Origin of the sequence: Desulfosarcina widdelii (genome assembly GCF_009688965.1) — a bacterium.
In the GTDB taxonomy this organism is placed as follows: Bacteria; Desulfobacterota; Desulfobacteria; order Desulfobacterales; family Desulfosarcinaceae; genus Desulfosarcina; species Desulfosarcina widdelii.
Genome location: NZ_AP021875.1, coordinates 6,277,864 through 6,393,206 on the forward strand (window position 1 = coordinate 6,277,864; position 115,343 = coordinate 6,393,206).

The 115,343-nt window shown below is 56.0% G+C and carries 100 protein-coding genes and 1 riboswitch (1 of these 101 running past the window's edge); of the genes, 39 read left to right on the forward strand and 61 right to left on the reverse strand.

Annotated elements, in window-relative coordinates:
* The 8 genes from GN111_RS28710 to GN111_RS28745 form a co-directional block, all read right to left on the reverse strand.
* Positions 1-1,867, reverse strand: partial view of an oxidoreductase gene (locus GN111_RS28710; RefSeq protein WP_155307037.1) — the 5' portion only. It extends 134 nt beyond the left edge of the window; 1,867 of the gene's 2,001 nt are visible here — the first part of the coding sequence; it begins with the start codon at positions 1,865-1,867; its stop codon lies off the left edge, out of view.
* A gap of 161 nt (positions 1,868-2,028) precedes the next feature.
* A complete protein-coding gene (locus GN111_RS28715; protein WP_155307038.1) occupies positions 2,029-2,685 on the reverse strand; it encodes a metallophosphoesterase family protein in 657 nt (218 codons plus the stop codon).
* Between the two features lie 72 nt (positions 2,686-2,757).
* A complete protein-coding gene (locus GN111_RS28720; protein WP_155307039.1) occupies positions 2,758-3,894 on the reverse strand; it encodes a CaiB/BaiF CoA transferase family protein in 1,137 nt (378 codons plus the stop codon).
* Positions 3,895-3,897: 3 nt separating this feature from the next.
* On the reverse strand, positions 3,898-5,040 hold the full coding sequence (locus tag GN111_RS28725; protein WP_155307040.1) for an acyl-CoA dehydrogenase family protein: 1,143 nt from the start codon (positions 5,038-5,040) through the stop codon (positions 3,898-3,900).
* A gap of 5 nt (positions 5,041-5,045) precedes the next feature.
* Positions 5,046-6,254, reverse strand: coding sequence for an acetyl-CoA acetyltransferase (locus GN111_RS28730; protein ID WP_155307041.1), 1,209 nt, complete (start codon positions 6,252-6,254; stop codon positions 5,046-5,048).
* Between the two features lie 50 nt (positions 6,255-6,304).
* A complete protein-coding gene (locus GN111_RS28735) occupies positions 6,305-9,052 on the reverse strand; it encodes an SDR family NAD(P)-dependent oxidoreductase (RefSeq protein ID WP_170302502.1) in 2,748 nt (915 codons plus the stop codon).
* Positions 9,053-9,253: 201 nt separating this feature from the next.
* On the reverse strand, positions 9,254-11,368 hold the full coding sequence (locus GN111_RS28740; RefSeq protein ID WP_155307042.1) for an SDR family oxidoreductase: 2,115 nt from the start codon (positions 11,366-11,368) through the stop codon (positions 9,254-9,256).
* A 155-nt stretch (positions 11,369-11,523) separates the two neighbouring features.
* A complete protein-coding gene (locus GN111_RS28745) occupies positions 11,524-12,183 on the reverse strand; it encodes a TetR/AcrR family transcriptional regulator (RefSeq protein WP_155307043.1) in 660 nt (219 codons plus the stop codon).
* Between the two features lie 334 nt (positions 12,184-12,517).
* On the opposite strand from GN111_RS28745, the gene GN111_RS28750 reads away from it, so the two are divergent.
* Both GN111_RS28750 and GN111_RS28755 read left to right on the forward strand, forming a co-directional pair.
* Positions 12,518-12,868, forward strand: coding sequence for a hypothetical protein (locus tag GN111_RS28750; protein WP_155307044.1), 351 nt, complete (start codon positions 12,518-12,520; stop codon positions 12,866-12,868).
* A 171-nt stretch (positions 12,869-13,039) separates the two neighbouring features.
* A complete protein-coding gene (locus tag GN111_RS28755) occupies positions 13,040-13,909 on the forward strand; it encodes a rhomboid family intramembrane serine protease (RefSeq protein ID WP_155307045.1) in 870 nt (289 codons plus the stop codon).
* Positions 13,910-13,940: 31 nt separating this feature from the next.
* On the opposite strand, the gene map is transcribed toward GN111_RS28755, so the two are convergent.
* The gene (gene map, locus GN111_RS28760) at positions 13,941-14,834 is read right to left on the reverse strand and encodes a type I methionyl aminopeptidase (RefSeq protein ID WP_155307046.1); all 894 of its coding nucleotides are present in this window, start codon (positions 14,832-14,834) and stop codon (positions 13,941-13,943) included.
* 337 nt (positions 14,835-15,171) lie between these two features.
* On the opposite strand from map, the gene GN111_RS28765 reads away from it, so the two are divergent.
* Together GN111_RS28765 and GN111_RS28770 are read left to right on the forward strand one after the other, a co-directional pair.
* Entirely contained in the window at positions 15,172-15,531 is a 360-nt protein-coding gene (locus tag GN111_RS28765; RefSeq protein ID WP_155307047.1) for a hypothetical protein, read from the forward strand.
* On the forward strand, positions 15,528-15,716 hold the full coding sequence (locus GN111_RS28770) for a hypothetical protein (RefSeq protein ID WP_155307048.1): 189 nt from the start codon (positions 15,528-15,530) through the stop codon (positions 15,714-15,716). Before GN111_RS28765 ends, GN111_RS28770 begins: the two co-directional genes overlap by 4 nt.
* A 64-nt stretch (positions 15,717-15,780) precedes the next feature.
* On the opposite strand, the gene GN111_RS28775 is transcribed toward GN111_RS28770, so the two are convergent.
* The 5 genes from GN111_RS28775 to GN111_RS28795 all read right to left on the reverse strand — a co-directional run bounded on the left by GN111_RS28775 (position 15,781) and on the right by GN111_RS28795 (position 19,209).
* Complete coding sequence (locus GN111_RS28775; RefSeq protein WP_155307049.1) at positions 15,781-16,179, reverse strand: phage holin family protein; 399 nt, start codon at positions 16,177-16,179, stop codon at positions 15,781-15,783.
* A 46-nt stretch (positions 16,180-16,225) separates the two neighbouring features.
* Positions 16,226-16,504, reverse strand: coding sequence for an integration host factor subunit alpha (locus tag GN111_RS28780; protein ID WP_155307050.1), 279 nt, complete (start codon positions 16,502-16,504; stop codon positions 16,226-16,228).
* A 455-nt stretch (positions 16,505-16,959) separates the two neighbouring features.
* A complete protein-coding gene (locus GN111_RS28785; protein WP_155307051.1) occupies positions 16,960-18,177 on the reverse strand; it encodes a M24 family metallopeptidase in 1,218 nt (405 codons plus the stop codon).
* A gap of 14 nt (positions 18,178-18,191) precedes the next feature.
* On the reverse strand, positions 18,192-18,593 hold the full coding sequence (locus tag GN111_RS28790; protein ID WP_155307052.1) for an SCP2 sterol-binding domain-containing protein: 402 nt from the start codon (positions 18,591-18,593) through the stop codon (positions 18,192-18,194).
* Between the two features lie 25 nt (positions 18,594-18,618).
* Entirely contained in the window at positions 18,619-19,209 is a 591-nt protein-coding gene (locus tag GN111_RS28795) for a TetR/AcrR family transcriptional regulator (protein WP_155307053.1), read from the reverse strand.
* A 140-nt stretch (positions 19,210-19,349) separates the two neighbouring features.
* Between GN111_RS28795 and GN111_RS28800 the strand changes: the two genes are divergently transcribed.
* The 6 genes from GN111_RS28800 (at position 19,350) to GN111_RS28825 (ending at position 23,838) form a co-directional block, all read left to right on the forward strand.
* Positions 19,350-19,820, forward strand: a complete 471-nt coding sequence (locus GN111_RS28800) for an RNA polymerase sigma factor (protein WP_170302503.1) — start codon at positions 19,350-19,352, stop codon at positions 19,818-19,820.
* 91 nt (positions 19,821-19,911) lie between these two features.
* Positions 19,912-20,478, forward strand: coding sequence for a glycogen-binding domain-containing protein (locus tag GN111_RS28805; RefSeq protein WP_155307055.1), 567 nt, complete (start codon positions 19,912-19,914; stop codon positions 20,476-20,478).
* The gene (locus GN111_RS28810; RefSeq protein WP_155307056.1) at positions 20,475-20,795 is read left to right on the forward strand and encodes an early set domain-containing protein; all 321 of its coding nucleotides are present in this window, start codon (positions 20,475-20,477) and stop codon (positions 20,793-20,795) included. Before GN111_RS28805 ends, GN111_RS28810 begins: the two co-directional genes overlap by 4 nt.
* A gap of 60 nt (positions 20,796-20,855) precedes the next feature.
* Complete coding sequence (locus GN111_RS28815) at positions 20,856-21,773, forward strand: hypothetical protein (RefSeq protein WP_155307057.1); 918 nt, start codon at positions 20,856-20,858, stop codon at positions 21,771-21,773.
* Between the two features lie 344 nt (positions 21,774-22,117).
* Positions 22,118-23,104: an ABC transporter ATP-binding protein gene (locus tag GN111_RS28820; protein ID WP_155307058.1), complete on the forward strand. Its 987-nt coding sequence runs from the start codon at positions 22,118-22,120 to the stop codon at positions 23,102-23,104.
* Positions 23,101-23,838, forward strand: coding sequence for an ABC transporter permease (locus GN111_RS28825; protein WP_155307059.1), 738 nt, complete (start codon positions 23,101-23,103; stop codon positions 23,836-23,838). The genes GN111_RS28820 and GN111_RS28825 overlap by 4 nt, the downstream gene beginning before the upstream one ends.
* Before the next feature lie 38 nt (positions 23,839-23,876).
* Here GN111_RS28825 and GN111_RS28830 read toward each other — a convergent pair whose 3' ends face one another.
* The 8 genes from GN111_RS28830 to GN111_RS28865 all read right to left on the reverse strand — a co-directional run bounded on the left by GN111_RS28830 (position 23,877) and on the right by GN111_RS28865 (position 34,013).
* A complete protein-coding gene (locus GN111_RS28830; protein ID WP_155307060.1) occupies positions 23,877-24,824 on the reverse strand; it encodes an acyl-CoA dehydrogenase family protein in 948 nt (315 codons plus the stop codon).
* A gap of 16 nt (positions 24,825-24,840) precedes the next feature.
* A complete protein-coding gene (locus GN111_RS28835; RefSeq protein ID WP_170302504.1) occupies positions 24,841-26,202 on the reverse strand; it encodes a VWA domain-containing protein in 1,362 nt (453 codons plus the stop codon).
* Positions 26,203-26,326: 124 nt separating this feature from the next.
* Positions 26,327-27,241, reverse strand: coding sequence for an AAA family ATPase (locus tag GN111_RS28840; RefSeq protein ID WP_155307062.1), 915 nt, complete (start codon positions 27,239-27,241; stop codon positions 26,327-26,329).
* 201 nt (positions 27,242-27,442) lie between these two features.
* Entirely contained in the window at positions 27,443-28,885 is a 1,443-nt protein-coding gene (locus tag GN111_RS28845; RefSeq protein ID WP_155307063.1) for a diadenylate cyclase, read from the reverse strand.
* A 4-nt stretch (positions 28,886-28,889) separates the two neighbouring features.
* On the reverse strand, positions 28,890-29,312 hold the full coding sequence (locus GN111_RS28850; RefSeq protein ID WP_155307064.1) for a DUF2914 domain-containing protein: 423 nt from the start codon (positions 29,310-29,312) through the stop codon (positions 28,890-28,892).
* A 98-nt stretch (positions 29,313-29,410) separates the two neighbouring features.
* A complete protein-coding gene (locus tag GN111_RS28855; protein ID WP_155307065.1) occupies positions 29,411-29,569 on the reverse strand; it encodes a hypothetical protein in 159 nt (52 codons plus the stop codon).
* Between the two features lie 188 nt (positions 29,570-29,757).
* Positions 29,758-30,957, reverse strand: a complete 1,200-nt coding sequence (locus GN111_RS28860; protein ID WP_155307066.1) for a hypothetical protein — start codon at positions 30,955-30,957, stop codon at positions 29,758-29,760.
* The gene (locus GN111_RS28865) at positions 30,954-34,013 is read right to left on the reverse strand and encodes a PEP/pyruvate-binding domain-containing protein (protein ID WP_231715593.1); all 3,060 of its coding nucleotides are present in this window, start codon (positions 34,011-34,013) and stop codon (positions 30,954-30,956) included. Before GN111_RS28865 ends, GN111_RS28860 begins: the two co-directional genes overlap by 4 nt.
* Here GN111_RS28865 and GN111_RS28870 point away from each other — a divergent pair.
* Positions 33,947-35,407, forward strand: coding sequence for an MFS transporter (locus GN111_RS28870; RefSeq protein WP_331457690.1), 1,461 nt, complete (start codon positions 33,947-33,949; stop codon positions 35,405-35,407). The genes GN111_RS28865 and GN111_RS28870 overlap by 67 nt on opposite strands.
* A 7-nt stretch (positions 35,408-35,414) precedes the next feature.
* On the opposite strand, the gene GN111_RS28875 is transcribed toward GN111_RS28870, so the two are convergent.
* Genes GN111_RS28875 through GN111_RS28880 form a run of 3 tightly spaced genes read right to left on the reverse strand, consistent with a single transcriptional unit; the run spans position 35,415 to position 36,671 of the window.
* Positions 35,415-36,176 carry a sulfite exporter TauE/SafE family protein gene (locus tag GN111_RS28875; RefSeq protein WP_155307068.1) on the reverse strand — a complete coding sequence of 254 codons (762 nt, stop codon included), beginning with the start codon at positions 36,174-36,176 and terminating at the stop codon, positions 35,415-35,417.
* Between the two features lie 21 nt (positions 36,177-36,197).
* Positions 36,198-36,335, reverse strand: a complete 138-nt coding sequence (locus GN111_RS33470) for a hypothetical protein (RefSeq protein ID WP_170302505.1) — start codon at positions 36,333-36,335, stop codon at positions 36,198-36,200.
* Between the two features lie 9 nt (positions 36,336-36,344).
* On the reverse strand, positions 36,345-36,671 hold the full coding sequence (locus tag GN111_RS28880) for an ArsR/SmtB family transcription factor (RefSeq protein ID WP_155307069.1): 327 nt from the start codon (positions 36,669-36,671) through the stop codon (positions 36,345-36,347).
* Between the two features lie 321 nt (positions 36,672-36,992).
* Here GN111_RS28880 and GN111_RS28885 point away from each other — a divergent pair, with 321 nt between their 5' ends.
* From GN111_RS28885 to GN111_RS28920, 8 genes are all read left to right on the forward strand, one after another.
* Entirely contained in the window at positions 36,993-37,805 is an 813-nt protein-coding gene (locus GN111_RS28885; RefSeq protein ID WP_155307070.1) for a phosphate ABC transporter substrate-binding protein, read from the forward strand.
* 154 nt (positions 37,806-37,959) lie between these two features.
* Positions 37,960-38,853: a phosphate ABC transporter permease subunit PstC gene (pstC, locus tag GN111_RS28890; RefSeq protein WP_155307071.1), complete on the forward strand. Its 894-nt coding sequence runs from the start codon at positions 37,960-37,962 to the stop codon at positions 38,851-38,853.
* Positions 38,853-39,833, forward strand: coding sequence for a phosphate ABC transporter permease PstA (gene pstA / locus GN111_RS28895; RefSeq protein ID WP_231715594.1), 981 nt, complete (start codon positions 38,853-38,855; stop codon positions 39,831-39,833). Before pstC ends, pstA begins: the two co-directional genes overlap by 1 nt.
* A 126-nt stretch (positions 39,834-39,959) precedes the next feature.
* Positions 39,960-40,751 (forward strand): phosphate ABC transporter ATP-binding protein PstB, encoded by a 792-nt coding sequence (gene pstB, locus GN111_RS28900; RefSeq protein ID WP_155307072.1) that lies wholly within the window; start codon positions 39,960-39,962, stop codon positions 40,749-40,751.
* Positions 40,752-40,866: 115 nt separating this feature from the next.
* Positions 40,867-41,526, forward strand: a complete 660-nt coding sequence (phoU, locus tag GN111_RS28905; RefSeq protein WP_231715595.1) for a phosphate signaling complex protein PhoU — start codon at positions 40,867-40,869, stop codon at positions 41,524-41,526.
* 60 nt (positions 41,527-41,586) lie between these two features.
* Positions 41,587-42,276 (forward strand): response regulator, encoded by a 690-nt coding sequence (locus GN111_RS28910; protein WP_155307073.1) that lies wholly within the window; start codon positions 41,587-41,589, stop codon positions 42,274-42,276.
* Positions 42,273-44,048, forward strand: coding sequence for a sensor histidine kinase (locus tag GN111_RS28915; RefSeq protein ID WP_155307074.1), 1,776 nt, complete (start codon positions 42,273-42,275; stop codon positions 44,046-44,048). Before GN111_RS28910 ends, GN111_RS28915 begins: the two co-directional genes overlap by 4 nt.
* Positions 44,049-44,350: 302 nt before the next feature.
* Entirely contained in the window at positions 44,351-45,367 is a 1,017-nt protein-coding gene (locus GN111_RS28920) for a D-cysteine desulfhydrase family protein (protein WP_197740449.1), read from the forward strand.
* A gap of 70 nt (positions 45,368-45,437) precedes the next feature.
* On the opposite strand, the gene GN111_RS28925 is transcribed toward GN111_RS28920, so the two are convergent.
* Complete coding sequence (locus GN111_RS28925; protein WP_155307075.1) at positions 45,438-46,871, reverse strand: glycoside hydrolase family 2 TIM barrel-domain containing protein; 1,434 nt, start codon at positions 46,869-46,871, stop codon at positions 45,438-45,440.
* Between the two features lie 281 nt (positions 46,872-47,152).
* On the opposite strand from GN111_RS28925, the gene GN111_RS28935 reads away from it, so the two are divergent.
* The 11 genes from GN111_RS28935 to GN111_RS28985 all read left to right on the forward strand — a co-directional run bounded on the left by GN111_RS28935 (position 47,153) and on the right by GN111_RS28985 (position 64,636).
* Positions 47,153-49,744 (forward strand): glycosyltransferase, encoded by a 2,592-nt coding sequence (locus tag GN111_RS28935; RefSeq protein ID WP_155307077.1) that lies wholly within the window; start codon positions 47,153-47,155, stop codon positions 49,742-49,744.
* A gap of 121 nt (positions 49,745-49,865) precedes the next feature.
* Positions 49,866-50,312 carry a CGGC domain-containing protein gene (locus tag GN111_RS28940; RefSeq protein WP_155307078.1) on the forward strand — a complete coding sequence of 149 codons (447 nt, stop codon included), beginning with the start codon at positions 49,866-49,868 and terminating at the stop codon, positions 50,310-50,312.
* Positions 50,313-50,363: 51 nt separating this feature from the next.
* Positions 50,364-50,870 (forward strand): rubrerythrin family protein, encoded by a 507-nt coding sequence (locus tag GN111_RS28945; protein ID WP_155307079.1) that lies wholly within the window; start codon positions 50,364-50,366, stop codon positions 50,868-50,870.
* A 52-nt stretch (positions 50,871-50,922) separates the two neighbouring features.
* Positions 50,923-52,263 (forward strand): aminotransferase family protein, encoded by a 1,341-nt coding sequence (locus GN111_RS28950; protein ID WP_170302506.1) that lies wholly within the window; start codon positions 50,923-50,925, stop codon positions 52,261-52,263.
* Positions 52,264-52,407: 144 nt separating this feature from the next.
* A complete protein-coding gene (yihG, locus tag GN111_RS28955; protein WP_155307081.1) occupies positions 52,408-53,298 on the forward strand; it encodes a 1-acylglycerol-3-phosphate O-acyltransferase, YihG family in 891 nt (296 codons plus the stop codon).
* Positions 53,299-53,799: 501 nt separating this feature from the next.
* Positions 53,800-55,407, forward strand: coding sequence for a fumarate hydratase (locus GN111_RS28960; RefSeq protein WP_155307082.1), 1,608 nt, complete (start codon positions 53,800-53,802; stop codon positions 55,405-55,407).
* A gap of 149 nt (positions 55,408-55,556) precedes the next feature.
* Positions 55,557-57,704: an acetate--CoA ligase family protein gene (locus GN111_RS28965; RefSeq protein WP_155307083.1), complete on the forward strand. Its 2,148-nt coding sequence runs from the start codon at positions 55,557-55,559 to the stop codon at positions 57,702-57,704.
* Positions 57,705-57,789: 85 nt separating this feature from the next.
* A complete protein-coding gene (locus GN111_RS28970) occupies positions 57,790-59,676 on the forward strand; it encodes a bifunctional acetyl-CoA hydrolase/transferase family protein/GNAT family N-acetyltransferase (RefSeq protein WP_155307084.1) in 1,887 nt (628 codons plus the stop codon).
* A 214-nt stretch (positions 59,677-59,890) separates the two neighbouring features.
* Complete coding sequence (nifJ, locus tag GN111_RS28975) at positions 59,891-63,532, forward strand: pyruvate:ferredoxin (flavodoxin) oxidoreductase (RefSeq protein WP_155307085.1); 3,642 nt, start codon at positions 59,891-59,893, stop codon at positions 63,530-63,532.
* 208 nt (positions 63,533-63,740) lie between these two features.
* Positions 63,741-64,202, forward strand: a complete 462-nt coding sequence (locus GN111_RS28980) for an Hsp20/alpha crystallin family protein (protein WP_155307086.1) — start codon at positions 63,741-63,743, stop codon at positions 64,200-64,202.
* 29 nt (positions 64,203-64,231) lie between these two features.
* Positions 64,232-64,636 carry an Hsp20/alpha crystallin family protein gene (locus GN111_RS28985; protein WP_155307087.1) on the forward strand — a complete coding sequence of 135 codons (405 nt, stop codon included), beginning with the start codon at positions 64,232-64,234 and terminating at the stop codon, positions 64,634-64,636.
* A 337-nt stretch (positions 64,637-64,973) separates the two neighbouring features.
* On the opposite strand, the gene GN111_RS28990 is transcribed toward GN111_RS28985, so the two are convergent.
* The 7 genes from GN111_RS28990 to GN111_RS29020 all read right to left on the reverse strand — a co-directional run bounded on the left by GN111_RS28990 (position 64,974) and on the right by GN111_RS29020 (position 72,638).
* Positions 64,974-65,597 (reverse strand): hypothetical protein, encoded by a 624-nt coding sequence (locus GN111_RS28990; protein WP_155307088.1) that lies wholly within the window; start codon positions 65,595-65,597, stop codon positions 64,974-64,976.
* Positions 65,598-65,690: 93 nt separating this feature from the next.
* Positions 65,691-68,174, reverse strand: coding sequence for an HD domain-containing phosphohydrolase (locus GN111_RS28995; RefSeq protein ID WP_155307089.1), 2,484 nt, complete (start codon positions 68,172-68,174; stop codon positions 65,691-65,693).
* 250 nt (positions 68,175-68,424) lie between these two features.
* On the reverse strand, positions 68,425-68,976 hold the full coding sequence (locus GN111_RS29000; protein ID WP_155307090.1) for a lipocalin family protein: 552 nt from the start codon (positions 68,974-68,976) through the stop codon (positions 68,425-68,427).
* A gap of 437 nt (positions 68,977-69,413) precedes the next feature.
* Entirely contained in the window at positions 69,414-70,037 is a 624-nt protein-coding gene (locus tag GN111_RS29005) for a DUF4136 domain-containing protein (RefSeq protein ID WP_155307091.1), read from the reverse strand.
* 177 nt (positions 70,038-70,214) lie between these two features.
* The gene (locus tag GN111_RS29010; RefSeq protein ID WP_155307092.1) at positions 70,215-70,559 is read right to left on the reverse strand and encodes a hypothetical protein; all 345 of its coding nucleotides are present in this window, start codon (positions 70,557-70,559) and stop codon (positions 70,215-70,217) included.
* Positions 70,560-70,625: 66 nt separating this feature from the next.
* Complete coding sequence (locus tag GN111_RS29015; RefSeq protein ID WP_155307093.1) at positions 70,626-71,006, reverse strand: hypothetical protein; 381 nt, start codon at positions 71,004-71,006, stop codon at positions 70,626-70,628.
* A gap of 108 nt (positions 71,007-71,114) precedes the next feature.
* The gene (locus tag GN111_RS29020) at positions 71,115-72,638 is read right to left on the reverse strand and encodes a phospholipase D family protein (RefSeq protein ID WP_170302507.1); all 1,524 of its coding nucleotides are present in this window, start codon (positions 72,636-72,638) and stop codon (positions 71,115-71,117) included.
* A gap of 517 nt (positions 72,639-73,155) precedes the next feature.
* Here GN111_RS29020 and larB point away from each other — a divergent pair.
* The 3 genes from larB (at position 73,156) to GN111_RS29040 (ending at position 76,050) form a co-directional block, all read left to right on the forward strand.
* On the forward strand, positions 73,156-73,941 hold the full coding sequence (larB, locus tag GN111_RS29025; protein WP_155307095.1) for a nickel pincer cofactor biosynthesis protein LarB: 786 nt from the start codon (positions 73,156-73,158) through the stop codon (positions 73,939-73,941).
* A gap of 21 nt (positions 73,942-73,962) precedes the next feature.
* Positions 73,963-74,142, forward strand: a complete 180-nt coding sequence (locus GN111_RS29030) for a hypothetical protein (protein WP_155307096.1) — start codon at positions 73,963-73,965, stop codon at positions 74,140-74,142.
* 405 nt (positions 74,143-74,547) lie between these two features.
* Positions 74,548-76,050, forward strand: a complete 1,503-nt coding sequence (locus GN111_RS29040; RefSeq protein ID WP_155307098.1) for a multiheme c-type cytochrome — start codon at positions 74,548-74,550, stop codon at positions 76,048-76,050.
* Between the two features lie 60 nt (positions 76,051-76,110).
* On the opposite strand, the gene GN111_RS29045 is transcribed toward GN111_RS29040, so the two are convergent.
* From GN111_RS29045 to GN111_RS29065, 5 genes are all read right to left on the reverse strand, one after another.
* Complete coding sequence (locus tag GN111_RS29045; RefSeq protein WP_155307099.1) at positions 76,111-77,055, reverse strand: ABC transporter substrate-binding protein; 945 nt, start codon at positions 77,053-77,055, stop codon at positions 76,111-76,113.
* On the reverse strand, positions 77,055-77,828 hold the full coding sequence (locus GN111_RS29050) for an ABC transporter permease (protein WP_155307100.1): 774 nt from the start codon (positions 77,826-77,828) through the stop codon (positions 77,055-77,057). The genes GN111_RS29045 and GN111_RS29050 overlap by 1 nt, the downstream gene beginning before the upstream one ends.
* Positions 77,825-78,559, reverse strand: coding sequence for an ABC transporter ATP-binding protein (locus GN111_RS29055; RefSeq protein WP_231715596.1), 735 nt, complete (start codon positions 78,557-78,559; stop codon positions 77,825-77,827). Before GN111_RS29055 ends, GN111_RS29050 begins: the two co-directional genes overlap by 4 nt.
* 56 nt (positions 78,560-78,615) lie before the next feature.
* A riboswitch (TPP riboswitch) is annotated at positions 78,616-78,723 on the reverse strand.
* Positions 78,724-78,773: 50 nt separating this feature from the next.
* Positions 78,774-80,165 (reverse strand): deoxyribodipyrimidine photo-lyase, encoded by a 1,392-nt coding sequence (locus GN111_RS29060; protein WP_155307102.1) that lies wholly within the window; start codon positions 80,163-80,165, stop codon positions 78,774-78,776.
* A 32-nt stretch (positions 80,166-80,197) separates the two neighbouring features.
* Positions 80,198-81,118 (reverse strand): prenyltransferase, encoded by a 921-nt coding sequence (locus tag GN111_RS29065; RefSeq protein ID WP_155307103.1) that lies wholly within the window; start codon positions 81,116-81,118, stop codon positions 80,198-80,200.
* A gap of 263 nt (positions 81,119-81,381) precedes the next feature.
* Between GN111_RS29065 and GN111_RS29070 the strand changes: the two genes are divergently transcribed.
* The 5 genes from GN111_RS29070 to GN111_RS29090 are packed head-to-tail and all read left to right on the forward strand — an operon-like array spanning position 81,382 to position 86,471.
* Positions 81,382-81,735 (forward strand): DUF2089 domain-containing protein, encoded by a 354-nt coding sequence (locus GN111_RS29070; protein ID WP_155307104.1) that lies wholly within the window; start codon positions 81,382-81,384, stop codon positions 81,733-81,735.
* Between the two features lie 16 nt (positions 81,736-81,751).
* Entirely contained in the window at positions 81,752-82,480 is a 729-nt protein-coding gene (locus GN111_RS29075) for a LemA family protein (protein ID WP_155307105.1), read from the forward strand.
* A gap of 23 nt (positions 82,481-82,503) precedes the next feature.
* Complete coding sequence (locus GN111_RS29080; RefSeq protein ID WP_155307106.1) at positions 82,504-83,106, forward strand: LemA family protein; 603 nt, start codon at positions 82,504-82,506, stop codon at positions 83,104-83,106.
* A complete protein-coding gene (locus GN111_RS29085) occupies positions 83,081-84,751 on the forward strand; it encodes a TPM domain-containing protein (RefSeq protein WP_155307107.1) in 1,671 nt (556 codons plus the stop codon). Before GN111_RS29080 ends, GN111_RS29085 begins: the two co-directional genes overlap by 26 nt.
* Positions 84,752-84,788: 37 nt before the next feature.
* The gene (locus GN111_RS29090) at positions 84,789-86,471 is read left to right on the forward strand and encodes a TPM domain-containing protein (protein ID WP_155307108.1); all 1,683 of its coding nucleotides are present in this window, start codon (positions 84,789-84,791) and stop codon (positions 86,469-86,471) included.
* A 57-nt stretch (positions 86,472-86,528) separates the two neighbouring features.
* On the opposite strand, the gene GN111_RS29095 is transcribed toward GN111_RS29090, so the two are convergent.
* From GN111_RS29095 to GN111_RS29200, 22 genes are all read right to left on the reverse strand, one after another.
* On the reverse strand, positions 86,529-87,236 hold the full coding sequence (locus GN111_RS29095; RefSeq protein WP_197740450.1) for an alpha/beta fold hydrolase: 708 nt from the start codon (positions 87,234-87,236) through the stop codon (positions 86,529-86,531).
* 63 nt (positions 87,237-87,299) lie between these two features.
* Positions 87,300-88,757, reverse strand: a complete 1,458-nt coding sequence (locus GN111_RS29100; RefSeq protein ID WP_155307109.1) for a 4-hydroxyphenylacetate 3-hydroxylase family protein — start codon at positions 88,755-88,757, stop codon at positions 87,300-87,302.
* Positions 88,758-88,826: 69 nt separating this feature from the next.
* The gene (locus GN111_RS29105) at positions 88,827-89,831 is read right to left on the reverse strand and encodes an NADPH:quinone oxidoreductase family protein (RefSeq protein WP_155307110.1); all 1,005 of its coding nucleotides are present in this window, start codon (positions 89,829-89,831) and stop codon (positions 88,827-88,829) included.
* A gap of 34 nt (positions 89,832-89,865) precedes the next feature.
* Positions 89,866-91,035: a M20 metallopeptidase family protein gene (locus GN111_RS29110; RefSeq protein ID WP_155307111.1), complete on the reverse strand. Its 1,170-nt coding sequence runs from the start codon at positions 91,033-91,035 to the stop codon at positions 89,866-89,868.
* 228 nt (positions 91,036-91,263) lie between these two features.
* Complete coding sequence (locus GN111_RS29115; protein WP_155307112.1) at positions 91,264-92,316, reverse strand: TRAP transporter substrate-binding protein; 1,053 nt, start codon at positions 92,314-92,316, stop codon at positions 91,264-91,266.
* A gap of 90 nt (positions 92,317-92,406) precedes the next feature.
* Positions 92,407-94,074, reverse strand: coding sequence for an AMP-binding protein (locus tag GN111_RS29120; RefSeq protein WP_197740451.1), 1,668 nt, complete (start codon positions 94,072-94,074; stop codon positions 92,407-92,409).
* 19 nt (positions 94,075-94,093) lie between these two features.
* Positions 94,094-94,858, reverse strand: a complete 765-nt coding sequence (locus GN111_RS29125; RefSeq protein ID WP_155307113.1) for an SDR family NAD(P)-dependent oxidoreductase — start codon at positions 94,856-94,858, stop codon at positions 94,094-94,096.
* A 97-nt stretch (positions 94,859-94,955) separates the two neighbouring features.
* Complete coding sequence (locus tag GN111_RS29130; protein WP_155307114.1) at positions 94,956-95,459, reverse strand: universal stress protein; 504 nt, start codon at positions 95,457-95,459, stop codon at positions 94,956-94,958.
* Between the two features lie 44 nt (positions 95,460-95,503).
* Positions 95,504-96,052: a C-GCAxxG-C-C family protein gene (locus tag GN111_RS29135; protein ID WP_170302508.1), complete on the reverse strand. Its 549-nt coding sequence runs from the start codon at positions 96,050-96,052 to the stop codon at positions 95,504-95,506.
* A gap of 44 nt (positions 96,053-96,096) precedes the next feature.
* On the reverse strand, positions 96,097-97,407 hold the full coding sequence (locus tag GN111_RS29140; protein WP_155307116.1) for a TRAP transporter large permease: 1,311 nt from the start codon (positions 97,405-97,407) through the stop codon (positions 96,097-96,099).
* Complete coding sequence (locus tag GN111_RS29145; protein WP_155307117.1) at positions 97,397-97,903, reverse strand: TRAP transporter small permease subunit; 507 nt, start codon at positions 97,901-97,903, stop codon at positions 97,397-97,399. Before GN111_RS29145 ends, GN111_RS29140 begins: the two co-directional genes overlap by 11 nt.
* A 74-nt stretch (positions 97,904-97,977) precedes the next feature.
* The gene (locus GN111_RS29150) at positions 97,978-99,465 is read right to left on the reverse strand and encodes a 4-hydroxyphenylacetate 3-hydroxylase N-terminal domain-containing protein (RefSeq protein ID WP_155307118.1); all 1,488 of its coding nucleotides are present in this window, start codon (positions 99,463-99,465) and stop codon (positions 97,978-97,980) included.
* Between the two features lie 23 nt (positions 99,466-99,488).
* Positions 99,489-100,871 carry an SDR family oxidoreductase gene (locus GN111_RS29155; protein ID WP_155307119.1) on the reverse strand — a complete coding sequence of 461 codons (1,383 nt, stop codon included), beginning with the start codon at positions 100,869-100,871 and terminating at the stop codon, positions 99,489-99,491.
* Positions 100,872-101,266: 395 nt separating this feature from the next.
* Positions 101,267-102,649 (reverse strand): SDR family oxidoreductase, encoded by a 1,383-nt coding sequence (locus GN111_RS29160; protein ID WP_155307120.1) that lies wholly within the window; start codon positions 102,647-102,649, stop codon positions 101,267-101,269.
* 88 nt (positions 102,650-102,737) lie between these two features.
* Positions 102,738-103,349, reverse strand: coding sequence for an NAD(P)H:quinone oxidoreductase (gene wrbA, locus GN111_RS29165; RefSeq protein ID WP_155307121.1), 612 nt, complete (start codon positions 103,347-103,349; stop codon positions 102,738-102,740).
* A gap of 253 nt (positions 103,350-103,602) precedes the next feature.
* On the reverse strand, positions 103,603-104,037 hold the full coding sequence (locus tag GN111_RS29170; protein WP_155307122.1) for a MarR family winged helix-turn-helix transcriptional regulator: 435 nt from the start codon (positions 104,035-104,037) through the stop codon (positions 103,603-103,605).
* 993 nt (positions 104,038-105,030) lie between these two features.
* The gene (locus GN111_RS29175) at positions 105,031-105,975 is read right to left on the reverse strand and encodes a ketopantoate reductase family protein (protein ID WP_155307123.1); all 945 of its coding nucleotides are present in this window, start codon (positions 105,973-105,975) and stop codon (positions 105,031-105,033) included.
* Positions 105,972-106,214, reverse strand: a complete 243-nt coding sequence (locus GN111_RS29180) for a hypothetical protein (protein ID WP_155307124.1) — start codon at positions 106,212-106,214, stop codon at positions 105,972-105,974. Before GN111_RS29180 ends, GN111_RS29175 begins: the two co-directional genes overlap by 4 nt.
* Positions 106,211-107,935, reverse strand: a complete 1,725-nt coding sequence (locus GN111_RS29185) for an aldehyde ferredoxin oxidoreductase family protein (RefSeq protein WP_155307125.1) — start codon at positions 107,933-107,935, stop codon at positions 106,211-106,213. The genes GN111_RS29180 and GN111_RS29185 overlap by 4 nt, the downstream gene beginning before the upstream one ends.
* Entirely contained in the window at positions 107,932-108,732 is an 801-nt protein-coding gene (locus GN111_RS29190) for a 4Fe-4S binding protein (protein ID WP_155307126.1), read from the reverse strand. Before GN111_RS29190 ends, GN111_RS29185 begins: the two co-directional genes overlap by 4 nt.
* Before the next feature lie 43 nt (positions 108,733-108,775).
* Positions 108,776-109,966 (reverse strand): (Fe-S)-binding protein, encoded by a 1,191-nt coding sequence (locus GN111_RS29195; protein ID WP_155307127.1) that lies wholly within the window; start codon positions 109,964-109,966, stop codon positions 108,776-108,778.
* 12 nt (positions 109,967-109,978) lie between these two features.
* Positions 109,979-111,484, reverse strand: a complete 1,506-nt coding sequence (locus GN111_RS29200; RefSeq protein WP_155307128.1) for an FAD-binding oxidoreductase — start codon at positions 111,482-111,484, stop codon at positions 109,979-109,981.
* A 633-nt stretch (positions 111,485-112,117) separates the two neighbouring features.
* Between GN111_RS29200 and GN111_RS29205 the strand changes: the two genes are divergently transcribed.
* Positions 112,118-113,380, forward strand: a complete 1,263-nt coding sequence (locus GN111_RS29205; protein WP_155307129.1) for a nickel pincer cofactor-dependent isomerase, group 22 — start codon at positions 112,118-112,120, stop codon at positions 113,378-113,380.
* Positions 113,381-113,578: 198 nt separating this feature from the next.
* Here GN111_RS29205 and GN111_RS29210 read toward each other — a convergent pair whose 3' ends face one another.
* Positions 113,579-115,306 (reverse strand): sigma-54 interaction domain-containing protein, encoded by a 1,728-nt coding sequence (locus GN111_RS29210; protein WP_155307130.1) that lies wholly within the window; start codon positions 115,304-115,306, stop codon positions 113,579-113,581.
* Positions 115,307-115,343 lie beyond the last annotated feature (37 nt).

Below are 115,343 nucleotides of genomic sequence, written 5' to 3' on the forward strand. Positions count from 1 at the left end.
AGCCCGACGCCAGGATAATGGTGTCGAAACGGTCCGAGTGCCGGCAATCCTCCCTCTCCCAGATTATCTCTCCCTTGCCGATGGAAAGGACCCTGGCGCCGGTTCGGATCGTGACTGCGTAGCGGTCGAGCCGGTCCATGAGAATCCAGCGGGTGGACCTGCCCACATCCTTTCCGGCCTTGTCCAGCATTTCGAAAACGGTGACGCTTGAGGTGCCGGCGAACATCAGTTCCTTGATCCGTTCGGGAGGCATGCCGTCGTAGGCCATGAGAAAATGAACAACCTCCGGCGTCAGGGTACCCCGGGCCGCCACGAAAAGGGCGGTTTCCAGGCCCACGGCGCCACCGCCGACGATGGACACCCGTTTGCCCAGCATGGGATTTTCCTTGAGGACCTGCCAGGCGTCGAGCACATCGGCACCGTCGGCTCCGGGGATCGGCGGAATCAGGGCCCTGGCCCCTTCGGCTATAATGACATGGTCGGGGGCATGGCTGCGGATCAATTCCAGGTCCACCGTGGTGTTCAGGTGCAAAGGGATGCCGTGCCGCTGAACCATTGCCCGATAGTAGCGGATGAATTCCAACAGTTCGTGCTTGTGGGGCGGTGCACCGGCGATCCACAACTGACCGCCCAGGTCACGGTCCTTTTCGAAGATTTCCACGCGATGGCCCCGGATGGCGGCGGTGACGGCCGCTTCCAGCCCGGCGGCACCGGCGCCGATTACCATGACCTTTTTGGGTGAATCGGTTTCGAGGATTGCCCGTTTGGCCTCGAATCCGGCCTGGGGATTGCCCACGCAGTACACCGGCCGGCCGCTGAAGATTTCGTCCGTGCAGCCCTGGGAACAGGCCACGCAAGGACGGATCTCGTCGGCGATGCCTTCCATCGCCTTTCGGGGCCAGTAGGGATCGGCGATAAGCACCCGACCCAGGTTGACCATGTCCGCGTACCCGTCGCGCAGGATGCGCTCCGCATCGTCTGGCGTTGCAATGCGATTGGAGGCCATCACCGGCACACTGACGGCGTTTTTGATGTTGCGGGCCAGAAAGGCGTAGGCGGTGCGGGGCAGCTCCATGGGCAGTTGGGGAACCCGCGATTCGTGCCATCCGCCGGTGACATTGATCGCATCCACGCCAGCGGATTCATAGGCCGCCGCGATTTTCGGGGTTTCCTGGTCGGTATTGCTGCCCGGCACGAAATCGTTGCCGGCCATGCGGATCGTTACGGGGACGTCCGGTCCGACGGCCGATCTCACCTTTCCGATGAGTTCGACGGGAAAGCGCAGACGGTTCTCGAAGCTGCCGCCGTATTGATCGGTGCGCTGATTTTTCAGCGGTGAGAGGAACTGGGTGACAAGATAGCCGGCGCTTCCGATGATCTCCACGCCGTCGAACCCGGCGGCCACGGCCCGGCGGGCGGCTGCGGCAAAGGCCTTCTGAACCTGCTGGATGTCATCGATGCTCATTTCCCGCGGGGTGGTCTTGCTGTATCTGGAATAGACGGCCGAGGGAGCGATGGGGTCTTTTCCGTCGATGAGAAATGGATGAGAATAGGCACCGGCATGAAAGAGCTGGACCCAGGCCCGGGCGCCTTCGGCCTTGATGATTTCGGTGACCGTGGCAAAGTCGTCGATGACCGCATCATCGGCAATGGACAGGGCCAGCAGGCCCGAACCGAGAAAGTCCACGCCCACGGGCCCTACGGTGACAATACCGGCGCCGCCCCGGGCCCGTTCGCGGAAGAAATCGGTGTAGCGCTGGTTGAGCTTGCTGTCGTAGGAATAGAGCAACCCCAGGGACGGATAGGCGATGCGGTTTCTGATCTCCAGTTGATTGATGGTGATTGGGCTGAACAGGTAGCGATACATTGGCACTCCTTCCTCGACGGATCCGTAAAAAGGCCGATATCGGCGTTACGCTCATCCTTCGTCACTGCGGCGTACGCCAAAGTACGCCTCATTCCTCAGGATTCGCAAGCCTTGATCTCGGCCTTTTTACGAATCCGTCGGAAAGGCGACATCCTACAAGATCATTTTCTCATGCTCGTCTGATTAGGACTGAAGGAACAGCATGTCAGGCGGTCTTCGCCGCTTTCCCAGATCATGACGACACCGAATGTCAGGGCGCCGCAGGTGACGATGCAGGGCCGTTTGCCGGCCAGTTCGACGGTTTGTCCTGCATCCACAGGAGCGAAGTGAACCTGGCGATCGATCCGGTAAATTATTTCCGGCGTGTGACTGTGCCCCCGCAGCAGCAGCCCGTCGGGATTTTCCTTGAAATAGGTCTCCGCGTCCCGTTTTCCGATGGTTCCGATCATGGCCGACAGCCCCAATCGTTTGACGAAGGGCCGCGAGTGGACGAAAGCAACCCGGCCAACGGTGAGCGACAGCGGCAGATCCTCCAGAAAGGAGAGCTTTTCCGGTCGGATGCCTGGATTTCTTCTCCCCCTGGCATCGGCCGTCAGCGTGTGGTCGTTGTTGCCTTTGACGGCGACGATTTCGAGTGTTCTCACCCGGTCCACGCAGGCATCGGCGGTGTCGAAGCGGTTGGAGTCGCAGATGTCTCCCAGATGCACCAACATTGTGCAGCCCTGATTTCTCAAAAAAGCGGCGCCCTTATCGATGGATTCGGGATCGCCGTGGCTGTCGGCCATGATGCCGATTTTGTGGTGAGTTTGTTTAGCCATTGATTATATAAATCGACAGGATACCATCGCTTAAAACTCAACACGTAACACTTAGAACTTTTTCAATGGGCATCAAATCACACCCTCTTGTCGAAGTTTTTGGATTTCCTGCTGACCATATCCCAAATTCTCTAGAACCCGGTCGGTATGTTCGCCAAAGGTCGGTGGCGCCGAATCGATCCGACCCGGCGTTTCGCCAAACTTCACCGGAATGCCCAGGGCAGCAGTTCCTCCTTCCATTTCGCGGATCATTTCCCGTTGAGAGAACAGTGGATCGCCCAACGCTTCGGCCACGGTCCGTACGGGGGAGACGCAGACATCCAGACCATCGAATTCCCGTTCCCAATGGTCAAGTGTTTTGTCTTTGAATGTCGATCGCAGGAACGCGATGATTTCTTCCCGGTGGGATTCATCGTATTGCAGCGGGCCATATTCCGGCTTGCCGATGCAATCGCACACGTTCTGCCAGAAGCGGTTTTCGACGGCCCCAACGGCCAGATAGCGGCCATCGGCCGTAGCGTAGGTGTTGTAGCAGGCGTAGCGATGGGCGAGAAAGGTATCGCCCCGGGTTTGTTCGGTGCCGAATAAAGCCTGAAAAAACTGAACCGCAGGCAGCAGGCCGAGCATGCCGTCGGTCATGGAGATGTCGATCTGCTGGCCATGGCCGGTGCGCTCCCGGTGGAAAAGGGCCATGAGAATTCCCAGGGCGCCGTTCATGCCGCCGCCGACCAGGTCCGCGATCTGGATGCCCGGAATGGCGGGGGCTCGGTTTTTTTCTCCCATCAGGTCCAGCAGACCCGCGCGGCTCAGATAGTTCACATCATGGCCGGCCGCATGCTTCATGGAACCGGTCTGCCCGTAGCCGGTGATGGAGCAGTAGACGATTTTGGGATTCACCCGGCAAACGGATGCGTAGTCTACGCCCAGACGCTTGACCACCCCCGGACGGAAGCCCTCCACGACAACGTCCGCGTTTTTGACCAGTTTGAAAAAGATCTCGCGGCCTGGGCCGGATTTCAGGTTCAGGGTCATGTGCCGTTTGCTGCGGTAGACGGGAGCAACGAACTCCCCGCTGTCCCGGTAACGCGGGTCTTCCAGGGCGATGACCCGGGCGCCGTGATCAGCAAGAAGCATGGTGCAGTAAGGACCCGGCAAGAGCCGGGACAGGTCGATGACGGTAATGCCGGATAAGGCGCCGGATGGATTCATGGTCTATAACCCCATAAATTTGGCAGCAATCCCCTTCATGATCTCGTTGGTGCCGGCGAAAATGGACATGACCCGAACGTCCCGCCAGGCCCGCACCAGGGGGCAGGATTCCATGGCGGCCAGGTCGCCGAGAATACTCAGGGCGCGGTCGGCCGTGCGGTTGGCCAGATCCGTGGTCCAGAACTTGGCCATGGACGTCTCCACCACGATGTTCTTCTTCTCGATGTGGTCGGCCACCAGCTTGTCCACGAAGGTGCGGCCAATCTTTACGTCGGCGGCCATCTCCACCAGTTCGAACTGAACGGTCTGGGATTTAGAAAGGGGACGTCCGTTGCGATTGTGGCTGCGGCAAAAATCCATGGTCCACTCCAGCATGCGTTCTGCGCCGCAGACCGCTCCCACGGCACAGGTCAGGCGCTCCTGCTGGAGTTTTTCCATGAGCATGAGAAACCCCATGCCCTTTTCTCCCAGGCGGTTGCCCACGGGAATGCGGCAATTGCTGAAAAACAGCTCGGCGGTGTCCTGGCTGTGCCAGCCCATTTTCTCCAGTTTGCGGCCCCGGGTGAAACCCGGCGTGCCGTCCTCGATCACATACAGGGAGAGTGCTTCGTACTTGTTTTCCACGTCCGGGTTCCTGGCCGCCAGCACCACCAGGTCGCAGTTGATGCCGTTGGAGATGAAGGTCTTGGCGCCGTTGATGGTCACCGTATCGCCTTCTTCCACTGCCGTGGTTCGCATGCCGGCCAGGTCGCTGCCGGCGTCCGGTTCGGTCATGGCCACGGCCGTGATGCATTCGCCGGAGACGCAGCCGGGAAGGTATTTCTCCTTGACGGCCTCGCTGCCGTAGGATTCGATGTAGGGCACCACCACGTCGCTGTGCAGGGCCGCGGCCAGCCCGGTCTGGACGGTGCGGGATATCTCTTCGGCCACGATCACCGAATAGCGGAAATCACCCCCGATTCCGCCGTATTTCGGATCCACGGCCGGGCAGAGAAATCCGCTGCCGCCCATCTGGCGCCAGACCGATTTGGGAACGATGCCCTCCGTCTCCCATCGGTCGACATGGGGGATGACATGAGTTTCGCAGAAGATGCGCAGCCGCTGTCTGAAGTCTTCGTGTTCGGGGGTATAGGTGAGAATGTCCATAATCCTCAGTCTCCATGCTTGCCGATGATCGAGATGCTGCAGATGTTCTGGAACGGAAATCCGCCCAGATTGTGGGTCAGTCCGAACCGGGGATTGTCGATCTGGCGTTCGCCGGCCCGGCCCAGCAGTTGCAGGTACATTTCGTAGAGCATCCGCAGGCCCGAGGCGCCGATGGGATGGCCGAAGCACTTCAACCCGCCGTCCACCTGGCAGGGCACACCGCCGTCCCGGTCGTAAAAGCCATCCATGATGTCCTGCACCGCTTTGCCCCTGGTCGAGATATGCAGATCTTCGTAAGTGACCAGTTCGGTGATGGAGAAGCAGTCGTGAACTTCCATCATGCTGATTTCCTTGCGTGGATCGGTGATGCCGGCCTCGGCGTAGGCCTTGCGGCTGCATTGGGTAGTGGTCATGAAGTGATCGCCGTCCCAATCGTTGTAGCCGACCTCTTCTCCGGAACTCAGTGCCAATTGAAGGGCCTTGACGGAGATGAGGTCCTTCTTGCCCAGGCTTCTGGCGATTTCCGGGGTGGTGACGATGGCGCAGGCCGATCCATCGCTGACTCCGCAGCAATCGAAAAGACCCAGCGGGTGGGCGATGATGGGTGCGGCCATGACCTGGTCTTCGGTAACCTTTTTTCTCAGGTGGGCCTTGGGGTTGAGCAGGCCGTTGTCGTGGCTCTTGACGGAAACATGGGCCATGGCCCGTTTCAGGTCCGCGTCCTTGATGCGGTATTTGGCGGCATAGGCGCTGGCCAACTGGGCAAAGGAGCCCGGGGCTGTCAGGTTCGGCCACCACTGCCAGGTGAGGGTGCCTGCCGACGAACCGAAGTTGGGCAATCCGCCGTAGCCGGTGTCCTTGAGCTTTTCCACGCCCAGGGCCAGGCAGATGTCGTAGGCCCCCGAGGCCACGCCGTAGACGGCGCCCCGGAAGGCTTCCGTCCCAGTGGCGCAGTAGTTCTCCACCCGGGTGACGGGGATCATGGGCAACCGCAGGGTGGTGGACAGGGGCATGGCGGTCTTGCCCACGTTGATTTCCTCCAGGCAGGTGCCGAACCAGGCGGCTTCGATCTGATTTTTCTCGATGCCCGCATCGGCCAGGCACTCTTCGAAGGCCTCCACCATCAGTTCTTCGGCCCCCATGTCCCAGCGCTCGCCGAAATGGGTGCAGCCCATGCCGATGATTGCCACTTTGTCCTTGATTCCGGTTGCCATGGTTCCTCCTTTATGGGGAAGGGGCGGTCGCGGCCCCTGCTGCGTTGGGGTTAGGCGAGCTTGAACAGCCGTTCGATCAGTTGGGATTTCATGATATCGCCTTCGATCACCAGTTTTCCCGATGTGTAGGCCTGCATGGCGGGCAACTGGCCGGTGATGAGCCGGACAAAATCGGCGTCGCCGATTTTCAGGGTGCAGGTGGCCTTGTCCGCCTTTCCGGAAGTTACCGTGCAGGTCTGGTCCTTGACGTCAACGAACCAGTCGCCTCCCCCTGGCCCATCAATGCAGTACTGAAACACCACATCGACGCCTGCAGCGGCATCCGCCACAAAGGCGTCGGGCATTTTCTCGAAGATGGCCGCGACGGTCAATTCCTCGTCCGACGACGGCTCGGCGGGAGCCGGCCCGGGTGCAGCCGCCGACGAAGGCGTCATCAGGTCCATCAAAGCGGTGGTGAGGTCGGACAGTTCCCTGGCCCCTTCCATGTTGTTGATTTGATCCCACTGGGCATGAATCTGTTCCACGGTGGGCGGCTGGTTTTCACTGCCGATGATGGCACCGGGACCGGTCATAACGGCCGCGCGGTTGGCGTAGCCCATGCCGGTGTTGAAGATGGCGCCGGTTTCGCTGCAGCGGTCGCTGCACAGATAGACCACCAGGGGCGCCACCAGTTCCGGCTTCATCTTTGCGAACATCTCCGGCGGCAGGATGTCCTCGGTGAGCCGGGAGGCCGCCAGAGGGGCCACGGTGTTGACCTTGATGTCGTATTTGGCGCCTTCCAGCTTGAGGGTGTTCATCAGCCCCACCAGGGCCATTTTGGCGGCCGAATAGTTGGTCTGGCCGAAATTGCCGTACAGGCCTGCCGCCGATGTGGTCATAACGATGCGCCCATACCTCTTTTCCTTCATGGCGGCAAAGGCCGGCCGGGTGACATGGCAGGCGCCGTTTAAATGCACGGCCATGACGGCATCCCAGTTTTCCGGCTCCATTTTGGTAAAGCTTTTGTCCCTTAGAATGCCGGCATTGTTGATGACGATGTCCACGCTGCCGAAGGTGTCGATTGCAGTCCGGACGATATTTTCCCCGCCCTCGACCGTGGCCACGTTGTCGTAGTTGGCCACGGCCTGGCCGCCGGCCGCCTGGATTTCGGTCACCACGAGATCCGCCGGAGAGGCGGAGCCGCCGCCGGAGCCGTCCCGGGCGCCTCCGAAATCGTTGACCACCACGCAGGCGCCGCGCCTGGCCAGTTCCAGGGCGTAGACCCGTCCCAGGCCGCCGCCGGCTCCGGTCACCACGGCCACCTGGCCGTCGAAGCGGATGCGGTTCATCAGCTCGGCGGCGCCGGGAATCGGTGTGGCTTTCCAGAAATAGTTGACGAAGCCGCGCTCCTTGTCCTCGGTTCGCTTGCGAAAGACCATGCGCATGGGCAGGCCCACCTTCAGGTCGTCCATGGTGCAGTCGGTGAAATCGGCCATCATGCGGCCGCCGCCCTCGAACTGGATCATGCCGTAGCAATGGGGCGGATCCACGGATACGGCCAGAAGATCTGCCGTGAAGGTTTTGATGGCGGCCGGCCGGTCGGCGAATTCGTAGTCCACCTGGCTGTGCATGGCACCGCAGGAGGGATTGACACAGACCTCCGTTTTGGGGAACTGGGGCGTGTCGCAGGCTTCGCAGCGTCCGCCCACGAGTCCCAGCAGCATGTGCCGTTTGCGCCACAGGGCGGTCATGGCCGTCTGGGTCGGGGCTTCGGCGCGGATGCCCATTTCGGTCTGGATCAGATCCCGGAATTTTAAGAATTTCGGGTAGTTGTCGATGGTCAGTTTGTTGGCCAGGGAACCGTCGACACCGTCGCGTGCCGGCAGTTCGGCGATCGCATCCGTCACCCGGAAATACAGGGCATTGCATCCCTGTCCAAACCCGGCGACCAGAATGCGGTCTCCGGGACGGGCCGTTTCCAGGGCCTGGCAGAGCATGAGCAGGCTGTGAGCCGTGCCGGTCTCCCCACAGACCTCGTGAAGGTTGTCGGCCACCTTGTCCTTGTCGGCCCCCAGCAGCCGTGCGATCTTGCGGTGTTCGGCTTTGAAGAAACAGGGGAACACCAGCCGGTCCACATCCTCCATGGTAATGTTCAGCTTGGCCATCAGCCCCTGGACCGCTTCGGGGATGATCTTGGCGTAGCCTTCGTCCCGGGCCCAGCGCTCCTCCCACATGTAGTCGTAGGTTTTGCCCGAAGCCCGGTAATGGTCCACGAAGTCGTGGGACACCGAATGGCTGCCCAGAAACTCGGCGATGACGTTGTCCGATCCCACACACAGGGCGGCGGCACCGTCTCCGAACCACATTTCGTAGAAATAGGCCGCTTTGGTTTCCCGGCGGTCGGCGGCGGCCACCATAACCTGTTTGCGGTCGCCGGCCTTCACGGCATCCAGGGCGCTGATCAATGCGCTGGTGCCGGCTTTCTGGGAAGCGGAGAAATCGGCGGCCAGGATTTCGTTTTTCAGGTTCAGGGCCGTGGCCGCGATGCCGGCATTCTGGCGGTCGGCAAAGGGCAGGGTCGTGGAGGCCAGGTAGAGGCCGTCAATTCCGGATTTATCGATTCCCGTGAGGCAGGCCCGCGATGCGGTCACGGCCATGGTGAGGCTGTCCTCGTCCCAGTTGCACATGGATCGCTCGCCCTGGGCCACCATGACGGTAGCCGGGGCGAACCAGCCCATGCTTTGAAAGATGGCCATGCGCTCGAGGCGCAGGCGGGGGATGTAGGCGCCGAAGGAGGTAATGCCAATAATTTCAGCCATATCAACTCCTCATGGGGCAATTCCGTAAGAAACCCGATATCTTCGTTACGCTTCATCCCTCGTCACTACGGAGTACGTCCGGGTACGCCTCGTTCCTCGGGACTCGCAAGCCTCGATCTCGGCTCTCTTACGAAATTGCCTGAAATTAAAGTTTTATTCTCATCGTTTTGAATTTCTATCGCTACTTATCCGCATTCATGCTCAACTCAGCCGGAACAGCTTCTCGATCAGTTGGGATTTCATGATATCCCCCTCGATTTTCAGTTTTCCCGACGTGTAGGCCTGCATGGGGGGAAACTGGCCGTTCATCATGCTCAGAAAATCCTCGTCCCCGATTTTCAAGGTGCAGGCGGGACTGCCGTGGACACCGGTGGCCACGTCGCAGCTGCCATCCTTGACGATGCAGTGCCAGTCGCCACCGTCGTCGCCGGAAATATTGTACTGGAAGACCACGTCCACCCCTTTTGCGGCTTCGGGTACGAAGGCGCCGGGCATTGCCTCGAACACGGCTGCCGTCGATACAAAGCCCTTTGCGGCTTCGGCCGGGGCGCCTGCAGCCGGCGCCTGGAAGGCCGCCAGGGCGTCTCCGACCTGGGCGTTGAGATCGCGATACTCCTTGCCGCCGGCAAGATCCGAAATCGCTTTCAAATTCTCCAGGATTATTTCGGGGCTGGGGTCCTCGCCGTCTTTGACCAACACCCGGCCGGGGCCGGTCACCACGGCAGCCCGGTTGAAGAATCCCATGCCGGCATTGTAAATGTTGCCGCTGACCGGACAGCGGTCCGAACAGAGGTAGAGCACCAGCGGGGCGACATATTCGGGCTTGGAGCGAGCGAACAGATCCGGCGGCATGACATCCTCGGTGAGGCGCGAGGCGGCGATGGGGGCCACGGTGTTGACCTTGATGCCGTACTTGGCGCCTTCCAGCTTGAGGGTGTTCATCAGGCCCACCAGGCCCATTTTGGCCGCCGCGTAGTTGCTCTGTCCGAAGTTGCCGTACAGGCCGGCCGCCGAGGTGGTCATCACGATACGGCCGTAGCCGTTCGCCTTCATGGCGGCAAAGGCCGGCCGGGTGACGTTGTAGGCGCCTTTCAGGTGGACATCCAGCACCGCCTGCCAGTTGTCGGGCTCCATTTTAACGAAGCTCTTGTCCCGCAGGATGCCGGCGTTGTTGATCAGGATATCCACCGAACCAAAGGTATCTTGGGCGGTTTTAACGATGTTGGCCCCGCCTTCGGCCGTGGACACGTTGTCGTAGTTTGCCACCGCCTGGCCGCCGGCTTCCCGGATTTCCGCCACCACCTGGTCCGCAGGGGAAGCGGACCCTGCGCCTGCGCCGTCGCGTGCGCCGCCGAGATCGTTGACCACCACGTTGGCGCCCCGCCGGGCCAGTTCCAGGGCATAGGCCCGGCCCAAGCCGGCACCGGCGCCGGTAACGATGGCCGTGCGGCCGTCGAACCGGATCTCATCTTTGGGGATGTCGCCGTACTCGAATTCGCCGTTGTCGATGACGATTTCGCCGCTTTCCGCGTTGACCGTGCGCCACACCGCCCGGCCGTCGCCGGTTTTCCAGATCAGGGTGCGGATGGGGACGCCCGGGTACAGGGTTTTAGAGAAGCGGCAGGCCATGCGCCGAACCTGTTCGGGGCGCCCCGGAACCAGGGAGGCGATCAGGGCCCGGCAGGCGAAGCCATGGGTACACAGTCCGTGCATGATGGGCTTTTCGAATCCGGCCATCTTGGCGAATTCCGGGTCCACGTGCAGGTGGAAAACATCCCCGGAGAGGCGGTAGATCAGGGGCTGGTTCAAGGATGGAGCGGCCTCGACCGTAAAATCGGGCTCCCGGTCTGGAAACACCACCGGTTCTTTTTTGCGGTCCTTGCCGCCAAAGCCACCATCCAGGCGGCCGAAAATGGTGACGACGCTGGTGAAAAGCTTTTTGCCGCTGGAGTGGACCGTCTCGCTGTCGTAGACGATCAAGGCGCCCTTGTCTTTGCCCTTGTCATAGTAGTCCACGATCTTGCCGGTGGTGGTCAGGGTGCCCTCGGAGGGGATGGGGTTGTGGAAAATCAACTCCTGCTCCCCATGCAGAATACCCGCCAGGTTGACCCCCGAGGCGATGGCCGCCTGGGACAGAAAGTCGAAGATCATGGCAATGGAAAAACTGGGAATCACCTTCAGATCTTTTTCATAGCAGTAGTCCAGTTCGGAAAATCCCGACCCGACCCCCAAGGCATACAGGACCGCATCTTTCCAGGTGTAGTCCTTTTTCATGGGGCCGATGGGTTTTCCGATGGCATCCATGTTGAGTGCCATGGTGTTCCTCCCTTCTTGCTGGCAGACAGAGAAATTGTTGTTTACCGTCGGTGTTGGTTTGCCGCCGTTCAGCGATCAATCGGTCAGCACTATATGAATTTCCTTCAGATTGAACCGGCAAATACCCGCTTTGCGGAGCCATTGGCGAATTGTTTTTAGCCGCTTTTAGGTATTGCCGCGCCCGCGGTGTTCGTGCTGACGGTAAAGGCCGGAATCAACAGGTCTTTCAAAGTTTCTTTTACAACGTCCAGATATTCGGATTGCTCCACTTCCAAAATGGGCCGAAAGAAGCTTTCCCCGGAGATGAAGTTCAGCACGGCGTTCCACAGGATCATGATGCGCGCTTTGGCCTGGGGACTGACGTGTTCCTTGTCGTCGGCCAGTCTCATGGCAATGGCGATGTTGGCGATGTGCCCGGCCACCTTTTCGTCCAAACTGACTTCGGTTTTCGAATTGCTGAAATAGCCCAGCAGCAGCAGGTTGGAGATTTCGGGGGATTCGTGCAGGTAATCGCACATGACCTCGATGGCGATGTCCAGGCGATCAGACAGGTCTTTGCCTCTGGAACGGCGTTCGATGACGGCAAACTGCTCTTCGATGCCCTCGTTCAGGTCGGTGATCACCGCCTCGTACAGATCGGCCTTTTCCCCCCAGTGATAATAGAGTGTGGAGATGTCGATGCCGACCTCCTTGGCGATCATGCGGGTCGTCGTCCCCTGAAAGCCGTATTCGCCGAACAGTTTTCTGGCAGCGGTCAGAATCCTGGCCTTGTTGGAGTCCGGATTTTTCCTGGCCTTTTCAAGTGTAGAGGGCATCGACGGTCGTCCGTTGGTAAAAAATTATGAATTCGGGAAGTTGATAAAGACCAATAGATGTTTTCCAATAAATGTTTCCATCATTTGATGGAATATTAAGCGGTAATCATTTTGAATGTCAAGGCCAATTTTTGGAGGACTGTATAAAAATTCGAGATAACGTCTTGCGAATTCAAAGAAATAAGGCTATCGCGTGTGACGCGAGCAGCGTTCAGCAGCGACCAGGAATGAAGCGTAATGCAGATATCGGGTTTTTTATGGTTTTTTCAACGCTTTACTTTTTTGCCAGCGGACTTATAATGCATCCACCGAAAATCGATGCAAGGAGTGTTTCATGATCGAAGATATCGAAGTCCCCAAAAAACTGATGGGTTCTTTCAAACGCGTGGTCCGGCGCATTCCCGTGGATTTGAAAAAAGACGAAGAGCTGATCCGGACCGTTGTGGCCTACCTGGAGTTGGGAGGCGAGAAGCTGGCCCGACAGGCCGTAGAGGCTGCCAAACAAACCCTCGCGCTGGAAGTGGCCCAAAGAAGGAAAAAAGCACGGGAAGAAGCTCTGATAAGGGCTGCCGAGGCGCGGCTGGCCGCAGCCGAGGAGGATTCCGAAGGGGATGACGACGACTTCGATGACGATGATGATGATGATGATGATGATGACGACGACCCGGACGACAAAGATTATTGATCGCCGTCTGCAGGTTGGAACCGCCGGGCGGTTCCGTTAGCCCCATCTCTTCTTCCGATATTCGAAACCGGTCCGTGGCCCGGTCCCCGTGAAGCGTCCGCGCCTAATGCGGCGGATTTTCGTAGGTGACCGACATTTGCCTGTCGCACCTGTATTCCCTCCAGGCTACCCATGACGCCCCTTTTCAACAATCTCGACCGGGAGGAGGCCCATACTTACAGCCTCGTCCTCAAAGCGGTTGGTATCGGCAATCGGGTGGTGGGCGTCGAAGAAGGATACCGCATCGATGTCCCCGAGCCCTATCTCGATGCGGCCCTGGATGCCGTCGTGCGTTATCGGGAGGAAAATTTGCCCATCGACGCGCAGGATTTTACTCCCCGCGGTCCTGCCAAACGTATGAACCTTTCCGGCGTCTTTGTGGCCGTCCTGCTGCTCAGCGTCCATTTGGCCGTGATGTCCAGCTCCGCTCCTGACGATTATTTCAAAATCTTCGGCGCACAAGCCCGCAGCATTCGATCCGGCGAAAGCTACCGATGTGTCACGGCCCTGGTGCTGCATGCCGACGATGCTCATATTGCCGGCAACATGGCTGCCACGGCGCTTTTTGGAGGTGCCGTCTGCGCCATTACCGGCAACGGCGTTGGATGGCTGATGATCCTGCTTTGCGGCGTGGCCGGCAATCTGGTTAACGCCATGGTGGTGTCAGCCGGTCATCTTTCCATTGGTGCCTCCACAGCCGTTTTTGGCGCTGTCGGGATTCTTTGCACTCTGCAGGCGGTGCGGTTGGTGTTGTTCGGCAGAGGCTGGAAAAAAGCGGTGGCGGCCTTAGGGGCCGGCATGGCTTTGCTGGCTTTTCTGGGTTCCAGCGCTCGCAGCGATCTGGGCGCCCACCTTTTCGGTTTTGTCTGCGGGCTGCCGATGGGAGGTGTTTACCAGCTGTGGGTCGAGGACCGGATGGGAAAAAAAGGGCAGATCCTATGTGGCGTCCTGGCGGCTGCCATACTGGTCGCCGCCTGGCTGAAGGGCGTCTGGTCGTCCTGACCATTGAGGCGGATGGGGCCGCCAATTGCCGCTATAACGGATAGGGTGTGAGGCTTTCGAAGCCGGTTTCGGTGACCACCAGGGTCTGTTCGAACTGGGCGGAAAGAGATCCGTCCTTTGTCACTGCCGTCCAGCCGTCGTCGAGAACGACGAGTTCTTTTTTACCGAGATTGATCATCGGTTCGATGGTGAACACCATCCCCGGCATCAGTCTGACGCCGGTTCCCGGTCTGCCGTAGTGGGGGATCTGCGGCGCTTCGTGAAAATCTAATCCCACACCGTGGCCGACGAATTCGCGGACAACCGAGCAGCCCTGGCGCTCTGCGTAGGACTGAATGGCGTAGCCGATATCGCCCACGGAATTGCCTGGCTTGACGGCCGCCATACCGATGGCCAGACTCTGACGGGCGACTTCGACGATCTTGCGGGCATCGGCTCCGGGCGTGCCGACGAAAAACGTACGGCTCGCATCGGCATAATAGCCTTCCAGGATGGAGGTGACATCCACGTTGATGATGTCGCCGTCTTCAAGCACCCGGCCGCCGGGAATGCCGTGGCAGATCACTTCGTTGATACTCAGGCACACGCTTTTTGGAAAACCCCGGTAATTCAGTGGGGCGGGAACGGCACCGTGGCGAATGGTAAAATCGTGAACCAGGGTGTTGAGTTCTTCGGTAACCGCACCCGGTCGAATATGGCCGGCCACCAGATCCAGGGTTTCGATGACCAGGCGTCCGGCCCGGCGAATCCCCTGGATCTGTTCAGGCGTCTTGATGCGAATGCGGTGTCTTTTGGCGTATTGCAGGTCATCGGGCGGGGGCGATGCGGTTTTGTTGAGGCAGCAATGCTTGTATTTTTTTCCACTGCCGCAGGGGCAGGGGGCATTCCGGCTGATTTTTCCCGTGTCGACTTTCTTTTTTTTCACCAAAACGGTCCTTTTTAATTGTATTGCAGACTTGGGATATCAAGATTGGGAATGTATCGGAACAGGTATCGAACTGTCAAACCCAAAAAAAATGGCGGCCGATCAGGCCGCCATTTTTCAAGGAAGAGGAGCGGAAAGGAGTTTGGCGCACTCATTTCTAAGCGCTTACCGATAGTATCGGCCCTGATGCCGCGGACCTTTAGTTATTTTTTATTGCCGTGGATCGTTTGTCCTGTTTGAGAACCGGCATCGTCTATGGTATGAACCGCCGAAGATTGGCTTGCCGCCATCGGGCCTGTTAGAAATTCGTTACCTAATCCATTGCTGGAGGCATACTATGACCAACACGGACAACGACTGGGACCGCCGGGTATTATGCAGCGACGGCAACTGCATCGGCGTTGTCGGTTCCGACGGACGCTGCAAGGTTTGCGGTTTGCCCTATGAGGGCGAGTTGCCGATACCCGCGGAGGATGCCTCTGAAACCGGGGATGAAATCAACCGTGTTCCACCCGAGGCATCGACCGACAGCGAACAAATGCCAGACACCGACGCGCTCGAAGCCGAGGAAGGGAAGGATGCCGCCGACGACTGGGAAGATCGAGTTTTGTGTGTCGACGGCAACTGCATCGGCGTCATCGGCCCCGACGGTCGCTGCAAGGTCTGCGGAAAACCCCATCCCGGAAAAGAGACATGACCCACCAAATTGAAAAAGATCCTGTTCTGGTCGATGCCTTGAAGACCGTCTCCGATTTCATTCAACAGGTGACCGGTGCCGCACCGACATCAGCAGAGATGGCCGACGCATTGACCCGCTATTTCGTCTTGAACGAAATCAAGGAGCATATTGTGATGCTGCGGGACGGGGAGGGGGATGGTTGAAAGCGTAACGCTGAAAGGTCAAAGCTGAAGACTGAGGGGTTTGAAAGCTGATTGATGGTGCGGGCTAGGGTTCCCAGCGGTTGCCTCCCTTATGCTTCAGATCGATGTACTGCACCGTTCCCCGTTCACTGATAAACATGGTGAGCAGCCAACTGACGAGGCTGATAAAAAGGGAGCCCAAAAGGGCGCTTCCAAAGCCATCGACATCGAATCCGCCGATGACGCCGGATGCCATCATCAAAAGGATGGCGTTGATGACGAATGTGAACAGCCCGAGGGTGAGAATGGTCAAAGGAAGGGTCAGAATCAGCAGGACCGGGCGAAAGAAAGCGTTCAGGATGCCCAGAACCGCGGCAGCCATAACGGCTGCGGGCAGCCCGGATACGCGAATGCCATCAATCATGTATGCGGCCATGAAAATGGCAAACGTTAGAAACAGCCACCTGACGGCGATTCCTTTCAAGGTAGGTCTTCCATGCGGAGATCGGGTATGCTTGAATCGACTGCGATCAATTGATTTTGTCGCGCAATTTGCCGGAGCATTTAAAAGTAACCACCCGGCGCTCGGATAACATCATTTCCTCTCCCGTAGCCGGGTTTCTGCCTTTGCGTTTCTTTTTTTCCTTCACACAGAACTTTCCGAACCCGCTGACCAGAACGTTCTCTCCCGTTGACAGGGAGTCTTTTATGATTTCAAGCAGGGTCTCGACGGTTTCGGTCGCCTTTATTTTGGTGAGTCCGGTCTGATCCTGGATGTTCTCCACGATTTGCGCTTTTGTCAGGCTCATGCTGCTATTCCCCTCCGCATAGTTTGTATAGCAATCCCGACCTGAATCGCCCGGCGTTGCATCCAGCAACGACCGTAAAACGGCGTCAGACCGTGCCGATACGGCTAACCACCTAAATTGTTAGTGATAAATACGACCATCACGATTAACTTGATGTCAGGAGTTGGCTCATTTGTCAAGAAAATATAGAAAATTAAGTACTTGTGCCGATATCGCGTGAAGGGCGTCAGGTGTGGGTTTTTCTATAACTATTAGAAATAATATGGGATTATCTGTTTTCACATAAAAACATGATGAGGTTTGGCCTTCATCGGAAGGATGCCGGCGCCATCCGGCAGGGACCATGGCCCGAAATTAATGGTCAATCCGGGGATGGTCCGACCATTTATTTTATGATTCAAGTGGGTTAAAAAAGCCGGGAGATGCGCCGTCGGCGTTTCGCCCGGCTTTTCAGATTATTCGATGACTTCCACTCCCAGCGGATAGCGGGACATGGCCTCGCAGCCCGAGGGCGTCAGGACAATGGGATTTTCGTAGCGAAAGCCGATCCCCTCTTCAGGACAGGCATACTGCATGGCACAGATCAGGACTTCATTTTCCCGATAGACGTGGTCCGGATTGGTCCAGTAGGGAAAGGGGCCGTCATTTAAGCCGATGCGCCACTCGTCCCCCATCATTCCGATGCCGTGTTCAAAGCCGGGAACCATGTAGTCGGCAAACTCGCGCGACTCGGCAAAGTCCATCATCTCTTCGGCCAGTTGGGACGGGGTGATTCCCGGACGGTAAGTTTCAAGGGTCAGCTTGACGATGTCGATGAAGTTGTTGGCGTGCCACCACTGGCGGTCCGTTGCGCTGCCGATAAAATAGTTGTGGCTATGATCGCCCAGTCCCAGTTTGAACATGGCGTGGATGTCAACCATCAGGGGTTCGCCGGGTGCAACGCGTTTGCGGGTGGCCGGCGTGCAGGCGCCTCCCATGTATCCGGTGCGGTGCCCGCTGGCGATTTCGTTGCCGCCGGTAAAGGACCATTCCCATTCGCTGCCCGCCTTGCGCATGGCATAGCCCGCCAGGCCGGCGATCTCCGTTTCGGTCATGTCCTTGTAGCCACCGTTGGAAAGGGCCTCGAAAACCGCCTGGTGACCCACATCGACGATGCGCGAGGCTTCGCGAAAACGGTTGATGGTGCCGGAATCCTTGATCAGGGCCAACCGGTCGACGATGGTGTGGGCATTGACCAACTCAGCGTCGGCCAGGGCGGCTTGAAACTGCTGGTATTCGTAGTGGGTGAGGTTGCCCTCGGGCAGATAATTGGACATGCCGCTTTCGATGCCGACGCGGCCTTTGCCTCCCTTCAGATGGCCCAGGATGCAGTCGGATATCTGTTCGATCTGGTCCTGCCCGCCCATGGGGGCGAATCCCAGGACATGGTCTTCGTCCAGCCAGGAGTCATCGGCCACCCGGGCGGCGTCGATAACGAAGGTGAAGGCCGTGGGCAGGCCCTGGGCCGGGATCACCACGAAACTGCGCCAGGGGCAGAAGGCATCCAGGGTCCAGGAGAGGGTCCGCAGGCGCGAGCCTAAGTAGACGTCGATGTTTTCATTGGCCATGGCCTCCTGAATGGCCTGGATGCGGCCGGGAAAATCGATATAGTAGGGATCGTTTTTCGGATTCATGGGCAACCTCCGTATCAATAGGATGCAGGGATGGTGGAGAGAACCTTGTTGAGCCGGTCGGCGATGGATGCCAGCTTGAGGGCCTTGACCATGTTGCCTTTCAGCTTGAGCTTGCCGGTCATCAGCGCTCGCTGAGAACCGAGTTCCGCTCTCGATATGCGGGCGAAGGTGTCGTAGGCGCCGGTAATCCGGAACTCCGCTTCCGGCGGTTCTCCTTCCCCGACGGAAAGGGTTTCCAGGCGGCCGTCACGGAATCCGAAAAAGAGATAGCGGTCCTTGCCGTCCGGGCATTGGGTGTAGATGTTGGACATGGACGAAGTGATGCGTTTCATTTTCTCCGGTTCCAGTTCCGCCTTGAGTCGCTTTTCGGCTTCGTCGCGCCATTCGGCGCTCAAATAGACTAGTTGATCTGCCATGGCCGCCCTCCTATAAGTGTGGGTGTTAATTGCTATCAGGTAGCAGCAGGCCGTGGGTCATCAATTCCAGGGCCTGTTCGAACATTTGCTCCAGGCGCTTCTCCTCGTTGCGGATGTATGCACGGATGATCAGCATTTTATAGATGCCGAAAATGGTTTCCGCCGCCGTGTCCATATCTACTTTCCGAAAACGCCCAAGCCGAATGCCCCGTTTCAACAGGGTCTTGACCATCTCTATGGAAGCGGCGTTGATTGCCGCATAGGGATCGTTGCCGGGAAACATGGGAAAGATGTCCGGGTCTGCCGCCAGCACCTGCCTGAGATCGCGATCGGTGGCCAGGTAGGTCACCGCGCTGCGGCACATCACCAGGAATTGATTCTCCACCCCGGATTCTTCGGCGATGGCGCGGCGGACGTTGTCCTGCCAGCGCAACAGGGCCCAGGAAACCGTTTTTTCGTAAAGATCCCGCTTGTTTTTCGCATAGCGGTAGAGATTGCCCTTGGTCATGGTCAAGCGGTCGGCGATATCCTGAACGGTTGTTTTCCTGAACCCGTAACGGGCGAAAACCTCCAGGGCGGCGGCAAAAATAATGTCGTTTTCGATTTTTGGCTTCATAGTTATAATAATGAACAAATAATTTATTTGTTTATTTATTTGAGTTGCGGATAGAAGTCAAGCAGCCATTGATTGTAAAATAAAATTTTCCGTCCTACGATCATGTAACCATTATCCATTTCTCCCGTTATATGTTTACTGTGGATACTTACGACTGTTTCTACCGAGAAAACAAAGATCGGGTTTACGCCTATCTGCTGCGGATGACCAGGGACGTTCAACTCGCCGGGGATCTGACCCAGGAGAGCTTTGCCCGCTGCCTCTCCAGCTATGGGCGCAATGGCAGCAACCGGGCCCTTTTGTACACCATCGCCCGCAATGCAGCCCTGGATGCGGTCCGCAAGCGGCGCGAGGAGGCTTTGGGCGATAATGAAGAGATCGCTTCGGCGGCCAATCCGGAGTGTCAGTTGATGGAAAAGGAGGCCTTCGGGCGAATGCTCGATGCCATCGGAAAGCTTAATCCGGTAGACCGCGAGCTGATCTCCTTGCTGGCCACCGAAGCCTTTTCATATCGGGAGATCGGCAAGCTGCTCAAGATCAGTGAGACCAATGTGAAAGTGCGCGTTCACCGGGCGCGGCTGAGGCTGAAGGCGCTTCTTGATGCCCAATGAATGCGAGGGATTCCCGTCTTCTCGGCGTTCACGATAGGAACAACGTCATTTGGCAAAACGATTACCATGGTGCTAAACGATTTGGAGACGAATGATGGACTATCTTTCCAGCATGTATATCGACAACGAGATGGACTTGGACGAAAAATGGCAGTTCGTGGAAAAGGTCCGCTCGGACCGGTCCTTTTACGTTCAGACCCTGGAACTGCTGAAACAGGAGCAGGAACTGTGGAAAATGCCTGAAATGCCTGCAATGGCGACGGCAACCCCATGGCGGCCGCCGTTTCGAGCCGTTCTGGTCCGTCTGCTCAAACCCCTGGGGGTGGCCGCCGCCGGCTTCACCGCCGCCGTGCTCCTGCTTTTCAGCGGATTCCAGAATCCCCCGCCAACGGTCTGCCGCAATCGCTTCGTCCTATACGAACCATCGGCTCAGCAGGTGGAGCTGGCCGGATCGTTTACCGGCTGGCAGCGGTTGTCAATGCTGCCTGTCGGTAACAGCGGTTACTGGGAACTCAACTTGCCAATACCTTCCGGAGAATACCGTTTCGCCTATATTCTGGACGGTGACCGGCAGATGGCGGATCCCACCCTGCCGACAAGCGAGAAAGACGATTTCGGCGGTGTGAATTCCATCCTGACCGTGGAGGACCGGGTATGATCCGCATGCTGCCGATCATTTTGACTCTGGTTGTGACTTCAGGGTGTACCGCCCACTACTATCAGGTCCAGGGTGACACGTTGTCGATGGTTCTGGATGAACCGGGGGCGCACGAGGTAATCTTTGCCTGCAGCCTTGACGGTTTCCAGCCTCATCGAGCCCGCAACGAGGATGGACGATGGGTGGTTACCGTGCCCGGCAATAATGCTTTCCGCTACTACTATATACTGGACGGATCGCTTTACCTGCCCCCCTGTGAACTGAAAGAAGAAGATGATTTCGGATCCCAGAACTGTATTTATAATCCACAACTGTAACCTTCCCCGGACCCAATCGTTACACAATCAGAGCATCACAGTTTTCGTTAAGGAGGGGTTATGAAAAAGATTTGCCTTGTCGTATTGATGCTGGGTTTATTTGCCGCAACGGTTTTGGCCGATGAACCTGTTCCTTTGTCCCAGCAGGCCATGCAAAGCGTACAGCAGCAAAGCCGGGAAATGAGTGCCGTCGGTATTCCAGAAGCCCAGGCGCAGAAGATGTTGACCCAGATGGTACAGAACCGGTTCCAGGAGCGGAACCGGATCCGCGCCAAACAGATCGTGATGAGTGCCGCTAAGATGGGGCTTCCCACCGAACCGGTAATGAGCAAGGCCATGGAGGGGATGGCCAAACAGGTCAGGGAACAGCAGGTCATCCGGGCCATGGAAACCGTACGCAGCCGATATGCATACGCCAACCGACTTGCAAAAACGCTTTCCGACGACAAAGCAAACATCGACACCCTGACACACAGCATCGCGGACAGCATGGCGGCAGGGATGAAGTCCAGGAACATGGATGCGATTATCGATCAATTGCAGACCCAAAGCCGCCAGCAGACGGCAACCCGCAACCGGACGGAAATGGACCAACTGGCCATTCAGACCGTTCAGACCATTCGTACCATGGCACGCATGGGATATGATTCTTCGAAGGTTGCCAGCGCCGTCGGGCAGGCGCTTCGAAATCAATACACCCACCAGGAGATGAAACAGTTGCGCGCCAGGATCGCCAAACAGACTCATCAGGACCTGGGTCGGCTTGTGGCCACGCAACATGCCGGTTCTATCGGGAAAGGATCTAACGACGGCAGTGCAGGTGGCAGCGGTGCAGGTGGTGGCTCTGGCAGCGGGTCCGGCGGTTCTGGTGGTGGCGGCAGCGGTGGAGGCGGTTCCGGTGGTTCCGGTGGTGGTTCCGGTGGTGGTTCCGGTGGTTCCGGCGGTGGCGGGGCCGGAGGGCCAGGGGGTGCCAAATAATCTGATCATTTGCCTTCCCATCGATTTGAGTGATCGTCATCATCTTTTTCAAACCACGAACAGCAAAATAACACAGGAGTGCTTCCCCGCCGCTCCTGTTGCATTTAGCCTGCATTCAATCAACTCCTCAACAACCAATCCTGCCATCTATAAGGCTTGCCCTGCATTCATCGGAGGGATTGGCAGGTAAGAATCCAGGGTTTTTTCAAATGCGAGCTGTCATTCATTCCTCATAAAAAGTCCCTCTTTCGATTGCAAATTGATCAAATACCCATTAATTACAGGTAAGCGCCATATCGACGGTTTTGGCCGATACGAACAACGTTTGAGAAAGACCAAAGTCAATGAATCCTGAAAACGGAATCGCCATCGCGGTAACGGGGCTGGCCAAACGCTTCGACGATGTTTCGGCGGTTGCAGGTGCGGACTTCGAGGTGCGCTCGGGTGAACTTTTCGGTTTTCTCGGGCCCAACGGCGCCGGCAAGACCACGACGATCAATATGCTTACCGGGCTGGCCCGTCCGGATGCCGGTTCCATCAGGATCGGCGGCATCGACTGCTCCGGCAATCCGCGGGCCGCACAGCATCTGGTGGGCGTCGTTCCGGATGAGAGCAACCTCTATCCGGAGTTGACCGGTTTCGAGAATTTATGTTTCTGTGCCGCGCTTTACGGCCTGGCGAAACGCGAACGCGAGGCTCGGGCGCGCCAACTGCTGGACGATTTCGACCTCACCCGGGCAGCCGACCGCAAGTTCGCCGGATACTCCAAAGGCATGAAGCGCAAACTCACCATCGCCGCCGGGATTATCCACCGGCCGGATATTCTCTTCCTGGACGAGCCGACCACCGGTATCGACGTGGCCAGCGCCAGGCAGCTTCGGCAGTTGGTTTCCGAGCTTCACCGCAAAGGCACCACCATTTTTTTGACCACCCATTACATCGAGGAGGCCGAGCGGCTTTGCAACCGCATCGCCTTTATCGTGGAGGGCCGCATCGTTCGCATCGAGACGGTGGCGGATCTTATCCAACCGCTGCAGGCTAGGCAGAGCCTGCAGCTGTCCTGCGAGAATCCGGTGGATCGTATCCCGATCGAGCTTGGCAGCCGTTTTCCCGATTTCGAATTCTCCCTTACAAAAAAAGGCTGCATTCGGGTGGCGTCGGACAGCCCCATCGGCGTGGGGCCGCTGGTGCGTTTTCTGGAGGACAGCGGATATGTCGTCACCGAAGCCCGGCGTCTGCGGCCCTCCCTGGAAGATGTCTTTATGCAGATCACCGGTCTGGAAGCCGAGGTTATGCGCAAGGAGAAAGAGAAAGGGGGCAAGCGAAAATGAAGCCCTGGATCGCTTTCTGGAATATCCTGGCCAAGGACATGCGGACCTATTACCTGAAGCCGCCCAACATCAGTTGGGGGATCATCTTCCCCCTGGCGTGGACAGGAATGTTTTTTATCAAAACCGGAAGCGGGCTGGAAAGGATCGGTACGATCCTGCCGGGGGTGGTGGCGGTGTCCATTCTCTTCGGCACCACGTCCATGCTGGCCGTAACGGTCACTTTCGAGAAGAAAAACCGTTCCTTCGAACGCCTGCTGCTGGCGCCCATCCCACTTGAAATTCTCATGCTGGCCAAGACTTCCGGCGCCATCATCATGGGTTCGGTTAACGCTTTTGTGCCCATCGCCATGGCGCTTTTTCTCACCGATCTTTCCAATGTTTTCTGGGGCGCCTTCATTCCGGCCGTCCTGATGATCGCCGTGGCCTCCACCTTTCTGGGCCTTTTCATCGCCGTTGCGGTCAGCGAGGTGTTCGAGGCCCAGACGTTTTCCAATTTTTTCCGGTTCCCCATGATTTTTCTGTGCGGGCTTTTTTTTCCCATCGAACGCCTGCCCATGCTGCTTAAACCCCTGGCCTATGTTTTTCCTTTGACCTACGGGGTCGATGTGCTTCACGGGGCCGTGCATGGGCAACATCGCATGCCCTTTGCCTTGGACTTGGTGATTCTCGGCGGTTTTTGTGTGGGGTTGTTTGCGCTGAGTTTATACAACATCAAGAGGCGCTGGATTAAATAGTGCCTGTTTCTGGAAAGATACGTACTATCCCACTTGGGTCAGATGCCATAATGACTCCGTGTCGCTTCCAGCCGTGCTTTTCGTGCCCGGTCGGCGACGGTCAGCACCGGTTTGTCCCGCTCCCACCGCCGGGCGGTTTCAGGATCGGTGCGGGCCCACAGCGGATCGATCATTTCAATCAAGGCTTCAAACTGCCGAAAAAGACCGCCGGCGGCGACATGAGTGGCCGGTGACATGGGATCCTGACGGGCCAGGGCGCATACCGCGACAATGAGCAGGCTCACCTGCTCAACAATCTCCGCCGGCCAGCCGAAACGCCGGGCAATTCCCAGAAGATACCCCAGCACCGCACCGGTTACGTGCAAATCCTCGATGGTGCGAAACGGTTTGATCATACCGGTATAGCCGTCTTCTTCCATCACCTGCTCCGACGGGACAAACACATCCTTGAAAAGGACGGCGCCATGCGCGATTTCAGGGATGAAGGGCAATGGGGGCATGGACACAACCGTCAAGCCGGCAGCATTGCGGTCCACCCGGACCATGCGGATCCAGTTTAGGCCGTCTTTTATGCCGGTGGAAGCCGCCACGAACAGGCGGTCGGCATGGGTACCGCCGGTGATGAAGCGTTTTTCACCGTTGAGTCGGTAGCCGTGGTCGGCAGGGACGATAAAGGTTTGAATGTCCCGCGGATGGTTCCCGCCGGCTTCGGTGATGGCCATCGCGCAGATGGTTGTCGACGGCAGCACGGGAAACAGGCTCCGAATCGCCTCCTGGTAACCGGTGAAAAAGGCCCAGGCCAGTCGATCGCACTGCAGACCTCCCCATACACAGCGCTCGATGGGTTGCGCCCAATCCTGACCGGCGGTCTCCCGGACATTTCGCCAGGCATCGAAGTCGTCCATGGGCCGGGCGATTTCTTTCAGCGGGCAGGTCAGCAGGGCATGCAGTAAATAAGTGGCGGTCCCGGTATCATCATTCAACATCGCTTTATCCTACCCCTCACAGCACCAGGCCCTGGATGAAAGCTGAAAGCTGGTTCAGATTCCGGCAGGGCCGCACCTCGTTGCAGATGGGGCGGTAGTTTCGCATTTCGCTGTCCCCGGTATACCAGAACTGTTCCGTTTCGGGGTTGAGCCAGATCAGCCGGCGGCAGCGGTCGCGGATTTCCTCCAGGATTCGGCTTTCGGGGTTGGCGTAATTGGAGCGGGCGTCGCCGATCACGATGAAGGTCGTTTTCTTGGTGACCGCGTCCATATGGCGGCTGCGGAACTGGCGCAGGGTCAACCCATAGTCCGTGGATGCCCCGTAATTGATTCCCGCTTCGGTGAGAATCTTCTCGATGGCGGTTTCCACGCCATGGTCATCGAAAAACAGGGTTACCTCGGCCACCTCGGCCACGAAGACGAAACTTCGCACACGTTCGAAGCATTCCTGCAAAGAGTAGAGGATGTTGAGCATGAATTTGGCCGATGACCACACCGAGCCCGAGATGTCGCACAGCACCACGATGCGTGCCTTGCGCGGCGGCTTGTGCCTGAAGACGATTTCGACGGGAACGCCCTGGTAGCGGGCCACTCGGCGCAGAGTCTTTTTCACGTCCAGCCCTCCCCGGCTGCGGGTGGCATAGCGAAGCGCAGCTTTATCCTTGAGCTTGCGAACCAATTGATCGATGGCTTCGCGCAGGCGAATGGTTTCGGAAGGGGAAAGGGCGTTGAAGGAACGGCTGCCCAGCGCTGTATTGGCTTTTTTTGCGTCTCTGCGGACGTTGTCTGCCTCGGGAGCCTCTTCCCGGGTCAGCAGGTTGCGGGCAACGGCAATGCGATGCTTGAGGTGACGCTCGATCTGCTGGCGGACTTCCCAGTGGAGGTCGTCTCGATGGTTTTCGAGATAACGGTCCACCAGCTCGGCGGCACGATCCAGGGCGCGCAGGATGGGAAAGCGGCGCACCAGGGCGCCCAGGTTGCTTCCCGGACCCTGTCTGCGACTATTGCCCTCGCTCTGGACTTCCTGGAGAAGCTGCAGGTAGGCTGCCGGCTCGCCGGTGATGAATTCGGATATGGCGGTCAGTTCCTGCTGGTCCTTGGCTGCTGTTTGAAGCGCAATATGGACGGCCTTCACGGGCGTTGCCAGAGAATCGGCGTCGGCCGCCGTCGCATGCACCTGCAATTCATGGAAAAAGAGATGGTACAGATGGTCGAAACGGTGCTGCTCCCGGCGGCTTTTGGCAAAATTGGCCCGCAAAACCGCGTTGAACTGCCGTTCGTCCAGGACATCGATCAGGCGGATCTGGGAGAGGCAATCCTTGACCTCGGCGGTGGAGATGCGCAGGTCCGAGGCACGGGCGCAGGATGTAAATTGCAATATTATATTTTCCATGGTTGATTCAGAGGTCTGAGGTCGGATGTCTGAGGTCGGAGGGCTAAGGCAAGATTTCCGACTTCCGATGGCTGACCTCCGTCTTCCGTCCTCGGACCTCAGCCCTCCGTCATCCGAAATTGACCAGCTGCCGGGCCTGATCGCGGACCTGGCAGGCGTCCTCCCGGTGTTTGCAGATCACATTGAGCGTATCGGCGACGATTTCCGGACAAAGCGTGTCCACCTGCAGGGCGATCAGGGCTCTGGCCCAGTCCAGGGTTTCGGAAATGCTGGGCGTCTTTTTCAGATCGAGTTCACGAATGCGGGCCATGGCGTCCACCATCTGTTCGGCCAGCCCTTCGGCAATGCCGGGTACTTTTTCCCTAACGATGGCCAGCTCGGTTTTTCGGTCGGGGTAGTCGATATACAGATGGATGCAGCGGCGCTTGAGGGCGTCGCTCATGTCACGGTAGCTGTTGGAGGTCAGCACCACGAAGGGAATATGGGCGGCCTTGACGGTGCCCAACTCGGGTATGGTGACCTGGTAATCGCTGAGGATTTCCAGCAGGAAGGCTTCGAACTCGGGATCGGATTTGTCCACCTCGTCCACCAGCAGGACCACCGGTGCGGTGGACCGAATCGCCCGCAAAAGGGGGCGGGGCAGCATGAAGCGTTCTGAGAAGAAGGCGTCCTCCTGGCCGGCGATGCGTTCCACGGCCTCTGCCAGGCTGCCGGCGCGATCAACCACGTCGGCGACCTTGTCTTTCACCATCTGGGTGTAGAGCAATTGCTTGGCGTATTCCCATTCGTACAGGGCTTTGGCTTCGTCCAGCCCTTCATAGCACTGCAGACGGATCATCTCCCGGCCCAGGCTGCGTGAAACCGCTTTGGCCAGTTCGGTTTTGCCCACCCCGGCGGGTCCTTCCACCAGGACCGGTTTTCGGGTGCTGGCGGCCAAAAAAATGACCGTGGCAATTTCACGGGTGCAGATGTAGCCTGCTGTTTCCAGTAGGGTACGGGTTTTTTGGAGACTGTCAAAAAGCATCGTTTCCATCTCTTTCGAATCGGTTGCGGCTCTGGTGATTGTATGCGGCCTGCTTCGTTGACGCCGGGGATTAATTCTTTCGAAATTCAAATCGAAATCAATCCCTTTCAATGTTTACAATGTAAATTTTACCAGATCAAACAAAAATTGAAAAGCAAAATGGGCTGCGTGTTCGGGGAACGACGGGTCGGCATTCGGCGATTATGACGAGGGTGCCGGACGCCTGCGGACTTTGTAGATGACGTCAATGCGGTTTTTGAGGCCATCTTCCAGCTTCAGGGAGGAGGGTTGCAGTACCAGGCTGACCGAAACGGTGCCGCCTGTGGTAATGTTGTCCAAGGGGATTTTTTCCGTGTAAATGGTATGGATGTCTTTGAGCATCTGGCTGCCGCCCACCACCTTGACCGTGTCGGGGACCAGGCGGGCATCTTCCAGGATCAGGTTGTCGGCCAGCTTTCCGGTCCAGTCGGGCTGGATGGGCAGGGTTTTTTGAACCGGCCGATCCAGGTTGACCTCCAGCATTTGCGGATCGACCTGTTTGAGTTGGATACCGGGCGGCAGGGCAATGCTTTCCCGGGCAATAGGGATCTGGTTTAACCCGGCAACGGCATTGGCCAGATCGAGCTTGATTTTCACCTGATCGGACCGAATGGATTTGATCAGACTCCCCGAACCGCTGAGTTGCAGGCTGACACTGCTGGCTGAGGCGGAAAAGATTTCCAGGTTGGGGTCCCGGTTCATGAACTCCACGGGAACTTCCAGGGTCACCAGGGCTTCCAGCCCCCGGGCGAAGCTGAACCATATACCGGTGATACCCGCCAGGCAGATCATTGCGGCGATTCCCAACTCCAGGGCCTGCCTTTTCAGCCCGCTGGCCGCGGTTGCTTCGCCGGCATGCTCCTGGAGCACATGCCGCAGTTCGATGTTGTTGTCGATATTGATGGCATTGTCATCCTTGAATACCGTTACCCGTCCGCGCTCCTCGGACACCACGATGACCAGGGCGTCGGACTGCTCGGCCAGGCCGATAGCGGCGCGATGGCGGGTGCCGAAGTAGGAGGGCAGGTCGGTTCGTTTGGACAATGGCAAAATGGCGGCCACCTCCACGATTTGATCTCCCTGGATGATCGCGGCGCCATCGTGCACCGGGGTGCCATGCCAGAAAATGCTCAGCAGCATTTCGCGAGAGAGCTTGCCTTTCCATGGGATGCCGCTTTGAATCACGGTTTCGATGCCTTTTTTCAGGGGCAGGACGATCAGTGCGCCCAGCTTGCGGCGGGCCAGTTCGTAGACACCCTCGACGATAATGTCCACCGGCGTCTGGATCTGGCGCTGGGGGATGCCCCAGAAAAAGGACTTGAAGTTGCGGGTTTGCAGAACGCTGGCAATCTCGTTGCGAAAAACGATGATGATGATCAGTGCGGCCGCGGCGATGATGCCCTGGATGGCCCAACTGGTGACGATCAGCCCCATGTATACCGCCGTGCGTTCCAGGATCCAGAGCATGGCGATGGCCATGATCATGCGGATGACGTTGGTCCCCCGGAACAGCACATAGAGCCTGAAGAGGATATAGCTGTTGAGCAGGATATCGACGACATCCTGCCAGCGAAGACCGGTGGTTAATTGCGTCAACGTTTCCATGGGATCAATCGGTTATGCTGAATCGCAGTGTACGCATGAGTGTGTCGTTGGCATCGGTAATCTCCACCCGCCAGGGGCCTTTATCGGAATCCCTGAGCTGTACGCTGGTGAACGAAGACCAGCGGGGAGGGTTGATGGTCAGTCGTTTTACCGTGACCAGGCTGTCCCGGCGATACCATTTGTGATGAATATACGTTTTCTCAGGCACCGGGTCGAATTCCGTGTAGCAGGAGACGCGCCCCCGTTCGATGGAAAAGACCACGGCCGTGTTCACCGGTGCATATTCCTCGATGGTTTCGCACATGACCGCTTTGGACAGCGTCGGTGTCGCGGTTGCGGACGGCTCCTGGCCCCACAAGGTGATTGGAATGGCCAGCAGGCCGGCCGCCAGGCAGAAACGGGCGAATTTTCGGATGGAGGTTCGCATGGGGACCACAGTAGCGCAATCCCTTTTTTTTGCAAGAGAAAATCGCGGTGTCGGAAGGGGTGACAAAAAGAGGCATAACCCGGCAAGGCCGCCGGGAATTACAGGCGTTTGCGGCGGCGGAACAGTTCGGCCAGAGATCGCTGAATCATGATCTGTTCGATCGCCTGCTTTTCCCGGATTTTATCTATCATATCCTTGTCCAGCAGCCACCCGAACCCCAGTTCATCGAAGAAAACAATTTCCTTTTTCGTGCCCATGATCAACGCTCCTTTTTATTCCGGTTTCAGCCGGTCGACCTGTCTGCATCGCCGCAAAACCGTTGTGCTCAACCGTTTCGGTTCGTTGAATCTGATATCGACGCTTTCGGGATTTCCTTTAGCGGGGATTTCTCCAAAACAGATGGGAGAAATCGTAAACGAAGGCGTTCGGGTATTTTAGGACGCTGTCATGTTTTGGAGGGCGGCATGGCCCGTGCCGCGATAACCGGCAGGATAGCGCTGACAACGGTTTCGATATCCGCGTCGGTCTGCCCGTAGCGGACGTCGTCGATGTCCAGGTAAAGCCATCTTTTATGCGGGTAAATATCGGTGTCCGGGTCGATGAAAACGGCGCGGTAAACGTTTTTTCCCATGAGGATGACGGTGAAGTCGGCCGTCGGGCAGAGCTGGCCGATGACCCGATCGGCGTTTTCCGGATAGATCGTCACGGGACGTTCCGGTATGAAAAAAACCGGACGAGGTGCTGACGTAGGCAGGTCTGGCCGCCGTTTCAGTTCATTTTTAATGGCGGTGCGGACGGTTTTCAGTGCCTGAGTATAGTCGCCTGAAGGACTCTCAGCTTCGTCGGTGGCGGGGATCATCGCCGGTACAAGGGCCACAGTGACCGGTTGGGCTTCCGTTTCGTTCCGGGACCGATCCGAGAGTTGATCGTAGGAGGCCTTCAGGTCGGCGGCGAGGGTGAAGGCGTCCGGTCGGGCCACACCGATTTTTCGCAAGGTGCTGACGATGAACGGATGCTGCATATAGCGCAAAAAGGCCGGTTCGGACTGGAAAACGGCCTTGAGAAATCGGAATTCTTCCATGGTCAGCCCCATGGCGGTCAGCTCCTCACCGGCGGCGTCCCGGCTGCCCGATGCGAAGAGGTCCAAATGGCGGATCATTGTGGCAATGCTCACCGTCTCGCCGTAGTGACGTTTTTGCAGCAGCAGCAGACGAATGGCCATGAGTTCCGTACACGGATAAAGACTTTGCGTGTCGCGGGTGCCCTTGAACAGGTTCAGGCGGGGATCGTAGTGGTACAGCACCCGGGAAAGTCCGAGAATGTTGGTGTCCAGCACCATCAGTTCCGCGCGCAGCGGCACCGGCCCATGCATGCGTCTGGATACCATGGTAAAGTCCAGGGGCAAATCGAGGCCGCGGGTCGACCAGGCCTGTCGTTTTTCAGGAGCGCCGGCCACCCCCAATACCACCTGGATCAGATACGCCATGATTTCCCCGGCGATCTGCTCGTTCTCCGTGAAAACCAATTCCGAAGTCGGCGGCGTCGAAACCGGTGGGAAGGGACGCTTGATCGGCGAACAGGCGCCCAGAAGGATCACGATGGCTACCAGGGTCAATGCCGGCCGTCTGCCTGCAATAATTTTCATTGGCCGGAAGTTTCCTTGAGCAGTACCACCGCCAGCGAGTGTCTGCCGTCGCATTTGAGGACCAGGGGCTGCGGCAGGCGCACGTGGTTGATGTACGTGTCGGAGGCCGCCACAGGCAAAGCCTGCAGAACATCCCAGCGGATCGCTCCGCTCTCGCCTTCGGTGACGGTCAGGTAGGGAATGCCGTTGCCGGTGATATTCTGGAAAAAATGGGAACCGTGCGAGGGATCGGCTTTCAGGGCCTCATTGCGGATTTCGACCATGCCTCCCACGCCATCGATATCGCGCCATTTGACCGGGATGCCCAGCCAGCGGTCGAAAGATCCCCATCGTCCCGGGCCCATCAGCAGATAGGGGCGCTTTTCCTTTTTCAGCCGTTGGTTGACCTTGCCGATAGTCCGGGCAATTTCCTCCGTCTTGCCGGGATCGAAAGTTTCGGGCCGCACAAAGACGATGTCGGCCAATGTCTGGATGCGGCCGTGACCCATGGCCTGTCTGGAGAAACACAGCGCATGGGCTACATCTTCGGCGCCGATTTCCACATCGTGCATGTCCTGGCCGGCGGACATGGGCCGCATCTGGAGAATATTGAAGGTCCCCTTGTTGTCCGCACCGCTGGTGAGGTCCACGGCAAATTCGAACTCGACCGCGCATCCCATACCCTCGTGGCCGACATCCAGCAGGTCCTTGAGCATCCCCGGCAGCGGGAAGCGGTCGTACTTGAGTACCGGGGCGAAGGTGAGGACACGCATGCCGGGCATTTGGACGCTGTCCCGGATGCGATGTTCCTCGGGAATGTAGGTGCTGGCCAGACGCTTGAGCGGTTCTTCGTTTTCGGCGTCTTCCACATGCCGCAGTTCCACATTGGCCCCCCGTTCAAAGAAGAGGGCGTCTGGCAGGTTCTCCATGGCCAGGGCCCAGAAGCGGCGCTGGGCATTGGCCAGAATGTCGCCGATCTTGGAAAATTGGGGCAGTGTTTTGGGGTAGGCCGGTGAGAACCGCAGGTACGATTCCCCTTCCGGAATGCCCCGGCCGAATCCCATGACGATGCGGGCCACGCCGTCTTCGGCTTTCAGGGGGGCGACGGGGTAGAAATTGTGGGATTGGGCGATTCCTGAAATGTCGGGATAGAAAAAGGCGCCATGGCGGTTGCCCACCAACTGCTGGACGATCACGGCCATCTGGTCCCGGCGGATGCGATAGGCGGTGCTGTTCAAGAAGGTCCGCGGGTCCTTGAACCAGGTAGAGGCGTAAACCAGTTTGATGGCGTTGTTCAACTGGTTGCAGCGGACGGCAAAGTCGGGATGGTTGTTGGGCACCATGAAGGTTTTGTAAAGGCCGCTGAACGGGTGATTGTGGACGTCTTCCAGCAGGCCTGAACTCCGGATGGAAAGGGGCTGACGAACGGCCTGCAGGTAAAGGCTCAACTGCTCTTCCAGCCAGGGAGGCATTTCGCCCTGGAGGAAGGCGGCCGCGATCTCTTCGTCCGTACATTCCGCCGTTGCGGAAAAATCCAGCCCATTGTGGGAGATAAAGGCGTCGAAGCCTTCCGTGGTAATGACCAGGGTTTTGGGGACCTGGATGGTCACCTGCGGGTAGCGTTCCTGCAAGTGGGGCGACTTGCGCAGCAGGTTGGTCACAAATGCCAGTCCGCGGGCTTTGCCTCCCAAAGAGCCGTTGCCGATCTTGACGAAATCGGAAATGTCGGGATCGTAGTCCTTGGAATTGAAGTGCACCACCACACCCTTTTGACGCCATTTTCTAAGGGCATGGATGTGGGCGACGATAAACTGTCGGATCTCTTCCGCTCCCGAAAAGTCGGCGGCCCGGGCTTTTCTCAGGTGAGAGGCCAGGGCGATTTCACTGCGAGCCATGATCCAGTTGGAGAAACGGTTGCGGGTGGCGTGATAGAGTAAAGATTCGTCGGGAACCTTCGGCAGGATGGCTTCCAGTTCCCTGAGATTGGCAGCCCGGGCGATTTCGCTGCCGTTGGGCCGTCTGAAGATAAAATCGCCGAAGCCGAGGGAGTTCAGAAAGAACTGGTGGATTTCACCGAGCAGATCGTCGCTGTTTTTGTCCAGAAAGGCTGCCGGTATCCGGGCGGCCAGATCCCTGTTGTGCGGTTCGTTGCTGATCAGTAGAAGGGGCAGGTCCGGAATCGCCCGGCGAACTTCGGAAAGGAATTCAAAGCCGGCGTCGGCGGTAACCTTTCCGCCCTTGGGGTAGCGGGTGTCCGATATGACGCCGAAAAGATAGTCTCCGTACTGGCGATACAGGTCCATGGCCTGTTCGTAATTTTCGGCGACGAGAATCTTGGGGCGGGCGCGCATTTTGAGCAGACGGTGTTCCTGGTTAAGGCTCTCCTCTAAGACTTCCTGGGTCTGGTTGACGACTTCCTTGTAAATCAGCGGAAGAAAATAGGAGGTGTACAGGGGGGAATCCTCCACCAGAATCAGCACCCGCACCATGGCCTGGCTGGTGTCGGCGGCGACGTTGAGCCGGTCTTCCATACTTTTGACGATGGCCAGCAGCAGATCGGAATCGCCCGACCAGATAAAGATCCGGTCGATGCCGCTCAGATCTTTGCCCTCCGGAGGCGGATGAATGCCTTTGAGACTGTGGGCCAGAAGTACGACCGGCAGATCGGGAAAGCCCGTTTTGATCTGTGCGCCCAGATCGAAGGCATCCATGTCGTTGAGATGCGGCATGGCGATCACCAGATGGAATGCCTTTTTGGCCAGCACCTCCATGGCCCGGGCCGCAGTTGCCGCCCGGGTGATGCGGGGCGGGCGGCTCAGATTCAGGCCCCGGTACTCGTTGATGATCTTGGACGCCAGGCTGCCGTCTTCCTCCAGGATATAAGCGTCGTAAGGGCTGGCAACCAGAAGGATCTCGAACACCTTGTTTGACATCAGCTCGTGGAATACTTTAAAGTGAGCGTCGAAATCTCCATGCTGAAAGATTGCCGGCAGATTGGCGTTGGCGCTGTTTGTGGCCATGCGAGTCGTCCGTCTCGAAAAGAAGGGTTGGGAGCCATCGGCTGCTTTGGGAACCATACGGTCGGAGGCTCCTTTTTTCAAGTCCAAATCGGGAAAGCCCATTCACGGAAAGCGCCCTTGCCATGAAAAAACCGAAAAAGGCCGTCTGGGGCTGGGCCCTGTACGACTGGGCCAATTCCGCCTTTGCCACCACAGTGATGTCCGGTTTTTTCCCCGTATTTTTCAAACAGTTCTGGAGCGCCGGCGTGGACGTCAACCTGAGCACGGCGCGCCTGGGCATGGGCAATGCCATCGCCGGCCTGCTGGTGGCTCTGGCCGCGCCGATTTTAGGCGCCGTTGCCGACCAGGGATCGGCCCGCAAGCGGTTTCTGTCTTTTTTCGCCTACCTGGGCGTGCTGACCACCGCCGCACTTTTTTTTGTGGGCCAGGGACAGTGGACTTTCGCCCTGGCCGTTTACATTCTGGGCGTCATCGGTTTTTCCGGCGCCAACGTATTTTATGATGCTCTGCTGCCGGAGGTGGCGCAGGAAGGCGAGGTCGATTTCGTGTCCGGCTTCGGCTTTTCCATGGGCTATCTGGGCGGGGGGCTGCTCTTTCTGGTCAACGTGCTGATGGTGGTGATGCCCCAGCGGTTCGGATTGGCCGACGCCGGCCAGGCCGTGCGCATCGGATTTCTGAGCGTGGCCCTATGGTGGGGATTTTTCACGATTTTTGTCCTTCTCTGGGTGCCCGAACCGACCCGGTCATCGGGTGTCCAAACCCTGAAAAGAAGTTGGCGGGACGGTTTTGTCCAACTCAGGCACACCTTTACACGCATCCGGCACATGAAAACGGTGCTGCTGTTTCTGTGCGCCTACTGGCTTTACATTGATGGGGTGGACACCATCATCCGCATGGCCGTGGATTACGGGATGAGCCTGGGCTTTGCCGCCAATGACCTGCTTTTGGCCCTGCTGATCACCCAGTTTGTCGGCTTTCCCGCGGCCCTTGCCTTCGGCCGGCTGGGGCAAAAGATCGGACCGCGCAAGGGAATCTATATCGCCATCGCCGTTTACGTGGCGGCAACCTTCTGGGGCATCGCCATGACGCGGAAAGAGGAGTTTTACGTGCTGGCCATCGTCATCGGTCTGGTCCAGGGAGGCATCCAGGCCCTTTCCCGATCCTATTACGCACGCCTGATTCCGGCGGACAAGCCGGCCGAATTTTTCGGTTTTTACAACATGCTGGGAAAATTCGCCGCCATTATCGGACCGATGCTGATTGGCGGCGTGGGGCTGCTCATGCGCCGGGTCCTGATGCCGCCGTCCCCGAGCCCCGAGGAGATGGCCCAGGTGGGTGCTCTGGCCGCCCGCTGGAGCATGGCCTCGGTGCTGATTCTCTTTGCCGCCGGGGCAATTCTTCTGCGTTTTGTCGATGAGGAGAAAGGCAAGGCCCAGGCGGCCCTGCTTTAGACGGTCTTCACAGACCGAAGAGCGCCCGATGCAGCAGCTTGACGCACAAGACCAGAAGAACGACACTGAAAATGGTTCGGATGGTTTTTCCTTTGAGACGACTGCTCATGATCCGTGCGCCAGCCTGTCCACCGGCGAAAGAAGCGACGGCCGCCGGCAGGATAAAACGCCAGTCGACCTGGCCCATGGATGCATACCCCATGAAACCGGTTAAAGAGGAGAAGCAAACGATGAAGGTGGAAGATGCCGCGGCGATTTTTGTCGGCGTCTTGAGAACATAGATCAGAAGCGGCACCACGAACACCCCTCCGCCAATCCCCAGAAATCCTCCCAACAGACCGATACCGGCTCCGATAACTCCCCCTCCGACGATTTTTCGCATCGGCGGTATCGGCACCGCTTCGTCGTTATTGCCCGGAGACATCAACATGCGCAAACTTGCAAAGGCCAGCACGACAGCCATGACAATCAAAAAATATTTAAGTTCGATGCGCGAATTGATGTACGAGCCGACGGGGGCAGCCAGGCTGGAGGAAACGATCAGCGGCACGGCAAGGGTGAAATCAACCATCTTTTTACGCGAGTAGGTGTAGGCGGCCGAAGCTGCGGCGATAAGGTTTAAGAAAAGCGATGCCGAAGCTGCATCGACCTTGGCAAACCCGAGGAGGACAAACAGGGGGGAGAATATCAGGCCGCCGCCCAGGCCCACCATGGTCAGGATCAGCGAGATCAGGAAAATTGCGGCGACAAGAGGGAGCGAAATGGTCATGGTCTCAATAGGTTTCAGCGTTTAGCGGTTCTCGATGGGCTTCTTGTCCTTTCCGCAGGGATGATCCTTGACATCGCCGTGGCATTTTCGGATCTGCTCGGCGCTGCAGTTTTCCGGTTTGTCCTTCAATTGAATGGGTTGTTGACAATTTTGGCACATGGTGTCCTCCTATTCTTGATGGTTTTCCGGCGGAGAATCGGATATCCGCCAGCAAAAGGTCTGGTTCGATCGGCCGTCCGATGACATCGCCTGGATCTGCTCTGCAATGCGGCTCATCGTTTCTCGTTCGACCACATAATGGGTCCAGTAACCGCGTTTTTCTCCCTTCACCAGTCCCGCTTTTCGCAATACCCGCAGATGTTGGGAAACGGCCGGTTTGGATATGCCGAGGTGCCGGGCCAGCGCCCCGACGCACAAATCGCCGTTTAAAAGCATCTGAAGTATTTTCAGACGATTTTCATCCGCCAGGGCTTTTAATTGCTGGATGAGTGACATGGCCGTCCATATAAGCAATTGGTTAAATAGTTAATAAAATGCCGACTTGAATTTGTCAATGCAAAGAATCGGAAGGGGTCGGGCTCCGAAAAACAGAGTCGTTTTTGCATCCAGGCGATGCGACCTGGAAAAATGCAAAGAAAATGGCTTCTCATGTAAAACTAACTTGACGCTAACATATCGCTAACATTTGGTCAGTACTTTGCGCCGTCAAGAAAACGTTGGGATTTATACGGGTTAACAAGAATCTAACCGAATCCTAACACAAACCTAACAAAAGGCGCTTAGCCTGTGCCAAATCCAAACGGAGGAAAATTACCCATGAAGAAGCTGTTTGCCATTTTTGCAATTGTCTCATTTTTGATGTGCGCGTCCGTCGCCATGGCGGGCAACCTGGTCATCAAAGGCTCCACCACCGTACTTCCCATCTCCCAGTTGGCTGTCGAAGCTTACATGAAAGCCCACCCGGATGTGAACATCTCCCTTTCCGGCGGCGGTTCCAGCAACGGCATCAAGGCCATCATCGACGGCTCTACGGACATTGCCAACGCGTCCCGTTTTATTAAGGACAAAGAGGTCGCCCTGGCCAACGAGAAAGGGGTCTACCCGGTTCCCTTTGCCGTCGCCTACGATTCCATCATCCCGGTGGTCCATCCCAGCAACAACATTTCCGGTATCACCACGGCCCAGCTGAAAGACATCTACATGGGCAAAATCACCAATTTCAAAGAGATCGGCGGACCGGACCTGAAAATCGTCGTCTGCAGCCGCGACACCTCCTCCGGCACCTACGAAACCTGGGAAGGGAAAGTCATGAAAAAGGAGCGCGTGACGCCCCGTGCCCAGGTCATGGCTTCCAACGGTGCTATTGTCCAGGCCGTATCCAACAACAAGCATGCCATCGGTTACGTTGGCATCGGATACCTGAACGACTCGATCAAACCCCTGACGGTCGACGGCGTGACGGGGACCAAGGAAACCACCCTGAACGGCACCTTCCCCATCAGCCGTCCGCTGTTCATGTTCACCAACGGCTGGCCCAAGGGCGACACCCTCAACTTCGTCAACTACATGCTGAATCCGGATCAGGGACAGAAGCATGTGGAAAAAAGCGGCTACGTACCGCTGTATTAATCCCATCGGCTTCATCAGGCGCTCCTTCATCAAACAGTCCGCCGGAACGCAATCCGGCGGGCTGTTTCACCATTGGTGCCCTGAATGGGAACCATTTTGTCTTAACAGAATTTTCCAGAAATCCGGCAGCGGATAACACATACAGGAACGACCCATGGCCAACCGCCGTCAAAATACAGAAAAGTCCATGCAGGCGATGTTTTTCGTCATCGCCACGGCCTCCATTTCCATTCTTTTTCTGATCATGCTCTTCCTGTTCAAGGAGGGCCTGCCCATATTCAAAACGGTTTCGGTAACGGATTTCATCTTTGGCAAGTACTGGTATCCCACATCGGACCCGGCCGATTTCGGCATTTTCCCGTTGATCGTCGCATCGATCGTAGTGACCGGTGTGTCCGGTGTGATCTCCATTCCTCTGGGTGTGATGACGGCCGTCTACCTGTCCGAGATCGCCGCTCCAAAGGTGGGTGAAATCGTCAAGCCGATTGTCGAACTGCTTGCAGCGCTGCCCTCGGTGGTCATCGGCTTTTTCGGAATGGTGCTGGTGGCCCCGTTTCTTCAGCGGGTTTTTGGCATCCCCACGGGGCTGAACCTGTTCAATGCCTCCCTGATGCTGGCGTTCATGTCGATTCCCACCATCTGCAGCATTTCCGAAGATGCCATTCACAGCGTCCCCGTGGCCTTGAGAGAGGCCTCCGTGGCCCTGGGCGCCACCCAGCTGCAGACCATTTTCCGGGTGGTGGTGCCGGCTTCCATCTCCGGCATCAGCACGGCGGTGATCCTGGGATTGTCACGGGCCGTGGGCGAAACCATGGTGGTGCTGATGGTAGCCGGCGGCGCGGCCATGCTGCCCCAGTCGATTTTCGATCCGGTGCGGCCCATGCCGGCCAGCATCGCGGCCGAGATGGCTGAAGCGCCGGTGGGCGGCGAACACTATTACGCCCTGTTCGCCACCGGAATCGTGCTGTTTCTTTTTACACTGCTGTTCAATATCGTAGCTGATTTCGTCGCCCACCGCTACCGGCAGGTGGGGGAGGCATCCTTATAATGTCTTCGCTGTTCGTAACCCAATCTTCCAATCAGCCACGGCCGGTGAACGTTGCTGCCGGATCCGATGCGAGCGAAAAAACCATGTCCAATACCGATTCAAAAATGTTGGAAGGAAATCCTGCCTACGATCGGCGGCGAAAGCTGACGCAGGGCATCTTTTTCTTTCTGTTTCGTGCGGCGGCTGCCGCTAACGGCGTCGCCCTGCTTGTGATTGTCTATTTTATGGTGGCCAACGGATGGCGGGCCATCAGTTGGGAATTTCTCACCCAGCCGCCCATGGAGTCCATGACCAAGGGCGGCATCCTGCCCTGCATCGTGGGCACCTTCTGCCTGAGCTTCGGGGCCATCATCGTGGCACTGCCCATCGGCATCGCATCGGCCATATACCTGAACGAATACGCGCGACCGGGAAAAATGGTGCGCCTGATCCGCCTGGGCATCAACAACCTGGCCGGCGTGCCCTCGGTGGTGTTCGGTCTTTTCGGTTTGGCCTTTTTTGTGGTCATTCTCAAAATGGGAGTCAGCATTGCCGCCGGTGCGCTGACCCTGGGGGCCATGTCCCTGCCCGTGATTATCGGTTCCACCGAAGAGGCCCTCAAGGCCGTTCCCGATACCTATCGCGAGGCTTCTCTGGGATTGGGCGCCACCAAATGGCAGACCATCTGGCGGGTCGTTCTGCCATCGGCCTTGCCGGGGATTCTCACCGGTGCCATTCTGGGAATCAGCCGGGCGGCCGGGGAGACGGCCCCCATCATGTTTACCGGAGCGGTCTTTTTCACTCCCAAGCTGCCGACCTCGATCTTCAACGAGGTTATGGCGCTGCCCTACCACATCTACGTACTTGCCACGGCCGGAACGGAGATCGAAAAGACAAGGCACCTGCAGTATGGTACCGCCATCGTGCTGATTGCCCTGGTTCTGGGCATGAACCTGCTGGCCATTTTCTGGCGGGCGCGCCTGAGAAAACGATTGCAATGAACCCTTTTGGAAGGTTTTATCGATTCGTCTGGTCCGCATGACCGCCATGCAACCGATTGAACCCACCCGAACCGAAAAATGAAATCAACCCATTGAACCCATAACGTTTGCCCTGGAATGAAAACCATGAATACGCCTGCACAACAGGAAAGCCAAACCCAACCGGAATACAAGATGTCGTCCAAGAACCTCGATTTTTACTACGGGGATTTCAAGGCGCTGCAAGATATCAACATGTACTTCAAGCCCCAGGAGGTGACGGCCCTGATCGGCCCCTCCGGCTGCGGGAAAAGTACCTTTCTGCGATGTCTGAACCGCATGAACGATCTGATCCCCATCAGCCGGGTGGACGGAAAAATCACCCTCGACGGCGATGACATTTATGCGCCCGACGTCGATGTGGTCATGCTGCGCCGCAAGGTCGGCATGGTGTTTCAAAAGCCCAACCCGTTTCCAAAATCGATCTTCGACAATGTGGCATATGGGTTGTGGGTCAACGGCATCAAGGACAAGACCTTTGTCCATGAACGGGTCGAGGAGAGTCTGAAACAGGCAGCCATCTGGGACGAAGTCAAAGACCGCCTGCAGGATACGGCCCTGGGACTTTCCGGCGGCCAGCAGCAGCGTCTTTGCATCGCCCGGGCCCTGGCCGTCAAACCGGAAGTGGTGCTCATGGACGAACCGGCCTCGGCCTTAGACCCCATCGCCACCCAGAAGATCGAGGAGTTGATTCACCAGCTCAAGGAAACCTACACGATTATCATCGTGACCCACAACATGCAGCAGGCCGCCCGTGTGTCGGACGTCACGGCGTTTTTTTACATCGGCAAACTGATCGAGGTCGGCGATACGGACACCATTTTTACCCGGCCGAAGAAAAAGCAGACCGAGGATTATATTACCGGTCGCTTCGGTTAATCCACAGTGCCGGCCCATGGATGGGGTAGTTGTTTGCCGCCGAATGGAAACATGAACCCGCCGGCCATCCAACCCCGAAAAGTGAATCCCCGATTATCGGAAAAGGAAACTGAACGTGAAACACTTTCAACGAGAACTGGATAAAATAAAGAAAATGATTCTCTCGTTGGGCGCCCTTGTCGAACAGAGAGTCAACCGGATCAACCAGGCCATCGAAGACCGGGATGTAGCCATGGCCAAAGAGATCATGCACCTCGATCACGAGATCGACGACATGGAGGTGGAGATCGAAGAGGAGTGTCTGAAAATCATTGCCCTGCACCAGCCGGTGGCGGCGGACCTGCGCTTTCTGGTGGCCGTGATCAAGATCAACAACGACCTGGAGCGCATCGGCGACCAGGTGGTCAACATTGCCCAGCGGGTGGTTCGCATCGCCAAACGCCCGGTGGCCCCATTCAACTTCGACTACTCGGAAATGGCCGCAAAGGCCGAGTCCATGCTGCGCATGAGTCTGGACAGCCTGGTCAATCAGGATCTGGATGCGGCCATCAAGGTGCTCCATCTGGACGACGAGGTGGACAAATTCAAGGATGAGGCCTATGATCGCATCAAGCAGGCCATGGCCGACGGCATCACCGACGATGTCGGCTACATGATCAATCTACTGCTGATCTCCCGGCATATCGAGCGCCTGGCCGACCACGCCACCAACATCGCCGAAGAGGTGGCCTACATGATCGAAGGGGAAATCGTCCGCCACGGCAGGCTGGAATAGGCACGAAAAGACGGACGTTCGGAGACCGGAGAACAAGATCCTTCAAAGGTTGAATGAAAAATGAGTAAAGAGAAGATATTGGTTGTAGACGATGAAGAGGACATCCTCGAACTGGTTCGCTACAATCTGGTGCGGGAAGGGTACGTCGTAATGTGTGCCCTGTCCGGAGAAGATGCGCTCCGGACGGCCGTGGCCGAACCGGTGGACCTGATCGTTCTCGACTTGATGCTTCCGGGCATCGACGGGCTGGAGGTGGCCCGCCGGCTCAAGCAGAACAGCGACACCAAGGATACGCCCATCGTTATGCTAACCGCCAAAGGAGAAGAGGCGGATGTCGTTTCCGGGTTGGAACTGGGCGCCGACGACTATGTGACCAAGCCCTTTTCGCCCCGCATTCTAATCGCACGCATCAAGGCGGTGATTCGCCGTCGCAGCGGGGATACCGAACTGGAAAACGAGGTGCTCAACGTCCGTGAACTTTCCATCCATCCGGGGCGGCGGCATGTAACCGCTTCCGGCAAACCGCTTGATTTGACGTATACGGAGTTCCAGGTTCTCTATTTTCTCGCCCGCCGGCCGGGCTGGGTTTTCACCCGCAGCCAGATCGTGGATGCGGTGCGGGGCGACGACTACCCGGTGACCGACCGCAGTGTGGATGTGCAGATCGTGGGACTGAGAAAAAAACTGGGACCGCTGGGAAAATACATAGAGACCGTCCGCGGGGTCGGCTACCGATTCATAGAGACATGAAAAATAAAAAACGCCTGATCTATCAGCTTTTTCCTTCCTATCTGATCATTACCTTATTATCCCTGTTTGCCGTGAGCTGGTACATGGTGAGCTTTACCCGCCAGTTTTACCTGGACCGTACCCGGGTGGAACTTCAACTCAACGGCCGGATGCTGGAAAAGCAGACCGTCCGTTTGATCGAACCGTTGAACGAAGCGGCCATTGACCGGCTTTGCAAGGAAGCCGCCGGGGATATCGACACGCGGGTCACGGTCATCCTTCCCGACGGGCGCGTGGTGGGCGATTCCGAGGAGATGCCGGCCCAGATGACCAGTCATCTGGACCGCGAGGAGGTCCGGCAAGCCTTCCAGGGCCGCGTGGGGGTCAGCATCCGCCACAGCGACACCCTCAAGATGGACATGATGTACGTTGCGCTGCCGTTGAGGGCGGATAACAAGCTGGTCGGCGTGATGCGGACGTCGCTTCCCGTGACCGCCATCGACGAGCGCATTGGCACCCTGAGGACGCGTATCGCCATCGGCGCCCTGCTGGTGGCCCTGCTGGCGTCGGCGATCAGCTGGTATGTCTCCAGACGCATCAGCAAGCCCATCGAGCACATGCGCGACGGGGCCCGGCGTTTTGCCCAAGGAGAGCTGACGCATCGTCTGCCCCTGCCGGACACGTACGAATTTTCCGGGTTGGCCGAAACCCTCAACCGGATGGCCGAGCAGTTGCAGCAGCGCATGGAGGAGGTCACCAGTCAGCGTAAAAATACCGAAGCCGTCCTCTCCAGTATGCGGGAAGGGGTCATCGCCACCGATATGGAGCAGCGGGTAATCAGCATGAATACGGCCGCCGCGTCGATGTTCTCCACTTCCGTGGAAACGTTTCAGGGCCGCAGCATCCTGGAGGTCATCCGCAACCACGATTTCCGGGAGATTATGGACCGGAGTCTGACCAACAGGGAGAGCATCGAATCGGATATTCTCTACTATCAGAACGGTCGGGAAAGCACCTTCAGTGTGCACTGCACGCCGCTGGTCGATGAGATGCAAAAGCGCATGGGCGGACTGGTGGTGATCAGCGACGTAACCCAACTGCGCCGGCTGGAGAACATGCGCCGGGATTTCGCAGCTTCCGTTTCCCACGAAATCAAAACCCCCCTGACCGCCATCAAGGGCTTTGTCGAAACCCTGAGTACCGGCGATCTGGACGATAGTGAAGAGATCCGCCGGTTTCTGGAAATCATCGACAAGCACGTCAACCGCCTGGCCGCTATCATCGACGACCTGATGCAGCTCTCGCGCATCGAACAGGAAAACGAATTCCAGCAGATCGGTCTGGAACCTGCCCGTATCGAAGACGTGCTTCAGGCGGCTATCGGTTTTTGCGGCGAAAGCATCCAGAACAAAGCCGTCGATGTCCGGCTTTCCTGCGAAGACGATCTCAGCGGCACGATCGACGCCACCCTCCTGGAGCAAGCGGCCGTCAACCTGCTGGACAATGCGGTCAAGTACAGCCCTGAAAACAGCACAATTCGTATCGAGGCGCTGACGGCGGACAACGAAATCCAGATCCGCTTCACGGACCAGGGCATGGGAATTTCCAAAAAGCATCTTCCCCGCCTGTTCGAGCGCTTCTACCGGGTGGACAAGGCGCGCAGCCGTAAACTCGGCGGAACGGGGTTGGGGCTGGCCATTGTCAAACACATCGCCCAGGCCCACGGCGGAAGGGTTACCGTGGAGAGCGAACTGGGCCAGGGCAGCACCTTCACTTTGCATCTGCCGGTCTGATCCTTTTTTCCGCTTATTCAAAAAGGATGATTTTGCAAAAAGTTGGATTTGCTCCATTGATGTCATTCCCGCGCAGGCGGGCGCACGCAGTGAAGCTTTAGCGCTATCCATTATTTTCAAATGGTTATAGAATCCCGCCTGCGCGGGAATGACATGTCTGGTGACTTTTTGCGATACTGTCAACAAGGGCGCGCTGAATTTCTCAGCGCACCCTTGTTTTTCCCCGCCATTTTGATGTAGGTTCGGTGGCAGCTTTATCCTGTCGTCACTGATTTGTGTGATCATTGTAAAGGAATGCCGCCATGCTACCCATCGATTCGATGCCCCCGCGCATTGTTATGGCCAATACCCCCACCCCCCTTCAGCGGATGGATCGGCTCAGCCGGAAGATCGGGGTCGAGATCTTTTTCAAGCGCGACGATTTTACCGGCAGCGAACTGTCCGGCAACAAGATCCGCAAGCTTGAATTCCTCATGGCCGAAGCCAGGGCGAAAGGGGCCGACACGGTGCTTTCCTGCGGTGGTGCCCAGTCCAACCATTGCAGGGCGGTGGCCCTGGCCGCGATCCGGGCCGGGCTTTCTTCGCTTTTGCTGCTGCGAACCGACGATCCGGATCATCCTCCCGCGTCTGAAGGCAACATCTTGCTGGACGCCCTGGCCGGTGCCGAAATCATCTGGATTACACCGGAGCATTACCGGCAGCGGGATCGCATCTTCGCGCGCGAAGCCGACCGTTTGAAAGCTTTGGGACGCAAGCCGTACATCATTCCCGAAGGGGGGTCCACGGCCCTGGGGGCCTGGGGATATGTATGCGCCGTGGATGAACTGGCCGAAGACCTGAAGCGTATCGACGGCGATGAGGTCAAGCCTACAACCGTGATTTGTGCAACCGGGTCCGGCGGCACCACCGCCGGTCTGGCCTTGGGCGCCCGTCTGTCCGATTTCCCCATGCGGGTGGCGGGAGTCAATGTCTGCGATGACCGGGACTATTTCGTTGCGATCATCGACGGCATCTGCGAAGAATTCGACCGCATCTGGCCCATGGAAAAGGCCGCCGGCCCTCCTGCCTACGAGATTGTGGACGGGTATGTGGGCCGGGGATACGCGCTATCGCGGCCCGAGGAACTGGCAGCCATCCGCGATCTGGTGAGACTGGAGGGGGTGGTCCTGGACCCGGTGTACACCGGCAAGGCCTATGTCGGTATGCTGGCCGAACTGGCCAAAGACCGGAAACGGTTCGGCAAGCGCATCGTTTTCGTTCACACGGGCGGTCTTTTCGGGTTGTTTCCCATTGCTGGGCAGTTTGCCGAGCTGATATAAAGCCGCGGAAACCTGTTTCGAAGTGGTCAACCAGCGATCAGGCACGTGCGTAGGTTGGATGCAATGGGCTCTATCCGCCTGAAGCGGGATTGGCCGGCCCGGCAGCTTCAGCAGGCGGGAGTTGGCCCACCTGAAAGGGGACATTGGCCGTGCCTACACGGCCGTCCGTGTCCAAAACATACACATACAGTCGATATTCACCCGACACTGCCGGTGCTTCCAGGTTCAAGTTGCCGAGGTTCCCGGCGATCCTTGAACCCAGCGTCTCGGGCAGCGGTTCGAAGGATCCGCCCGTTCCCAGGATGGTGGGTTCCATCATCAACTCCCAGATAAAACGCAGCCCGTCGTTTTCCGGATCGACGGCATCGACCCGGGCGATAAACTGCTGGCCCGGCGTCAGGATGACATTGCTGCCGGCGGGCTGATCGTCGATGGTCATGCCCGCGACTTCCGGGGCGCGGTTGGCCGGCCAGTCTCCCGACCAGCTATAGTGCATGGCATCCACGGTGGCGCAGGCAGCCGCGGGGCGGTCCAGTCCGGGCAACTGTTCGATGAACATGCTGTACCAGGTTGGCGTGCGCTCCTGTTTCTGGCCCCACAGGAACACGTAGGAACCGATGCAGCGGTCGCTGTTGGCCAGGATGTCGCGGGCATAGCGCTGGAGATGATAATCCACTTTCTGCTGGCTGGTGGGTTCGATGGGACGGCCCCAGACGGTCCGCTCGGCCTCCCAATGGCCGTCCACGCCCCATTCGGTAACCAGGTAAGGTCCGGCAAAGGCCGACGCATCGATCATGGCGCGTACCTTGGAAATGTCTCCGTAGGCATTGATGCCCAGTGCATCCAGATGTGGGGCATGGGTGGCGATCCGGTCGGCGGTATCGGCATCGAAGGAGATCACAGTGATCACTGGGTGGTGGGGGTCCTGCGCCTTGATCCGGCTGGCCAGTTCGTCGATGAATTGCCAGGCTTCCGGTGTCCCGGCGCCTTCGAGATTGATCTCGTTGCCCAGCGCCCACATCAGCAGTGCGGGATGGTTCTTATGGCGGTCGAGGAGTCGCTGGATTTCATCGGTCAGGCGCTGGCGGTAGAACGTATCCAGGTAATCCGAAGCCTGGTGGGACAGCCAGACGCCCAGCGTTACGGTCATTCCCATGCCATGGGCCCGATCCAGAATATCTGCGGCATCGTTGGCACCCCAGGTACGCAGCGAATTGGCGCCGGCCAGAGCCGCTGTTTTCAGATGCCGTCGTCCGCCGACGCCTTTGATAAAATAGGGCTGGCCATCGCGGTAGAGACGGTAACCGTCCGCTCCTTTCCGGATGGAAACGGCAACCGGGACCGCGACTGTGGTTTGGACATCGACGACCGGCCGAAAGGGCGCTTCGATTGTCGTGGTATCCGATGCTGCGCAAAGGCAGTGCCAATTGCATGACCAGAGAACAGTCATGCCCATCAGAAAGGATCGAAGCTGGTTTTTAAGTAGAAAATGCCGAATCGTCATAAACCACCGTTGTCAGAGGTTGGCGATGCCCCGCCCGCCGGAAGAGACGGATATCGGTCTGCGCCACGACCATTATCGACTCCGCTGCACCAAACTTGAGAGGCTCGCAGCGTGCCGCATGGCCCATTGCTATCACACGGTCGGGTTCTGCCTGAAGCCGGCGAAGCATCTTTTTGTTGACCCGGTCGTATTCTTTCGTATAACCGGCAATGGCTGTCCGATAACCACCGATCCACAAAACCAACTGCCCTGACGGGCCCAAGCGGTGGAGAACATCCCCAATGAAAGTGTCCAGTGTTCTCATTGCCCTGGCGATAGCGATTCTGGCTGTCAGCATGTGGGCGCTGGCCAATCGCCCGGAGGCCGAACCCTCCTGGCCGGAACGCATCCAGGGGTTCTCGTTCTCTCCATTTCAGGAGGGCCAAAGCCCTCTCGAGAAGATTTATCCCACCGCCGATCAGATCGATGCCGATCTGTCCTTGCTTCAAAGCAAGACGTATGCCATTCGGACGTATACAGTGGAGGACCGGTTGTTCGAGATCCCCGAGATGGCCAAACAGCATGACATCAACGTGGCTTTCGGGGTCTGGATCGACCGCAATTGGGAACGCAACCGGGCCGATATGGAAGTTTTTTTGAAAACAGCGGCCAGAAGCACCAACATCGTGCGGACCATTGTCGGCAACGAGGTGCTCCTGCGCGGGGAACTCACACCCGAGGAACTCACCGTTTATCTGGAGTGGGCCCGGCAGGAGCTGGATATCCCCGTCAGCACGGCGGAACCCTGGCATGTGTGGGTCGAGCACCACGAGCTGGCAGAGCATGTGGATTACCTGGCCGTGCACATGCTGCCTTACTGGGAAGGGGTCCACATCGATCAGGCGGTGGACTATGTTGTCCAGAAAATCGAACTGCTCAAATCGTTATTTCCGGAAAAACCCATCGTGATCGCCGAGGTGGGGTGGCCCAGCAACGGACGCACCCGGCAATCGGCGGTTGCCACACCGGCCAATCAGGCGACCTTTTTGAGGCGATTTCTGGACAGGGCCGAGAAGGAAAAATACATCTATTACGTCATGGAAGCCTTCGACCAAACCTGGAAGCATGTCACCGAAGGAGCGGTGGGGGCCTATTGGGGCGTCTACGATGTGAAGCGTCAGGAAAAGTTTCCCTTCACCCTGCCCATCGTGCCCATCGCCAACTGGACGGTGCTGGCAGGATTGTCGGTGGTCATCGCCCTGATTACCTTCGCCATTCTGCTGATCGACAGCCAAACCCTTGGCAACCGGGGGCGTGGATTCCTGGCCGTACTGGCTTTCGCCGTCGCCTCCGTGATGGTGTGGGTGGTCTACGATTACCTCCATCAGTACCTGACCTTGAGGACCGTCATCGTGGGAATGGTGATGATCACCGGCATGATCGGGGTCATCGTAGTGCTGCTCACCGAGGCCCACGAATGGGCCGAGGCGCGCTGGATCATCCGGCTGCGCCGGCCCTTTCAACCGGTGGCCCTGGCGGACAGCGAACTGCCCATGGTATCCGTGCATGTAGCCGCCTATAACGAACCGCCGGCCATGGTCATCGAAACCCTCAATGCGCTGGCGGAACTGGACTATCCCCGGTTTGAGGTCGTGGTGGTGGACAACAACACCAAGGAACGGCAAGTATGGGAACCGGTGGAGGCGCATTGCCGCCGGCTGGGAGGGCGTTTTCGTTTTTTTCACGAAGACCCGTTGGCCGGCTTCAAGGCCGGGGCCTTGAACTTTGCCCTGAAGCACACCGATCCGGCGGCTGAAATTATTGCCGTGATTGACAGCGACTATACCGTGGCGCCCAATTGGCTGCTGGATCTCGTGCCGCAGTTTAAAGATGCCGGAACCGGCATCGTCCAGGCCCCCCAGGATTACCGGGACGGGACCGAGAATGCCTTCAAGGCCATGTGCTATGCTGAATATCGTGGATTCTTTTTTATCGGCATGGTGACCCGCAACGAACGCAACGCCATCATCCAGCACGGGACCATGACGCTGATCCGTCGCAAGGTGCTGGATGCCGTTGGCGGCTGGAGTGAATGGTGCATCACAGAGGATGCCGAGCTGGGATTGCGGATTTTCGAGCAGGGCTACGAGGCCGCCTATGTCTCCCAGTCCTATGGCCTCGGATTGATGCCCGATACCTTCGGCGACTACAAGAAGCAGCGCTACCGCTGGGCCTATGGTGCCATGCAGATTTTGCGTCGGCACTGGTCGAAACTGACGGGCCGGCATCGGAGCCGTTTGCGCTCCGGCCAGCGCTACCACTTTATTGCCGGCTGGCTGCCCTGGATAGCAGACGGAGCCAACCTGATGTTCAACCTGGCGGCGCTGCTCTGGTCACTGGCCATGATCCTCGATCCCCTGCATGTGGATCCGCCCCTGGTGGTCTTCTCGATTCTGCCCCTGGCCCTGTTTGCTTTCAAGATCGGCAAGCTGGTCTATCTTTACCGCACCCGTGTGGATGCCACCTTAAGCCAGACCCTGGCGGCTTCACTGGCCGGACTGGCCCTGACCCACACCATCGCCAAAGCCGTCTTATCGGGTCTGGTCACCCGCAACAAACCGTTTTTCAGGACGCCCAAAATGGCGGGCGCGTCAGCGCTGGTCAAGGCGTTGGCCGTCTCCCTGGAGGAAATCTTTCTTTTGGCCGCCATGCTGGGCGCTGCTACGGCCATCGGGAAGATACACCCCATGGATACCCTGGACATGAAACTGTGGGTGCTTGTCCTGTTTGTGCAGTCCATGCCATATGCCGCCACGCTGCTGATGGCCCTGATCAGCGGATTTCCGCGACTTCCGGCCCTGCTCGGGGACCGGCGGCACCGTCGGGCAGCCTAAGGATGAGACCCGGAAAAACGAAGATTGGAGGCGACACAATCCTCATCCCATGTTCATGGAGGATTGGGTGCAGCCCAGAGCAAAAGAAAATTTTTGACAACCAGCCAACCAAGGAGAAGAAATGAAACCGACAACCAAAATCGGCATCATCATTTGTGATCGCTATCGCCGTTGTGCCGGCGGCAAGTGCCTGCGATCCATGCGAAACAGAGAAGGCGCCTTCAGCATTTACGAGGATACAGAACCGGAACTGGTCGGCTACACCACCTGTGAGGGCTGTCCCGGCGGCAACATCGAATATGCCGGCGAAGAGATGGTGAAAAACGGGGCCACCGTCATCCATCTGGCAACCGGCATGGTGGTGGGCTATCCGCCCTGCCCGTATATCGACACGTTCAAGAATTTCCTCGAAAAACGATACGGTGTTCAGGTAGTGATCGGCACCCACCCGATCCCCCGCAAGTATCTGGACATGCACACCCATCTGGGCACATGGGCCGATGCGGCCTGGCAGCCGCGCATCGCTCCGACCATGGCCGACGAGGCGACCCGCGCCAGTTATGACTGAGTAACCCTTTATCTTAAAAGCGAACTTGTTAACATTCAGAGGAGGCATTCGATGAAACCGAAAACAAAGGAAAATGTCCACAAAGCGTTTATCGGGGAGGCCAAAGCCTATTTCCGGCTGCTGGCCTATGCCGAGCGGGCAAATGAAGAAGAGGTTCCCCAGATCGCGCTGTTGTTCAAGGCCATCGCCGAGGCGGAGCGGGTGCATGCCACCCGACATTTAAACCTGGTCAAGGACCTGGTTGTCAAAGACACCGACACGAACCTGGAGAAATCCTTCCAGCGGGAAAAATCCATCAGCGAAAACGAGTACCCCGATTTCCTCAAAGATGCCGAAGAAGAGGGCGAGACTGCCGCCGCAACGGTTTTCAGCCACGCCCGGGACGCCGAAGGGTACCACGCAAAATTGTACGAGCGGGCGATCATGAACGTGATCAAGGATGAGGTCAAGGAGTACTATGTCTGCCAGGTGTGCGGGTATGTCACCGACAAGCGGATTCCTAAAAAATGTCCGGTGTGCGGAGCTCCCCCGGAGAAGTTCAAGACCATCGACGGTTGATTTTCGTTTGACGCCGGTCCAAACCTCGTGGCCGGTGAAAGGAGGGACCATCATGATTCAGCCAAGCGACCGCCGCCGGGGGCACGTGTTTCCCCGGCGATTGGATCCACCCTTGCCCATGGCGGTCAAATCGGACGGGGTATGGATCGAGGATAAGATGGGCAAGCGCTACCTGGACGCCAGCGGCGGGGCGGTCGTTGCAAACGTCGGTCACGGCCGGCAGGAAATCGCCCAAGCGGTCTACGATCAGATCCTGGCTTACGACTACATCCATCCCACCATGTTCACGACGCCGACGGTGGAAGATCTGGCCGCGGCCCTGGCGTCTCATGCGCCTGCGGGCATTGACCGGTTCTATTTTCTTTCCGGAGGCGGTGAGGCCGTGGAGGCCGCCATCAAGCTGGCCCGCCAGATCCACCTGGCCAATGGGCGCCCCGAGAAATTCCGCCTGGTCGCCCGCTGGAAATCCTACCACGGCCTGACCCTGGGGGCGCTGTCCGCCATGGGCCGCACGGCCTTTCGGACTCCCTTTGCCCCCATGCTGGCGGACGCCGTGCATATTTCGCCGCCCTATTGCCTGCGCTGTTCTTATGGGCTGGCTTTTCCCGAATGCCGCCTGCGCTGCGCCCTGGCCCTGGAAGAAGCCATCGTGAACCTGGGTCCTGAAACAGTGTCCGCTTTTCTGGCAGAAACCGTCAGCGGCGGGACCCTGGCCGCCTGTCCACCGCCGCCGGGCTACCTGGAGACGATCCGCGGGATTTGCGACCGCTACGATGTGCTGCTGATTCTGGACGAAGTGCTCTGCGGCATGGGCCGCACCGGGTGCTGGTTCGCCTGCCAGCACGACGGCGTGGTGCCGGATCTGGTTACCCTCGGCAAAGGGCTTGCCGGGGGCGCGGTGCCCCTTTCCGCCCTGGGCGTAAAGGGATGCCATTTCGATGCGGTCTGTGCCGACGGCGGGACCTTCAATCACGGGGGCACCTTTTCCCATCATCCCGTGGCCGCCGCCGCCGGTCTGGCGACCGTCCGCATTTTAGAGCGCGAGGGCCTGGTCGAACGGGTGGCCGAACTGGGAAGCCGCCTGGGAAAGACGCTGGTCGACCGACTCGGGGATCTTCCCTGGGTGGCCGATATCCGGGGGATCGGTTTTTTGTGGGGAATCGAACTGGTCGGAAACAGGCAGACCCTTGCGCCGTTTTCTCGAAAAGAACGGGTGACGGAGAGGGTATGGCAGGCGCTTTTCGACAGCGGCATCGTTGTCTACCGGTCCACGGGGCTGGCCGGCATCGACGGAGACGCCCTCATCCTGGCTCCGCCATTTGTGCTGGATTCCGCCGATTTTACGCGCGTGGCCGATGCGGTCGGGAAGGCTATCCAATCCATCCTCGGCTGAAAGAAGCAAAGCCGGGACAGGTGCCTGATTTGTAAAACTTTTGTCAAGGCGGTTGCCTCTTCTTGCCACGATCCACGCTTTCCCTTACTGATGGGCGACAGTTTGTTCGTTGCCTTTAATGTTTCGGTACGTGGAAGGACGGTCATGGTTCGATCGATACTGGACGGGATGCGCGGCATTTTATCCCTGCTCGTTTATGGCTTCAATACCATAATTTGTTGTACGCCCCTGTTCATCATTGCCCTGATCAAGGTGGCGCTGCCGTTCAAGCCGGTTCAAAATGGCTGCCGGCGTTTGCTGACCGCCATCGCCACCGCCTGGATCGCGGTAAACAACCTCAACCAGAAAGTGTTCAACGGCATCCGCTGGGATGTGCAGGGCCTCGACAACCTGGATCCCAAAGGCTGGTACATGGTTGTGGCCAACCACCAGTCCTGGGTGGATATCCTGGTGCTCCAGAACGTGTTCCACCGCAAGATTCCCTTCCTCAAATTTTTTCTCAAAAAGGAACTGTTCTGGTTCCCGGTGATGGGCCAGGCGTGGTGGGCCCTGGATTTTCCCTTCATGAAACGCTATTCGCGGCAATTTTTAAAGAAACATCCCCATCTGATCGGCAAGGACCTGGAGATCACCAAGCGGGCCTGCGAAAAATTTCGCAACATCCCCGTTTCGGTTATGAACTTCGTGGAAGGAACCCGGTTCACCCGTGAAAAACACTCCCGCCAGAAGTCGCCGTACCTGCACCTGCTGCGCACCAAGGCCGGCGGCATGGCCTTTGTGCTGGCGGCCATGGGCGATAAACTGCAGCACATTGTGGATGTGACTATCGCCTATCCCCAGGGTGTGGGTACGTTTTGGGATTTTGTCTGCGGACGGGTGAAAGAGATCAAGGTCCGTGTGAAAACCCTGCCCATCGAAAGCGAGATGCTGGGCGACTACCTTCAGGACCCCCAATTCAAGCGGGACTTCCAGGACTGGCTCAACCGGCTCTGGCATCAGAAGGACGAAGATCTGGCCCGTCTGATGGCCGGTTGACGCTCATATCGTTTGCAGGGGGGCGGACCTTTTAGGACGCCGTCAAAATCGATGGGAAACCACCTTTTCGTCAGGCCAGTCGATGCCGCTCGAGAACTGTTTTATCGTCTTTGCGAACTTGCACGCCGGCTTCTCTCTACCCCATCGTTGCATAACAACATGCGGAAATCATTGCTATCGTTTGAAAACATGAATCAATCATGACAACGGCCAGGCATTTTCGTCCTGCACCCAATTTGAATTGCTGGAAAACCAATGAATTTCTCATGTTGTTCCCCTTGCGGGAAAGCCGGAGCAATCCAGATCCGGCGTTGCCAAGGGATTGCAGTAGATCTCTACGGCGGCACCCTTGGCGCCTTGGCTCTGAATCGCTCCGGCTTTTGCAACGTTGGGGTCTACAAATCCTTGACAATGCCAAATCCCACCCATTAAGTTAACTCCCTTTGGCTTTCTTTGACAGCTGCCAAGCAGTTGTCCTTAACTTCCAAAAGGAGATGAACCATGGTCGAATTCAACTATTCGGAACTGCTGCCCCTGGGCAAAGACGATACCCCTTACCGGCTGCTTACCACCGAGCATGTGTCCACAGCCCAATTCGAAGGGCAAACCGTCCTCAAGGTTGCACCCGAAGGGTTGGAAATGCTGGCACAAGCCGCTTTCAGGGATGTCTCCCACCTGCTGCGGCCGGCTCACCTGGCCCAGGTCAAAGCCATTCTCGACGATCCGGACAGTTCCGAAAACGACCGCTACGTGGCCCTGGAAATGCTCAAGAACGCCGTCATTTCCGCCGAGATGGAGTTCCCCATGTGTCAGGACACCGGCACGGGCATTGTCATGGGCAAGAAAGGACAGCGGGTGTGGACCGGCGGCGGGGACGAGAAGGCCCTTGCAAAGGGCGTGTTCAATGCATACACCCAATGCAACCTGCGCTACTCCCAGAACGCGCCGCTCTCCATGTACGAAGAGAAGAATACCGGATGCAACCTGCCGGCCCAGGTGGAGATCTACGCCACGGAAGGGGACGCCTACAAATTTCTCTTCATCGCGAAAGGTGGCGGATCGGCCAACAAGACCTACCTTTTTCAGGAGACCAAGGCCGTTCTCAACCCGGGCACCCTGGTCGATTTTCTCACCGCCAAGATGAAAACCCTGGGCACGGCGGCCTGTCCCCCCTACCACCTGGCTTTCGTCATTGGCGGAACCTCGGCGGAATACAATCTCAAAACGGTGAAACTGGCCTCGGCCGCCTACCTGGACAGCCTGCCCACCAGCGGCAGCGAGGCCGGCCACGGATTCAGGGATTTGGAACTGGAAAAAGAGCTGCTGGCCCGTGCCCGCGGTCTGGGTCTGGGCGCCCAGTTCGGAGGGCGGCACTTCTGCCTCGACGTGCGTGTGGTGCGCCTGCCGCGCCACGGGGCCTCGTGTCCCATCGGCATGGGCGTCAGTTGCAGTGCGGACCGCAACATCAAGGCCAAGATCACCGCCGACGGCATCTTTCTGGAGCAGTTGGAAACCGATCCGGCCAAGTATCTGCCTGAACCTGCCGGGGGAGCGGATGACGCCGTGGCCGTCGATCTGAACCAGCCCATGGATGACATCCGGGCCATTCTCAGCCAGTATCCGGTCGCCACGCGCCTCAAGCTTTCCGGCAAGATTATCGTCGGTCGGGACATCGCCCACGCCAAGCTCAAAGAGCGCCTGGACGGCGGCCAGGGGCTGCCCCAGTACCTGAAGGACCATATCATTTACTACGCCGGACCGGCCAAAACCCCTGACGGGTATGCCTCGGGTTCCTTCGGCCCTACAACGGCCGGCCGCATGGATTCCTATGTGCCGATTTTCCAGGCAGAAGGGGCCTCCATGGTCATGCTTGCCAAGGGCAACCGCAGCCAGGTCGTGACCGATGCGTGTAAAAAATACGGCGGGTTCTACCTGGGATCCATCGGCGGGCCGGCCGCCCGGCTGGGCAAGGAGTGCATCACTTCGGTGGAGGTGCTGGAGTACCCCGAACTGGGCATGGAGGCGATCTACATGATCACGGTCAAGGATTTTCCGGCATTCATTCTGGTGGACGACAAGGGAAATGACTTTTTCGAGGGATTACTGTAAAAAACGACGTTTACACGTTCACCAACCAAGAAATTCCTTGACAGTCGGCAGGAGTTCCCGGAAGTAATACGACTATTGAACGTTCAATAGGGATGCGCGGTAGCGCTCCCTATTTTTCTTTTACCCTAAAATATAGTCAGGAAAGCACAATGGAAGGTCTGGATGCATTGTTCAACCCGGAGTCTGTGGCCGTGGTCGGCGCTTCAAGCACCCCGGGTAAGGTCGGACACGATATTTTCGTCAACATATTAAAGGGCGGATACACCGGTACGCTTTACCCGGTCAATCCCAAGGCCAAGTCCATTGCCAGCGTTCGCGCCTATCCGGATATCCAGGACATCCCGGATCCCATCGAGCTGGCCATCATCATTTTGCCCCCGCGGTTGGCGGAATCCGCCATCAAGCAGGCCATCGAAAAAGGCGTCAAGGCGGTCGTCATCGTTTCGGCGGGATTCAAGGAGGTCGGCGGTGAAGGCCTCGAGATCGAAAAGCGCATCGTGGCCATGTGCCGGGAAGCCGGTGTGCGTGTGGTGGGTCCCAACTGTTTAGGGGTCATCAACCCCAATGCCGATGTGCGGCTCAACGCCAGTTTCTCCGCCCGGATGCCAAAGGCCGGAAACATCTCCTTCATCTCCCAAAGCGGCGCTCTGTGCACCGCGGTGCTGGATTTCGCGGCGGACAAGGAATTCGGGTTTTCTAAATTCGTTTCCATCGGCAACAAGGCCGACGTGGACGAACTCGATCTGCTGCGCTACTTCCATGCCGATCCGGAAACCGAAGTGATCATGCTCTATATCGAAGAACTGCAGCGCGGCCCGGAATTCATCCAGGCCGTAAAGGAAATCACCGGGGGTGATCGGCCCACTCCGGTTCTGGCCATCAAATCCGGGCGTACCAGCGCCGGCGCCAAGGCCGCCGCATCGCATACCGGCTCTTTGGCCGGCAGCGAATCCGTGTACGATGCCCTTTTTGCCCAAAGCGGCATTATTCGGGTGGAGTCCATCAACGAATTGTTCGATTTCGGGACCGCCTTTGCCTATAAAAACGAAAGCGCCCTGGGAAAGATGCGGCGCAAGGTGCCTCTGGGCAACCGGGTGGCCATCGTCACCAACGCCGGCGGACCGGGGATCGTGGCCACGGACATGACCATCACCTCCGGTCTGGAACTGGCCACGTTCAGCGACGAAACCGTCGAGGTCCTGAAAAGCCATTTGCCCCAGACCGCCAACTTCAACAACCCGGTGGACGTCATCGGCGACGCAGCCCAGGACCGGTATGAAAACGCCCTCTGGGCCGTTATTCGGGACGAAGGCGTGGACGGCGCGCTGGTGATTTTAACCCCCCAGAGCATGACCAATGCCATCGGGACGGCCGAGGCCATCGTTCGCATTGCCCAACGCTCGCACAAACCGATTCTGTGCTGTTTCATGGGGATCATCGACGTTTCCGCCGGCGTGAAATACCTTCAGGAACACGGGGTGCCGGTGTATCGTTTCCCGGAAAGCGCGGCCAAGACCTTCGGTGCGTTGTACCGCTATTCCCGCTGGCTCAACCGTCAGCACCTGGCGCCGTTTACCGTAAAACACGATAAAGAAAAGGCCAAGGCGATCATTGCCGAGGCAGTAGAAAAAGGCCAGACCTACATCGGTGAGATCGGCGGTACGGAACTGCTCAAGTGTTATGGCTTCAATGTCCTGCCTACGGTGTTGGCTGACAGTGCCGATCAGGCCGGCATTGCGGCTGAGGAGATGGGCTATCCGGTGGTCATGAAGATCGTTTCGCCCCAGATCATTCACAAGTCCGATGCCGGCGGCGTTGTCGTCGGACTGAACAGCCGCGATGAGATGGTCGAGGCCTTTACCACCATCGTCGAAAATGCTAGAAAATACAGCCCGGATGCCGAGATCACCGGCGTGCTGGTTCAAAAATTGGCTCCCCGGGGCAAGGAAGTGATCCTGGGGATGACCCGCTACCCTATTTTCGGGCCTTTGATCATGTTCGGCTTCGGTGGGGTTTTCGTGGAAGTTTTCAAGGATGTGGCCTTCCGCCTGGCGCCGCTGACGCGCAACGGTGCCCGCAACATGGTGCGCAGCATCAGGGCCAACAAACTGCTCAGCGGCTACCGCGGCGCCCCCAAGGCCGACATCGCCACCATCGAACGCATGCTGGTGAGTCTTTCCGACCTGGTCCTGGACCACCCGGAGATCAAGGAACTGGACATCAATCCGCTGCTGGTCCACCCCGAAGGCGAGGGGGTCACTGTCGCGGATTGTCGGTTGATCTTGGAAGAGAAATAGCCGATAATTCAGTTGGCCGGTGGTCAACCCGGTTCGGATCTCGTCCGGCAATGGAACAGTCATTTCAAGCTACAGGAGGCGCCTCGTGACACGGTCAATCTACTGGGCCGACACCTATGTGGAAAAGCAGCGAACGGCACAAGAGGCCATTGCCATGATCCGCCCCGGCAAGCGGGTATTCATCGGCAGCGCCAGCGGAGAACCCCAGGCGCTGGTAAAGGCGCTGAGTGCGGCCGCCGTTAATATCAGCGGCCTGGAGGTCGTCCGGCTCATGAGCCGGGAGACCACCTCCCTGTCTGAAATTGCCGATAAAACACGGGACCACAGCCTCAACATCCGCACCATCTATCTGGGTTCGGCGGACACCGAGGGCATCGCCCGGTACATGCGCTTCATCACGCCCATCAACATGTCCGAGGTTCCCGGCCTGTTTCTTTCGCGCAAGATGCCGATTCACGTAGCCCTGGTCCAGGTTTCGCCGCCGGACGATTTCGGCTGGATGAGCCTGGGGGTTTCCGTGGACGTCACCCTGGCCGCGGCCCAGAGCGCCGACCTGGTCATTGCCCAGGTGAATCCGAGAATGCCGCGAACCATGGGGCAGAGCTTCATCCATGTAAACAGCGTCCACGTGCTGGTGGAGCACGAAGAACCCATTCTTTCGGTCAATCTGCGCAAAAGGTCCGGGCCGGCCGAGTGGATCGGAAAGCACATCGCCCGTTTCGTGGATGACGGGTCCACCATTCAGATCGGCCTGGATGCCGCCTCCCAGGCCACGGTCAAAGCCCTGGCGGACAAGAACGACCTGGGGTTCCACTCCCAGTACATTACCGACGATGTCATGCACCTGTACGCTTCCGGGGTGATCAACAACCGCAGGAAAGGGCTCAACGAGGGAAAGCTGGTGGCTTCCTGCGCCATCGGCAGCCAGAATCTCTACGAATTTCTGCACGACAACCCGGCGGTGGATTTCCGGCCTTCGGATTATGTCAACGATCCTTACATTATCGGCCAGCACAACCGTATGATTTCCCTGAACGTGGCCCACACCATCGACCTGACCGGGCAGATGGCCGCCGAGGCAAGCGAGCACACCTTTTTCGCCGGCGTCTCCGGCATTCCCGACTTTGTGCGCGGGGCCAAACGCTCCAGGGGGGGCAAGGCCATTTTGATGCTGTACTCTTCCTCTCGGGACGAGAAACGCAGCAACATCGTTCCCTTTCTCAACGGCCCTTCCGTGGTGGTGCCACGGGGAGACGTCCATTACGTGGTTACCGAATACGGTGCCGTCAATCTTTTCGGAAAAAGTCTTCAGGAGCGGGTGCTGGCCCTGATCGGCATCGCCCACCCGGACCATCGCGAGTGGCTCTTCGACGCCGCCAAAGAGGCCAAACTGATTGGCAGCGAGCGACGGTTGGGGGAGGCGACCCGGGGCATCTACCCGATACACCTGGAGGAAGTCGTCGAGCGCGACGGGGAGCAGATCACCGTCCGGCCTTCCAAGCCCGTGGACGAACGTCGAATTCAGGAGCACTACTACAGCCTGGACAAACATGACGTTCAGCTGCGGTTTTTCCACGAAAAGATCAGTTTCGACCGCAGCGACGTGGAGACACGCTCCCAGATCGACTATATCAAGGATCTCACCCTGGTGGCCGTGGTGGGCGAATTCGGTTTCGGCAAGGTGGTGGGCGTCGGAGAATACCTGCTGCTTTTGGACAGCAATGTCGCGGAAGTGGCGTTCTCCATCTCCAAGGAATACCAGGGCAAGGGGTTGGGCAAGCTGTTTATCCGCAAGCTGGCCCGGGCCGCCAGGGACAACGGCATTTCGGGGCTGGTGGCCTATACCTCGCCCCAGAACAAAGCCATGATCGCCCTGTTCAAGACCCTGCCTTACAAGGTGAAAACCAGTTTTGACGGGGAATCGCTGATGCTTAAATGCCGTTTCGACGAACTGGCCGACACCCCGCAATAAGAAAAGGGATAATGCATTTTAAACCTTGTCAAGAGGTTCCCAATATGATTTATTCAATCCCTTTACCATCAGGAATTTAAGCAAAACCATCGTGATTCTGGATATCGCGTAGCTTCCCTGTTTGTTAAGCTTCACTGGTTTTTCGCGACAGCTTTCCAAAAAACCGGCTGCCGCGAAGTTTATTTTTCATTTCAACCTGTTAAAAGGAGCAGTTATGGCAAAAAAAATGAAGACCATCGACGGGAATACCGCGGCGGCCCATGTGGCTTATGCCATGAGCGAAGTAGCCGCCATTTATCCCATCACCCCCTCGTCACCCATCGGAGAGATCTGCGATGAGTGGGCGGCCAATGGCCTCAAGAACGCCTTCGGACAGACCCTGATGGTGCGGCAGCTTCAAAGCGAAGCCGGCGCCGCCGCCGCCGTCCACGGCTCCTTGGCCGCCGGTGCCTTGACGTCCACCTACACGGCCTCACAGGGCCTTTTGCTAATGATTCCGAATATGTATAAAATGTCCGGCGAACTGCTTCCCGGCGTTCTGCACGTCACCGCACGGGCCGTTGCCGGACATGCGCTCTCCATCTTCGGCGACCACCAGGACGTCATGGCCGTTCGGCAGACCGGCTTCTCACTGCTGGCCTCGGCCTCGGTTCAGGAAGTCATGGACCTCGGGTTGGTGGCCCACCTGGCCGCCATCGAATCCAGTGTACCCTTTTTGCATTTCTTCGACGGCTTCCGGACCTCCCACGAGATCCAGAAAATCGAGGTGATCGACTACGAAGACATGGCCAAGCTGATCAACATGGAGGCCCTGGAGAGCTTCCGGGCCCGGGCGGTCAATCCGGAAGCCCCTGAACTGCGCGGTACCGCCCAGAATCCGGACATCTATTTTCAGGGGCGTGAGGCAGCCAACCTCTATTATAACGAAACGGCCGACATCGTTGCCGACTACATGAAAAAGGTCTCCGCGCTCACCGGCCGCAAGTACAACCTGTTTGATTATGTGGGCGATCCCAACGCCGACCGCGTAATTATCTCCATGGGTTCCTCCTGCGAGACCATCGAAGAGGTCGTGAACCACCTCAATGCCCGGGGTGAGTCCGTCGGCCTTATCAAGGTGCGCCTCTATCGGCCCTTTTCAGCCCAGCATCTGCTGGCGGCCATTCCGGCCACCGCGGGCCGGATCGCCGTCCTCGACCGTACCAAAGAGCCGGGCGCCCTTGGCGACCCGCTGTATCAGGATGTGTGTACGGCCTTCATGGAGCGCGGTGACATGCCCTCCATCGTCAACGGGCGTTACGGACTGGGATCCAAGGAGTTCAACCCCTCCATGGTCAAGGCCGTGTTCGACAACCTGAACGGCATGGCACCCAAAAACCATTTTACGGTGGGCATCGAAGACGACGTCACCCACACCAGTCTGGAAGTGGAGGCCGGATTCGACGTGGCTCCCGAGGGAACGGTCCAGTGCAAGTTCTGGGGGTTGGGGGCCGACGGAACGGTGGGCGCCAACAAGAGTGCCATCAAGATCATCGGCGACAACACCGACATGTACGCCCAGGCCTACTTCGCCTACGATTCCAAGAAATCCGGCGGTGTGACCATTTCCCATTTGCGTTTCGGCAAGACGCCCATCAAGTCCACCTACCTGATCGACAGCGCAGACTACATCGCTTGCCACAATCCGGCCTACGTCAACATCTACGACGTGCTGGAAGGCATCAAGGACGGGGGCACCTTCATGCTCAACAGCCCCTGGAGCCTGGAGGAGATGGAAGCCAAACTGCCCGCTGACATGCGCCGCACCATCGCAAAAAAGAAGCTCAAGTTCTACAATATCGATGCGGTCAAGATCGCCGGAGAGGTCGGTTTGGGTGGACGCATCAACATGATCATGCAGACCGCTTTCTTCAAGGCGGCCAACGTGATCCCCGTGGACGACGCCATCGCCTACCTCAAGGACCAGATCAAAAAGATGTTCGGCAAAAAGGGCGACAAAATTGTCAATATGAACTGCGACGCCGTGGACAAAAGCCTGGATCACCTGGTGGAAGTGGCCTACCCGGAAAGCTGGGCCGATGCCGGCCGGATTGCAGCCGAAGCCGCCGACGAACCCGAGTGGGTCACCGAGGTCATGCGGCCCATGCTGGCCCAGCAGGGCGACAAGCTGCCGGTGAGCAGTTTTTCTCCCGACGGGATTTTTCCCGTGGGCACCACCCAGTACGAAAAACGCGGTGTGGCCATCAACGTGCCTGAATGGGTTATGGACAACTGCATCCAGTGTAACCAGTGCGCCATGGTCTGCCCCCACGCCGCTATCCGACCGGTTCTGGTCACCGACGAGGAACTGGAAGCCGCACCCGAGGGGTTCGAAGCCAAGAAGGCGCTGGGCAAGGAACTCAAGGAGTTCAAGTTCCGCGTTCAGGTGTTTACCGAAGACTGTCTGGGATGCGGCAACTGTGCCGACATTTGCCCGGCCAAGAAGCCGGCCCTGGTCATGAAGCCCCTGGCCACCCAGCTCGAAACCCAGGTGCCCAACCAGCGCTATGCATCCAGCCTACCGGTGCGCGAAGGACTGGTCAAACGCAACACGGTCAAGGGCAGCCAGTTTTTCCAGCCCATGCTGGAGTTCTCTGGTGCCTGTGCCGGATGCGGTGAAACCCCTTACGCCAAGCTGCTCACCCAGCTCTTCGGCGAACGCATGGTTATCGGCAATGCCACTGGATGCTCCTCCATCTGGGGCGGCAGTGCACCGTCCATTCCTTACTGCGTTAACAGTGAAGGCTGCGGTCCCACCTGGGGCAACTCCCTGTTCGAGGATCCGGCTGAGTTTACCTACGGCATGTTTCTCGGATCTTTGCAGCAGCGCAGTCAACTGGCGGAACTGGTCACCCAGGCGCTTGAAACGGACATCGACGACAACCTCAAGGAGGCCATGCAGGGCTGGCTGGACAACATGAAGGATCCCGAAGGTGCCAAGCAGTACGGCGACCAGATCCGGGAGATGCTGTTCGCCTACGAAGGCAACCCCCTGCTGGATAAAATCGACGGTCTGAGTTCGCATTTCATCAAACGCTCCTACTGGATTTTCGTGGGCGACGGCTCGGCCTACGACATCTCCTTCGGCGGCATCGACCATGTCCTGGCCAGTGGAGAAGACATCAACGTCATGGTCTTCGACACCGAGGTATACTCCAATACCGGCGGACAAAGTTCCAAGGCCACCCCCACCGGCTCCATTGCCAAGTTTGCCGCTTCCGGCAAGAAGACCGCCAAAAAGGATATGGGCGGTATGGCCATGACCTACGGGTATGTGTACGTGGCCAACGTGGGCATGGGGGCCAACAAGCAGCAGTTGGTCAAGGCCTTCACCGAAGCGGAAAGCTACGACGGACCCTCGCTGATCATGGCCTACGCGCCGTGCATCAACCACGGTATCAAAAAGGGCATGGGCAAGAGCCAGGAAGAAACCAACCTGGCTGTCAAGAGCGGCTACTGGCCGCTGTATCGCTACAATCCCATGCTGGCGAAAGAGGGCAAGAATCCCTTTGTGCTGGATTCCAAGGAGCCGGACGGCAGCCTGCAGGAATTTCTGGGCGGTGAAGTGCGCTACGCGGCCCTGCAGAAACTCTTCCCCGAAGAGGCCCGGCGGCTTCATACCCGGCTGGAAGGAGAATTCGCCGATCGCTATGCCAAGTTCAAGAAGATGGCCGAGGCCGAGTTCGTGGCAGCCAAGCCGTCAGGGGAACTGGCTGCAGCAGACGACGACAGCGACAGTTGCACCCTGGCCGGCACCGCTGAGCACGCCGGGCGTTCCGGTGCTGACGATGCCTGCGACGATGGGCGCGCCGGATAATTAAAAGCCGGTTTGAAAACCTAACAAAAAAGGGCCGTGTCACCCGCTTTGGGTGGCCGGCCCTTTTCTTTTTGGCTACGATTCCAAGCAGACGGTTAATTTTCATAAAAATGATTCGATACCCCTTGACAGCGCTTTTCTTTACATTACTATTTTTTCAAAAATGATTAGATAATTTTTTCCAAAACTCAAAAAGGAGGAAATCGCCATGTTTGCAAGAAGACTGCTCGATTTTCCGTCAATGGGGTGGCAGTATCCGTTTGCCGAACTGGAGCGCATGTCCCGTCGGATGGATCAGTTGAAAGACGGTCTGATTGGCAGACCGGGGCTGGGTTGGCGGCCGGCCAGGGTGTTTCCTGCGGTTAACCTGACCGAGGACAAGGACAAGTATTACGTGCGTGCTGAGCTGCCAGGCATCAAGGCCGACGCCCTGGACATTCAGGTCACCGGCAGGAATTTGAGCCTTTCCGGGGAGCGGACCATTGCCTCGGAAGGCGAGAACATCCGGTACCACCGGCGCGAGCGCGAGGCAGGCAAGTTTTCCCGGATCATCGGCCTGCCCGGCGACATCGATCCACAGAAAGTGGAAGCCAGGATGGTCAACGGGATGCTGACGGTTGCCATCGCCAAGGCGGAAGCGGCCAAACCGAGACAGATCACGGTCAGCTAACCACTTTTTTAGCAAGGGAGGGATGACAAATGACGGATTCCAACGAGCTTCAGGTAAAAGACAAACAGGAAGTGGCCAGCCCTGCCGAGCAGACGCGACCCGGCGTCGTTTTTACACCGGATGTGGATATCTTCGAAGACGAGCGGCAGATCACGCTGCTGGCGGACATGCCCGGCGTGGGGCCGGACGACATTACCATCGATTTGAATGACAATGTGCTGAGCATTTCCGGCGAGGTCAAGCCCTTCGAGGGCGGCGAGGAGTCGGATGTGCTTATCGAGTTTGAAATCGGTCGCTATTTCCGGCAGTTCACCCTTTCGGAGGTGATCGATCAGGCCAAGATCGAAGCCAGACACGAAAATGGGGTCTTGCGCCTGAACCTTCCCAAGGCGGAAAAGGCAATTCCCCGGCAGATTACGGTTACCGCCGGATAATTTGTGTAAGGCAGAATTATATCAATCATGAGAATTGTCAGCACTGTATCGATACGATAACATTGGTATAGCGACATTTTTTAAGTAGTAGAGGCCAACCGCCAGACGTTGTGGTTGGCCTCTTGCTTTTAATGTTTCGCATTAATAGCCAGATAGCACAAGATCCAAAAAACGTGACGTTGGAATGATTATTTTTATGATGTTACACGTTACAAGTCTAATTGAAAGCTCAGACCATTCAATCGAGCTTTTAATCAATTACGTTCAACATCTCCCTGCCTGCTGGATTGTCAGGATGGGCCATCTGCATGCGTAGGGCCATTTTCTCGTCGCAGTCTTATTCAATGCATTCAACCGGCAGATTGTATTCCTTGCGGATCTGCATCAGTTTCTCCAATGCGGCCTCCATTTTACGCTCGGCCTGGGATTCAGAGGTGATGTCGCCGTCCTTGGCCATCAGCTGGCCAAACAGGTTCCGGGCCTGATCAGTTTGGCCCCTGTCTGCGTAGGCCAGCACCTGGAGCCATAGACCGGCCAGGGCGTGATCCGGATTATCGGATGCCGCCGCTGTGCGGCCGTATCCCTGGGAAATTTCATGCTTGCACTCCACCAGCGCGGAAAGCCCCTGGTAGGCCTCGTCGCCCAGCTTATTGCGCAGGGCCTCCAGTCTTGCGGCCTGTTGGGCTTTTTTTTCGTTGCTGTCGGTCACAGCACCTGAAATGGCGCCGGCGGTCGCCCCGGTGCTGCCCCCATACACCGCACCCCGGGCGGCTGCCTCACCGACGTTGCCGCCGAAGACCAAGGCAGTGACCATGCCACCGACGGCGCCCACGGCAGCCCCGGTAACAGCACCCTGACCAGCCTGCTCCATGGATCGCTGGGAGCAAGCCGTCACGGTCAAGAGCGTGATTCCCAGTAAAAGGGACAAGCAACAGTTCACAGCGTGTTTGGTGGGATTCATGATGAGTCCTTTCCGCCATATGGTTGATGTTTATTGACCAAGCCATCGATCTCTACCATCCGCGATGCCTTGCCCGTGCATAAAGCCCAGGAATCATCGGTCGGGGACAGACCATTGCTTGGCAGGGGACAGGTATTTGCAGATATCCACCTTATCGTTTTGCGCTGGAGGCAGATACTGCTCGGCATACTTGCGGTAGACCCCGCTTTCCAGAAACAGATCAAACAGGTCGCTGTCGATATGCTGGTCGTCGCGCATGAGACTCATGATTCGCATGGCTTCGCTGACAGTTTTGGGGGTTTTGTAGGGTCGGTCCGATGCAGTCAGGGCTTCGAAGATATCGGCGATGGCCATGATGCGGGCCGGGATCGACATCTCCTCTTTTTTCAACCCCCGGGGATAGCCATTGCCGTCCATGGTTTCATGGTGGGCGCCGGCGAACTCCGCAACGTTGGCTAAATATTCAGGAAATTCCAATTGATTGAGCATGATGATGGTCTGAATGATGTGCTCGTTGATTTTAAATCGATCCTCCGGCGACAAGGTCCCTTTGCGGATGCTCAGATTGTAAAGTTCTCCCAGGTTGTACAAATGTTCGGGCACCTCCATGATGAATCCATGCGGGTTGTCTCCGAAGGGAGCTGGATCGGGTCTTGGAATGATGTGTTCCAGCTTGTCGGCCAATACCGCTTCCACCACCGGCAGGGTTTGAGGTGCGGCGGCCTGCTTCAAGCGGGCTTCTTCCTGGGAAATGCCGATGCGGTCGTCCAGGTGACGAATCCAGGTTTGGTTGGCGATCCGCTTCAAGCGGTCGATCTTCTCATCGGCCATGAATTCACCGCCGATGTTGCATTGGGCCACAAAAGCGAAATCGTCGGCGATCTGTGTCCGCTTGGCTTCCAATTGGGCCTGCAAGGCGGCTTCGTCGCCATCGCCGGCCAGTCGTTTGCGGCAGAAATCGATCTCCGCGTCCCGCAGCAGCACCTCGAAACGCATGCGGATCTCATGGATGCGGTTGTAAATGGTTTCCAGCTTGGTGGCCTTGTCCACCACGTATTCGGGGGTGGTGACCTTGCCGCAGTCGTGCAGCCAGGCGGCTACTTCGAACTCCCAGCGCTGGTCGTCGGTGTCCATACAAAAATCGGCCAAAGGGCCGGTATCGGTCTTCCGGGCGGCATCGGCCAGAATCTGTGCCACAACCGGTACCCGTGCACAGTGGCCGCCGGTATAAGGGGATTTGGCATCGATGGCGCCGGCAATCAATTTGGTGAAATCGTCGAACAGTTTGCGCTGCTGATCCAAAAGGCGAAGGATCGTGCGCTTCATCAGAGAAAAAGCCAGGATGAGCGTATGGATCTCTTTGATGTTGGAATCGAAAGGCGCCGATTCGGAGAAATCCCGACGACGGATCTTTTCGGCTTCATGTTCCAATTGGGACAGCGAGCCGGATATCCGGCGCGAGACCAATAGGGAAGTGGGCAATACAACGATCAGCACGATTAGAGAATGGAGAAAAACGTTGTGCTGCATCCTGCGGATGTGGCCGGTGAAATCGGAGGTCGGAGCGAAGGAGGCCAGAATCTGGTCAAACTTCAGCCATTTGCTCACGGGGGTGGCGCGCACAAGGTAGTCGACGCCGTCGATTTCTATCTCACGGGTTTGCTTTAGGCTGCCGTAGGGATCGCGCCGACAATCGGCAACAACCCTGGCAATACGGGCGTCGCCGATATCTCCTGCGGTGAGAAAATCCAAATTTTTTCCCGATTGGGTTTTGACGGTGGACTGCGAGGGGTGAGCGATGATCCGCCCCTCGGGGTCGAACAGAAAGAGCATGCCGTTGTCCGATACCTTCTGCCGTTCAAGGGAGATGGAAAAGCGATCCAACGTGATGTCTGCGCCGAAGACCCCGCCACCGTTTAACAACCGCTCTGCGCAAGTGACGCCGGGCATTCTGATGGAACTGAAGACGTACGGTTCGGTGTAAAAGGCGCCATCCTCGCGGCGGGCCCGGTTGTACCAGGACCGTGTGCGTGGGTCATAGCTCGAATCCAGATCGGTTCGCTCGTCGAAAGCCTCGTGTTTCCGGTTTAAAAACAACCATCGCTGGGTCATCCGGCCTCGGGTATCGGTTGTAATGGTCCGCAGAACGAACTGCGTTCCTGCGGGTGCATCGAAGTGCTGACACAGCACCGGGTCATTCCTCACGGCCATCATCTGGATAAAGCTGCCGTCGTCATACCCGATATAGGTGGAGAAGAGGTACTTATAGAAGGCCAAGGCCTCGAACATCAGCTCCAGCCCCGGATGGGACAGGCCACCGCCCACCGGCGGGTGTTCCAGGCCGGGCATGCGCGCTGCCGTTCCAGCCAGAACGGCCACGGATGTCAGGGCGTTCTCGTATCGTTCGATGACTTTTCCGTTGATTTCGGAGAAGAGGTGATCAGCCATTCGGATGGCTGCGGTGTGGCTCTCCCGGTGGCTGATCCAAAGGAACAGAGCGGTGAGGGTGACTACGATAGTCACGATCAGGGTGGTGATGCCGACGTATAACGGGTAGCGTTTCCGTTTCAAATTCATATTGAATTCCTGTTTCAAGAGTTTTGGATCCCGGTATTTTATTCCAATCCGATGCCTGAATCGATTTGGAAATTGCTGTTAACGGCGGATACGATGACACCGAAATTGGCATCGAATTTCTCCTATGGTTTTTCCTCTATATCCCACTCCTCAGCCAGGACTGATTGCCCTAAAAGTAATAAGAGAAATGCAGTGTTCATGACTAATGACTGCCGGCTAATTGTTTTCATCGGAGTCTTCTTTCAGGGGTTTATTCAGTTGGCTGGGGCGTTCGCCGCAGCAGTGACGGATCATACCCCTGTGCGTTCAGCCGATGTAGAATGCCGTTGTAGAGGCCTTCGTCCATCGACGGCGTCCGGCTGAGGATCCACAAGTATTTGCGCGACGGCACGCCCACGACGGCCCACTGGTAGACCGGATCCAAATCGATAATCCAGTAGTCCCCCTTGAAGGGCCAGAAAAAACAGACTTTCAATCGTGCGTTAGAGGCTCTGTCCACCACTTCGGCCTTGCCCGTCGATTCTTTCAGCTGGCCGTCGAGGCTGTTTTTATAACAGCGGTTAATCACCCGGATGCGGCCGTCGGGCAGCAGGGCATACTCGGCTGTGGATCCGGTGCAGCCCCTTTGGAACCACGCCGGGTAGCTGGCAATTTCGTACCACTTGCCCAGGTAGCGGTGCAGATCCACGTAGGGTACCGTGACGAGTGGACCGGATTTTTCAGCTGCCGCAGCAACGCCGGACAGGTTGGAAATGCAAAGAAGCAAAGCAATGGTGAGAATCCATTTGGTTGTTCGAATCATTATGGCTCCTTCTTGCTGAAGGTTAACGATTAACCATGCACGGGTACCTTTGGACCTCGGTCGCCATGATGGGGGACCGATCAACGGATGCACCGGTAGAATGAGGGTGTCGCCGCTCTGCGCCGACGGCAGTGACCTCCCCCACTGGCGATATCGCCAAACACGCTCCGAAAGTGCTCCGGTTTAATCTGGCAGCCGGGCCATTTTGGCATAACGGTCCTACAATGGGTGTCTATTGATTTGGTTTCGCTGCTTCGCCGTCTTTCGATGCGCCAAGCGGCCGTCCAGCCCTCAATCCCATGTCGTTCAACACCAGACTCTGGCATCGATAAGGTCAACCGACCGTAAGAGAGAACCCTTTTCTTCCGGTTCGCTCCCTGCCATGGTGATTCCTTGCCATTCCACGCAACGATTCAGGGATCGCCGCTGCCATGCGGTCATGACGTTTTGGGCAGCAGTTCGTTCTTCTCAAGCTCCTTCATGACCGCCTCCACAACCTTACCGATGGCTTTCCCGGTGGTCTCCGGGTTGGTCAGCTGCGACTCCCCCGCCCACAGCAGTGATTCGGATTTTGTGTCGTACAAACAGGTTTCTAACGTGAATTGTACGTTTTCGCTAATGATGACGGGCCAACGACTATACCCCCACGAATATCTGTAAAAGCCATAGTAGGTTCGGTAAACCTCCGGTTCGCCTCGGCTGAACACTTCGGCCTCATCAAAGCCGACCAGATGGGTAATCAGGACGCTGTCATTCTCATACCTGTCAATAACCTCGGCAATCGCCGATTTTTCCAGTTGCGTCCCCTTCTGGACGGGAAGCACCTCGATGCTGATAATCGCCTCTACACCTTTGGCCGCGAGCCACTTCTTGAAATGGTTCTCAAAAATCGACCTGATTTCCTGGTCGTCAACGACTACAATTATCAGCGTATTACTGATGGGCTTGCCTGCCGCTACTTCCTCCATGTGGGTGGGGGTCATTTGGAAGCGTGATCCCCCGCAGGCTATCAGAAAACATCCGAGGGTTGCCACCAGCAGCGTAATTCTCATTTTTTGCATTGTTAAATGACCTCCTTTGTACGAATAAACGGGATTGACTTGGCTTTCGAAAATGATCAAACGGTCGTCTAATTGATGGCTGGCGAATAGGGCATCTTGGCAAAGGCCTGGCGTGCCAGGTCCATTGCGGCTTCCTATCGCATCAAAATGCCTTTGTCCCAGGCCTGCACAACCGCATCACCCGTAAGGGTGGACACCGATTCGCTGTTGGTGCTTCGGATGCTGTGGGGAAAATATCAATTTTACGACGCCGGCGAGGGCACACAGACCTGGCCCCAGCGTTGCGGGCAGGCGGTGATGATCACGGGTGGAAAGCTTGATGAACCAGGCAAAGGCGATCCATAGGATCACTTGGACCGTATTGTTGGCCTTGAGTGCCCAAAAGAAGCCGGCGACATCCAAGGCCAGGTGCATGCGGATATCGAACAGCGCTGCCAATCCGCAGCACAGAGCCATTATGGCGAACACCAGATAGACCCGTTCATGCCTGCGCCGTAAAAAAATCAATAGATGCAAAGGCATGACTACGCCGCAGATGCGGCAGATAGCGAAGTACCTGTTTGTAAGGTGATGGTGCGACGGCAACGATCACTCTCCAAAGTAGGCCTGTGGATCTCTGTTCAACCGATCAAGCTGCGTCTGCAGCTCTTGCAGTTTTGCCGACCGCATTCCTTCGGTAAAATCGGGTCCCAGCCCCCGTTCACTGAGCTTTTGCATCTCAACTTCAATTCGTTGCCGTTCTTTTTCAACGCGCGGATCCGCGGCGTTACTGCTATGGCTTTTTCTCTTCTCCGCAGCTTCGGCTTGTTCTATTTTCTTCTCTTCTGTGTATTCATCTGCCTCGCGGGTGGCCTCCTCCACCATTTTGTCATACGCCTGCCGCTGTTCATCAACAGCGAATAGCGGAGTTGGCGTTCCCGCCACAAGACTTGCCAACAGGAACACGCCGAACCATTTCATCGTTGCCATGGAGTCCTCCTTTGAATAGCCAGCCCAAGGCATTCGCGCTGGTAAACATTCGGGCCATGATCGGCCCGTCGGTGACCTTTTTTCCGCTTAACGAAACGATGCTGAGCGCTATAGTTGGCTTTCGATGGGCAGCAGCCGAAAGAAAAAATCCGCGATGCGCTGCCAGAAGCTCCGCGCCGGCTGAATGGACGTTGTACCTGAACTGGATTCCCACCGGAGCGCGTTGTCATTATTCAAATAGACCCGCCAGGCGTTGTCGGGGGCCAAAAGCGTTTCGAATTCCCTGGCCAACTGACCACATAAACCAGGGGAATCAATATATAGGCCGTTTTCGGTATTGATATCAAGAGCGCGCGGATCCAGATTCAGAGAGCCAACAAAGCAGCGCTTCCCGTCGGCGACGATGGCCTTTGTGTGGAGGGAAATGAACGGCGCCTCGATGGGTTCAACGTTGCTGGTGGCCTGTATTTTGGGGGCAGGATCGTGCCTGAACTCATAGAGGTTGGCTCCGGTGGCGAGGATAGACCGGCGGTATTTTTTATAGTGGCTGTGGGCTGCGGTATGGTTGTTGGCCCCCATGGACCCGGTCAGCATGTTTACCTCGACACCCCGGGCTGCTGTTTGCGCCAACTCTTCCAGGGACCCTTTCACCGGGATGAGGTAGGGGGTCACAAAAGTCAGCTCGGATTGACTGGGGTCGGCGATGTGGTCGAGCATATCGATCAGTCTCAACTGTTCGCCGTCCACCATGACCGGATCGTCCTGAATGAAGTGCGCCTCTCCGATGGCCATGATCCGGGGTAGCTGCTCGAGGGCATCGATGGAACCGGATGACGGCTCAAGGTAGGTGGTCAATCGGTCTTTTTGGGTTTTCAGATAATCACTTACCCGGCTTCGCAAATCGGCCAGATCGTCAATGGTGGCTTTGTCGAACATGGTGCTACCGGGATAGGCCAGCTCGGTATTCCAGTATTCGTCGAAGGCATGGGAAATTTCCTCGACGACCGAACCGACGACCAGCACATCGAGATCGCGGAAATTGTATTTATTGCTGAGACCGAAATACGCGTCGCCGATATTGCGCCCGCCGACGATGGCCATGTGATTGTCGACGACAAACAGCTTGTTGTGCATGCGGCGGTTCAGTTCCTTAAAATAGAGTATGAATTCACCGATGCCCCCCAGGGTGCTGTCGCGGACTCGACCGGGATTGTAAATTTTAATGTCAAAATTGGGATGCCGTGTAATCGCTGCAATGTTGCGGTCTTTGGCGGCAAACACAAAATCGTCCACCAGCATGCGCACGCGCACGCCGCGGTCCGCTGCCTGGAGCAATCGCTCGAACAACATCAATCCGGTGGCATCGTTTTGCCAGATAAAATATTGCACATCGATGGATTGCACTGCCTGATCGACCAGGGTCAGGCGCCATTCGTAGGCGGCTTGATTGTCGGACAACGCCAGAAAGCCGGAGGCAGGCGGCGCATGAAGCGTCGAAAACCGATGGGAGGTCTTGGCGATAACACCGCTCGCCGACGGTGGCAGCGCATAGACCGCGGATGACGATGGCGGCGGAACGGTAAGGGTTGAACACCCGTGGAGGAAGAGAACCAGCCATACGAAAAACGCCAACACGCTGATCTGAAGGGACCAATGCCTTGATTTATCATTACGTAACAATAAAAAATTATTAAGAAAGTACTCGGATGAAGACCATACGATCATTTTTTCACTTTGCGGTATGAAACCATGCAGCTATTATGAGGGACCAATGTTGATCCTCTGCTGCTCGCAGTAGGGTTGTTTCTTTAATTAACTAAAATCTTAGCATGAGTCAAACACCAACGTTCGAGAATTTGATGACGATCAAAGCATTCGTTGATCATACTTTTCAAGGCCTTTCACCCGACAAAATAGTTGACAATACTTTGGGCAATCTTGTCATTGTCTGAATTCGGGGGTGGCTGATTATCTCAATAATTGTAGCCCGTTTATTGATACGTAAGCGATGGTTGCGTGCCACGATCTTTAAATAGGGTGGCGCTTCAACGACAACCGGTAGCACTGCACTAAACGAATTCGTTGACAGGCAGCGGCCAAAGCCGGTAGATGGGGTGAAAATCTACTTTGCGAGGAACCAGACGCAACGATGAATGCAGACCGACTCAAAGACCTGCTTGAAAATGTGAAAAAGGGCGACCTTTCCGTCGATCATGCCCTGGAAACATTGAAGGACCTGCCTTACGCCGATCTGGGCTATGCCATGGTGGACCATCATCGCTCCCTGCGCAGCGGTTATCCGGAGACCATTTTCAGCCAGGGAAAAACCGTGGAGCAGGTGGTCGGCATCGCCCGGCGGCTGCTGGAAAAAAATGTCAATATCATGGCTACCCGGGCGGACCGCAATGTCTATGAGGCCCTGCAGGCCATCGGCGAGTCGGTGGAATACCACGCGGCGGCCCGCATCGCGGTGATCAACCGCCAGCCGGTTCCCCCCACCCGCACCACGATCCTGGTGATGTGCGCCGGCACCTCGGACATTCCCGTGGCCGAAGAGGCGGCCGTCACCGCCGAGGTGATGGGCAACCGGGTAGAGCGGCTTGCCGACGTGGGGGTTGCCGGCATTCATCGCCTGCTGGCCAAACGAAAGATAATTCAATCGGCCAGCGTACTGGTGGTCGTGGCCGGCATGGACGGAGCCCTGCCCAGCGTAACGGCCGGCCTGACCGACAAGCCGGTAATCGCCGTCCCCACCAGCATCGGCTACGGCGCTAGTTTCGGCGGCCTGGCGGCTCTGTTGACCATGCTCAACTCCTGCGCCAACGGTGTCACCGTTGTCAATATCGACAACGGCTACGGTGCCGGCTACGCGGCATCGCTGATCAACCGCATGGCCGACCGTGCCGCCGGGACATCGCAAAATCCTCCGCTATAAGGTTTTTACGGAACCGTCGATATGACCTACAATTTCGATCCGGACCGGTGGTATGACAACGAGTTGGCAGTCCTGGAGCGGGCTTTCCGGGAAGGGCGACTGGATGAGGCCGCGGTCGATAAGCAGAAAGAGCGGCTCATGCATCGCTACGACGATATGGTTGCACGGCTGGATGGTACCTATCGGATGCCCAAGGCCTGAGTCGTGTCCCCCATCACCGGCCGATCGACCCGATATCTTTGTTGCGCATAAAGGAACCTCCTCGGCATATCGACGATGCGCCTCCCAAGGGCGCTTTCTTCGGACCTTGTAGGCGTTTCGCCTTTTTTGTAATTTAGGTAAGGATATAATTACAACAATTTACGTACAATTTTTGCCTCAAGAGGCGAAACCCTCCGGGATTGCCGATCTCACCGCATTTTCGGCGAGCCGCCGCGGCGCATAGCCGACTATAGCGCCACGACGTCTGCCTTGAATCTGCGGCAAGCTCGACAATCGCCTATTTTAGGTCGGGGCGTCTGTGGGGGACGGTTGCGCGGGGCTCGATCACGACCCCGTCGGCCTGTTTTCGGGTGCACACACCAACAATCCATCATGGAGGCTTGTATGCAAAAATGGCATTGCTTTTTCGTTCTGATCCCGATGCTTGTCCTGGGTTATGGCAGCGCCTCTGGTGCGGATGTCTCCGTCAGCGACGCCACCCAGGAGTGCCTGGACTGCCATAGCATCTATCATCCCGGCATCGTTGCTGATTGGCAGAACAGCCGCCATGCCGCAACGACCGTTCAAACCGCCATGGCGAAAACGGGAGCGCAACGGCGCGTGTCGAGCACGGAGATTCCCGACCCGTTGAAAGGCACCAGCGTGGGGTGTGCCGAGTGCCACACCCTCAGGGGGGCGTCCCATGCGGATACCTTTGAGCACAACGGCTACGATATCCACGTGGTGGTCAGTCCCGACGACTGCGCCACCTGCCACGCCGTCGAGCGAGAGCAGTATGCCAGGAACATCATGGCCCTGGCCGAAAAGAATCTTTCCGAAAACCATCTTTACGCCGACCTGCAGCGTACCATCCTGGGAACCGGCGAGGTGCGGCCCGACAGGGTGCATTTCTCGCCGGCCAATGCGATGACCCGGGCGGATGCCTGCTACTATTGCCACGGCACCCGTTTGACGGTCACCGGTACCCAGGTCCGCGACACCGATGCCGGTGAACTCGAATTCCCGGTTATCGCCAACTGGCCCAACCAGGGTGTGGGCCGGGTCAACCTGGACGGCAGCCGGGGGGCTTGTTCGGCCTGCCACACCCGCCACCGGTTCTCCATCGAGACGGCCCGCAAGCCTTACACCTGCAAGGAGTGCCATGTGGGGCCGGACGTTCCCGCCTTCAAGGTCTACTCGGCCAGCAAGCACGGCAACCTTTTTTCTTCCATGAACCGCCACTGGGATTTCGAGGCCGTGCCGTGGACCATCGGTACCGACATCCAGGCACCCACCTGCGCGACCTGCCACATCAGCCTGACCGCCACCCCGGACGGGGAGACCATCAATGCGCGAACCCATCAGATGAGCGATCGCCTGGGTTGGCGCATTTTCGGATTGGTCTACGCCCATCCCCAGCCCCGATCCCCGGACACCACGGTGATCCGAAACCGGGCCGGCCTGCCGCTGCCCACGGATCTAAACGGGACTTTCGCAGCGGACTTTTTGATCGCCGATGACGAGATGGCCAGGCGGCGCTCCACCATGCAGCGCACCTGCCTGGCCTGCCACGACACCTCCTGGGTCGAAGGGTACTTTCAACGCCTGGACAACACCATCACCGTGTCCAACCGCTCGGTTCGGGCGGCGACTCAGCTGATGCAGGCAATCTGGAAAAACGGGTATGCCGCCGGACCCGATTCCGGCGGCAGTCTTTTCGACGAGTATATCGAACGCCGCTGGAGCGACATCTGGCTGCTTTACGCCAACAATATCCGATTCGTCGCCGCCATGGCCGGTGGTGGTGATTATGGCGTATTCGAAGACGGCCGCTACCACCTGACCCGGGCGCTGATGGACATGCAGGACTGGAAGGAGACCCGGGAGCTTCTCAAGAAAAAACGATAAAAATGGCTGTCCCGGCTCCCCTGACATCAGGAGCATTGGGGGCGGGCACTTGGAGCGCCGTCAGTCTGCGTCCAGGGCCGGCAGCAGAGGCGCAACGGCCACCGGACGTTCGATGAGGCCGTGCTTGAGGGCGAAATCGGCAAAGGTTTGCCAGCGCTCGGGATCGCACACCTGCCGTTTGGCGTAATAGGGGCGCGTCAGGCGAAAGGCGGCCGTTTCGACCTTGCGGTCGGCATCGGGAACCGCCTGGAAATAGGCGGCCAGGGCGGCCTCGGGCGATGCCTCGATCACCTCGATTCCCCGGGCCACCGCCTTCACGAAAGCTGTGATCCGTTTTTTCTCACGGCTAAGGGTTTCGGCGCCGCAGATGAAAACCAGTTCGTCGTAATCGGGAATACCCCATTTCTCCAGTTCGAAGAAGCCCGCCTCCAGGCCCTCGGCGGCCATGGTCACCGTTTCGTAGGTTTTGAACGGTCCCATGACCGCGTCCACCCGTCCGGCACTCAAGGCCGGTACGATGGAGAATCCCACGTTGACCAGGCGGTAGTTTTCGATGCCGTTGACCTTGGCAAAGGCATCCATGAGAACATCCATCAGGCCGGGAACCGTGTATCCGATGGTTTTGCCGCTCAAGTCGGCCGGTTTCGTGAAACCGCTGGATTTGAGATAGAGCAGGGTGGTCAACGGATGTTCGATCAGCCGGCCCACGACGCGCACATCGATTCCCCGGGCCGCGGCCATCACCGTCTGGGGTTCGTAGGAGACGGCCAGATCGACCTTTCCGGCGGCGGCCAGTTTCAGGGCGTCGGCCGTATCCGACGGGCTGAGAATTTCAACAGCCAACCCCTGCTCGTCAAAAAAGCCCTTCTCTTGGGCCACATAAATGGGCAGGTGGTCCACATTGGGAAACCAGTCCAGCATGAGGGTCAGGGGCGTTTCGGCCCAAAGCGGGCCGTTCCAGGCCAGACCGGTGAAGAGAATCAGGGCGAATAAAATGCGTTTCATTAAATCGTTCCTCCTAAAGATGATTGATCGGATGGGGCTTTCCAGGCCAGATACCGGTGTTCCAGCCAGCCCACCGCGTGCCAGAGCGCCAGCCCCATCAGGGACAGCCAGAGGATGGCGGCAAATACCCAGTCGGTTTTCAGCCGGGCATTGGACTGGATCATGAGGTATCCCAGCCCCTGCTGGGCGCCAACCCATTCGCCGATGATCGCTCCGATGGTGGCCACCGACACCCCCACCCGCAGCCCGGAAAAAAAATAGGGCAGGGCCCAGGGCCAGTAAAGCCGCCTCAGGGCCTGCCAAAAACTGGCGCCCATCAGACGAAAAAGAACGCGGTAGGCATGATCGCAGCTTTTGAATCCTTCCAGCAGGCTGACCGTGATGGGAAAAAAGATGATCACGGCTGCCATCAGCACCTTGCTGGCGATTCCGTAGCCCAGCCAGACGACCAGCAAGGGAGCCAGGGCAAAAACAGGGATGGCCTGGGAAGCCACCAGGAACGGGGCCAGGGCTTTTTCCAGGGACGGCCGGGCGAACATGACTACCGCCAGCGGAACGGCCACGGCCAGCGCCAGGGCAATGCCCGCGACAATTTCCAAGAGAGTGACGCCTGCGTGGGGCAGCAGTTGGGGCGCGTGAACCACCGACACCCGGAGAATTTGGCTGGGCGCGGGCAGGATGAAAGCTGGCAAGCCGCTGATCCGGCTGCCGATTTCCCAGAGACCGACCAACGCCGTCAGGATGGAGATCGGTACGAGCCATGACGGTTTCATGAGGATCTTTTCTCCTGCAGCATGGCCAGTACCCGGTTCTTGATGGCCAAGAGATCCAGGTCTTCCATGCGCCGTGGCTTGGGATGTTCCAGGCCCATGCGGGCCGCGATCTGCATGGGCGGAGGCGTCAGCACGAGCAATTCGTCGGCCAGCAGCAGCGCCTCCTCGATGTCGTGGGTGACCATGAGAATGGTTTTGTTGAAGTCGGTCTGCAGCAGGCCCAGCATTTTTTGCAGGCTGCGGCGGGTAATGGCGTCCAGGGCGGACAGGGGTTCGTCCAGCAATACGATGTCGCGGCCGAACATCAGGGTGCGTGCCAGCGCGCAGCGTTGACGCATGCCGCCGGAAACCGTGGACGGCAGGTGATTTTCAAAACCGGCCAGCCCCAGCCGGTCGAACAGGTCTTGGACGCGCCGGCCGGATTCCTTTATCGGTTCCCCGGCAATGTCAGCCGGCAGTCTGGCGTTGTCGGCCAGCCCCAGCCAGGGAAGCAGCAGGTCGGACTGCTGCATGTAGGCCGCCAGGCGATTGAGGTCGGGCACCGCCTTCCTGCACCATTGGATCCGTCCGGTCTCCATGGGCAACACCCCCATGAGCAGATCGAACAGCGTGCTTTTCCCGCAGCCCGAAGGGCCGATCAGCACGGTGAACCCGTTTCCCGGTACGGTCAGACTGACATCTGAGACCACCGGAAGGCCGTTGAAATGCTTGGTCACATTTTCGATGATCAACAAACGACACCCCACCGGAGTACTGAATGAACCGGGGGCAGCTGGGAGGAAGAAAGAAGTTGTGCAGTTGACTTCCCTACGCCGGCATGACCCGGATCAGGTTATAGGAGTCGAGGCTTTCAGCCTCCTCTCAGCCGATTCGATCGGCTCCCCCAGCAAAGAAGGACTATCCATTATCACCGCTTGCAACCGGTGTCAAACGAACAACGAGGATTCAACTCATGGACCGGTCGGCCATACGGGAAAGGGCCGCCACCTTCTTGACATAGGCCTGGATATCGCACTTGCGCTCTAAGCCCGAGGCGGCCATGTAGCGCACCTTGCCGAAAATATCCCGCTGGAACCAGGCGCGGTCGTGCAGTCCGAAAACCCAGCCCACGCCGGCAAATGAGTTGGGGTCGCGGCCGTCGATGAAGTACCGGTTGTTGAGGAAAAGCAGCGTGTCATAGGCCTCCTGCGGCGATGGCGACCACTCCAGGACTTTTTTGCCCCAGTACATGCGCATGTAATTGTGCATGAATCCGGTGGCGCACATCTCGGCCATGGCGGCGTTCCAATAGGGATCGTGGGTCCGGCCCGCCTCCAGGGTCTGCCGGTCATAGACAATCGGGCGTTTGTCCGCGGCATGTTCGGACAGGCTTTTTTGCGCCCAGGCGGGCAGGCAGGTGTACTGGTCGTAGTCCTTCGTATAATAGACGAAATTGACGGCCAGTTCCCGGCGCACGATCAACTCCTCCAGATAGGCATCCCGGTCTTCCGGGTCGCCGGTGGATGCATTGCGGATGGATAGGGCCAGGGCCACCGGCGAGATCTGGCCAAAGTGCAGGTAGAGGCTCATGTGGGAGATGTCGTCGGTCTGGGGTTGGTTGCGGTTGCGCGTGTAGCGGGCCAGACGATGGGAGATGAAATCTTGCAGGCGCTTGCGGGCTTCTGCGGGGCCCCCTTTGAATAAAACAGAGGCGGCGGGTACGGAGTGGTCGAGGTCGAGCCCCTCTATAATGCCGTCGATGTCGGCCAGGTCCAGACTCTGCCATGAATTTTCATCCGATGGGTATTCGGGACGGTAGCGGGGGCAGGGGACCAGAAAGTGCTCCAGGTGGCGGTGGATCTTGGGCCGGATGGTCCGGGCCGCATACTCGGCTTTGGGCGAGGTGACGGCCACCGGTACGACCACATCCCCTTCTACGGCCAGGGCGCTGCAGGGGCAGGATTGCGAAACGGCCCGGCGCCAGGTTCGCTGATGGCGCGTGTAGCCCACATCGCAGACCAGCAGCGCCGTTTTTTTCAGCAGGGGGGCGAGCGCCGCCTGAGGATCGTCTCCCTTGATCACCTGCATGCCGATTCGCCGACGGGCCAACTCCCCGCGGGTTTGTGCAAGACCTTCCAGCATGAAGCGGTAGTGCCGCAGGTTGGCTTCCGGATAGCGGTCGGTGAGGATGAAAACGACGCGTACCGTCAGATTCAGGCGGTTGGCATGGAAAATGGCAGTTTCCAGGGCCGGGTTGTCGTGAGCCCGCTGGGACTGCTGCATCCAGTACAGCACCCAGCTGCCTTTTTGGACAGGTCGGTCATTGAGAGTGGCAATGCGCTCGGGATCGATGTCCATGACTTCCAAGACTCCTTTGCCGGTAAATGGACTCAGAACATTGGAAACAGCTTCTCCAGGATATAGCCGACTCCCAGAAGAACATGGGTGAGCAGAATAAACGTTACGTTGTCTGCCATGGCAGGTATCAGTCTGGCCCTGTCGCGATATTCCTTTGACCCCCGAATGGCTTTAACGGCCCATGGCAGGGCGAGCAGCGCAATCAGGCAATATACCGGCATGACCACCCTGCCGAGTACAAAGGTCGCCAGTGCACAGGCGACGATCCAGCCATACACCGCGATGGTGGCGATGCTGAATAACTTGGCCGCAGCATCCATACCAAACAGGACCGGAGTGGTTTTCCGGCCGCCTTTTCTGTCGGCCTCCACATCCGGAAACTCGTTGAGCAGGAGCAGGTTGTGCACCATGATGCCGCTGGGAATTGAGGCAATCAGGACCATCCAGTCATACCTGCCGGCCTGGACAAAATAAAATCCCAGGATGGGCAGGATGCCCAGCCCCAGCCCCGGCGACCATTCGGGCCAGGGCGTTTTCAGAATCACCGGTGTATAGAGGACCAGGCACAGGGCGGCTGCAACGATAAGCGGCAGCAACAGCCAGCCCTTTACGGCGATAAAAAAGATGCCGATCAGCAGGGCAACCAGAAAAGTGACCGTCCCCACCCAGAGGGTCTGGTTCAACGGGAGTTTGCCTCCGGGCACAAGCCCGCTGCCTCCGCTGAAGGGGGTCCGCTCGACGTTCAGGTCGATGCCGCTCTTGTAATCGAAATAATCGTTGATGGCATTGACACTGCCGTGGGTCAGCATCAGGCCGAAACCGGCCAGCAGAGCGTACCCTATGTTGACCGTGCCATAGTACCAGGCGATTGCAGTACCTAGAAAGGCAAGCACGACTGAAAGCGTGAGGAACTGGGGCCTGGTTTCCATTATCCACAGCAGCAGATTCTTCATAACAGTCTCCTCGATAAAGAAAACTGTGTATCAGATTCGTCTGCGATTGGATAGCCCCTCACGATTCCCGGTTTGCATTTCACTCGCAGAGCACTTTTTACTGGTTATGGATTCCCGCTTCCGCGGGAATGACATGTCTGGCGATTTTCTACGAGGCCATATTTTAAAAAATAATACGCGAATAATTTAATATTATTAAAAAATTATGCTTGACAAGTTTGCTAAAATTAAAATAAATAACTTTCCAAGGGAGGAAGGGATCCATGAATATCGACCATTGTCCACTATGTGGCGGCAGCATGAAAGTGCAGAAACTCAAATGCCTCCAGTGCGAGATCAGTATCGAGGGTGAATTTTTTACGTCTCCGATTCTTTCGCTTTCGGAAGACGAACAGCTTTTTATCGAGCTTTTCGTGCTCAACAGCGGCAGTCTGAAAAAAATGGCAGAGATTATGCAGGTTACCTATCCGACGATTCGTTCCCGGCTGAATGCCATTATCCGAAAGATGAAGCAGGTTTCCGGCGATCAGGATACGTATAAACAAAAAATACTTCAAAAAGTGGAAGCAGGGAAACTCAGTCCCGAAAGTGCGGCCAACATCATCCGAAATCTGTAAACCATGGTGAATCGTGATGAAAGAGTTCGATCATATTGAAAAGATGCGGGAGCAGGGTATTCTGAGCGAGGAACAGGCCCGGATGCTCAGTGACTCCGTAAAGGAATCCAATCAGCGAAAGACAGGACGGCAACCCGCTGAATCGAAAAACACCCAGCCGCCTTCCATAAAAAAATTTCTGATTGTGTCCGGCATCCTCTTTTTCTTTCTCTTCGCAGCGTTGGTTCTCAACTCGGGAAATAAGCCCCTGTTTTTTCTATTGTTATTGGTGCTCATTACATTTGGATGCCTGGCGGTGGTATTGCTCATCATGTTCAATACACTGGCCTGGAAAAAAGAGGGAATTGCACGAACCCTCGCGCTGATGGTCAATGAGATGGATCGAAAAGATTCTTTGGTCCCCCAAATTTGGGAATGCATCGGCAAATTTTCGACACATGAGTCCGGCATCCACGAAAAAGTGACGCTCGAACGCTCCCAATCGGCCGGGAAATCCGCCAGCGGTGATCGGGAATCGGATCGCTCCTCATCTGCTATTGAAGCCCTTGTGGAAGATTATCCCGAAATCAAATCCGATCGGAACTTTCAGCAGTTGTTCGATCAGCTGGTGGAGACTGAAAACCGGATTACCGCCATTACGAAATGGCATAACCATAATGCGGGCAATTACAACGGACTGCTTGAAACCTTTCCGTTTTCCGCCGTCGCCATGATTTTTTCGTTTGACAAGGCAACCTATTGTTAAAGCCAATAGATAAGGAGTTAACGATGAATACCAAGATTACCCTGTTGCTGGCGGCATCGTTTATCGCAATCGTTGCTGTTTTCGGCGTGGCGCTCATACTGGTTCACAATGGCATTGTGGATGCAGACAAACGCGTGGAAGAAGCCAAGGCCCAGATCGGCGCCGTTTGTCAGCGACGCCTGGACCTGATGCCAAATCTGATTGAAACCGTCAAGGCATATGCGGCCCACGAAAAAAGTGTCCTGACCTCGGTAACCGAGGCCCGGACCCATGCCCAGAACACCTTGGACCGGCTTGCCAGGGATGGATATACCCCTGAGACCATGAAGGCCCTTGAAACTTCCCAAGCCCAGGTAACCTCATCCATCCGGGGCATCTTTGCCCTTGTTGAAAACTATCCCGACCTGAAAGCCTCCTCCAATTTTTTAGCCTTGCAGGACCAGTTCGAAGGAACGGAAAATCGGATTTCCGTGGCCAGGCAGCGGTTTAACAGTGCGGTTCGTATTTACAATTCAAAAATTGAAAAATTCCCCGGAGTCCTCATCGCTCCCATTTTCGGCTACCAGGAAGCCGAGTATTTCGAAGCCAAAGAAGACGCCTATGAACCGGTCCAAGCGAAATTTTAGCGCATCGATAAAAAGGCGAATTTTTTTCGTCGTGGTGTTGGCGGGGCTGCTTGCCTGTTCCCGGGAGCAGGCGTTCGACCTTGAAAAATTCATCCGACAACGACCGGATGACGACGGACGGATTTTCGATTATGTGGGACTCATGCAGGACGTCACCGAGTCCGCCGATCTTTATCTGAGCACCATCCATGATCGCTACCATATTGAAATCCTCATCGCCGCCGTGCCGTCACTGCAGGGGAAATACTCGGTGAACCAGGCCGCAGCAAAACTCTTCACCAACTGGGATGTCGGGAGGGACGATCAAGGCCGGGGAATTCTTCTGCTGCTGGTGGACGACACCAAAGAGGTAAAGCTTGAGGTCGGTCTGGAACTGGAAGATGTGTTCACGGATATGTTTACTGGGTATATCGAAGACCTGCAATTGCAGCCGCGGTTTGCCGCCGGAGAATTGGAAATTGGCCTGATTGCCGTGATGGAGGAACTGGAAGCCCGTTCCCAGGTCAAATACCGGGGAAAGTACACGCCGGCGGACATCGATCGGCTGGATACCGAATATCTGTCCCAGGGCGCCGGTGCGCTTCGGGATCTGGATGAAGAATTCCAGCAGATTCAATTCTCGGGTACCGTCAACAACGACTACCCTGCCGGACAAACGCCCGATGAAGCCTGGCAAACCATGATCCGGCGCTGGCAGGACAAGGTGCGCGACCCCTATGTGGGCGTATTCACGCCCCTGGCTCGGCTCACTTACCGCGACTTTACCAATATGCCTGACTCCCGCTTTGAAAAGGAGTTCCGGACCTACGCCAATAGACCGTATGAAATTCGTCGTGAAGGCAATTATGCGGTGGTCTGGTTCGGCAAGAAAAAGGGATGGGACAACTCCCCCTTTCTGTTGAGCCGGACATTCGAGGGATGGCAGTTCGATCTGGTCCATCAGCGCCGTTTCATCCGCATGGGACCGGCTCCTGAATGGGGGGTGGAGTTTTCCGAATATCCGCACATGGGGCTTTTGATGGACGCTTTTCAGTTCAAGGGTCAGGATATCCCCCTCGAAGGAGAAGATCTTTATACCATTGGAAGAGATGTCGAACTGGCTAACCGAATACTGGAGCAGGAAGCTTCATATCAGGCCAGCCCGGAGGACTTCGATGCTCTCATGACCCTGGGAAGGCTGTACACCATCGCATCCATGAGCCGCAAAAGCATTGCCCTGCTGAAAAAAGCTCGGGCTGAAAATCCCGATGACCCGCGGCCGTATAAATATCTCGCCATTGCTCACGTCAATGCGCATTACCAGTACGATACGGCGCTCAAGATGCTTGACGAATATCTGAAACGAGCCCCCGGCGATGCATTCGGCCACAACTTCAGGGGGTATATCTGCTATCGGAAAAAAGAATACAAAAAGGCGGCAGATGCATTCGAGCAAGCACTGGCTACCAAACCGGACAACTGCTATGCGCATTTCTACCTAGCTTACACATATGCATGGCTCTATAACAAGGCACTCAAACTCGATCCGCGTCGAAGCACTTACAAAAACCGCTTTTACCTTCATCGGGACCGGACAAGAACCTACCAGGGCAGCCACCCCCTGAGGGTGACCAAGCTCAACCAGTGGCTGGCCGCAAAGAAATGAGAGAGACCCCCATTTCGCATTCAAGGCGAGACATATAATGAAGTTTTTCATCTCGACATTCTTCACGTTTCTTGTTTTGCAAGCTGCACCTGTCAAAATATGCTGGGCTCTGCCGGATCATCGACCGTCCGACGAGCGCTGGTGCTTTGATTACACACGGTCACTGCCGTCCGACCTCGTCGATAAAGTGGACGAAGAGGGATACAGCATTCGAAAGCATTTCGATGTGGATTTCGTCGTGCTGGTCGTTCCCTCCCTGAACGGTCGAGAAATCGTTCCTATGACGGCCGAGTTGTTCACCCAGTGGGAAATCGGCAAACACACAAAGGGGAAAAAGGGCATCCTGATCCTGATCGCCGAAAAGGAGCAGCAGATTAAAATTGAAGTCGGGTACGATCTGGAAGCCATATATCCGGACATCTATATCGGGCAGGTGGAAAGGGAGTTTCTGAAGGAATTCCTGGAGCAGGCGGACTGGGATCGAGGCCTGCTGGCAACACTGGAAAACTTCCTGGAACGACTGTATCGAAAAGGCTTGGTCAATGAAGTGCGCGATACAGCATCTCCGGAATATGATCAACCGTATTATTCCCAAGGGGCCGGTGCAAACACAACCTTTACCTTCGGCGGGGAAGCAAAGAAAGCGATACCGAAAACATCACCGGAGCGAAAGCGGTATTTCGGACCGCAGGCCACGCCCCGTGAAGCGTTTGAACGCTACATGGAAACGCTGGCCCTGAATAATAAAGATAAAACCCTGGATATTTATTCGGACCAGTCAAAAATTTTCTACCGGCATTGGCGAACCAGTTCCGGCCAGCGGCGTGCCGAGTACGATGCCGCCCGGGGGAAGCAATATGTGGTTCGGCAGCAAGGCAAATATGCCGTTGTCATGGCTCCGTTTAACACATCCATCGATACTTTTATCTGCCAGTGCCCCTATTTTTTCGTACGTTCCGATGCCGGCTGGCATATCGATATCAACACCATGTCCCGCACGTTGATGATGGGCGGCCCCACCTGGCATCTCATCAGCATGGCCCATCCGTACATGTTTGCCTTCGAGGACTATTTGTTGAAAATGAACCGTTATTATCCCAAACAGGGTCAACATGCGTTCCTTGGAATTACCTATCCGCTATTTCATAAGGGACGTGGTCCCTTTCAAATCAGTCCGGAATGGGACAGCCCTGCAAAAAAGGCCGGCATCCAGGACAAGGATATTTTGATATCGATCGACGGGATAACAATTACCGAGCCGTATCAGGATTGGGAAATGATGAAACGGTTCCAGCCAGGGGACCGTATCGAGGTCATTGTCAGGAGAAACGGCAGGCAGAAGAAAATTCGGGTAACTCTGGCTCCGCTCAAGTCCTATCTGGATGAATTCCCCTATGTGAGGAAACATGGTGATCCCTGGACCGGATTCTATTTTGCCTATTCACAACCTTACGAAAGAGAAATTGAAGACGTTCAACTTTCCGTGATCGACGTCGTTGCAGGAAGCCCTGCGCAAAAGGCCGGATTTCGACCCGGGGACCTGATCTATGAAGTGCCCGGCTCCCGGGATCGACACGTGGGGTTTTACGATTATAAGAGAATGTTAAAACGAATGCGCCCCGGTCAGAAAACCCGCCTTAAGGTTTTGCGCAACCTGAAAAAACGTTTGGAACTGGAAATCGAAATCGGCAGCTATACCGAAGGAAAATCCGGCATATAAAAAATTCTCAATGGGTCGTCATCGGACATACCATTAACTCATGGAGATCTTCGATTGCTAATGAGTCGTCAACCACTCGAGCAAAATAGCCGAGACTCTTTCAGGTTTTTCCATCGAAGTCATATGCCCGCAATGGGTGATAATTTCCAGTTGTGAGTCCTGAATCAACCCTGCCATTTCTTCGGAACATTCCAGGGGGGTGACCCGGTCCTGCTCTCCGCAGACAATTACCGTCGGACAGCTAATATCTGAAAGGCAGGGGACCTGGTTGGAGCGGCCCATGATGGCCTGCTGCTGCCGGATGAAAACTTCCGGTCCGATTCGGTTGGCCATGTCCACGATCCGACGTTTCAATGCCCCATCCTCCACCCTGTCCGGATGAACCAGGACGGAAAAGAGCAATTCGTTCACATCGGTAAATTTTCCTTGCCGACACAAAGCGATCAGCTTTTGGCGCTTTTCGATCTGCTCAGCCGAGTCCGCCCGGGCCGAGGTGTCGATCAGCGCCAATCGTTCAACCCGATTGCCGTACCTTCGGCAAATTTCCAGAGCGATGTAGCCGCCCATGGACAGACCTGCCAACGAAAAACGGTCAGGGGCATCGGCAACCACCGCTTCGGCGATACGGCCAATGGTTTCGTACTGCATGTGCTTTTTGGTAACGATGCATTCGGAAATTTGGCCGAGGACTGCCACCTGGTGCTGCCACAGGGCATGGTCGCAAAGCAGTCCCGGAATGAGAAGCAACGGGATTTTTCTCATCATCGTTTTCGATTCTCCTGTCCTCGAATCAAAAAGCCATTAGGAACGCCATTGTGTGGATATGCATTATTCCTTTTTCCGAGAAGGAATGCCTGCCAGGGCCTTGGCCAGGGACATCTTTTTGGCCAGGTCTCCTTCCCGGAAAATCATGATACGCTGGGCCTGGGGAGAACCGGCGCCGTGCATGGATTCCACCATGGCGGTTCCGCCCGTCATGGCCTCGATGAGCCGGCCGATCTTGATGCGGTCTTCCACCGGGATGTCGGCAACCCCGGTGAAGTATTTTTTCACCAGATGGCCCACATCGTCGCTGCGCAGATCGTACTCGCTGGGCAATGTCGCGATAAATCCGCCGGCCAGGTCCACCGCCAGGCGGGCCACCTCGAAATGAAAGCGGGTGACATTCTGTTTGCACACGTTGGCCAGCATGGTGTCCACCATGTAGGCCCCGGATTCGGTGGGCACCCCTTCGACCGAACAGGCGATGGACGAGCTGTAAAGCGTTTCGCTCAGGTGGATCATCTCGGTCACCTTGTCGCGAACATGGGACCCTTTGGCCGATCCCTGGGCCTGGGCCAGGTACGTGACCGCACCGGTGAGCACATCCATCAGGCCGGTCTTGCAGGCCCCGTAGTTGGCCCGGTGGTGCGCCGCAAAACGGTAAACGATGGATCCCGTGAACTCCGCCTCGCCGTTGAGGAAAATCCGCTCATTGGGAATGAAAACATCGTCGAAAACGATCATGGCCTCGCCCCCGACGGCGCCGAAGCGGGGTTTGCCCACATCGATGGTTTCCTGTTTGTCCCGCCGGTCGTCCCCGGCCTGACGGCCGAAAACCATGGTGATGCCCGGTGCATCGATGGGGATGGCGCCCACCAGAGCGTAGTCCTTCGATTTCTCGTCCATTGCCATGGTGGGCATGATCAGGATTTCATGGGAATTGACCGCGCCGGTCATGTGCAGTTTGGCCCCCCGGATGACGAAGCCGTCAGAGCGGCGTTCCACCACCCGGACGAACTGGTCCGGGTCTGGCTGGTCGACCGGGCTCTTGGAACGGTCTCCCTTGGGATCGGTCATGGCGCCGACCACCATTAAATTCTCGTCCTGAATATCGGTCAGCCACTTTTTGAACCGCTCGAAATAATCGGTGCCGCATTTTCGGTCCACTTCGTAGGCCACCGAATAGACGGCATTGATTCCGTCGAGCCCCACGCAGCGTTGGAAACAGGTCCCGGTTTTCTGGCCCAGCACACGCAGCAGTTTGACCTTTTTGATCAGGTCCCCGACATTCTGATGTACATGGGTGAAGCGGCTGACTTTACGGCCCGTAAGATGAGAGGTTGCCGTTGCCAGATCGTGATATTCGTCACTGGAGGCCAGGGCGTAGGTCATGGCTGCCGCCCGCACGTGAGGCGCCGTGGCCGGGTGAACGGTGACATCTTCGATCTTCTCGCCCTTGTAATAGATGACCGGGTTGATGGCCTGCAAACTGGACATGTAGTCCGCACTGGTTTTGATTTTCATTGTCTGTCCTCTGGGTGGGGTTATGGCTTAACTTTTACGAGCCCGTCGGAAATGCAACTTTTCTACGAGTCAAACAACTTTCGGGCCTTTTAAAACGATTTTGCCGAAACTCTTCCTGCCGGAAAGGGCAGCAAGCGCCTCGGGATAATCCTCGAATGCATACTGACGGTAGATGATCGGCCGGACCTTGCCGGCAGCCCACAGGCGATTCAGCTCCGACTGGGTCTGCTCGATGCGTTGGGGATCGTGGTGCCTGTAATTTCCCCAAAACAGGCCGATCACATCCATATTTTTCAACAGAATCCGGTTCAAGGTGATGGACGGAATGATGCCGGAAGCGTACCCGATCGTGATGATGCGGCCCTCGAAGGCGATGCAGCGGGTGCTTTCTTCGAATACAGACCCGCCAACCGGATCGAAGATGACATCGACTCCCCGGCCATCGGTAACTTCCTGGATGACCTTGCAAAATGAATCTTCACGGTAGTTGACGGCCACCTCGGCGCCTGCACGCCGGCAGGTTTCAAGTTTTTCATCGCTTCCGGCGGTGGCGACCACTTTTGCACCCAGTGCACAGCCGATCTGGATGGCCGCAGTGCCCACACCGCCGGCTCCGGCATGGACCAGGAGCCACTCGTCGGCCTGCAGCCTGGCACGGTGGACCAGGGCCATATGGGCCGTCTGGTAGGTCAACTGAAAGACGGCAGCTTCTTCATAAGTCATATCCTCGGGCAGGATGAACGTGTTTACCTGCTCCGACACCATATACCCGGCACAGGCGGCCTTACCGAAAGACATCACCCTATCGCCGACCTGAAATGCAGATCCCGAGCCGGCCTCCACAACCCGGCCGGCGGCTTCCACCCCGGGGATGAAAGGCAGGGTTCCTTTCTCCTGGTATTTCCCGGCAATGGCGAGAATATCCAGATAATTCAATCCAATGGCATTCACCTCAACAACGGCTTCTTCGGGCGGCGCGCACGGCAGGGCACAGGATTTTAACTGTAATACGTCCTCGAATTTTCCGAATTGTGTGATTTGCCAGGCCAACATTTTTTCACGTCCGATGGGCATGGGTTCCTCGCTACTTCAAATACGGGGCATCCGCTCAACGCTGCCCCGAAAGTCTTATGGCGGCCCGGCAGTAGATCTCTACGCCGGTGAGAAGAATGTTTTCATCGAAGTCGAAACGGGGATTGTGAAGCGGGGCGCAGCCGTCCCGCCCGACGCCGAGAAAAAAGAAGCATCCTTCGGACCGGTCCAGAAAAAAAGACATGTCCTCACCGCCCATGGTCGGTTCGGGCTCGACGACATTTTCAGAACCCACAATGCTGCCGGCAACCTCCCGAATTTCTCCGGCCATCCAGGGGCTGTTTGTCGTCACCGGATACCCCGGTTGGTAATCCAGTTCATAATCGGCGCCCATGGCCTGGCAGATTCCTTGAGCGACCCTGTCGATTCGCTCGGCCCAGGAATTCCAGATCTCTGGATCGAAGGTGCGCGTGGTACCGCTGAGAAAGGCCTTTTCCGGAATAATGTTAAACGTGGTCCCCGAATTGAACTGGCCGACGGTAACCACCGTGGGGCTCAAGGGGTTCATATGGCGGCTGACGATTCGCTGGAGGGCATTGACGATTTGGGTGGCGACATCGAGCGCATCGACGCAAAGATGGGGCATGGCGCCATGGCCGCCTTTGCCCTTTATGGTGAGATCGAAGCGATCCATGGCAGCCATCAGGGGGCCGGCCTTGACACCGATTTGCCCCTGGTCGACTCCCGGCCAAAGATGGCAACCCAGCGCATAGTCGACGTGAGGATTTTCCATGACACCCGCATCAATCATCGGCTTGGCTCCCCCCGGGCCCTCCTCTCCCGGTTGAAATATAAATTTAATATGGCCGGAGAGTTGGTCGGAAATTTCGGAAAGTACCGCCGCCGCACCCAGTACCATGGCCATGTGGCCGTCGTGGCCGCAGGCGTGCATCGCGCCTTCATGCGAGGAGGCAAAGGGCAGATCGGTTTTCTCCTCTACGGGCAGAGCGTCGAGTTCGCTTCTCAGCATCAGGGTTTTTCCGGGTTCGGGGCCGGCCAGCACACCGAGTACGCCGGTTTTTGCAATTCCGGTGGTCACCTCCAGCCCGAGCCGTTCCAGGCGGTCTGCCACGTATGAGGACGTTTTACACTCCGTGTATGCCGTTTCGGGGATCCGGTGAAGATCTCTTCGCGTTTGAATGATCTTCTCCCGGTGCTTTTCGATCAGCGCCTTTATTTCATCCATGGATACGGGTCCTTGACACCCTGAAGGAAGGGGTCTGCTGTTGGGTTATCCGTCCAATAAAATACTTTATGTCCAGCGTTGCAGGCAGGATAAGGTGGAAGCCATCATTCGAGCACACATGAGAAGGCAACGGGACAATCAAATGCCTTTAGGGGCTGTCGGTCAGCCGGTTGATCGGACATGCTGGCCGGTCTTTCATGTAGGACCGGCCAGCATGCATCTGCCTAACTAAATTCGACCGTTCATTTTCAACTGCTCTTTAAGCAGTTCGCCGGCTTTTGCGCAGTATTTGGGATCCTTTTTCGAATATTCATCGACAACTTCGATGGAGAATTTTCTCATCTGGGCGACCGTGTCTGCGTCCATATAGGAGAGTTCCCCCATTTTTTCCTTCTGGAATTTTTCAATATCGATAGAATCGTTGTATCCGGACCACCTCAGAAAATCGATGCCGGTGGAGGCGGCACATTCTTCGATGATGGCCTTGAAGTCGTCGGGAAGTTCGTCCCACTTTTTCTGGTTCATGATGATTTCGCCGTTGTTGATGCCGGCCAGATAGGGCAGGACGATATAGTCGGTCACCTCCTGGAACTTCATATCCCAGGCAGTGGAAACCGTTCCCCAGTGGGCGCCGTCACACACCCCGGTCTGCAGGGCCTGGTAGATCTCGGCACCGGGGAAGAATACCGGCGTGGCGCCGGCTTTCTGGAACACCTGGGCCGCGATTCCCGTACTCCGGACCTTGAAGCCTTTGAAGTCGTCCAGGGTGCGGATCGGCTTTCTGGAGTAAAGCGCCAGCCCCGTCATGGGCAGCGGTGCCACGAACCGGACATTGTGCTCGCCGTACGCCTGGCGAAAAATCTCGATGGCGCCCATGTCGTAGAAATAGGCATACATCTCGGCGGCCCGTTCCCATGTGAACAACTGGCCGTTGATGTGCCCGGCGACGGGCACCTTGCCGATCCAGTAGGCCGGCCAGATCAGCGAGATTTCGAACAGTCCGCGACCGATGGCCTCGAAGACGTCCTTGGTCGGTACGATCGCACCCGGAGGAAGCGGGGTGATATCCAGTTCGCCGCCCGTGGCCGCCCTGACCCGATCACAGAACTTGACGTAGACGTCCTTGTAGTAGCCAACCCCGGTGGGCCAGTGGGTCTGCATCCGCCAGCGGATTTTTTTCGATTTGGCACTGGCCACCTTGGGAAAGACGGTCGCCGCACCGGCTGCGGCAGCAGCCACGCCGGCCTTGATCACGTTTCTTCTGCTGATGTTCTCTGCCATCTGTTCTCTCCTCCTGTTGTGGGTTGTCGGTTGCCTCGTCCGAACCAGGCGCTGTCATTTCCTGTGAATAAATTGATCCTTTGCTCAGTTTCAACGATCCCGCAGTTCTCTGCGAAGCATCTTACCCGTGGTCGTTTTGGGAACGTCGTCGATGATTTCGACAATGCGGGGATACTTGTAGGCGGCCAGACGCTCCTTGCAGAATGCGATCAGTTCTTGCGGTGTGGTTTTGCCGATAAAATCATCGCTCAAAGAGACGAATGCCTTGACCGTTTCGCCGCGGTAGCTATCCGGCACACCGACTACGGCTGCTTCCTTGACGCCGGGATGCTGGTACAGAACGTCTTCCACATCCCGGGGCCACACCTTGAAACCGGATACATTGATGAGATCTTTTTTTCGATCGACGATGTAACACCAACCCTCAGCATCGATTTTGGCCACATCTCCCGTATGGAAGCGGCCATCCTTGATGGCATTGGCGGTCTCCTCCGGTTTTTGCCAGTAGCCGGAGATGATACTCGGACCCCGCAGAACCAGTTCACCTTCCTCGCCGGGGTGCAGGACGGTCTCCGGGTTGTCCACATCCACCACCCAAGCCTCGATACCGGGAATGATCAGCCCGACGGAAAGTGCTCCGGACTCTTCGTCCACGGGTCCGTTTTTGCCCAAGGGAGCAATCGTGGCCGGAGACGCACTTTCGGTCAGTCCGTAAACATTGTAGATGGTCAGCCCCATGGCTTCCTGAAATTTTTCCACAGTGCTTGGTGAAACAGGAGCACCGCCGCTGTAAGCCTTTTTGAAATGAGAAATATTGAAGGACTTCAACTTCGGATGATTGAGCAGGGCGATATAGACCGTGATGGAGGCCACCGTAAAGGTAACCCGGTGCTTTTCGATCAAACGCAAAACGTCAAGGGCATCGAAGCGGTTGAACAGGACCATGGGAATGCCCATGTGAAACGCTATGGCCAGGTGGGCCACGATGCCGGTAATGTGAAACATGGGCGCGATGCCCAGTACCACATCCGTTCCATCCATCCTGGCCGTCGATTCGTAAACCAGGCAGTTGTGATGAATGTTGGCGTGGGAAATCATGGCGCCCTTGGGCGGCCCCGTGGTTCCGGATGTATATACCAGATAGGCCAGGTCTTCGGGGGCCGGAGAAATCAGTTCTATTGTTTGATCCCCAAATTTTTCGATCAGGGCCATGAAATCCGACGTTTCATCGAAAAGCGTCTTTTTTGCCGACTGTAATTGCTCAGGAACGCTATCTCCGGCACCCAGCAGGTCCAACGGCGAAGTTGTGATCACCGGACGCTGGCCCGCAGCAGCTTTAACCGTCTTTTCGTAGAGCGTATCCTCGCAAAAGACACCGGTCGCTCCGCTGTCGGAAAGCAGATGGTTCAAGTCCTTGGTGGTGTACATGGGGTTTACCGGCACAACGATGCCGCCGCGCATCCAGACTGCCAGGGCGCCGATGACGGCCTGCGGGACATTCTGGAGTACGAACAGCATCCGGTCTCCCTGCCCCAAGCCCGATTCGGCCAGCGCTGCCGCAAAGGCCGACGCCATCTTTTTCACCTGGGAAAAGCTGTAGACGGTATCGAAGTAGTAGATACACGGGGCATCCGGGTTTTTCTCTACGGCTTTGTCGAACTTGGCCAATACACTTTCTTTGTGGGCCGTGAAGTCAGGGGAGAACCATTCGGGGTAGGTCCTCAGCCAGGGTTTGTCGTCATAATACGCGGTCATCATACGCCTCCTCGGTTTCTCGTCAGGCAATGGTCCAGCCGCCGTCGATGGCAATGCTCTGTCCGGTAATGAAATCCGAAGCCGGGCTCGCCAGGAAAACCACGACACCTTCAATCTCCTCCAAATGCCCCCAACGCCCCATGGGGGTCCGCGCATTGATGAAGTCGAATCTCTCTTTGTCGTTGCGGATCTGTTTGACCATGTCAGTCTCGAAGTAGGTCGGAGCAATGGCGTTGACGCGCACGCCCAATTTTGCCCATTCCAGGGCCATGATTTTCGTCATCTGTTCGACGCCGCCTTTTGCCGAAGCGTAGGCCAGTTGGTTGATGATAGCGATGCGTCCCAGGATCGAACTCATGTTGATCACCTTGCCGTAGCCATTTTCGATCATCTGGGGGACGACGGCCTTGGCCACCAGGTAGTAGCCCTTCAGGTTGGTGTTGATCACCCGGTCCCACTCCTCTTCGGGAAATTCGAGGACCGGTACGCGGTAGTTGGTGCCAGCATTGTTGAACAAAATGTCAATCCGCCCGAAGTGATCGAGAATCTCCGCGACGCCTTTTTGAACCGTCTCGGTGGAAGTGACTTCGAGCACAAAACCGGCTGCCCGGCTTCCCGCGGCATTGACCTTGGCGACCACTTTGTCGATGTCTTCACGGTTGCGTCCGCAAATGGCAATGTCCGCTCCCGCCTTGGCCATCGCCATCGCCGCGGCTTCACCGAGACCTTTTGAACTGCCGGTCACCATGGCCACCTTGCCTTTAAGACTGAACTTTTCTAGACTCATGACATGCTCCTCAGGTAAATTTCAGCAATACTGCCGATCATTGAAATAGGAAAAAGGGAGATTTCCTGTCTTTTCGAAAGCAGGACAATCTTTTGACTCATTTCGGCGGTGCCACAATGACCAATGTATCGGAATAACGCAAAACGCCTTTGACCACGCTGCCTAGCATCGCTTCGGCAATTCTGCCCCTGCGGGTCGATCCCATGACGATCGCATCGCAATTCATCTCTTTGGCGGTCGAAATGATGGTTTCGATTACATTGCCTTCCAGGACGCGAATATCCGTGTCAATCGTTACCCGGTCGACGGATTCTTCGAAGGCAGTCTGACAAAAGCGGTTCAATTCGGTCTCCAGCATCCGGATCTCCGTTTTTTTACCAATGAGGGTGCTCTGGGCGCTTTCGGTCGTCTGCTTTCTGATTTTCTGAATTGTTTCCTCGTCTATAAATGCCCTGGCCCCCTTGGGCAGATCCTCCATGACATGCAAAAATACGATAGAGGCGCAAAATTTACTCGCCAGCATCGTTGCATACTGGAAGGCATGCCGCGAGGTTTCGGTAAGATCGGAGCTAAAAAGAATTTTCTTGATTTGAGGCTGCATGGATTTGGCTTCCTTTAAGCGATAAAATAATGGTTGCACGTTCTTCAGCTTTGGTAGGAAAACTTGCGTCCCTGGACCTCAGCTTCGGCCACGATAAGTTCGGCTGTCCACCTGGCCGCTTTTCCTACCACTTGCGGGCACTTGGTTGAGTGTCCGCCGGCTTCGAGAAACTGATCCCACTCGTCGGGATTATTCAGTCGGTACGCCTTTCCCAGGACTTTTTCATGAATATTTTTACAAACCGAAGAACCGTATTCTTCGACGAATCGTTCGTGCAGGCGGTTGGCCAGGCGGTAGGAACAGAAGCGAAGGCCCTCCTTGTCGGCCAGGTTGTCCAACTCACGACCAAACAGCAGCCCCATGGCCATGACTCCGCCGGTAAGACCGCCGCATGACCCTTCGATGGAAAGCCCCACTCCACCGCCAAGCCCTGTGGCGGACTTGAATGCCCCGTGATCCCTGAGAAAAGGAAAGCATTCCATCAGCGCACCGAGTACACACTGGGCGCATCCGTGGTATTCCTTTTCGAATTGATACGCCCGTTTTTCCACGGCATCGAACAATTCCTTTTGTGATCGGTAGGGCAGTTGCATTGTCGCCTCCTGATTTGTTTTTGTTTCGACCTTTTTCTCGGTTCTCAGTGCACGTTCATGTGTTCCGGCAGCCATGTGACGAATCCGGGAAACACCATCATGAAAACCAGCGATGCAACCATGATGGCAATAAACGGAAGTACACTGCGGAAGATGATCTTCATCTCTGTTTCCGGGCTCAATGATTTCAGGTAGAAAAGGTTGTATCCGAATGGCGGGGTTATATATCCGATGCAAAGGGCGATATTGAAGACCACTCCGTACCATATCGGGTCGAATCCCATGGCGCTGACCACCGGATAAAAAAGCGGCAGACAGAGCAAAATGATGCCCATGGGATCGAGAAACATTCCCAGCAGCAAGATGGCGCCCTGGAGGACGAAAATCAAAACCCAGGGGCTGACATTCAGGTTCATGAGCATGCTCTGAACAAAATAGATTCCGCCTCCTCCGCTGTATATGGCGACGAAGCCGGATGCTCCGAACATGATCCAGAGCACCATTCCGGTGATGCTGGCGGTCTGGTAGGCCGTCTCCTTGAAAAACGTCCAGTTGAATTCTCCCCGGATGATTACGCACAGCAGCACGGCCAGCGCGCCTACCGAAGACGCTTCCGTGGGCGTGGCAATCCCAAAAAAGAGCGATCCGAGAATCGACAGGATGATCAGGGTGGGCAGCGCGACCGACTTCAAGGCGCGTAGCTTCTCCTGCATGCTGGGGGTTTCTTCCAAGGCCGGACAAAGATCGGGCTGAAGCCAGGCGCGGACCACAATATAGATCATAAACAGGATGACAATGCCGACGCCGGCGACAAGCCCCCCGGCGAACAGTTTTCCGATCGACTGGCCGGTCATCATTCCAATAACGATCAGGGTGATACTTGGCGGGATCAGAATCCCGAGCGTGCCTGCGGAGCCGATCGATCCGAAGATGATTGTCTCACGATATTTGCGCTGCCGCATGGGAGGAATTGCCACCAGACCCGTTGTTACCGTCGATGCCGAGCAGTTGCCGGTCATGGCGGAAAGGGCGGCTGCGAAACCGCAGGTGCCGACCGCCAGTCCGCCCCGCAGACGGCCTGACCAGAGGTAGAAGGCATCGTACATGTCTTCGGCGATTTTCGACTTGGAAAGCGCCACACCGATAAAAACGAACAGGGGAACGGCGGCCAGAAGCAGCATCCACATGTAATTGAAAACGCCCGTCACAATCGGCATCAAACCGGCGGGTCCCCACATGAGAAGTGCCGTGATGACCCCGATGGATCCGAGAGCGAAGGCCAGAGAGACGCCAAACATGATGCACAGCACGAGAGATCCGAACATGCCGATGGTAAGTAAGACTTCAGGACTCATATTTCACCCCCTTTACCAGTGTGATGCAGGACATGGTAATTCTGGAAATTCCCTGGAGCAGGATCAGCACGACCCCCACGACAAGCAGAAATTTGACCGGATAGACTGGATGGGCCAATGCCATTTCGTCCGCCTCGCGAATTGCCCAGGAATTGGCAAAAAAGGTGATCCCTTCCTTGACGAGAACCGTTGCCCATAGAATCAACAGCGCATAGTTCACGATATCCAGGAACGCCCGTACCCGAAGGGAGAATCTCTGATAAATGATGTCGACCCGGACATGGGCGTCTTTCAAGAGTGTAAAGGCCCCCACCAGGATGAAGTAGCTGCCGAACAGCCGTTGGGAATAACCGTGCGCCCAAACGGTCGGCGAGTCGAAAAAGTACCGCGCAACGACCTCGAAAACGAGCATCAGGATCCCGGCATAGATCACGAATGAGACAATCTTGCCCGACCATTCGCTGATGCTGTCGATGGTTAGAAATAGCTTCCTCATGTTGATCCTCTCCCCCCTCTTGAATTGTCGACGCGATGATGAAATGACAGCCGGCCGCGACCGGTCCTGTTCGTTCAGGCGATGCCGGTAAAATCTGGCTTGCTGTCGCGCATCGAAGAATCGTCCAGCGACTCGTCGATTCCGGCCAGGTACCTGGCCAGGCGTTTTTTATCTTCGAAATTGTATCCGATGTTCAGGGCAATGGTTTCCATGATCGGAGAGCCCCCTCCATGGACCCCGGCGATTTTGTACCAGGAGGCCATGCTTGAAGCGCCGACGTTTTCGACGAACTGCCAGATTTTGCAGGACGTTTCGGGTGACAGCTTCGGATTTCTCAGTATGAAGCGCTCCAATGCCTCCTTGTTTTCGCCTTTGTCGAAATCTTCGTTGAACGGCATGGTGACCGCGATGCCGCCTGCAATTTCGGTGAGAAGGTTGTATTCGTGGTAAATGGTTTCACCGGTCAGCCGTCTTCCCACATTGGCGTAGATTTCGTTGGGAAAGAAAACCCCGCTGGCGGTTTTCTCGCCGAATACCGCTGCAGCAATGCCGGCGGCATACGCCAGTTCCGCTGCCCCGGCAAACTCGGAGAGTTTTTCCTTTATATGGCTGGCTTTTTCGATATTGTTGGCCTCCGCGGCAAGTGCTGCAGCACCGCACAAAATATCGGAGACCGCCGGTTTGCACCCGCTGTAGCTGTGTCGATGAGAGTCGGCGAAAAGGAGCGCAAGCCGCCTGCCGAACTGCCACTCTCCGCACATGAAAACCCTTTCCCTGGGTACGAATACATTGTCGAAAAAGACAATGCAGTCCGATACGCCATAACGGCAAAAGGGACCCGCCTTGGGGTTGTCCTTTTCCCGAAGCCACACCGGTCTTGTGATCAGCTTCAATCCTTCCACATCGGCGGGTACAGCGAATGCGACGGCAAAATTGCGGTCTTCCTCTCCCAGCGCCCGCGTCGGTAAAGCGATAATTTCGTCCGCATAGGGGGCTTGAGTAATGGACATCTTGAAACCGGAAACGACAATGCCATCCTTGCGCTCCTCGACGATATGCAGGTAGGCATCGGGGTCCTGCTGCTCACTAGGACGCTTCATGCGGTCGCCCTTGCTGTCTGTCTGGGCGCAGCATCCGTCCAAATCCTTTTGGTGATAGACTTTGAGGTAGTCGGTGAAGCGGCGGTGGTATTCGGTGCCGTTGGCATCGTCCATTTCACGAGTGCAGATCGCCAGGGCGTTGATGGCATCATGTCCCATACAGCGCTGAATGCAGCCGCCGGCGCGGCGGGCCCCAAGACGGATCAGCTTCTGCTTTTGAATCAAATCGTGAGGGTTTTGAGGCAGGTGCGCCCATCGGTTGATTTCCTCACCGGTCACCGGTGAGATAGCGGTTGCGACCCCCTTCCACTCAGGATCCCGGGCCAGATCGAAAGTGATGTCGAGAACACTGATTCCCGGTCTTAGTCTCGGGTCGTCCCGACCGACACACTCGCCACCGATATAGATATTTGACCGCATGGCAAAAAGATCGTCATGGTACTGCTCTTTTGTTCTCAGCAAAGCCGGCTCCTTATAAGCGTTGGTTAAAGTCCACCCGAAATATTTAACGTTTGTCCAGTGAGGTATTTGGAAGCGTCCCCGACCAGGAACAGGATGGCATCGGTTATGTCGTATATTTCTCCGAGGCGTCCCGACGGAATCGCGTCGATGACCTCATGTTTCAGGGCTTTTTCGATTTTCAGGGGTCGAACGGCGCGAATGAAACCCGGGACAATGCAATTGACATTGACGCCCGCTGACGCCAATTTGGCCGACATGGCACCGCTCAGCGCCATGGTGCCGGCTTTAACCGTCTCGAAGCGAATCGGAGCTGCGTATTTGTCCCATCCCCAGGGAGCGACAAAAACGATTCGTCCCGATGTTCTCGCCCCCATGCATTCATTAAAATAGTCGGACAGCTCATGGGCGCAGCTCAGGTTCTCCTCGAGTCTTCGACCGATCCGATTCATCCCCTCCTCATCCGGGATTTCCGTGGTGCCCACCCCCAGATCATGAAGGTAAATATCGATGGGTCCGTGCTGATTTTTAATGTCCTTGAGCATCTTCCCGGTCATCGGACCGGCATCCTCGGAACGAATGACGGTCATAAGCTCCTTTTCCGCATCAGGCAACACAGGAAAGGGCGCTGCTGTGGTTTCCTCGCATACATGGATGACCACCCGAATGCCTCGACCTACCAGTGCTGCGCAGATACCCTGACCGAGAACGGTTCCGCCGTTTACCACAAGTGCGGTTTTGCCTTTTAAGGCATCCGATTCGGAAGAAACCGTCTCCTGCCCGTCTTGCCTGGTGAGCATTCCATGAAACATCATCTCAAGAATCGAGCGTTCGGCTTCGAGTTGGCTGGAATGGGCCCTGAGATCCCATCGCTTGATGGTCCAGGCGTCGATCATGGACTTGATCAGGTTTGCCGTAAGTCGGACGTTGCATTCTCGAAGCTGGCCCCGGGAGATGCCTTCTTGAATGACAATTTCGAACTTTTCAACGTGGACACGTTCCTTTTCCAGCAGACGCCGTAAGAAATCTTCTTTAAGGATATGGCTTTCCTGGTAAATCAGAAGCAGGGCGTCGGCCCACTGGTCCATGAGGTTGAATTCACCCCGGACCATTCTGCGCAGCTTGTCGATAGGATCCTGGATGTTTTCCAGACTCCGGTTGAGAATCTCCATGGCCGACCCGGCCAGAAAATCATGGATGAGAAAGAAGATGTCCTCTTTGCTGCCGACATAGTCGTAGACATTGCCGTGGCTCAGGCCGGCTTCTTCGGCCAGCTCTTTGAGGGTCGTCTTGTGAAATCCCTTTTTGGAGAACAATTTGATGGCAGCCAGAATAATCTGGCGGCGTCGTTTTTCCACCAAATGTTTGTTTTTTACCGTGGTTGGAATGTCTGTGGGCGCCTTGGCCATGGCCTCTCCTGATGCCAGTAAATAAAATCTGAATGACCAATCGGAATCTGAACGACTAATCGGAATTAAGACGAGATGGGGTGTCTTGTCAAGCGAAAATATCTCGAATCCAATAAATCCGTTCTGGCAGGATCACAAGAACGCAACTGAATAGCTTAATAAAACAGCGTGTTATTGTTGTGGGGGTAGCGAATTGAAAAAAACCAAAGGCAGGTATTAAATGAATATATTTTCGCTAAGCGGATAAAAACAAAAACACTGAATTGGATTTATGTGGCGTTGCATGCCAAACCCACTGTCTCCCTGAATGGATTGGGAGGGTAAAGCATCGATCCATGCTATGGGAAGGCAGCACTGTAAATTGCATTGATGCTTAGCAGCGCCTTTTATGCATTTTACAGTCCTCCCGAAATATTCAGGGTCTGCCCGGTAAGGTATTTGGAATTGTCCCCGATGAGGAAGAGGATGGCATCGGTTACATCGTAGATTTCCCCGAGGCGGCCCGACGGAATTTCTTCAAGGACCTCATGCTTCAAGGCTTTTTCGATTTCCAAGGGGCGAACGGCACGAACGAAACCGGGGACAATGCAATTGACGTTGACGCCTGCTGGGGCCAATTTGGCCGACATGGCACTGCTCAGCGCCATGGTGCCGGCTCTCACCGTCTCGAATCGAATCGGCGCCGCATATTTGTCCCATCCCCAGGGGGCAAGGTAAACGATTTTTCCGGAAGCTCTGGACTTCATCAATTCGATGAAACTGTTTGAGAGTTCCTGGGCACAGTTCAGGTTTTCTTCAAGCCTTTGGCGTATGGCGGCCACTTCAGCTTGTTCAGGAACTTTGGTCGCCCCGATACCCAGATCCTGCAAATAGATATCGATGGGGCCGTATTTCGATTCGGCCTCCCTCAATATCCCGGGGGTCATTTTTCCTGCCTCTGTACCTGAAATGACGGTCAGCAAGTCCTTTTCTTGTTCCTCTGGAAACGGCAAAGGATCCGCTGCGATAGTGTCGCATACATAGGCGATAACCCGAATGCCCTTGTCCACCAACGCCGCACAAATGCCCTGGCCGAGAATTGTCCCCCCATTGACGACCAGCGCCACTTTGCCATTCAAGATGTCTATTTCGGATAGAGCTGGTATCGGACCGCGTTCATCGACAAGCAACCCGTGAAACAGCATGTCGAGAATCGAACGTTCGGTTTCGAGTTGGCTGGCATGGGTCCTGAGATCCCAGCGTTTGATGGTCCAGGTGTCGATCATGGATTTGATCAGGTTGGCCGTGAGGCGGACATTGCATTTTCTGAGCTTTCCCTGGGCAATGCACTCTTCGATAACAAGTTCAAATTTCTCAAGATGGGCGCGTTCTTTTTCCAGTAAACGACGCAAAAAATCCTCTTTCAGGATGTGGCTTTCCTGATAAATCAAAAGAACGGCATCTGCCCACTGGTCCATGAGGTTGAATTCGCCCCGAACCATTCTGCGCAGCTTATCGATGGGATCATGAATGTTTTCCAGGCTTCGGTTGAGAATCTCCATGGCCGAGCCGGCGACAAAATCATGGATGAGAAAAAAGATGTCTTCTTTGCTGCCTACATAGTCGTAGACATTGCCGTGGCTCAGGCCGGCTTCTTCGGCCAGTTCTTTGAGCGTGGTCTTGTGAAACCCTTTTTCAGAGAACAATTTGATGGCAGCCAGGATGATCTGCTGACGGCGCTTTTCTACCAGCTTTTTGTTTTTTACCGTGGTCGGAATGTCTGTGGGCGCCTTGGCCATGGCTTCTCCTGATGTAAAGGCATTCAGCGGAAATTGCGAATCGATATTTTAAACGATTCCCGCTGAATGCGATTAAAAACCTTGGAAGTTAGGCTTTGAGCTTTTTTGCAATCTCGGCGACATGTTTGCCTTGAAACCGCGCAGCTTCCAGTTCAATTTCACTGGGCATCCGCTCACCGGACCCTCCTGCGATGGTCGAAGCGCCATAGGGAGAGCCGCCTTTCACCTCGTCGATCCCCATCTGACCCTGAAAGGAATAGGGCAGACCAGCGATCACAAAACCGTGATGCAGAAGCGATACGTGAAAGGAAAGGATGGTGGATTCCTGACCGCCGTGCTGGGTGGCGCTGCTGGTAAACACGCTTCCGACCTTGCCGACCAAAGCACCCTCTGCCCAAAGCGAACCGGTAGCATCGAGAAACTGGCGCATCTGCCCGCACATGTTGCCGAAGCGGGTAGGGGTGCCGAAGATTACGGCATCGGCCGCAGCCAGTTCGTCTATAGTGCAGACAGGTACATGGGAGATGGTCTTTTGCGCATCCAGGGCTCCCATTTTTTCGAGGACTTCTTCGGGCAGGGTTTCGGGTACACGCCGCATAACTGCCTCGGCGCCTTCAACCTGGTTTACGCCTTCGGCAATCGCTTCGGCCATCTTATGAATATGTCCATAGGTTGAATAATAAACAATGAGTACTTTCATTGGTTAGACCTCCGCTTCGTTGTTTTGAAAAAAGAGATAGACCCACCGTTAAAAAAATAGGGGTCAAAATTGATGAACTCGTAAAAAGTGCCGGCTCGTCATGCCGGACTTGACCCGGCATCCAGGAAGTATTGAGATAACTGGATTCTGGCCTTCGCCAGAATGACGCCAGACTGGATTTTTAACTTTTTACGAGGCTGTCAAAATTAAATGATGAACGATAATATCTTGATGTCAAGTAATACGATTGCATTTATTTCAGTTTAAGGTTCTGAGCGTGCTTGCCCACTTTTTTCAGCAGAGTCAACAATTCACTGCGTTCTTCGGCAGTCAGCACATCGACAATTTTTTCAAGATTGCGGGCATGCTTATCGAACGCTTCCTTGATCAGCCGGCGTCCGGTTTTCGTGAGATGTAGATAAAAACAGCGTCCGTCGGAAGGGTCCTGAATGCGTTTAATCAAACCCTTTTCCTCCAGCCTGTTGGCAGCAGCGGTCATGGAGCCGCTGGTTAAAAGAACCTTTTCGCCGATGGTGTTGATGGGAAGGGGTCCTTTGTGCAGCAGCGCCTCCAGGATGCTGAAGTCGCTGACGGTAATGCCGGTGCCGGCAATGCTGCCGCGATCGATTCTTTCAATCGCTTTTGCAGCCCTTCCCAGCACAAGTCGTATGTGCGCTCCTGTTTCCATGGAAACATCATAAGCGTATATATCTTGATGTCAAGAAATAATCGATAAGCCCTTGCTCCGTTGATTGTACTCTAAAAAATTCTGTTTCAGGTTGGGAACGGTCCGGAAAGAAAGCAGGCGAGGGGTGGGAGTTCGAACCGCATTGCAGGAAGCCGGGATGTGCCGCATTAACTGGTTTTAACGCGATGAAAAGTGGAATTATAGCCCTGTTCCTGCGTCAGTATACGGGTGCGAGAAGTTGAAGGCCCACCTTGAAATAAGGCATTTCATCTTCCATTATTTTCTTGCACCATTTTACATCGACTATGTTAATGGATCTCGGCCCTTCACAGAAGTCAATATCTGCGTCATTCGATTGGTAGCATTTCACACGAACAACCAGGCTCATACCCGGCTTGTATCGATTTCTCGATCGGATACACATCCCACCTTCGCAATGGTTGATTAATTGAGCGTCCGATCTTTTTTGTTTATTGATGTAAGAGATCTCAAGGGGAAGCGATAAATGTTTCCTTGGGGTTGCCCGTTTCTCGCGATTATTTCCATTAAGATCGATAGGAAAAAGGTTCAAGGAAGTCTGGCGAAGATTTTTGTTGTAGAAAGAATCTGTTGAAGATTTCATGATCCGTTTCCCCCTAAAAAAGTTTTCGGTCGGTTTCAGGAAATCTTTAGGAGGGAACCCAACTTTTTCGTTGTCATGCCATTATGACCAAATCCCAAGAATCGCGGGCCTTTTGCATAGTACCTATTTTGGTGTCGCATGCGATGACGGTCGCAGCCGGCTCGGAAAAGCAAGCAGCGGGATTTTTTAAGTCTGGCGACAGGCTACGCTTGAAGGAAATAGGTTTGAAATCGATATGGGCTTATGGTTCGATCTGGTATAAATCGAGTGATTTTTTTGCGGGCTCTGGAAATCTAAAGTTCCTACGTTATTGTCGGGTCGGTGGGTTGCACCTGCTCTCGCGGGAAGGACGCCAAAAAAATTGCTTACGTTTAATGGCCCGGTTGGCTGTAAAGAAGCTCTTTTGTTTTGATAATCTGAAACAGGGTACGGTTAACCGGCACATCGATTCCGTATTGGTCGGCGATTTCAATCAGGCGGCCGCTGAACCATTGGACTTCCGTTTTCCGCTCGGACTCGATATCCTGCAGCATCGATGTCTTTTTATCAGCACCAAGGCTGTTGAGGGTCGGATACCAGTTCGGAATATCGTCGTCGCGAAGATCGACACCGGCAGCCTTTGCAACATCGATGGTCTCCTGCATGGCCGACTCCATCAGCAACTGTACGTTTCGGTCAGTATGAAAGATTCCGTAATTCGATCCGGTAACGGCCGACACCTGGTTCATCCCGATATTGATCATTAATTTCCACCATAATGAGCGCTGAATGTCGTCAGGCACTTCGTAAGCAATTTTACAGAAGTCCAAAAATGATGAAAGTCGTTTAAGTGCCGTATTCTTCTTGTCGTTGTCCGCCGAACCGATGAGCAGTTTGCCAGACCCGGTAAACGAAAGATCGCGTTTTTCTTTAACCGCATCCATTCCGATGGCAATGCTTGAAATGACCGAAGCCCGAGGGCAATGGTCTTGAAGAAAGGTTTCACTGTCCAAACCGTTGAGGACGGATATAATAATCGTTCCGTCAGACACGGCGGCATCAAGAAGCCTGATGATATCGTTCAGATGATAATTTTTTACGGCAACGATGATGAAATCGGGTTTTTCCACCCGACCGTCAGTCAGGGAATCGACAGAAACGACATTGAAGTGTTCGGGTTTGCCGTTGATTGTAAAATGGCCGTCCTTAAGCCTGTCGTAACGGCTGCCGTCTGCCAGAAAATAGCATTTTTCTCCGAGTTTTTGTGCAATGGGTTCAGCAAAAAGAAGACCGAGAGCCCCTGCGCCAATAATTGCGACGGATTTTATCTCATTCATAAACGTTTCCTCGTTACTAAAGTAGGCGATTGTCGAGTTTGCCGCAGATTCAAGGCAGCCGTCGCGGCGCTATAGCCGCTTTGCGCCGTGGCGGCTAACGCCGAAGATGCGGCCAAAGGTACGATCAGATCGGCAATCCCGAAGCGGTTTCGTCTTTTGAGAGGATGAACTGCATGTAATATCTTGAAATCATCGTTTCCCTCTATTTTACGAAAAAGCGAAACGGCTACTTTAGTCATTGATGGTTTCGTAACAGGTTGTACTCATCGATCATCGTTTTCAGTTCGGAACCGGATATAAACGCGCCTTGACGATTTTTCTTGAAAAAGGGTTTGGGCAGCTTGTCTTCGGATGCCCCCAGACCTTCCCGGGCGTTGAACTCCCGGGTGAGCTGAGTAATCCTGTTGGCTTTTTTTCGAAGCTCGTCGATGGTGAAATGATCTCCGGTGGTCGCTTCAACGAGCATTTGGAGTTTGTCCCAAAGGATAAAGTCCCGGTAGAACCGGCATAAGATCAGGCAATCGAATAAGGTCGCCCGGTCCTCATAGTCCACCATCAACTCGGCCTTGCCCTTGATCTGGTTTTTGTCCATCTGCCCGGAAAGCTCGGCTTTGTAAAAGGTGCCCCTGAGGTGGCAGGCGCCTCGGGCAGACGTTGCATAGGACAATCCCATCCCCTTCAAGACGCGCGGTTCAAAGCCGGCAGGCTCAAGTCCCTTGACGTGAATGGCCATGTCCTCAAGGGACAGCTTTGCGGATGCACTGCGAATGCCTTCGGCGAATAGTTCACCGATGCCCTCGCAATTGGCGACCAGTCCGAACAACTCGGCCATTTTATCCGGCTGGTTGTAATCGATCTCAAAATCGATTTTCCCGGCCTTGTATGCCTCAATGGCAAAAGCGGAGATATTTCCGGCGCTCATGGTATCGATGCCGAGCTGGTCGCACAGGTAATTTAGCCAGGCGACTTCTTCAAGGCTGTCCAACTCGTTCAGACCGCCCAATGCATAAATCGTCTCGTATTCCGGACCTTCGATTTCAAGCCCGGCATGTCGGCCTTTTCGGACGGTGGATTTTTTGGTGCATTTGAGAAAACATGGCGGACAGCCGCGAGATGTAATCTCAAAATTTTTCTGCATATAATCGGCAGAGAGGTTCTCCCACTGGTCGAAGTGCCCGCTCTGCCAATAGCGCGTAGGAAAACAGTTCATCGTGTTGGTCACAGCAACCTGCATGGGCGTTCCCAGAGTTCTGTAGTTTCTGGTTGCCGGCGAATTTTTTCCTTCTGCAGCGATCTCTCTGACAACTTGTTTCATCAAGTTCGGATGGGCGATGCTGCATTTCTCGCTGCCATAAAAGGAAATGCCTTTGACGTTTTTGCTTCCAAGAACAGCCCCCATGCCCCCCCGGCCCAAGCTTCGCCATCTGTCGGATTTGATGCAGGCAAATCGAACCAGATTTTCTCCGGCCGGGCCGATGACCATGGCCCCGGCTCCTTTGGGTGAACGGTCCAGAATCTGTTTTTCGGTTTCGAAGGTTTGCATACCTTTGAAGGCGGTGGCATCTTCAAAGCGAACGCCATCTTTGTCGATGACAAGAAAGGTGAGTGTTTTAGACTGACCTTTAATTACGATGGCGTCCACGCCGCAGCCTTTGATTTTGGGTGCAAGCGTCCCTCCGCAGTAGGATTCCCCGAAACCACCCGTTGCTGGGCTCTTGGTAAACACGGCAAAACGATTCTGCCCCCACATGGCGGTTCCCGTGACCGGTCCGACGGTGATGATGAACGTGTTCTCGGGTGAAAGTGCATCGACGCCTGCAGGGTTCTCCTGGAACAACAAACGGATTCCAAGGCCTTTTCCCCCGAGACTGTCCTGCATCATGTCTTGGGGAATCATCTCATGGGAAAACGATTGTGTGTTCAGATCTATTTTGAGTAACTTGTTGAAGCATCCATTCATTGTAAAAACACTTCCGGTTCTTTTCGATCAGCGCAATTTTCATGCAGCCATTGCGAAATCTGATTGATCCTTTCGACGTCGATCCATTTTGCCTGTCCCGGGCAGCCCTTGATGCAGGCACAACAGAGGATGCATTTGGAGGGATCCGTAACAACTGCATCATCGACAGTGATGGCTCCTGCCGGGCAAAGATCGACACAGGTTGCACACAGCGTGCAGGCTTCTTCTCGGGTTCGGGGAGCCCCTGAAGGCGGGTCCCACTTTTTGTAAGGCACGTCGCCCGGCACCGCAATTGTTGGCAGTGTCCCGGCCTCGTCGATATCGCTTAGTTTCAGCTGAACTTCTTTGCCAAAGGAAAATGCAGTTTTGAAATCCTTATCATCCGGACGATCTTTGGCAATGGGCAGGTTTTTCCTGGAAAATGAATGCTCCCCGATAAAGGCTCCGGCAGCGACCGTCAAGAAACCGTTTTGCTGAAGAAGATCTTTCAACTCGACAAGTGCATCTTCAAAGGCCCTGTTGCCGTAGACAACTACTGGGATGGCCGGCATGCCATTGGCCTTGAGTCCTTGAAGGCGTTTTACCGCCAATGCCGGCACTCTCCCGCCATATACGGGAACTCCGACGATGGCAATGCTGTCCGTACGGTCGCCGAAATCGGATGTCGTGGGCATGGGCAGGGTAAGATCGATGGGCTCGGTTGAATCGGGACCCATTCCCTTAGCGATTTCCTCGACGATCTGTTTTGTCGTCCGTGTGGGTGAGAAATAAATGAGTATGACCTTGTTAATTTTCATAAGATCCTTTTTTGCATCAATGGAGGTTGGAGCATCGAATTTGTTAAATGGCCTCTTTCAACAACTGGGCGATATCCTTGACCTCCATCTTGTAATTTTTGCTTTTCACGCCGTCGTCGAGCATCTGGATGCAGATCGGGCACGCAACGGCGATGCAGTCGGCATCCTGTTCCTTCGCATGCTCAACGCGAGTCTGATTCATTCGAATGTTCTCTATCTCGTGGACCAGACCCGTTCCACCGCCCCCGCAGCAATAGGCGTGTTCTCTATTTTTTTCCATCTCCAGCAGTTCGACCCCGGGAATACTTTTCAGCACGTTTCGGGGCTCTTCGTAGATGTCGTTTTTACGTCCCAGATAGCACGGGTCGTGATATACGATTTTCTTGTCGACGGATTTGCTCAATTTGAGTTTTCCGGCTGCCAGGAGTTCGTCAAACACCTGGGTGTAGTGTTTGATTTCCAATCCTTCAAAAGCCGGGTAGTAGGCCCTGAACGCATCATAATCGTGGGGCGATACGCAGATGATCGTCTTTACGCCTTTTTCGTTGATCAATTTCTCCGTGCGTTCGACCATCTCTTCGAAAAGCCCGTCCTCACCCATCATCATGGCGAAGGCACCGCTGTCCATTTCTGCGCTGCCGAGTATGTTGAACTGGATGTCGGCGGCCTTAAGCACGTCCACCACGGCCTCGGCCATCTCCGTGGCCCTGTCTTCAAAGGGGATTGTCGCGCCGAGATAGAGAATGGTGTCGGTTCCGCTGTCGCCGAGGTTGAGGCCGGCTACCCACCGATCCTTACCTTTCTTGGGTTTGCGGTAGGGATTGCCGGATTTCAACAGACTGCCGAGGGCGTCGCTGACGGCCTTGGGTACCTTGCCCTGTTCGGCTTTCATCATCCTGAACATCTCCGCCAGGGTCGCTCCGCTTACCCGTGTCCGTCGGGTTCCGGTCTTCTGGATGAATACGGGCGTGTTCAATGCGCAGGTATACTCGCACCAGCCGCATCCGGTGCAGGAATAGGCGAGATCTTCGTTAATATCGGAGGCGTCCAGTTCCCCGTTTAAGAAGGCGTGAGCGATCAGCGCCATCCCTCTACCGGTTACCGCTTCCTTTTTTGTTTCCGTAAAAACCGGGCATTCCTCAATACATAAACCGCAATAGCAATTCACGCAGGACCATACCTGGGGTTCAAACTCCTCTATGCTTAAGATAGCGTCCTCTTTCTTGATAGCCATTTATTTCACCTCCTAGAATCTTAAACCCGGGTTCATGATGTTTTTCGGATCCAGCGCTTTTTTTATGGTTTTAAGCAGGTTATAGCCTGTTTCGCCCAGTTCTCTCTTCGTAAATTCCACTTCCATGTCTTTGGGAATAAACCCGTGGGTGGCGGTGAGCGATCCTTCGTGCTTCCAGATCAGTTCGGCATACTCGCGGAACCAGCCCTTGAACTCTTCGATGCTTTGTTTGTCGAAATTCTTAGAGTCCGCCAGCATAAGCGCCCAGAATTTCGTTCCGCCCTGCTCGGTGGGCAACGGTTCACCCGGGCTGAGAACATGGTAGTGCTTTGCAAGATTCGGCCAGGTCTTTCCGGCTTCCGTTTCTTTTAGAAAAGCCAGGTATTCTTTATAAAATTCGATCAAATGGCTGTTCGGAATATTCGCATCCAGCGGCACAATCCGGTTGCCCATACCGCCGGAGACCAGGCGTCCGCTCTGAAGCGCTCCCATGCCCATGAATTTTTCCATTGTATTGTGCATTTGACCGACAAATTCGGTCGGGGGCAGGTCATCTCTCCAAAAGGCGTTGCATTTCTCGCAGATTTCCTCCACACGGCGGGTCATTACCGCAACAACCTCGGGATCACCCAGAACATGGTAATCCACCAGCATCTCCACATCTTCAGGCCATACGAAATCGGACGAGGTTGTCACGGCCTGTTTGAGCATCCATTTGTGATAGGCTTTTGCCCGCCAGACGGCGCTTCCGTGCAGGGGATTTCTAAGTTCCAGGTATGCGTTGAGACCGTCCTCAAGGCTGGTAAAAGCCCTGATTCCATAATGATAGGCCGGCACTTTGGGAATAAACCGCGTTGTCATCTCCGTGATGATCCCCAACGAACCTCTGGAGCCGATAAACAACCCCATAGTATCCAGTCCAACCACCGATTTTGAAGGTCCGCCGGATCCATGCCCTACCCGGACCACGTCACCGTTTGCCAGCACCACTTCCATGCTTTTGATATTGTCTTTGGACCCTCCCCAGCGGGTCTCCCATTTATTGTAGCCGGAGATCGCCGCCCGTGATCCCATAAGGGAAGATTTAATCATGGTCGGAAGCTCCACGGTGTCAAAGCCCCGTTCATTCAAAAAGCGGATATAATCCGTGAGGCGCACGCCCGCCTGGGCCGTGATATTGTAGGCAACTTCATCAATACTGACAATTTTGTCCATGCGGACGGCATTAATGGCAATCGCTCCGTTTACACACTCAGCACCGTATGTGCAGGTTCTGCCCCCCTGGGGCACCAGGCCCACTTCATATTTACTGGCGCAATTCACAATTTTTACAACGTCTTCAGTTGTTTTCGGTCGTACAACGGCGGCAGGAGTAAAAATATCCAGGTCTTCATGCAACAGGGATTCAATGCCGTGACAGACCCGATGGACAATCCTGGATGGCTTGTCATCGCTCACATTTTCCTCGCCGATGGCTTTTTTTATTTCTTGAATACATTCCTTGGTTGCGTCCATCATTTCCTCCCCGGGTTTCTATTTCTTCCAATAAACAAGTAAAAGGATTCTTCTTCTTTCAAACGGCACCCATTGCTTGAGCATTATGTATGCCAACACCAATCCAAGGTTGTTTCTTGCCGACCTTTGTTTTAACCTATTGAAAATAATATTAAAAAATAGAAAAGGGGGTTATATGCAGGAATTCGCAATTCTTGGAAAATTATCAATATGAGAAGAAATCAGGTGGGGTGCTGAAAGGGTTTCCGAAAACAATAAAAGCCGGATGGCATTGAAAAAAAGTTCTGGATCAATCCGGCTGATAAAATGGGCCGCAAAATATTGAAAAACGACGCGATGGGATAGCTGCTTCCAAAAGACCGGCCATGGTTCCGCACGGATATTCTTATTTTCCTAAAGCAACGCGATCCGTACTCCCCGGTTTTTGTCATAATGATAATTCTGAGCTCGCAGTATCCATATGGCTCATGTTCTTTTCAGGTCCTACAGAAATAAAAAATGTTTTAATAATAGTTTGTTACAACGCAATCTCCATTTTTCCGGGAGCCCGCTGGACAAACATGGTATATATAGTGCTAATAATTTGAAGGCAGAAACAGTGTGCCATTACCATAATCCACAGAAAAGGATGCTTTCATGATTCGTGCAAAGCTTCACAAGATAAAACAAGAACTGGATCATACACAGATAGACAATATCAGGCAGCACATCCATGATGAATTTCAGAAGCAGACCCTTTCCACTGTGATCGGAAAAGGAGAACGTGTCGCCATCGCCGTCGGCAGCAGGGGAATTAACCAAATTGCTGAAATCGTCAAATCCGTTGTCGATGAGGTGCAAAAAGCCGGTGCCAAACCCTTCATTGTCCCTTCCATGGGATCCCATGGCGGTGCTACTGCTGAAGGGCAGAAGGAGATATTGGAAAACTACGGGATTTCCGAAGAGAAAGTAAATGCTCCCATCGTATCTTCAATGGAGACTGCCCACTTGGGGGAAACAGAGAGCGGCATTCCTGTCTGCATTGACAAAAATGCAAACGAGGCAGATCACATCATCGTAATCAACCGGATTAAGCCCCATACGGAATTTAAAGGTTCCATCGAAAGCGGCCTGATGAAAATGATGGTCATTGGATTGGGGAAGCATAAAGGGGCGTTGAATGCACATAATTATGCCGTTAAATTTGGTTACGAAAAGACGCTGACGGAAATTGGAAAACACATCATCGATAATGCAAATATCACCTTTGGCGTCGGAATCGTTGAAAACGGATATGGAGCTACGCATACGCTGCGTGCAATCAAAGGCTCGGATATCTATCAGAAAGAAAAGCAGATTCTGAATATCGCTCAAAAGACCTGTCCGAAATTGCCCTTTAAATCTTTTGACATCCTTATCGTTGACGAATGCGGAAAGGAAATCAGCGGAACCGGTATGGACACGAAAGTCATCGGCAGGATCATGAATATCTATGAGGATGAGCTTCAGGAACCGAAAATAACGCGAATTATCCTTAGAAGTCTGACGAAAAAAACCCATGGAAATGCCGTAGGCGTCGGTTTGGCGGATTTTGTCACCAAAAACGTTTACGAAAATATAAACTTCGAGATGACCTATATCAATTGTCTTACCGCCGTTGCCCCTGAGAAGGCCAGACTGCCCATCGTATGCCCGAACGACGTTGAGGCCCTGAAAGCTGCCATCGGGACATGCGGGCCGGTCGATGAAGAAAACATAAAAATCGTCTGGATAAAGAACACATCCAAACTTAGCGAGATGTACATCTCTGACGGGCTGGTCAATACAGCCAAAGAGAATACCCGCATCCAGTTTGTTGGCGAACCGGAAACGATCACCTTCGACGATGACGGAAATTTATCCCGACATTTTTTCGAATGATCGCCTTTTTGGATCGTGTTCATTCAGAAATAGGCAAATTTGGTCGAGATCAAGGCGCACAAAAAATTTACCCACAGGTGCCCGAAGGAAATGCCCTTGGGGTGGATATGGTTGATATTCCGAGGATAAAATTTTTCTCGCAACAAAGATATCGGCCAGGGGTAAGATTGGCCTGGCCATTTCTTGATGGACACGAATTCACCCAATGTTGAGCCGCCGATACAAGGTCGAGACGCTGATGCCCAGATACTTGGCAGCTTTTTGTTTGCCTGCGGTAGAATTGCCAAACAGGCGCAGCGCTTCTTCGATCAATAGCTTCTCTGTATTGATTGGCTCCGGATTGGACTTCTCGGACTTTGCGGTGATCGGGGACATATAAGGGGGGAGATCTTTCAGGTCGGCAAATCCGCTCGTTTTTAAGTTGCAAACGTATTCTATTACGTTTTTCAATTCCCGGACATTGCCCGGCCATTGATAAAACAGCAGGTAGCTCAAGGCATTGCTGCTAAAACCCATGAGGTTGACGCCAAAGCGCTTGTTGTATTCTTTAATATAGAAATCCAGCAGCAGGGAAATATCCGTTTTCCTCTCTCTCAGGGGAGGGACCTCGATCTGGACAACGTTTAAACGGTAGTACAGGTCTTCCATAAAATGGCCGTTTTCTACCATCTCGGGCAGATTTTTATTCGTGGCGCAGATCACCCTCACATTCAGTTCGATCGGTGACTCGCTGCCGATTTTCTCAAGGATGTCGTTGTCCAGGATCCGCAGCAGCTTCGCTTGCCCCGTTCGCGGGAGGTTGCCGATTTCATCCAGAAAAATGGTGCCGCCGTTGGCCAGTTCGAATTTGCCGGTTTTTCCATTTTTGCGGGCGTCTGTGAAGGCGCCTTTTACATATCCAAACAGTTCGCTCTCGATAAGGGTTTCGGGAACGGCGCCGCAATTCAGGGCAACAAAGGGCCCTGAAGCCCTCGGGCTGTTGTAGTGGATGCGTTGCGCAACGAGTTCCTTCCCGGTGCCCGTCTCTCCACAGATGAGAATTTTCGAATCATTGGCAGCGACCTTGGTTACGAGGTCCTTCAGTTTGCGCATCGGTCCGGACGCACCAATCAATCGGGGTTTGGTCGTTTTTTGACCGAAATTGTAAATTGTTGAGCAGGGTTTGGACCTGGCGTTGTTTTGCAGCAGCAGAACATTGCCGACAGGACGGTCATTATGCTGGATCGGCGTCGCTTTTGCCGTAAATTTGGATTTGCGAGTACTTGCCTTTCCAGCGGACATTGAACGAGAACCAACCAATTCTACGGCCTCTCCTAACATACCGATATCTTTGCCTGTATATTCATCTTGCTTGAACTTCAGTGCTTCTTCGGCAAACTGGTTCACCTTGATGATATTGTTTTCGTAGTCGGTGATAATCACACCCTGATCAATGGCATTGACAATATTTTCCATTGCCTGTGAGGTGACAAAATCATAGTAGGAAAAATTTTTGTCAAAAAAGCTTTTAGCGATATAATCGCCAATATTTTTCGCAATTTTTGATAAAAACAAGCTTTTTCGCTGGATCAGTTTTTGCTGGTTTTTATCGTAGCCAAGGATTCCAAAGAGTCCGACGACCTGGTTTTGATATTCTATGGGACCGGAGAGGACCGACGTATACGGGCAAACCGATTTCATTTCACATCGCAGGCATTGCTCTGTCTCGCCGGCGGAACCGATTACGAAGCTTTCCCCCGATCTTAGGGTTAAATCGACGTACGAGTCTTTCGGCCGCCTCGAGCCGATGTTCTTTTTGAACGGTCCGGTTCCGGCAACCGCTATCAGATCCTGGTCGATCACCACCACCTCTGCCCCGATAACCGGTTGCACGATATCGCAAAAAGACTGGATGGAATATCTATTCTGATCGAAGTGGTTGTTCATATTCTTTTTCCTTCAATCCCATCAGCGCCGGAATATT

What these genes read in the sequence shown, in the direction of transcription:
- GN111_RS29095 (WP_197740450.1), bottom strand. Translation starts at nt 87,236, where the DNA reads ATGATGAGAAAAATCCCGTTGCTTCTCATTCCGGGACTGCTTTGCGAC.
- GN111_RS29050 (WP_155307100.1), bottom strand. Translation starts at nt 77,828, where the DNA reads ATGAAACCGTCATGGCTCGTACCGATCTCCATCCTGACGGCGTTGGTC.
- GN111_RS28735 (WP_170302502.1), bottom strand. Translation starts at nt 9,052, where the DNA reads ATGGCTGAAATTATTGGCATTACCTCCTTCGGCGCCTACATCCCCCGC.
- GN111_RS29075 (WP_155307105.1), top strand. Translation starts at nt 81,752, where the DNA reads ATGAAAGAGTTCGATCATATTGAAAAGATGCGGGAGCAGGGTATTCTG.
- GN111_RS29140 (WP_155307116.1), bottom strand. Translation starts at nt 97,407, where the DNA reads ATGAGTCCTGAAGTCTTACTTACCATCGGCATGTTCGGATCTCTCGTG.
- GN111_RS29045 (WP_155307099.1), bottom strand. Translation starts at nt 77,055, where the DNA reads ATGAAACGCATTTTATTCGCCCTGATTCTCTTCACCGGTCTGGCCTGG.
- GN111_RS29030 (WP_155307096.1), top strand. Translation starts at nt 73,963, where the DNA reads ATGACCTACAATTTCGATCCGGACCGGTGGTATGACAACGAGTTGGCA.
- GN111_RS29130 (WP_155307114.1), bottom strand. Translation starts at nt 95,459, where the DNA reads ATGCAGCCTCAAATCAAGAAAATTCTTTTTAGCTCCGATCTTACCGAA.
- pstC (WP_155307071.1), top strand. Translation starts at nt 37,960, where the DNA reads ATGGCCAACCGCCGTCAAAATACAGAAAAGTCCATGCAGGCGATGTTT.
- GN111_RS28980 (WP_155307086.1), top strand. Translation starts at nt 63,741, where the DNA reads ATGTTTGCAAGAAGACTGCTCGATTTTCCGTCAATGGGGTGGCAGTAT.
- GN111_RS28935 (WP_155307077.1), top strand. Translation starts at nt 47,153, where the DNA reads ATGAAAGTGTCCAGTGTTCTCATTGCCCTGGCGATAGCGATTCTGGCT.
- GN111_RS29210 (WP_155307130.1), bottom strand. Translation starts at nt 115,306, where the DNA reads ATGAACAACCACTTCGATCAGAATAGATATTCCATCCAGTCTTTTTGC.
- GN111_RS28960 (WP_155307082.1), top strand. Translation starts at nt 53,800, where the DNA reads ATGGTCGAATTCAACTATTCGGAACTGCTGCCCCTGGGCAAAGACGAT.
- GN111_RS28745 (WP_155307043.1), bottom strand. Translation starts at nt 12,183, where the DNA reads ATGCCCTCTACACTTGAAAAGGCCAGGAAAAATCCGGACTCCAACAAG.
- GN111_RS28940 (WP_155307078.1), top strand. Translation starts at nt 49,866, where the DNA reads ATGAAACCGACAACCAAAATCGGCATCATCATTTGTGATCGCTATCGC.
- GN111_RS28815 (WP_155307057.1), top strand. Translation starts at nt 20,856, where the DNA reads ATGAAAAAGATTTGCCTTGTCGTATTGATGCTGGGTTTATTTGCCGCA.
- GN111_RS29155 (WP_155307119.1), bottom strand. Translation starts at nt 100,871, where the DNA reads ATGGCCAAGGCGCCCACAGACATTCCAACCACGGTAAAAAACAAACAT.
- GN111_RS28805 (WP_155307055.1), top strand. Translation starts at nt 19,912, where the DNA reads ATGATGGACTATCTTTCCAGCATGTATATCGACAACGAGATGGACTTG.
- GN111_RS28880 (WP_155307069.1), bottom strand. Translation starts at nt 36,671, where the DNA reads ATGTCACTCATCCAGCAATTAAAAGCCCTGGCGGATGAAAATCGTCTG.
- GN111_RS28885 (WP_155307070.1), top strand. Translation starts at nt 36,993, where the DNA reads ATGAAGAAGCTGTTTGCCATTTTTGCAATTGTCTCATTTTTGATGTGC.
- GN111_RS28925 (WP_155307075.1), bottom strand. Translation starts at nt 46,871, where the DNA reads ATGACGATTCGGCATTTTCTACTTAAAAACCAGCTTCGATCCTTTCTG.
- GN111_RS29125 (WP_155307113.1), bottom strand. Translation starts at nt 94,858, where the DNA reads ATGAGTCTAGAAAAGTTCAGTCTTAAAGGCAAGGTGGCCATGGTGACC.
- GN111_RS29120 (WP_197740451.1), bottom strand. Translation starts at nt 94,074, where the DNA reads ATGATGACCGCGTATTATGACGACAAACCCTGGCTGAGGACCTACCCC.
- GN111_RS28750 (WP_155307044.1), top strand. Translation starts at nt 12,518, where the DNA reads ATGATCGAAGATATCGAAGTCCCCAAAAAACTGATGGGTTCTTTCAAA.
- GN111_RS28910 (WP_155307073.1), top strand. Translation starts at nt 41,587, where the DNA reads ATGAGTAAAGAGAAGATATTGGTTGTAGACGATGAAGAGGACATCCTC.
- GN111_RS28950 (WP_170302506.1), top strand. Translation starts at nt 50,923, where the DNA reads ATGATTCAGCCAAGCGACCGCCGCCGGGGGCACGTGTTTCCCCGGCGA.
- GN111_RS28840 (WP_155307062.1), bottom strand. Translation starts at nt 27,241, where the DNA reads ATGCTTTTTGACAGTCTCCAAAAAACCCGTACCCTACTGGAAACAGCA.
- pstA (WP_231715594.1), top strand. Translation starts at nt 38,853, where the DNA reads ATGTCTTCGCTGTTCGTAACCCAATCTTCCAATCAGCCACGGCCGGTG.
- GN111_RS29115 (WP_155307112.1), bottom strand. Translation starts at nt 92,316, where the DNA reads ATGGCAGAGAACATCAGCAGAAGAAACGTGATCAAGGCCGGCGTGGCT.
- GN111_RS28995 (WP_155307089.1), bottom strand. Translation starts at nt 68,174, where the DNA reads ATGAATTTGAAACGGAAACGCTACCCGTTATACGTCGGCATCACCACC.
- GN111_RS29040 (WP_155307098.1), top strand. Translation starts at nt 74,548, where the DNA reads ATGCAAAAATGGCATTGCTTTTTCGTTCTGATCCCGATGCTTGTCCTG.
- GN111_RS29135 (WP_170302508.1), bottom strand. Translation starts at nt 96,052, where the DNA reads ATGCAACTGCCCTACCGATCACAAAAGGAATTGTTCGATGCCGTGGAA.
- GN111_RS29060 (WP_155307102.1), bottom strand. Translation starts at nt 80,165, where the DNA reads ATGGACATCGATCCCGAGCGCATTGCCACTCTCAATGACCGACCTGTC.
- GN111_RS33470 (WP_170302505.1), bottom strand. Translation starts at nt 36,335, where the DNA reads ATGTGCCAAAATTGTCAACAACCCATTCAATTGAAGGACAAACCGGAA.
- GN111_RS29010 (WP_155307092.1), bottom strand. Translation starts at nt 70,559, where the DNA reads ATGCCTTTGCATCTATTGATTTTTTTACGGCGCAGGCATGAACGGGTC.
- GN111_RS28915 (WP_155307074.1), top strand. Translation starts at nt 42,273, where the DNA reads ATGAAAAATAAAAAACGCCTGATCTATCAGCTTTTTCCTTCCTATCTG.
- GN111_RS28855 (WP_155307065.1), bottom strand. Translation starts at nt 29,569, where the DNA reads ATGGGCACGAAAAAGGAAATTGTTTTCTTCGATGAACTGGGGTTCGGG.
- GN111_RS28730 (WP_155307041.1), bottom strand. Translation starts at nt 6,254, where the DNA reads ATGGCAACCGGAATCAAGGACAAAGTGGCAATCATCGGCATGGGCTGC.
- GN111_RS29105 (WP_155307110.1), bottom strand. Translation starts at nt 89,831, where the DNA reads ATGCCCATCGGACGTGAAAAAATGTTGGCCTGGCAAATCACACAATTC.
- GN111_RS28860 (WP_155307066.1), bottom strand. Translation starts at nt 30,957, where the DNA reads ATGAAAATTATTGCAGGCAGACGGCCGGCATTGACCCTGGTAGCCATC.
- GN111_RS28715 (WP_155307038.1), bottom strand. Translation starts at nt 2,685, where the DNA reads ATGGCTAAACAAACTCACCACAAAATCGGCATCATGGCCGACAGCCAC.
- GN111_RS29170 (WP_155307122.1), bottom strand. Translation starts at nt 104,037, where the DNA reads ATGGAAACAGGAGCGCACATACGACTTGTGCTGGGAAGGGCTGCAAAA.
- GN111_RS29195 (WP_155307127.1), bottom strand. Translation starts at nt 109,966, where the DNA reads ATGGCTATCAAGAAAGAGGACGCTATCTTAAGCATAGAGGAGTTTGAA.
- GN111_RS29205 (WP_155307129.1), top strand. Translation starts at nt 112,118, where the DNA reads ATGATTCGTGCAAAGCTTCACAAGATAAAACAAGAACTGGATCATACA.
- GN111_RS28965 (WP_155307083.1), top strand. Translation starts at nt 55,557, where the DNA reads ATGGAAGGTCTGGATGCATTGTTCAACCCGGAGTCTGTGGCCGTGGTC.
- GN111_RS28985 (WP_155307087.1), top strand. Translation starts at nt 64,232, where the DNA reads ATGACGGATTCCAACGAGCTTCAGGTAAAAGACAAACAGGAAGTGGCC.
- GN111_RS28825 (WP_155307059.1), top strand. Translation starts at nt 23,101, where the DNA reads ATGAAGCCCTGGATCGCTTTCTGGAATATCCTGGCCAAGGACATGCGG.
- GN111_RS29110 (WP_155307111.1), bottom strand. Translation starts at nt 91,035, where the DNA reads ATGGATGAAATAAAGGCGCTGATCGAAAAGCACCGGGAGAAGATCATT.
- GN111_RS29185 (WP_155307125.1), bottom strand. Translation starts at nt 107,935, where the DNA reads ATGAATGGATGCTTCAACAAGTTACTCAAAATAGATCTGAACACACAA.
- GN111_RS28820 (WP_155307058.1), top strand. Translation starts at nt 22,118, where the DNA reads ATGAATCCTGAAAACGGAATCGCCATCGCGGTAACGGGGCTGGCCAAA.
- GN111_RS29015 (WP_155307093.1), bottom strand. Translation starts at nt 71,006, where the DNA reads ATGGCAACGATGAAATGGTTCGGCGTGTTCCTGTTGGCAAGTCTTGTG.
- GN111_RS29175 (WP_155307123.1), bottom strand. Translation starts at nt 105,975, where the DNA reads ATGAATGAGATAAAATCCGTCGCAATTATTGGCGCAGGGGCTCTCGGT.
- GN111_RS29070 (WP_155307104.1), top strand. Translation starts at nt 81,382, where the DNA reads ATGAATATCGACCATTGTCCACTATGTGGCGGCAGCATGAAAGTGCAG.
- wrbA (WP_155307121.1), bottom strand. Translation starts at nt 103,349, where the DNA reads ATGAAAGTACTCATTGTTTATTATTCAACCTATGGACATATTCATAAG.
- pstB (WP_155307072.1), top strand. Translation starts at nt 39,960, where the DNA reads ATGAATACGCCTGCACAACAGGAAAGCCAAACCCAACCGGAATACAAG.
- GN111_RS28765 (WP_155307047.1), top strand. Translation starts at nt 15,172, where the DNA reads ATGACCAACACGGACAACGACTGGGACCGCCGGGTATTATGCAGCGAC.
- GN111_RS28790 (WP_155307052.1), bottom strand. Translation starts at nt 18,593, where the DNA reads ATGGCAGATCAACTAGTCTATTTGAGCGCCGAATGGCGCGACGAAGCC.
- GN111_RS29085 (WP_155307107.1), top strand. Translation starts at nt 83,081, where the DNA reads ATGAACCGGTCCAAGCGAAATTTTAGCGCATCGATAAAAAGGCGAATT.
- GN111_RS28830 (WP_155307060.1), bottom strand. Translation starts at nt 24,824, where the DNA reads ATGTTGAATGATGATACCGGGACCGCCACTTATTTACTGCATGCCCTG.
- GN111_RS28780 (WP_155307050.1), bottom strand. Translation starts at nt 16,504, where the DNA reads ATGAGCCTGACAAAAGCGCAAATCGTGGAGAACATCCAGGATCAGACC.
- GN111_RS29090 (WP_155307108.1), top strand. Translation starts at nt 84,789, where the DNA reads ATGAAGTTTTTCATCTCGACATTCTTCACGTTTCTTGTTTTGCAAGCT.
- GN111_RS29100 (WP_155307109.1), bottom strand. Translation starts at nt 88,757, where the DNA reads ATGAAAATCAAAACCAGTGCGGACTACATGTCCAGTTTGCAGGCCATC.
- GN111_RS29180 (WP_155307124.1), bottom strand. Translation starts at nt 106,214, where the DNA reads ATGACTAAAGTAGCCGTTTCGCTTTTTCGTAAAATAGAGGGAAACGAT.
- GN111_RS28720 (WP_155307039.1), bottom strand. Translation starts at nt 3,894, where the DNA reads ATGAATCCATCCGGCGCCTTATCCGGCATTACCGTCATCGACCTGTCC.
- GN111_RS28740 (WP_155307042.1), bottom strand. Translation starts at nt 11,368, where the DNA reads ATGGCACTCAACATGGATGCCATCGGAAAACCCATCGGCCCCATGAAA.
- GN111_RS28795 (WP_155307053.1), bottom strand. Translation starts at nt 19,209, where the DNA reads ATGAAGCCAAAAATCGAAAACGACATTATTTTTGCCGCCGCCCTGGAG.
- GN111_RS28875 (WP_155307068.1), bottom strand. Translation starts at nt 36,176, where the DNA reads ATGACCATTTCGCTCCCTCTTGTCGCCGCAATTTTCCTGATCTCGCTG.
- GN111_RS28755 (WP_155307045.1), top strand. Translation starts at nt 13,040, where the DNA reads ATGACGCCCCTTTTCAACAATCTCGACCGGGAGGAGGCCCATACTTAC.
- GN111_RS28810 (WP_155307056.1), top strand. Translation starts at nt 20,475, where the DNA reads ATGATCCGCATGCTGCCGATCATTTTGACTCTGGTTGTGACTTCAGGG.
- GN111_RS29080 (WP_155307106.1), top strand. Translation starts at nt 82,504, where the DNA reads ATGAATACCAAGATTACCCTGTTGCTGGCGGCATCGTTTATCGCAATC.
- larB (WP_155307095.1), top strand. Translation starts at nt 73,156, where the DNA reads ATGAATGCAGACCGACTCAAAGACCTGCTTGAAAATGTGAAAAAGGGC.
- GN111_RS28725 (WP_155307040.1), bottom strand. Translation starts at nt 5,040, where the DNA reads ATGGACATTCTCACCTATACCCCCGAACACGAAGACTTCAGACAGCGG.
- GN111_RS29160 (WP_155307120.1), bottom strand. Translation starts at nt 102,649, where the DNA reads ATGGCCAAGGCGCCCACAGACATTCCGACCACGGTAAAAAACAAAAAG.
- GN111_RS29200 (WP_155307128.1), bottom strand. Translation starts at nt 111,484, where the DNA reads ATGATGGACGCAACCAAGGAATGTATTCAAGAAATAAAAAAAGCCATC.
- GN111_RS28850 (WP_155307064.1), bottom strand. Translation starts at nt 29,312, where the DNA reads ATGCGAACCTCCATCCGAAAATTCGCCCGTTTCTGCCTGGCGGCCGGC.
- GN111_RS29000 (WP_155307090.1), bottom strand. Translation starts at nt 68,976, where the DNA reads ATGATTCGAACAACCAAATGGATTCTCACCATTGCTTTGCTTCTTTGC.
- GN111_RS28770 (WP_155307048.1), top strand. Translation starts at nt 15,528, where the DNA reads ATGACCCACCAAATTGAAAAAGATCCTGTTCTGGTCGATGCCTTGAAG.
- GN111_RS29005 (WP_155307091.1), bottom strand. Translation starts at nt 70,037, where the DNA reads ATGCAAAAAATGAGAATTACGCTGCTGGTGGCAACCCTCGGATGTTTT.
- GN111_RS29065 (WP_155307103.1), bottom strand. Translation starts at nt 81,118, where the DNA reads ATGAAGAATCTGCTGCTGTGGATAATGGAAACCAGGCCCCAGTTCCTC.
- GN111_RS28785 (WP_155307051.1), bottom strand. Translation starts at nt 18,177, where the DNA reads ATGAATCCGAAAAACGATCCCTACTATATCGATTTTCCCGGCCGCATC.
- GN111_RS29145 (WP_155307117.1), bottom strand. Translation starts at nt 97,903, where the DNA reads ATGAGGAAGCTATTTCTAACCATCGACAGCATCAGCGAATGGTCGGGC.
- GN111_RS28865 (WP_231715593.1), bottom strand. Translation starts at nt 34,013, where the DNA reads ATGGTTCCCAAAGCAGCCGATGGCTCCCAACCCTTCTTTTCGAGACGG.
- GN111_RS28945 (WP_155307079.1), top strand. Translation starts at nt 50,364, where the DNA reads ATGAAACCGAAAACAAAGGAAAATGTCCACAAAGCGTTTATCGGGGAG.
- GN111_RS28990 (WP_155307088.1), bottom strand. Translation starts at nt 65,597, where the DNA reads ATGAATCCCACCAAACACGCTGTGAACTGTTGCTTGTCCCTTTTACTG.
- GN111_RS28920 (WP_197740449.1), top strand. Translation starts at nt 44,351, where the DNA reads ATGCTACCCATCGATTCGATGCCCCCGCGCATTGTTATGGCCAATACC.
- yihG (WP_155307081.1), top strand. Translation starts at nt 52,408, where the DNA reads ATGGTTCGATCGATACTGGACGGGATGCGCGGCATTTTATCCCTGCTC.
- GN111_RS29190 (WP_155307126.1), bottom strand. Translation starts at nt 108,732, where the DNA reads ATGAAAATTAACAAGGTCATACTCATTTATTTCTCACCCACACGGACG.
- GN111_RS28845 (WP_155307063.1), bottom strand. Translation starts at nt 28,885, where the DNA reads ATGGAAACGTTGACGCAATTAACCACCGGTCTTCGCTGGCAGGATGTC.
- nifJ (WP_155307085.1), top strand. Translation starts at nt 59,891, where the DNA reads ATGGCAAAAAAAATGAAGACCATCGACGGGAATACCGCGGCGGCCCAT.